At 65.8% G+C, this 112,082-nt stretch carries 110 protein-coding genes and 8 tRNA genes (1 of these 118 running past the window's edge); 40 read left to right on the top strand and 78 right to left on the bottom strand.

The window, feature by feature from the left end:
• A protein-coding gene (gene clpX / locus L1O03_RS10065) for an ATP-dependent Clp protease ATP-binding subunit ClpX (protein WP_236119645.1) crosses the window boundary here: on the bottom strand, positions 1–68 show its 5' portion. 1,222 nt of this gene lie to the left of the window's left edge; only the first 68 of its 1,290 coding nucleotides appear in the window; its start codon is at positions 66–68; its stop codon lies off the left edge, out of view.
• A 117-nt stretch (positions 69–185) separates the two neighbouring features.
• On the opposite strand from clpX, the gene L1O03_RS10060 reads away from it, so the two are divergent.
• Together L1O03_RS10060 and L1O03_RS10055 are read left to right on the top strand one after the other, a co-directional pair.
• On the top strand, positions 186–1,709 hold the full coding sequence (locus L1O03_RS10060) for an AMP-binding protein (RefSeq protein ID WP_236119644.1): 1,524 nt from the start codon (positions 186–188) through the stop codon (positions 1,707–1,709).
• Complete coding sequence (locus L1O03_RS10055) at positions 1,687–2,562, top strand: HNH endonuclease family protein (RefSeq protein ID WP_236119643.1); 876 nt, start codon at positions 1,687–1,689, stop codon at positions 2,560–2,562. The genes L1O03_RS10060 and L1O03_RS10055 overlap by 23 nt, the downstream gene beginning before the upstream one ends.
• Before the next feature lie 3 nt (positions 2,563–2,565).
• On the opposite strand, the gene L1O03_RS10050 is transcribed toward L1O03_RS10055, so the two are convergent.
• Positions 2,566–3,219, bottom strand: coding sequence for a 3-oxoacid CoA-transferase subunit B (locus L1O03_RS10050; RefSeq protein WP_236119642.1), 654 nt, complete (start codon positions 3,217–3,219; stop codon positions 2,566–2,568).
• Complete coding sequence (locus L1O03_RS10045) at positions 3,216–3,959, bottom strand: CoA transferase subunit A (protein ID WP_236119641.1); 744 nt, start codon at positions 3,957–3,959, stop codon at positions 3,216–3,218. The genes L1O03_RS10050 and L1O03_RS10045 overlap by 4 nt, the downstream gene beginning before the upstream one ends.
• 74 nt (positions 3,960–4,033) lie before the next feature.
• Between L1O03_RS10045 and L1O03_RS10040 the strand changes: the two genes are divergently transcribed.
• The 5 genes from L1O03_RS10040 to L1O03_RS10020 are packed head-to-tail and all read left to right on the top strand — an operon-like array spanning position 4,034 to position 9,397.
• Entirely contained in the window at positions 4,034–4,834 is an 801-nt protein-coding gene (locus L1O03_RS10040; protein ID WP_236119640.1) for an IclR family transcriptional regulator domain-containing protein, read from the top strand.
• Positions 4,812–6,020 carry an acetyl-CoA C-acetyltransferase gene (locus L1O03_RS10035; RefSeq protein WP_236119639.1) on the top strand — a complete coding sequence of 403 codons (1,209 nt, stop codon included), beginning with the start codon at positions 4,812–4,814 and terminating at the stop codon, positions 6,018–6,020. Before L1O03_RS10040 ends, L1O03_RS10035 begins: the two co-directional genes overlap by 23 nt.
• Entirely contained in the window at positions 6,017–6,754 is a 738-nt protein-coding gene (locus tag L1O03_RS10030) for an alpha/beta fold hydrolase (protein WP_236119638.1), read from the top strand. Before L1O03_RS10035 ends, L1O03_RS10030 begins: the two co-directional genes overlap by 4 nt.
• Complete coding sequence (locus tag L1O03_RS10025; RefSeq protein ID WP_236119637.1) at positions 6,751–8,523, top strand: FAD-dependent oxidoreductase; 1,773 nt, start codon at positions 6,751–6,753, stop codon at positions 8,521–8,523. The genes L1O03_RS10030 and L1O03_RS10025 overlap by 4 nt, the downstream gene beginning before the upstream one ends.
• Positions 8,504–9,397: a LysR family transcriptional regulator gene (locus L1O03_RS10020; RefSeq protein WP_236119636.1), complete on the top strand. Its 894-nt coding sequence runs from the start codon at positions 8,504–8,506 to the stop codon at positions 9,395–9,397. The genes L1O03_RS10025 and L1O03_RS10020 overlap by 20 nt, the downstream gene beginning before the upstream one ends.
• 463 nt (positions 9,398–9,860) lie before the next feature.
• On the opposite strand, the gene L1O03_RS10015 is transcribed toward L1O03_RS10020, so the two are convergent.
• From L1O03_RS10015 to L1O03_RS09915, 21 genes are all read right to left on the bottom strand, one after another.
• Entirely contained in the window at positions 9,861–10,136 is a 276-nt protein-coding gene (locus tag L1O03_RS10015) for a hypothetical protein (protein ID WP_236119635.1), read from the bottom strand.
• Positions 10,137–10,206: 70 nt separating this feature from the next.
• Complete coding sequence (locus L1O03_RS10010; RefSeq protein ID WP_236119634.1) at positions 10,207–11,658, bottom strand: LGFP repeat-containing protein; 1,452 nt, start codon at positions 11,656–11,658, stop codon at positions 10,207–10,209.
• 101 nt (positions 11,659–11,759) lie between these two features.
• Complete coding sequence (locus L1O03_RS10005; RefSeq protein ID WP_236119633.1) at positions 11,760–13,379, bottom strand: FAD-dependent oxidoreductase; 1,620 nt, start codon at positions 13,377–13,379, stop codon at positions 11,760–11,762.
• On the bottom strand, positions 13,366–14,469 hold the full coding sequence (locus tag L1O03_RS10000; protein ID WP_236119632.1) for an alcohol dehydrogenase catalytic domain-containing protein: 1,104 nt from the start codon (positions 14,467–14,469) through the stop codon (positions 13,366–13,368). The genes L1O03_RS10005 and L1O03_RS10000 overlap by 14 nt, the downstream gene beginning before the upstream one ends.
• 10 nt (positions 14,470–14,479) lie before the next feature.
• Entirely contained in the window at positions 14,480–14,758 is a 279-nt protein-coding gene (locus tag L1O03_RS09995) for a YciI family protein (RefSeq protein WP_236119631.1), read from the bottom strand.
• A 171-nt stretch (positions 14,759–14,929) separates the two neighbouring features.
• Positions 14,930–15,760, bottom strand: coding sequence for a shikimate dehydrogenase (locus tag L1O03_RS09990; protein ID WP_236119768.1), 831 nt, complete (start codon positions 15,758–15,760; stop codon positions 14,930–14,932).
• 33 nt (positions 15,761–15,793) lie between these two features.
• Entirely contained in the window at positions 15,794–17,596 is a 1,803-nt protein-coding gene (locus L1O03_RS09985; protein ID WP_236119630.1) for a bifunctional sugar phosphate isomerase/epimerase/4-hydroxyphenylpyruvate dioxygenase family protein, read from the bottom strand.
• 36 nt (positions 17,597–17,632) lie between these two features.
• Positions 17,633–18,928: an MFS transporter gene (locus tag L1O03_RS09980; RefSeq protein ID WP_236119629.1), complete on the bottom strand. Its 1,296-nt coding sequence runs from the start codon at positions 18,926–18,928 to the stop codon at positions 17,633–17,635.
• 3 nt (positions 18,929–18,931) lie between these two features.
• Positions 18,932–20,110 carry a 4-hydroxybenzoate 3-monooxygenase gene (locus L1O03_RS09975; RefSeq protein WP_236119628.1) on the bottom strand — a complete coding sequence of 393 codons (1,179 nt, stop codon included), beginning with the start codon at positions 20,108–20,110 and terminating at the stop codon, positions 18,932–18,934.
• Positions 20,103–20,489, bottom strand: coding sequence for a 4-carboxymuconolactone decarboxylase (pcaC, locus tag L1O03_RS09970; RefSeq protein WP_236119627.1), 387 nt, complete (start codon positions 20,487–20,489; stop codon positions 20,103–20,105). The genes L1O03_RS09975 and pcaC overlap by 8 nt, the downstream gene beginning before the upstream one ends.
• Entirely contained in the window at positions 20,486–21,616 is a 1,131-nt protein-coding gene (locus tag L1O03_RS09965; protein ID WP_236119626.1) for a lyase family protein, read from the bottom strand. Before L1O03_RS09965 ends, pcaC begins: the two co-directional genes overlap by 4 nt.
• A 6-nt stretch (positions 21,617–21,622) precedes the next feature.
• Entirely contained in the window at positions 21,623–22,246 is a 624-nt protein-coding gene (gene pcaG / locus L1O03_RS09960) for a protocatechuate 3,4-dioxygenase subunit alpha (RefSeq protein ID WP_236119625.1), read from the bottom strand.
• 41 nt (positions 22,247–22,287) lie between these two features.
• Positions 22,288–22,992: a protocatechuate 3,4-dioxygenase subunit beta gene (gene pcaH / locus L1O03_RS09955; protein WP_236119624.1), complete on the bottom strand. Its 705-nt coding sequence runs from the start codon at positions 22,990–22,992 to the stop codon at positions 22,288–22,290.
• A 90-nt stretch (positions 22,993–23,082) separates the two neighbouring features.
• On the bottom strand, positions 23,083–24,813 hold the full coding sequence (locus L1O03_RS09950) for an FAD-dependent oxidoreductase (RefSeq protein WP_236119766.1): 1,731 nt from the start codon (positions 24,811–24,813) through the stop codon (positions 23,083–23,085).
• The gene (locus L1O03_RS09945) at positions 24,804–25,580 is read right to left on the bottom strand and encodes a sugar phosphate isomerase/epimerase family protein (protein WP_236119623.1); all 777 of its coding nucleotides are present in this window, start codon (positions 25,578–25,580) and stop codon (positions 24,804–24,806) included. The genes L1O03_RS09950 and L1O03_RS09945 overlap by 10 nt, the downstream gene beginning before the upstream one ends.
• Positions 25,577–26,899 carry an MFS transporter gene (locus tag L1O03_RS09940; protein ID WP_236119622.1) on the bottom strand — a complete coding sequence of 441 codons (1,323 nt, stop codon included), beginning with the start codon at positions 26,897–26,899 and terminating at the stop codon, positions 25,577–25,579. Before L1O03_RS09940 ends, L1O03_RS09945 begins: the two co-directional genes overlap by 4 nt.
• A gap of 200 nt (positions 26,900–27,099) precedes the next feature.
• On the bottom strand, positions 27,100–27,879 hold the full coding sequence (locus L1O03_RS09935) for an IclR family transcriptional regulator (RefSeq protein WP_236119621.1): 780 nt from the start codon (positions 27,877–27,879) through the stop codon (positions 27,100–27,102).
• A gap of 34 nt (positions 27,880–27,913) precedes the next feature.
• Positions 27,914–28,381, bottom strand: coding sequence for a MaoC family dehydratase (locus tag L1O03_RS09930; RefSeq protein ID WP_236119620.1), 468 nt, complete (start codon positions 28,379–28,381; stop codon positions 27,914–27,916).
• 26 nt (positions 28,382–28,407) lie between these two features.
• The gene (locus tag L1O03_RS09925) at positions 28,408–29,625 is read right to left on the bottom strand and encodes an acyl-CoA dehydrogenase family protein (RefSeq protein ID WP_236119619.1); all 1,218 of its coding nucleotides are present in this window, start codon (positions 29,623–29,625) and stop codon (positions 28,408–28,410) included.
• On the bottom strand, positions 29,622–30,509 hold the full coding sequence (locus L1O03_RS09920) for an amidohydrolase family protein (protein ID WP_236119618.1): 888 nt from the start codon (positions 30,507–30,509) through the stop codon (positions 29,622–29,624). The genes L1O03_RS09925 and L1O03_RS09920 overlap by 4 nt, the downstream gene beginning before the upstream one ends.
• Positions 30,506–31,477 carry an SDR family NAD(P)-dependent oxidoreductase gene (locus L1O03_RS09915; RefSeq protein WP_236119617.1) on the bottom strand — a complete coding sequence of 324 codons (972 nt, stop codon included), beginning with the start codon at positions 31,475–31,477 and terminating at the stop codon, positions 30,506–30,508. The genes L1O03_RS09920 and L1O03_RS09915 overlap by 4 nt, the downstream gene beginning before the upstream one ends.
• Positions 31,478–31,648: 171 nt before the next feature.
• On the opposite strand from L1O03_RS09915, the gene L1O03_RS09910 reads away from it, so the two are divergent.
• From L1O03_RS09910 to L1O03_RS09900, 3 genes are all read left to right on the top strand, one after another.
• Positions 31,649–32,110 carry a MarR family winged helix-turn-helix transcriptional regulator gene (locus L1O03_RS09910; protein WP_236119616.1) on the top strand — a complete coding sequence of 154 codons (462 nt, stop codon included), beginning with the start codon at positions 31,649–31,651 and terminating at the stop codon, positions 32,108–32,110.
• 111 nt (positions 32,111–32,221) lie between these two features.
• Positions 32,222–33,541: an MFS transporter gene (locus tag L1O03_RS09905; protein WP_275949264.1), complete on the top strand. Its 1,320-nt coding sequence runs from the start codon at positions 32,222–32,224 to the stop codon at positions 33,539–33,541.
• A 33-nt stretch (positions 33,542–33,574) separates the two neighbouring features.
• A complete protein-coding gene (locus L1O03_RS09900) occupies positions 33,575–35,146 on the top strand; it encodes an acyl-CoA synthetase (protein WP_236119614.1) in 1,572 nt (523 codons plus the stop codon).
• Between the two features lie 48 nt (positions 35,147–35,194).
• On the opposite strand, the gene L1O03_RS09895 is transcribed toward L1O03_RS09900, so the two are convergent.
• The 5 genes from L1O03_RS09895 to L1O03_RS09875 form a co-directional block, all read right to left on the bottom strand.
• Positions 35,195–35,821 carry an ATP-dependent Clp protease proteolytic subunit gene (locus tag L1O03_RS09895; protein WP_236119613.1) on the bottom strand — a complete coding sequence of 209 codons (627 nt, stop codon included), beginning with the start codon at positions 35,819–35,821 and terminating at the stop codon, positions 35,195–35,197.
• 18 nt (positions 35,822–35,839) lie between these two features.
• Positions 35,840–36,445, bottom strand: a complete 606-nt coding sequence (locus L1O03_RS09890; protein ID WP_236119612.1) for an ATP-dependent Clp protease proteolytic subunit — start codon at positions 36,443–36,445, stop codon at positions 35,840–35,842.
• Positions 36,446–36,721: 276 nt separating this feature from the next.
• Entirely contained in the window at positions 36,722–38,083 is a 1,362-nt protein-coding gene (gene tig / locus L1O03_RS09885; protein WP_236119611.1) for a trigger factor, read from the bottom strand.
• A 77-nt stretch (positions 38,084–38,160) separates the two neighbouring features.
• Positions 38,161–38,234, bottom strand: a tRNA-Pro gene (locus L1O03_RS09880).
• A gap of 195 nt (positions 38,235–38,429) precedes the next feature.
• Positions 38,430–38,504, bottom strand: a tRNA-Gly gene (locus tag L1O03_RS09875).
• A gap of 195 nt (positions 38,505–38,699) precedes the next feature.
• On the opposite strand from L1O03_RS09875, the gene L1O03_RS09870 reads away from it, so the two are divergent.
• Positions 38,700–39,491 carry a DUF1542 domain-containing protein gene (locus L1O03_RS09870; RefSeq protein ID WP_236119764.1) on the top strand — a complete coding sequence of 264 codons (792 nt, stop codon included), beginning with the start codon at positions 38,700–38,702 and terminating at the stop codon, positions 39,489–39,491.
• A gap of 2 nt (positions 39,492–39,493) precedes the next feature.
• On the opposite strand, the gene L1O03_RS09865 is transcribed toward L1O03_RS09870, so the two are convergent.
• The 11 genes from L1O03_RS09865 to L1O03_RS09815 form a co-directional block, all read right to left on the bottom strand.
• Positions 39,494–39,973 (bottom strand): ribose-5-phosphate isomerase, encoded by a 480-nt coding sequence (locus tag L1O03_RS09865; protein WP_236119610.1) that lies wholly within the window; start codon positions 39,971–39,973, stop codon positions 39,494–39,496.
• Between the two features lie 59 nt (positions 39,974–40,032).
• Positions 40,033–40,650: a mycothiol-dependent nitroreductase Rv2466c family protein gene (locus L1O03_RS09860; RefSeq protein ID WP_236119609.1), complete on the bottom strand. Its 618-nt coding sequence runs from the start codon at positions 40,648–40,650 to the stop codon at positions 40,033–40,035.
• A 46-nt stretch (positions 40,651–40,696) separates the two neighbouring features.
• Complete coding sequence (locus L1O03_RS09855; RefSeq protein WP_236119608.1) at positions 40,697–41,812, bottom strand: ABC transporter ATP-binding protein; 1,116 nt, start codon at positions 41,810–41,812, stop codon at positions 40,697–40,699.
• Positions 41,794–42,624, bottom strand: a complete 831-nt coding sequence (locus L1O03_RS09850; RefSeq protein ID WP_236119607.1) for an ABC transporter permease — start codon at positions 42,622–42,624, stop codon at positions 41,794–41,796. Before L1O03_RS09850 ends, L1O03_RS09855 begins: the two co-directional genes overlap by 19 nt.
• A complete protein-coding gene (locus L1O03_RS09845) occupies positions 42,609–43,502 on the bottom strand; it encodes an ABC transporter permease (protein WP_236119606.1) in 894 nt (297 codons plus the stop codon). The genes L1O03_RS09850 and L1O03_RS09845 overlap by 16 nt, the downstream gene beginning before the upstream one ends.
• Positions 43,503–44,651 (bottom strand): ABC transporter substrate-binding protein, encoded by a 1,149-nt coding sequence (locus tag L1O03_RS09840; RefSeq protein WP_236119605.1) that lies wholly within the window; start codon positions 44,649–44,651, stop codon positions 43,503–43,505.
• Positions 44,652–44,776: 125 nt separating this feature from the next.
• Positions 44,777–45,559: a GntR family transcriptional regulator gene (locus L1O03_RS09835; protein ID WP_236119604.1), complete on the bottom strand. Its 783-nt coding sequence runs from the start codon at positions 45,557–45,559 to the stop codon at positions 44,777–44,779.
• Positions 45,560–45,604: 45 nt separating this feature from the next.
• A complete protein-coding gene (locus tag L1O03_RS09830) occupies positions 45,605–47,194 on the bottom strand; it encodes a dipeptide ABC transporter ATP-binding protein (protein ID WP_236119603.1) in 1,590 nt (529 codons plus the stop codon).
• Position 47,195: 1 nt separating this feature from the next.
• The gene (locus tag L1O03_RS09825; protein ID WP_236119602.1) at positions 47,196–47,999 is read right to left on the bottom strand and encodes an ABC transporter permease; all 804 of its coding nucleotides are present in this window, start codon (positions 47,997–47,999) and stop codon (positions 47,196–47,198) included.
• A complete protein-coding gene (locus L1O03_RS09820) occupies positions 47,996–48,931 on the bottom strand; it encodes an ABC transporter permease (RefSeq protein ID WP_236119762.1) in 936 nt (311 codons plus the stop codon). Before L1O03_RS09820 ends, L1O03_RS09825 begins: the two co-directional genes overlap by 4 nt.
• A gap of 71 nt (positions 48,932–49,002) precedes the next feature.
• Entirely contained in the window at positions 49,003–50,706 is a 1,704-nt protein-coding gene (locus L1O03_RS09815; protein WP_236119601.1) for a TIGR04028 family ABC transporter substrate-binding protein, read from the bottom strand.
• Between the two features lie 126 nt (positions 50,707–50,832).
• Here L1O03_RS09815 and L1O03_RS09810 point away from each other — a divergent pair, with 126 nt between their 5' ends.
• Entirely contained in the window at positions 50,833–52,920 is a 2,088-nt protein-coding gene (locus L1O03_RS09810; RefSeq protein ID WP_236119600.1) for an FAD/NAD(P)-binding protein, read from the top strand.
• A 109-nt stretch (positions 52,921–53,029) separates the two neighbouring features.
• On the opposite strand, the gene L1O03_RS09805 is transcribed toward L1O03_RS09810, so the two are convergent.
• Positions 53,030–54,574: an alanine/glycine:cation symporter family protein gene (locus L1O03_RS09805; protein ID WP_236119599.1), complete on the bottom strand. Its 1,545-nt coding sequence runs from the start codon at positions 54,572–54,574 to the stop codon at positions 53,030–53,032.
• A 165-nt stretch (positions 54,575–54,739) separates the two neighbouring features.
• Between L1O03_RS09805 and L1O03_RS09800 the strand changes: the two genes are divergently transcribed.
• From L1O03_RS09800 to amaB, 4 genes are all read left to right on the top strand, one after another.
• Positions 54,740–55,441 carry a GntR family transcriptional regulator gene (locus L1O03_RS09800; protein WP_236119598.1) on the top strand — a complete coding sequence of 234 codons (702 nt, stop codon included), beginning with the start codon at positions 54,740–54,742 and terminating at the stop codon, positions 55,439–55,441.
• 146 nt (positions 55,442–55,587) lie between these two features.
• Positions 55,588–56,826: an NAD(P)/FAD-dependent oxidoreductase gene (locus L1O03_RS09795; protein WP_236119597.1), complete on the top strand. Its 1,239-nt coding sequence runs from the start codon at positions 55,588–55,590 to the stop codon at positions 56,824–56,826.
• 10 nt (positions 56,827–56,836) lie between these two features.
• Positions 56,837–58,270: a 2-oxoadipate dioxygenase/decarboxylase gene (hglS, locus tag L1O03_RS09790; protein WP_236119596.1), complete on the top strand. Its 1,434-nt coding sequence runs from the start codon at positions 56,837–56,839 to the stop codon at positions 58,268–58,270.
• A gap of 27 nt (positions 58,271–58,297) precedes the next feature.
• Positions 58,298–59,815 carry an L-piperidine-6-carboxylate dehydrogenase gene (amaB, locus tag L1O03_RS09785; RefSeq protein ID WP_236119595.1) on the top strand — a complete coding sequence of 506 codons (1,518 nt, stop codon included), beginning with the start codon at positions 58,298–58,300 and terminating at the stop codon, positions 59,813–59,815.
• An 82-nt stretch (positions 59,816–59,897) separates the two neighbouring features.
• On the opposite strand, the gene L1O03_RS09780 is transcribed toward amaB, so the two are convergent.
• Positions 59,898–61,133: a cystathionine gamma-synthase gene (locus L1O03_RS09780; protein ID WP_236119594.1), complete on the bottom strand. Its 1,236-nt coding sequence runs from the start codon at positions 61,131–61,133 to the stop codon at positions 59,898–59,900.
• A gap of 131 nt (positions 61,134–61,264) precedes the next feature.
• Here L1O03_RS09780 and L1O03_RS09775 point away from each other — a divergent pair, with 131 nt between their 5' ends.
• A complete protein-coding gene (locus L1O03_RS09775) occupies positions 61,265–62,266 on the top strand; it encodes a mechanosensitive ion channel family protein (RefSeq protein WP_236119593.1) in 1,002 nt (333 codons plus the stop codon).
• Positions 62,267–62,308: 42 nt separating this feature from the next.
• Positions 62,309–62,689: a globin domain-containing protein gene (locus tag L1O03_RS09770; protein WP_236119592.1), complete on the top strand. Its 381-nt coding sequence runs from the start codon at positions 62,309–62,311 to the stop codon at positions 62,687–62,689.
• Here L1O03_RS09770 and L1O03_RS09765 read toward each other — a convergent pair.
• Both L1O03_RS09765 and L1O03_RS09760 read right to left on the bottom strand, forming a co-directional pair.
• Entirely contained in the window at positions 62,644–63,315 is a 672-nt protein-coding gene (locus L1O03_RS09765) for a DUF8185 domain-containing protein (RefSeq protein ID WP_476695962.1), read from the bottom strand. The genes L1O03_RS09770 and L1O03_RS09765 overlap by 46 nt on opposite strands.
• A complete protein-coding gene (locus tag L1O03_RS09760; RefSeq protein ID WP_236119590.1) occupies positions 63,302–63,733 on the bottom strand; it encodes an acyl-CoA thioesterase in 432 nt (143 codons plus the stop codon). The genes L1O03_RS09765 and L1O03_RS09760 overlap by 14 nt, the downstream gene beginning before the upstream one ends.
• A gap of 207 nt (positions 63,734–63,940) precedes the next feature.
• Between L1O03_RS09760 and L1O03_RS09755 the strand changes: the two genes are divergently transcribed.
• A complete protein-coding gene (locus tag L1O03_RS09755) occupies positions 63,941–64,837 on the top strand; it encodes a hypothetical protein (protein ID WP_236119589.1) in 897 nt (298 codons plus the stop codon).
• 81 nt (positions 64,838–64,918) lie between these two features.
• Here the strand turns inward: L1O03_RS09755 and ettA are convergent, their stop codons facing one another.
• From ettA to L1O03_RS09740, 3 genes are all read right to left on the bottom strand, one after another.
• Positions 64,919–66,589, bottom strand: coding sequence for an energy-dependent translational throttle protein EttA (gene ettA / locus L1O03_RS09750; RefSeq protein ID WP_236119588.1), 1,671 nt, complete (start codon positions 66,587–66,589; stop codon positions 64,919–64,921).
• A gap of 69 nt (positions 66,590–66,658) precedes the next feature.
• Complete coding sequence (locus L1O03_RS09745) at positions 66,659–67,180, bottom strand: single-stranded DNA-binding protein (protein WP_236119587.1); 522 nt, start codon at positions 67,178–67,180, stop codon at positions 66,659–66,661.
• Between the two features lie 169 nt (positions 67,181–67,349).
• Positions 67,350–69,629 (bottom strand): bifunctional copper resistance protein CopD/cytochrome c oxidase assembly protein, encoded by a 2,280-nt coding sequence (locus tag L1O03_RS09740; RefSeq protein WP_236119586.1) that lies wholly within the window; start codon positions 69,627–69,629, stop codon positions 67,350–67,352.
• Between the two features lie 103 nt (positions 69,630–69,732).
• On the opposite strand from L1O03_RS09740, the gene L1O03_RS09735 reads away from it, so the two are divergent.
• The 5 genes from L1O03_RS09735 to L1O03_RS09715 all read left to right on the top strand — a co-directional run bounded on the left by L1O03_RS09735 (position 69,733) and on the right by L1O03_RS09715 (position 71,944).
• Positions 69,733–69,806 (top strand) — tRNA-Arg (locus L1O03_RS09735).
• Between the two features lie 229 nt (positions 69,807–70,035).
• Positions 70,036–70,239, top strand: a complete 204-nt coding sequence (locus L1O03_RS09730; RefSeq protein ID WP_236119585.1) for a hypothetical protein — start codon at positions 70,036–70,038, stop codon at positions 70,237–70,239.
• Between the two features lie 105 nt (positions 70,240–70,344).
• Positions 70,345–71,145 (top strand): mycolate reductase, encoded by an 801-nt coding sequence (cmrA, locus tag L1O03_RS09725; protein ID WP_236119584.1) that lies wholly within the window; start codon positions 70,345–70,347, stop codon positions 71,143–71,145.
• A 26-nt stretch (positions 71,146–71,171) separates the two neighbouring features.
• Complete coding sequence (gene orn, locus L1O03_RS09720) at positions 71,172–71,819, top strand: oligoribonuclease (protein WP_338026153.1); 648 nt, start codon at positions 71,172–71,174, stop codon at positions 71,817–71,819.
• A 52-nt stretch (positions 71,820–71,871) separates the two neighbouring features.
• Positions 71,872–71,944: transfer RNA gene (locus tag L1O03_RS09715), tRNA-His, on the top strand.
• A gap of 95 nt (positions 71,945–72,039) precedes the next feature.
• On the opposite strand, the gene L1O03_RS09710 is transcribed toward L1O03_RS09715, so the two are convergent.
• On the bottom strand, positions 72,040–73,221 hold the full coding sequence (locus L1O03_RS09710) for a L,D-transpeptidase (protein ID WP_236119583.1): 1,182 nt from the start codon (positions 73,219–73,221) through the stop codon (positions 72,040–72,042).
• Positions 73,222–73,450: 229 nt separating this feature from the next.
• On the opposite strand from L1O03_RS09710, the gene L1O03_RS09705 reads away from it, so the two are divergent.
• The 3 genes from L1O03_RS09705 (at position 73,451) to L1O03_RS09695 (ending at position 74,679) form a co-directional block, all read left to right on the top strand.
• Positions 73,451–73,526: transfer RNA gene (locus L1O03_RS09705), tRNA-Lys, on the top strand.
• Between the two features lie 103 nt (positions 73,527–73,629).
• A complete protein-coding gene (locus L1O03_RS09700; protein WP_236119582.1) occupies positions 73,630–74,133 on the top strand; it encodes a gluconokinase in 504 nt (167 codons plus the stop codon).
• Between the two features lie 9 nt (positions 74,134–74,142).
• Entirely contained in the window at positions 74,143–74,679 is a 537-nt protein-coding gene (locus L1O03_RS09695; protein ID WP_236119581.1) for an isochorismatase family protein, read from the top strand.
• An 8-nt stretch (positions 74,680–74,687) separates the two neighbouring features.
• On the opposite strand, the gene L1O03_RS09690 is transcribed toward L1O03_RS09695, so the two are convergent.
• Entirely contained in the window at positions 74,688–74,963 is a 276-nt protein-coding gene (locus L1O03_RS09690) for a DUF3618 domain-containing protein (protein WP_236119580.1), read from the bottom strand.
• A gap of 71 nt (positions 74,964–75,034) precedes the next feature.
• On the opposite strand from L1O03_RS09690, the gene L1O03_RS09685 reads away from it, so the two are divergent.
• A complete protein-coding gene (locus L1O03_RS09685) occupies positions 75,035–75,511 on the top strand; it encodes a peroxiredoxin (RefSeq protein ID WP_236119579.1) in 477 nt (158 codons plus the stop codon).
• Here the strand turns inward: L1O03_RS09685 and L1O03_RS09680 are convergent, their stop codons facing one another.
• Together L1O03_RS09680 and L1O03_RS09675 are read right to left on the bottom strand one after the other, a co-directional pair.
• Positions 75,512–76,717 (bottom strand): HNH endonuclease signature motif containing protein, encoded by a 1,206-nt coding sequence (locus L1O03_RS09680; protein WP_236119578.1) that lies wholly within the window; start codon positions 76,715–76,717, stop codon positions 75,512–75,514.
• Between the two features lie 123 nt (positions 76,718–76,840).
• Positions 76,841–76,923: transfer RNA gene (locus L1O03_RS09675), tRNA-Leu, on the bottom strand.
• A gap of 140 nt (positions 76,924–77,063) precedes the next feature.
• On the opposite strand from L1O03_RS09675, the gene L1O03_RS09670 reads away from it, so the two are divergent.
• Both L1O03_RS09670 and L1O03_RS09665 read left to right on the top strand, forming a co-directional pair.
• Positions 77,064–77,414, top strand: coding sequence for a hypothetical protein (locus tag L1O03_RS09670; RefSeq protein ID WP_236119759.1), 351 nt, complete (start codon positions 77,064–77,066; stop codon positions 77,412–77,414).
• A gap of 12 nt (positions 77,415–77,426) precedes the next feature.
• The gene (locus L1O03_RS09665) at positions 77,427–77,798 is read left to right on the top strand and encodes a DUF3817 domain-containing protein (RefSeq protein ID WP_236119577.1); all 372 of its coding nucleotides are present in this window, start codon (positions 77,427–77,429) and stop codon (positions 77,796–77,798) included.
• Here the strand turns inward: L1O03_RS09665 and rdgB are convergent.
• Genes rdgB through clpS form a run of 6 tightly spaced genes read right to left on the bottom strand, consistent with a single transcriptional unit; the run spans position 77,795 to position 81,724 of the window.
• Entirely contained in the window at positions 77,795–78,400 is a 606-nt protein-coding gene (gene rdgB, locus L1O03_RS09660) for an RdgB/HAM1 family non-canonical purine NTP pyrophosphatase (RefSeq protein ID WP_236119757.1), read from the bottom strand. The genes L1O03_RS09665 and rdgB overlap by 4 nt on opposite strands.
• Positions 78,401–78,402: 2 nt before the next feature.
• Positions 78,403–79,137, bottom strand: coding sequence for a ribonuclease PH (rph, locus tag L1O03_RS09655; protein ID WP_268914269.1), 735 nt, complete (start codon positions 79,135–79,137; stop codon positions 78,403–78,405).
• 10 nt (positions 79,138–79,147) lie between these two features.
• Complete coding sequence (locus tag L1O03_RS09650; protein ID WP_236119576.1) at positions 79,148–79,915, bottom strand: MBL fold metallo-hydrolase; 768 nt, start codon at positions 79,913–79,915, stop codon at positions 79,148–79,150.
• A gap of 46 nt (positions 79,916–79,961) precedes the next feature.
• A complete protein-coding gene (murI, locus tag L1O03_RS09645) occupies positions 79,962–80,801 on the bottom strand; it encodes a glutamate racemase (protein WP_236119575.1) in 840 nt (279 codons plus the stop codon).
• A gap of 40 nt (positions 80,802–80,841) precedes the next feature.
• Positions 80,842–81,375: a DUF2017 domain-containing protein gene (locus tag L1O03_RS09640; protein WP_236119574.1), complete on the bottom strand. Its 534-nt coding sequence runs from the start codon at positions 81,373–81,375 to the stop codon at positions 80,842–80,844.
• A gap of 7 nt (positions 81,376–81,382) precedes the next feature.
• Positions 81,383–81,724 carry an ATP-dependent Clp protease adapter ClpS gene (gene clpS / locus L1O03_RS09635; RefSeq protein WP_236119573.1) on the bottom strand — a complete coding sequence of 114 codons (342 nt, stop codon included), beginning with the start codon at positions 81,722–81,724 and terminating at the stop codon, positions 81,383–81,385.
• Positions 81,725–81,810: 86 nt separating this feature from the next.
• Between clpS and L1O03_RS09630 the strand changes: the two genes are divergently transcribed.
• Positions 81,811–83,127 (top strand): nicotinate phosphoribosyltransferase, encoded by a 1,317-nt coding sequence (locus L1O03_RS09630; RefSeq protein ID WP_338026152.1) that lies wholly within the window; start codon positions 81,811–81,813, stop codon positions 83,125–83,127.
• A 60-nt stretch (positions 83,128–83,187) separates the two neighbouring features.
• The gene (locus tag L1O03_RS09625; RefSeq protein WP_236119572.1) at positions 83,188–84,039 is read left to right on the top strand and encodes a hypothetical protein; all 852 of its coding nucleotides are present in this window, start codon (positions 83,188–83,190) and stop codon (positions 84,037–84,039) included.
• Here L1O03_RS09625 and L1O03_RS09620 read toward each other — a convergent pair.
• The 5 genes from L1O03_RS09620 to nrdF form a co-directional block, all read right to left on the bottom strand.
• Entirely contained in the window at positions 84,030–86,021 is a 1,992-nt protein-coding gene (locus L1O03_RS09620) for an ATP-dependent DNA helicase (RefSeq protein ID WP_236119571.1), read from the bottom strand. The genes L1O03_RS09625 and L1O03_RS09620 overlap by 10 nt on opposite strands.
• Positions 86,014–86,793 (bottom strand): peptidyl-tRNA hydrolase, encoded by a 780-nt coding sequence (locus L1O03_RS09615; protein WP_236119743.1) that lies wholly within the window; start codon positions 86,791–86,793, stop codon positions 86,014–86,016. Before L1O03_RS09615 ends, L1O03_RS09620 begins: the two co-directional genes overlap by 8 nt.
• Positions 86,793–88,055: a phosphoserine phosphatase SerB gene (serB, locus tag L1O03_RS09610; protein ID WP_236119570.1), complete on the bottom strand. Its 1,263-nt coding sequence runs from the start codon at positions 88,053–88,055 to the stop codon at positions 86,793–86,795. The genes L1O03_RS09615 and serB overlap by 1 nt, the downstream gene beginning before the upstream one ends.
• A gap of 120 nt (positions 88,056–88,175) precedes the next feature.
• Positions 88,176–89,879 (bottom strand): aa3-type cytochrome oxidase subunit I, encoded by a 1,704-nt coding sequence (gene ctaD, locus L1O03_RS09605; RefSeq protein WP_236119569.1) that lies wholly within the window; start codon positions 89,877–89,879, stop codon positions 88,176–88,178.
• Between the two features lie 395 nt (positions 89,880–90,274).
• Positions 90,275–91,282 (bottom strand): class 1b ribonucleoside-diphosphate reductase subunit beta, encoded by a 1,008-nt coding sequence (gene nrdF / locus L1O03_RS09600; protein WP_236119568.1) that lies wholly within the window; start codon positions 91,280–91,282, stop codon positions 90,275–90,277.
• 349 nt (positions 91,283–91,631) lie between these two features.
• On the opposite strand from nrdF, the gene L1O03_RS09595 reads away from it, so the two are divergent.
• Together L1O03_RS09595 and L1O03_RS09590 are read left to right on the top strand one after the other, a co-directional pair.
• Complete coding sequence (locus L1O03_RS09595) at positions 91,632–92,120, top strand: ferritin (RefSeq protein WP_236119567.1); 489 nt, start codon at positions 91,632–91,634, stop codon at positions 92,118–92,120.
• 111 nt (positions 92,121–92,231) lie between these two features.
• Positions 92,232–92,945, top strand: coding sequence for a FadR/GntR family transcriptional regulator (locus tag L1O03_RS09590; RefSeq protein ID WP_236119566.1), 714 nt, complete (start codon positions 92,232–92,234; stop codon positions 92,943–92,945).
• 79 nt (positions 92,946–93,024) lie between these two features.
• Here the strand turns inward: L1O03_RS09590 and nrdE are convergent, their stop codons facing one another.
• The 5 genes from nrdE to L1O03_RS09565 all read right to left on the bottom strand — a co-directional run bounded on the left by nrdE (position 93,025) and on the right by L1O03_RS09565 (position 98,014).
• Positions 93,025–95,187 carry a class 1b ribonucleoside-diphosphate reductase subunit alpha gene (nrdE, locus tag L1O03_RS09585; protein WP_236119565.1) on the bottom strand — a complete coding sequence of 721 codons (2,163 nt, stop codon included), beginning with the start codon at positions 95,185–95,187 and terminating at the stop codon, positions 93,025–93,027.
• Between the two features lie 4 nt (positions 95,188–95,191).
• The gene (gene nrdI / locus L1O03_RS09580) at positions 95,192–95,680 is read right to left on the bottom strand and encodes a class Ib ribonucleoside-diphosphate reductase assembly flavoprotein NrdI (protein WP_236119741.1); all 489 of its coding nucleotides are present in this window, start codon (positions 95,678–95,680) and stop codon (positions 95,192–95,194) included.
• 96 nt (positions 95,681–95,776) lie between these two features.
• Complete coding sequence (gene nrdH / locus L1O03_RS09575; RefSeq protein ID WP_236119564.1) at positions 95,777–96,010, bottom strand: glutaredoxin-like protein NrdH; 234 nt, start codon at positions 96,008–96,010, stop codon at positions 95,777–95,779.
• A 395-nt stretch (positions 96,011–96,405) separates the two neighbouring features.
• Positions 96,406–96,528, bottom strand: a complete 123-nt coding sequence (gene ykgO / locus L1O03_RS09570) for a type B 50S ribosomal protein L36 (RefSeq protein WP_005511141.1) — start codon at positions 96,526–96,528, stop codon at positions 96,406–96,408.
• A 121-nt stretch (positions 96,529–96,649) separates the two neighbouring features.
• Positions 96,650–98,014 carry a sugar porter family MFS transporter gene (locus L1O03_RS09565; protein WP_236119563.1) on the bottom strand — a complete coding sequence of 455 codons (1,365 nt, stop codon included), beginning with the start codon at positions 98,012–98,014 and terminating at the stop codon, positions 96,650–96,652.
• Between the two features lie 35 nt (positions 98,015–98,049).
• On the opposite strand from L1O03_RS09565, the gene nadE reads away from it, so the two are divergent.
• Positions 98,050–98,898 carry an ammonia-dependent NAD(+) synthetase gene (nadE, locus tag L1O03_RS09560; RefSeq protein ID WP_236119562.1) on the top strand — a complete coding sequence of 283 codons (849 nt, stop codon included), beginning with the start codon at positions 98,050–98,052 and terminating at the stop codon, positions 98,896–98,898.
• A gap of 3 nt (positions 98,899–98,901) precedes the next feature.
• Here nadE and L1O03_RS09555 read toward each other — a convergent pair whose 3' ends face one another.
• Complete coding sequence (locus tag L1O03_RS09555; protein ID WP_236119561.1) at positions 98,902–99,660, bottom strand: fructosamine kinase family protein; 759 nt, start codon at positions 99,658–99,660, stop codon at positions 98,902–98,904.
• Positions 99,661–99,838: 178 nt separating this feature from the next.
• On the opposite strand from L1O03_RS09555, the gene L1O03_RS09550 reads away from it, so the two are divergent.
• Entirely contained in the window at positions 99,839–101,104 is a 1,266-nt protein-coding gene (locus L1O03_RS09550) for a Na/Pi symporter (protein WP_236119560.1), read from the top strand.
• Positions 101,091–101,360, top strand: a complete 270-nt coding sequence (locus L1O03_RS09545) for a hypothetical protein (protein WP_236119559.1) — start codon at positions 101,091–101,093, stop codon at positions 101,358–101,360. The genes L1O03_RS09550 and L1O03_RS09545 overlap by 14 nt, the downstream gene beginning before the upstream one ends.
• Here the strand turns inward: L1O03_RS09545 and L1O03_RS09540 are convergent.
• The 8 genes from L1O03_RS09540 to pgm all read right to left on the bottom strand — a co-directional run bounded on the left by L1O03_RS09540 (position 101,357) and on the right by pgm (position 106,195).
• Positions 101,357–101,938, bottom strand: coding sequence for a vitamin K epoxide reductase family protein (locus L1O03_RS09540; RefSeq protein ID WP_236119558.1), 582 nt, complete (start codon positions 101,936–101,938; stop codon positions 101,357–101,359). The genes L1O03_RS09545 and L1O03_RS09540 overlap by 4 nt on opposite strands.
• Positions 101,939–102,012: 74 nt before the next feature.
• Entirely contained in the window at positions 102,013–102,441 is a 429-nt protein-coding gene (locus L1O03_RS09535; protein ID WP_236119557.1) for a pyridoxamine 5'-phosphate oxidase family protein, read from the bottom strand.
• A 78-nt stretch (positions 102,442–102,519) separates the two neighbouring features.
• Positions 102,520–102,939, bottom strand: a complete 420-nt coding sequence (locus L1O03_RS09530; protein ID WP_236119556.1) for a hypothetical protein — start codon at positions 102,937–102,939, stop codon at positions 102,520–102,522.
• 58 nt (positions 102,940–102,997) lie between these two features.
• A complete protein-coding gene (locus tag L1O03_RS09525; protein ID WP_236119555.1) occupies positions 102,998–103,333 on the bottom strand; it encodes a hypothetical protein in 336 nt (111 codons plus the stop codon).
• A 109-nt stretch (positions 103,334–103,442) separates the two neighbouring features.
• Positions 103,443–103,515, bottom strand: a tRNA-Ala gene (locus tag L1O03_RS09520).
• A gap of 45 nt (positions 103,516–103,560) precedes the next feature.
• Positions 103,561–103,633 (bottom strand) — tRNA-Ala (locus tag L1O03_RS09515).
• A gap of 55 nt (positions 103,634–103,688) precedes the next feature.
• Positions 103,689–104,426, bottom strand: a complete 738-nt coding sequence (locus tag L1O03_RS09510) for a DsbA family protein (RefSeq protein WP_236119554.1) — start codon at positions 104,424–104,426, stop codon at positions 103,689–103,691.
• 110 nt (positions 104,427–104,536) lie between these two features.
• The gene (pgm, locus tag L1O03_RS09505) at positions 104,537–106,195 is read right to left on the bottom strand and encodes a phosphoglucomutase (alpha-D-glucose-1,6-bisphosphate-dependent) (RefSeq protein WP_236119553.1); all 1,659 of its coding nucleotides are present in this window, start codon (positions 106,193–106,195) and stop codon (positions 104,537–104,539) included.
• A gap of 180 nt (positions 106,196–106,375) precedes the next feature.
• Here pgm and L1O03_RS09500 point away from each other — a divergent pair, with 180 nt between their 5' ends.
• The 3 genes from L1O03_RS09500 to L1O03_RS09490 are packed head-to-tail and all read left to right on the top strand — an operon-like array spanning position 106,376 to position 108,465.
• Positions 106,376–107,794, top strand: coding sequence for an alanine/glycine:cation symporter family protein (locus L1O03_RS09500; protein ID WP_236119552.1), 1,419 nt, complete (start codon positions 106,376–106,378; stop codon positions 107,792–107,794).
• A 9-nt stretch (positions 107,795–107,803) separates the two neighbouring features.
• Positions 107,804–108,109, top strand: a complete 306-nt coding sequence (locus L1O03_RS09495; RefSeq protein ID WP_236119551.1) for a fluoride efflux transporter family protein — start codon at positions 107,804–107,806, stop codon at positions 108,107–108,109.
• The gene (locus L1O03_RS09490; protein ID WP_236119550.1) at positions 108,097–108,465 is read left to right on the top strand and encodes a FluC/FEX family fluoride channel; all 369 of its coding nucleotides are present in this window, start codon (positions 108,097–108,099) and stop codon (positions 108,463–108,465) included. The genes L1O03_RS09495 and L1O03_RS09490 overlap by 13 nt, the downstream gene beginning before the upstream one ends.
• On the opposite strand, the gene L1O03_RS09485 is transcribed toward L1O03_RS09490, so the two are convergent.
• Entirely contained in the window at positions 108,462–111,047 is a 2,586-nt protein-coding gene (locus L1O03_RS09485; RefSeq protein ID WP_236119549.1) for an ABC transporter permease, read from the bottom strand. The genes L1O03_RS09490 and L1O03_RS09485 overlap by 4 nt on opposite strands.
• Complete coding sequence (locus L1O03_RS09480; protein ID WP_236119548.1) at positions 111,047–111,805, bottom strand: ABC transporter ATP-binding protein; 759 nt, start codon at positions 111,803–111,805, stop codon at positions 111,047–111,049. The genes L1O03_RS09485 and L1O03_RS09480 overlap by 1 nt, the downstream gene beginning before the upstream one ends.
• Between the last annotated feature and the right edge of the window lie 277 nt (positions 111,806–112,082).

Raw genomic sequence — 112,082 nt, 5'->3', positions numbered from 1 at the left:
ACCTGCTTCTGGGACTTGCCACAGAAGGAGCATTTCAGCAGGTCAGCGGTTTCTTGCATACGTGCCATGAGGTAAGTGAGACTCGCTTCTTCAGTTGGTGGAGGGCCTTGATCTTTCACTGTATCGAATGCGTCAAACTCATTTCGGTTGCCGTGCCGGGGTGCTCGCCTTGCTACCCTCGTCCCGTGACCACCCTCTACCGGACCATCTTCGGCTCCCTGCGGGATTCCGAGCTCGCGTCGCCCGCCCTCACCGACGACGCCCAGACGCTCACCTACGGGGAGCTGCGCACACGCGTCCAGGCCGTGGCCGCCGCGCTCTGGGCCCGGGGCCTCCGGCGGGGCGAGGTCCTCGCCCTCTGCCTGCCCAACTCCGCCGAGTTCGCGGCCCTCTTCCACGGCGCCCTCCTGGCTGGTGCCGTCGTGACCCCCATGCACCCGGCCCTCTCCGAGAGCGATCGCCGCTGGCAGATGGAGCAATCGGGCGCCCAGTGGTTCGTCGACGCCGACGCCGCCCACGACCTCCTCCACCCCGGCGATGCCGCCGCTCTGCCTAGCGCGGAGCTCGCCCGCCGCGCCGCAGAGCTCGACGCCGAGGCCGGACCCGATGACCTCGCCGTCATCCCCTTTTCCTCCGGGACGACGACCGGCCGCGCCACCGGCGTGCGCCTGCGCCAACGCCATCTCTGTACCAACGTGGAGCAGGCGCTTCCCCGGATGCAGGACCTGGGGCTTCGCCCCGAGTGGGCCATGCTTGCGCCGCTGCCCATGTCTCACATCTACGGGCTCACCGTCGAGCTCAACATGGCGCTGCGCCACCGGAATCACATTCTCACCTCGGCGCGCTTTCACGTCTCCCACCTGCTCGATCACTGCGAGCGCTTCGGGGCCCAGTGGGCCTCGGTGGCCCCGCCGATTCTCCTCGCCCTGCGCCAGGCCGCGCAGGATCCCGAGACGCGGCGAAGGCTCCGCTCTCTCCGCGTGTTGCTCTCCGGGGCGGCGCCGCTCGATGGGGAGCTCGCCCGGGAGGTTAGCCGGCTCACCGGGGCGCAGGTGGTGCAGGGCTATGGGCTCAGCGAGGCCTCCCCGGTCACCCACGTCTCGCTGCCCGGGCAGGAGGATCCGGCGGCCATCGGTACCCCCGTCGAGGGCACCGAGATCCGCGTCGTCAGCCCCGAGGATCCCCAGAAGGTGCTCGGCCCCGGCGAACTCGGCGAGATGTGGGTCCGCGGCCCCCAGGTAATGGACGGCTACCTCGACGGCAGCGGGGTCGACGAGGACGGCTGGCTGCGCACCGGGGACCTCGTCCGCGTCGACGAGCACGGGATGACCTGGGTCATCGACCGCGCCAAGGAACTCATCTACTACCACGGTTTTCAGGTCCCGCCCGCCGAACTCGAGGCGCTGCTCCTGCAGTATCCGGGGATCGCGCAGGCCGCCGTCACCGCCGGCTATGACGAGCAGGGGGAGGAATACCCGTGGGCGTTCGTCGTCCCCGATCCTGGGGCCGAGCTCCACCCGGAGGAGATCATGACGTGGGTGGCCGAGCGCGTGACCCCCTACAAGAAGATCCGGCGGATGGACGTGCGCGCGGAGATTCCCGTCTCTCCCAGCGGAAAGATCCTGCGGCGGCTTCTTCGAACAGAGAATCGATCTCATGTCCGACCCCTATGGCACACTGGTCCGCATGAAGAGGATTCGACGCCCTAAGAAGCTCCTTGCGCTGGGAACGCTCTGTGTCCTGGCCTTCTGTGCGCTCCAGAGCTGCGGGGATGTGCCGGAGTCCCCGGATGAGCTCGCCCGGGACGTCGCGAGCGGTATCGAGAGTGTGCTCGAGACGCCCCCGGAGAGTGGCGAGCCGGCGGAGGTCGATGCCGCGCCCGAGCCCGACACGCCTCCCCCGGCAGATGATGGCGCCGACGCCCCGACCCTGCCCGACCCGGCCCCCGAGGAGAACACCGGGGCCGCGGGGCCCGCGCCAGGGGTGGACGTGGCGGCAGCCTTCGCACACCTGGAGGAGCTGGAGGTGAAAGGCCGCGCCCCGAAGACGGGTTATGATCGCGCCCTGTTCGGCCAGGCGTGGTCCGACGATGTCACGGTGGAATTTGGCCACAATGGCTGCGATACGCGCAATGACATCCTCCGGCGGGATCTCCACGACCTCGTCCTCAAGCCGGGGACCCGGGACTGCGTGGTGCTCAGCGGGGTGCTCGAGGATCCGTACACCGGGGCCAGCATCCCGTTCACGAGGGGGAAGGCGACGAGCTCGCGGGTGCAGATTGATCACGTCGTCGCCCTCTCCGATGCGTGGCAGAAGGGGGCGCAGCAGCTCAGCGTCGAGCAGCGGCGGGACCTCGCCAATGATCCGCGGAACCTTCTTGCCGTCGATGGGCCCACCAACCAGGCGAAAAGGGATGGGGACGCCGCCACGTGGCTTCCCCCGAACAAGGCCTTCCGGTGCGCCTATGCCGCCCGGCAGATTGACGTGAAGTGGACCTATGGGCTGTGGGTGACCGAGGCGGAGAAGGCCGCGCTCAGCCAGCAGCTTCAGCGCTGCTCATAAGGCTTAAGCTTCCTCCAGACCCGGGGCGCAGGCGAAGGGGGCGGCGGTGATCTCGCGCAGCTCCGCCACGGTGACTCCGGTCGCGCACTCGAGGAGAGTGAGCCCCTTCTCGTGGTCCACGGAGAAGACCCCGTGGGAGGTGACAATGAGGTCCACGCACCGGGCGCCGGTGAGCGGGAGGGAGCAGGACTCCACGATCTTTGACTGCCCCTTCTTGGTCAGGTGATCGGTCATGACAATGACCTTCTTCGCACCGTGGACAAGGTCCATGGCCCCGCCCATGCCGCGCACCATCTTCCCGGGGATCATCCAATTCGCCAGGTCACCGCGGGCGGAGACTTCCATGGCGCCGAGGACCGCCACGTCCACGACGCGCGCGCGGATCATGCCGAAGGACTCGGAGGAGCTGAAGAAGCTCGCGCCCCGGGTCACCGTGATGGTCTCCTTGCCGGCATTGGTGAGCTCGGGGTCCAGTTCCTCCTCGGTGGGATACGGCCCCACGCCCAGCACACCGTTCTCCGAGTGGAGGATGACCTCCCTCCCCTCCGGGAGGTAGCCGGGGACGAGGGTGGGCATCCCGATCCCCAGGTTGACGTACTGGCCGTTCTCCAGCTCCTCGGCGACGCGCGCCGCCATCTCTTCCCTGGTCCAGCTCATGAGCGCACCTTCCTGATCTCGATGGGGGTGTCCTGCGGGCCCACCTCCACGACCCTCTGCACATAAATGCCGGGGACGTGGACGTCGTTGGGATCGAGCTCCTCGACGACCTCCTCCACCTGGGCGATCGTGACCTCGCCGCAGCGGGCCACGTCCGGATTGAAGTTGCGGGCGGTCTTAGCAAAGACAAGGTTCCCCGCGCGGTCGGCCTTCGCCGCGTGGACGAGGGCGAAGTCCGCGCGGATGGCCTCCTCCAGGACGTAGACCTCCCCACCGAATTCGCGGGTCTCCTTGGGGGCGGAGACCTCGGCGACGCTGCCGTCGGAATTGTGGCGGATGGGGATGCCGCCATCCGCGACGGGGGTGCCGACGCCGGCCGTCGTGTAAAAGGCCGGGATGCCCGCGCCGCCCGCGCGCATGCGCTCGGCGAGGGTGCCCTGCGGGGTGAACTCCACCGCGATCTCCCCGGCGAAGTACTGGCGGGCATATTCCTTGTTGTATCCGATATAGGACCCGATGGTCCGGGAAATGCGGTGATCAGCGAGGAGAATGCCGAGGCCCAGGCCGTCCGCCCCGCAGTTGTTGGAGATCACCGTGAGATCGGAGGCCCCCTGCTCGTGGAGCGCCTCGATGAGCCGGACCGGCACGCCCACGAGCCCGAAGCCGCCGACGGCGATGGAGGCCCCGTCGGGAATGTCTGCCACTGCCTCGTGTGGCGTGGGTAGGGTCTTGTCAATCATGTGAGGCAGTGTACACTGAGGTTCACATATTGCACAATCGTTCTTCTAGTGAACGCCGGAGGACTTCTTTAGGCATGGAACAATCACTCACCCCACCCGTGCAATCGCTCGTCCGCGGGCTCGCCGTCATTCAAACCTTCGGCGCCGCGCGCCCTCGGCAGACCCTCGCCCAGGTCGCCGAGGAAACGGGCCTCGCCCGCGCCACGGCCCGTCGATTCCTCCACACGCTCGTCGCCCTCGGCTTTGCCGGCACCGATGGCCACGAGTTCTGGCTCACTCCCCGCATCCTCAACCTCGGGACGGCGTATCTCTCCGGGCTCGGCCTGCCGGAGGTGGCCCAGCCTCACCTGGAGAAACTCTCCCGCGAGCTCAACGAGTCGGTTTCCATGGCGGTCCTCGACGGCACCGATGTCGTCTACGTCAACCGCGTGGCGGTGCGCCGCATCATGACCGTCGGCATCACCATCGGCTCCCGCTTCCCCGCGTGGGCCACCTCCATGGGGCGTGTCCTCCTCTCTGACAAGGATCCCGAGGAGCTCGACGCCCACCTCCGCGCGGTGGAGCTCACCCCCCTGGCGGCACGCACAGCCACCGAGCCCGCCGTCGTCGCGGAGCGCATCGCCAAGGTCGCCGAGCAGGGCTGGTGCATCGTTGACCAGGAGCTGGAGGCGGGCCTGCGGTCTCTCGCCGCGCCGATCACCGACGCCGAGGGACGGATCGTGGCGGCCATCAACACCTCCACCCAAACGGCCGTCCACAGCGTGAAGGAGCTGCACCAGCGCTTCCTCCCCGCCCTCCTCGATACCGCCGCCGCGATCAGCGCGGACCTCGCCGCCACCGGAAAGGATTTTCATGACTTCTCTTCAGCCCACTGACATCGTCCTCAGCCACCCGCTGCGCACCCCCGTGGGCCGCTATGGCGGCTCGCTCGCCGGGGTGCCGGTGCAGGATCTTGCCCGCACCGTGGTGGATGCCCTCCTCGAGGCGGCCGGGCCCGAGGCCCGCGACGCCGTCGATGACCTCATCCTCGGTCAGTCCTCCCCCAACGGGGCGGCCCCGGCGCTGGGCAGGGTCGTCGCACTCGACGCCGGTCTCGACCACGTCCCCGGCATGCAGCTCGACCGCCGCTGCGGCTCGGGCCTCCAGGCCATCACGACGGCGGCCGCCCACATCGCCGCCGGGGCCGCGGACCTCATCATCGCTGGTGGGGCGGAGTCGATGTCCCGGGCGGAGTATAGCGTCGACCACCGCATCCGCTGGGGTGTGAAGGGCGGGGACCTCACCCTCCACGACCGCCTCGCGGAGGCCCGCGCCACCGCCGGAGGGCGCCACCACCCGATTCCGGGTGGGATGATTGAAACCGCGGAGAACCTCCGCGCCGAGTACGACATCCCCCGCGAGGAGCAAGACGCACTCTCCGCCGCCTCGCACGCCCGGGCGGTGGCCGCCCGGGGGGACGGGCGCTTCGCCGAGGAGATCGTCCCCGTCGGCGACGTCACCGAGGATGAGCACCCGCGCCCCGACTCCACCACCGAGAAACTCGCCCGGCTGCGCCCGGTGATGAAGAACCTCGACGGCGCCACGGTCACGGCTGGCAACGCCTCCGGGCAGAACGACGGCGCGGCCGCGATGTTCGTCTCGACGGCCGCCACCGCCGAGAAACTGGGGCTCCAGCCGAGCGTCGTGCTGCGCGGCTGGGCTGTGGCCGCCGTCGAGCCCGAGCGCATGGGCATCGGTCCGGTGCCCGCGAGCCGCAAGGTGCTGGAGCGCCTCGGGCTCAGCCTTGAGGACATGGACCTCATCGAGCTCAACGAGGCCTTCGCCGCCCAGGCGCTCGCCGTCCTCCGCGAGTGGGGTCTCGACGCCGAGGACCCCCGCCTCAACCCGCAGGGCTCCGGCATCTCCCTCGGCCACCCCGTGGGCGCGACGGGGGCGCGGCTGGTCGTCACCGCCAGCCACCATCTGCGGCGCACGGGCGGGCGTTACGGACTCGTGACGATGTGCATCGGCGGCGGTCAGGGGATCGCCGCTGTCCTCGAGAACCCGGAGGCCCGCGCATGAGCATTCTGCACCACGTTCGCTACGGATCAGGCCAGCCGATCGTGTTCCTGGGCTCCATCGCTTCCACCCTCGAGATGTGGGAACCGCAGCTCAACGGACTCTCTGCGGGGGCCGAGGTCATCGCCATCGACCACCGGGGCCACGGCGGATCACCAGTGATTCCCGGCCCGTGCACTCTTGCTGACCTTGCCGCGGATGTTCTTGAGACCCTCGATCACCTGGACATCAAGCGCTTCTCCGTGGTGGGGTTGTCACTGGGTGGTGCGGTGGCCCAACACCTCGCTACCCACACGGACCGGGTAGAGCGGGCCGCTTTGCTGTGCACAGCACCGAAATTCGGGCAGCGCAGCACGTGGCTGGAGCGTGAAGAGCTCACTCGCACCCAGGGGATCGGCCCCATGGTGGAAGCCATCCTTGGCTTGTGGCTAAGCGAGGCTTTCACCGCCCAGAACCCGGCGACAGTTGATCGGATGCGCCGAATGATCGCCTCTACTCCAGGCGAAGCCTATGCTGCGTGTGCTGCCGCACTCGCCGAGTTTGATCGCACCGACTCCCCCACCCTGCCCGTGCCCACCCTCACGATCGCTGGAGCGGAGGATCGCTCCACCCCGCCCGCAACCGTCGCCCAGCTGGGCGGGGAGCACGTCGTCGTCCCCGGCGCACACGTCCCCACCGTGGAATCACCGGAAGCGATCACCCACGCCCTCAGCCACTTCTTGGAGGTCTCCCTGTGAACACCCCCGGCATTCCCCTGCGCCCCGGTGCCTCGGCGGCCGTCCCACACTCCGTTGATCTGCTCGTCATCGGCAGTGGCGCCGCCGGCCTCAGCGCTGCGGCCATCGCCGCCGAGCGCGGCCTCAGCGTCCTCGTCGTAGAGAAATCCGAGGTCATCGGAGGTACGACGGCCTATTCCGCCGGCACCTGGTGGGCCCCCGGCAACCCCTTCCAGTCCGAGCCGGACCGGGAGAAGGCCTCCGCCTACCTCGACGCCGTGGTGGGGGACTGCGCCCCGCGCGCCCTCCGCGAGGGCTACCTTGACGCTGTGCCCCAGGTCATCGAGGAGCTAGCTGCCCTCGGCGTGACGTTCCGGCACTCGCCCGCCGTCGTCGATTATCACAGCGAGATCGATGGCGCTGGGCTGACCGGGCGCGCCCTCGAGCCCGACGCCTTCGACGGCCGCGCCCTCCACCCGGAGGCCTTCCGCACCCTGCGCGGCCCGGTCCCCGAGTTCGCGCTCTTCTCCGGCCAGCTCATGATCCGCCGCCCTGAGGTCTCGACGCTCCTCGGGCTCTTCAGCCGTAAGCCGGGCCCCACGCTCCGCGCCGCCGTGACGGCCCTCTCGCTGGGCCTGCGCTGGGTGTGGGATCGGGCGCGTGGCTGGCCTCGCGGTACTCGCCTGGTCATGGGGAACGCGCTCATCGCTGCGCTCTACCACGCGGCGACCCAGCGCGGCGCCCAGGTGATGGTCTCGGCGCACCCGACGGCCCTCCACCGCGATGAGGACAGCGGCCAGGTCACCGGCGCCGACATTGCCTTTGACGGGCGCACCCACCGCGTCGAGGCGCGGGCCGGGGTGGTACTCGCCGCGGGCGGCTTCCCCCACTCCGCCGAGCTACGCGGCGCGCACCTGCCTGCCCCTACGCCGCAGTTCAGCCGCGCCGCGGAGAGCTGCACGGGGGACACGCACCACCTCGCGGCGGAGGTGGGCGCGCAGCTCGCCGGCAGCGAGGGCGGCAACGCGCTGTGGTTCCCTTCCTCGGTGGGCACCCGCCACGACGGATCGATCTCCGTCTTCCCGCACATTTGGGACCGCGGCAAGCCGGGGCTCATCGCCGTCGACGCCTCTGGGCAGCGCTTCGTCGACGAGTCCTGCTCCTACCACCGCTTCGTCCGCGCCATGTACGAGCGTCACGAGTCGCAGGCTGCCATCCCCGCGTGGCTCATTTTCGACGCCCGGACGCTGAAGAGCTATGGCATGGGGCGGATCACCATGCCCCACCTCCCGGGCTGGGCGCTGGCCCCAGCCCGCCGCTCCGGTTATCTCCACCGGGCGTCGAGCGTGCGGGCTCTCGCACGCAGGATTGGCGTCGATCCCGACGGCCTCGAGGCGACCGTGACGCGCTGGAATGAGGACTGCTCCCAGGGCGTCGACACTGCGTTCCACAAGGGCGAGACGGAATTCGGGCGCGCCGCTGGCGATCCCGAGGCTCCGCTCAACCCGAACCTCGAGCCGATCGACGACGCCCCCTATTACGCCATCGCTGTCTATCCCACGCCGCTCGCCACGACCTATGGCGTGGCCACGGACCCGCAGGCGAGGGCCCTCGACGCTGAAGGCCGCGTCATCCCCGGCCTCTACGCGGCAGGCACCGATGCGCGAGGGATCATGGGATCCGAGTACCCGGGCGCGGGAGTCCAGGTGGGATCGGCGCTTGTTGCCGGGTGGCAGGCGGCCAGGGATGCTGCCGCGAGGGTGCGGGGCGATGACGCCGCGAATCGATAGCTTCTGGCTGGAGGCTTTTCTCGTCGTCGCGGAGGAGCTGCACTTCGGACGTGCCGCCGAGCGCCTCCACGTGGGGCAGTCTCCTCTCAGCCAGACGATTAAGAAGCTGGAAAAGGAGATCGGGGCGCAGCTTTTCGATCGATCAACTCGCCGGGTCTCCCTCTCCGCGGCGGGGCACGCTTTTGTGCCCGAGGCCCGCGCCCTCCTGCACGGGCTTCAGCTGGGAGTCGAACGGGCTCACGCCGCCGCCGGGGAGATCCATGGCACCGTGCGAGTGTCCTTCTCCGGGAGCATGAATCATGACACCTTGCCCCGCCTGGTCTCAGCCGTGGCGGCGAAGCATCCCCATATCCGCATGGAGTGTACCCAGCGGCTCTTGTCTGGCGATGCCATTCGTGCCCTGGAGAATGGCCATGTTGATGTGGCCTTCACGGGGCTCCCCATTGCCTCTCCGCTGATTGCGACATTGCCACTGGCTGAAGAGGCTCATTACCTGCTGTGTTCGATGGATCACCCGTTGGCACGGGCCGGGCGTTCGTCGTGTTCTTTCCGCGACATTGCTGAGGAGTCCTTCATTTGTACGCCTCAGCATCAGGGATCGACGCTTCGACGGGTCTTTGATGAGACGGCCCAGGCCAACGGTGTATCCCCTGCGGTGAAATATGAGGTCGCGGACTCCTCAATGGTCATGGCCTTTGTTGCGCACGGCCTTGGTGTTGCCCTCATTCCCGAATGCCTCTGCGCCATTAAGCCACCGGATACTCACGCCATCCTCCTTGATGACGTGCCCCCTCTCCATTCCGCGCTGGCGTGGCGGAAAGACAATCAATCGGAGGTGTTGCGGGCGGTGCTGCGGTGTGCCGGCAATCAGTGAACACCCATGACCGTGCGTGAACCACTTCCACTGAGTCCTGGAATTCTCCTCGGACCAATGCTGGTCAAAACCAATCTCAACGCCTGGAGGGATAGCACGGCCTGGACTCTAGGGTGTACGACAGCTCCGTCGAGCATTCGCACAAGACGAGAAATAGTTCAATTCTCATTTTTAAAAGTAAAGTGATGTAACACCATCTGAGTTACAATCATGAAGAATATAAAATATCCGCTATAATCATACCCCGAGACGAGAGTGTCGTAGCCACCTTTATAGACAAGCGGACTGATAATGAGAACGATTAAGTCGAATAAAAGGATAAAGATAAGTCCCAGCTGCTTGAGATAAGACCGCACAGCTGGTCTATCTTCCCAAGCTATATTAATAAACCTTCGAACCAGTACAACACTAACAAAACCACAAATCGCTCCTGCGACACTAACTAATATGTTCAGACTCGTACTCATTCAATCACCCGTTCCAGGGAAAGCCACCGAAGAAATAGCCCTGACAGCACAGCTAGAAGCGCTCCAATCAATGCGAATATGTACATAATTTCCCATGCGCGCAGAAGGCATAGACCCAACACCATCAAAGAAATAACATAAACGCTAATCTTTGCAAGATAGTAGTAAAATGGGCGATATTTCATGGAATACAGAATGAGGGCAGGCAATACCGATATAGCCTGCACAAACATTCCAATAGCCATCCCCTCTAGCAGGGCTTTCAGAAGCATTTGCAATTCTCCATCTCTTAACCTATCCCTTTTAGTGCAGATCGCGGCGTGCCGCGGACGCTACCGTCGATCATTCATTCAACTGATATCCCGTTGCGGGAAGGTTTCCATTTATTATGGCGTCCCTAATTTCCTCCTCCGGAGTACCAACTGGGAAAAGTGGAACATAATCCAACTCCCGAGCTTTTTCAGAAATTTCTGGACCAGCTTCGTCTGAGAACACAATATCATCTCCATCCCGCAGGGCACTACTCCTCTCGCCACTATCCTTATCTCTGGTTATATACGTCGTGTCCGAGCCCACTATCCTGCGCATGATGTTTTCTTTAAATATCAGCCATGACATGCCCGCCACCACGGCAGAATTAATAGGCCCGAGCTTAGATGCCCCTCCGGTTGGCCCCCATGCGCAAATATCTAGAGAAATATAGGGCTTCCCATTTTTTAAAATGGTACCGAAATTGAACGTGATTGTCCTACCGGCGCCTCCTGGATGCCCCTCCAGTGACAATAGGCTAAATCCAGTGGAAGAAATGTTAGTGACCCGCACAGGAGCTTTAACAAATTTTACAGGAGAATTTACTAGATCGGTAGCATTCAGCTCACACTCTTGACCGACCGCTATCTTGTCGGGACAGCCGCTGAAAGTAAAATACCGGTTAAAATGTGTAATGATCTCTTGCGCAATCGCCTCCGCCGTCCACCTTTCCGACTTTTCAATGAGCGTATAATTCTTTACATATGAGCCGTCACCCTCTTCGTACAGCGGCAACAATTCACTTCGGAATGGCACCCACTGCAATTTTTGATTTTCAAAATCTTGCTGGATTGCATTGAGGTGGGCAGGATACTCGTTTGAAGTAGGGAATCCAAATCGACTGTTTTCCCAACCCAGTTTTGACCAGTAATTCCTAATAGCCCCCTTCACAATATGAGCATTAGTCCCCGGACTCCAATAAATGGATCCGCCTTCAAAGTGGTTATATTTCCCAAAGACGTTGGGCGTAGTCTGTTCATCCGTCATGGGGAAACCTAAAGATCCCATTTCCCAATCTTGACTTGCCCACATATCTCGGATGTTCCCCTGGATCACATGCGCCTGGGGATCCTGGGATTTCCAGTACACCGATCCCCCTTCAAAATGGTTGAATCGTCCAGGCTTCCGTGTCGGCTGTTCGTCGGTCAGGGGGTAGCCCAGGTGTCCCCTCTCCCAAGAGTATTGTGACCACTTTCCCCGGATCAACCCACCCACTTGATGTGCGACCCCCTCTGCAACCTGCGGGTGCCAAAAGATCGAGGTATCTCTTTCAAAGTGCTGATACTTGCCACCCCGTGCAGCATCCAGCTCGTCAGTTATAGCATCCCCAAAGAACGCATGGCCGCCAAGGCGGTGATACGTCTCAAGGATCCTACCCATTACCCAACGTCCATGGAGTTCATCAGCATTCACCGCTACCCCAAGACCTAGCGAACCAATCGTGATAATCGCAGCCACTGACTTGCCGTACCGTGTCGCCACCATGGCAACCTCCTGGGGTGAAAACTACTTTCCGCTTAAAGTAGCCAAAGCCCGCGGCCTTGGCTATCCACGCGGTGCATATTCCCCTCGGCGGAGTGCAATAATTATTGGCTGGCCAGGGCTTCCCCCACGGCGAAGCCGCGCACGATCGCCGATCCCAACGTCGCTCCCCCACCCGGATAGGCGCCGTGGAATGCCGTGGCTGAGCAGTTCCCCGCCGCCCACAAACCAGCAATCGGCTCGCCTCCCCGGCCAATGACCTGGCCTTCGCGGTTGACCCGAATTCCGCCGGCGGTGCCCAGCACGCCGGGATGGACTTCCACGGCGTAGAAGGGCCCTCGCTCCAGCGGGGCCAAGCAGGGGTTGGGTCCTACTGTCGGGTCGCCCAGGTGTCGGTCTTCCTCGCTGGCGCCGCGGTGGAATTCTGGGTCCTCCCCGCGCCGCGCGTTCTCGTTGAAGGCCGTCACGGTGTTCTCCAACCCATCGGGGTCCACCCCGATGCGCTCGGCGAGTTTCCGCAGGGTCGGGGCACTGGCCATCCACTCCGGCGGCTCTCCGGGCGTCGAACCCGCCACGGGATAGCGCTCAATGTAGGTGCGATCCATGATGAGCCATGCCGGGAGGTTCGCCCAGGTTCGTGTCACGGGATCCACGTTTCCGAACACCCGGGTGAGGTCGTGGTAGTTGAGGGCCTCGTTGATAAAGCGGCGGCCGCGACTGTTGACGGTCACGGAGCCGGGCAGGGTCATCTCGACGTTGCCCATGCGCCCGCCGGGCACGCCGTCATAGCGGAAGTCCGGCGGGCAGATGACGGGCACGCCCCAGATCGCCTTGGAGTCGGCCACGTCCGCGCCGGCTGCGGTGGCCAGGTAGAAGCCGTCACCCTCATTGGAGGGCGCGGAGATCGGCCGCACGTCAAAGGCCAGGAGGGTTCTCCGCAGGTGCTCGTTCCATTCGAAGCCGCCCGAGGCGATGACGACGTCCGTCGCGCGCACAGTAACCTGCTGCTCTTCACCGAGCTCGACGTCCCACCGCCCATCCGCCGCGCGGGCGAGCGCCCGCACCGGGGCGCGGCGCACGATGGGTACGCCCGCCTCGATAGCCGAGGCCAGCAGCGATCCCGCGAGTGCCCCTCCCATCGTGCGGATCCCCTGGGCCGCCCGCTCGGCGAGGAGATCGGGGTCCGGGGCAGCCCCGCCGAGGGCGTCGCGCTCCTCCATCGAGATGAGCGGGAAGTAGGTCGGCGGTCGCAGCGCCTCGGCGAGCCCCTCCCACGGCGAGGGGTCGAAGGGCGCATTGTCCAGGCCGCGGCCGGTGCGCGAGCCCTGGGCGGAACCGTGATAGTCCGGGCGACCCAGTGGCCGCACATTCACGCGAGTGGCGCTGCTCAGCCACTCCACCGCCCGCTGCCCCGTGGCGAGGTACCAGGCGATCTCTTCGCTGCTCATGTGGCCCTCCGTGACGGAGCGGAGGTACTCAGTGGCGGCCTCGTCCGAGTCCTCCCAGCCCGCTTCACGCATGAGGCGGTTGTTGGGCACCCAGAAGACGCCGCCACCGGCAGCCGTCGTCCCTCCCAGGCGCGCGGCCTTCTCCACGAGGAGGACGCGCTGCCCTCCGGCGGCCGCCCGGGTGGCGGCGACGGTCCCCGCCGCGCCGGAGCCCATGACCAGGACATCGACGTCGCGGTACTCGTCGGGAAGGGCGGAGAGATCAGAGAGCAGCATAGAGGTCCTCCTCGGTCGGGGCGTCGTCGAGCGCGACGCGCAGGGGTGTGGCGAGGCTGCTGCGGACGTCGACGGCGATCTTGCCGACGCCCACCGCGCGGTCAGCCATGAGCTGGAGGGCGGCGGACACGCCGGGAAGGCCGACCTCGTGGGTGATGAGCTCGCGGAGAAGATCGCGGTAACGGGCGACGAAGCGCAGCGGCTCCCCCAGCCCGCCTTGGCAATTGCGCGAGCCGAGGATCTCGATCTCCTTCGTGGGGAGGCTGCGCAGCGGGATCTGGGCGGGGCGCTCGGAGATCCCCACGCACACGATCCGCCCGGTGCACGCGATGGCATGCACCGCGTCCTCCAGGCACTGGGGAACGCCCGTGGCCTCGACGATGATCTCCGGGCCCCAGGGCTCCGCCCACTCGGCGATGGCCTCGCGCGCGGGACGCTCCGGGCCCACCACCACCGTTTCGTCGGCGCCGCAGCGCCGCGCGGTGATGGTCCTGGCCGGCACCGTGTCGATCGCCAGCACCTCGCAGCCCCGGTCCTTGAGCGCGCGGATCGCGATGAGGCCAATCGCCCCGCAGCCGAAGACCACGGCCCGCTCCCCCTCCTGCGGTCGGGCCCGGCGCACCGCGTGGTAGGCGATGGACACCGGCTCGACGAGCGCCGCCGTCCGGAGGTCAAGCCCCTCCGGCACGCGCAGCACCCGGTTCGCGGGGAGGGCGAGCTGCTCCACGAAGCCGCCGTCGGTATAACAGCCGAGGACAGAGAGCTGCGTGCACGCGTTTTCCCGGCCCTGCCGGCACGGCGGGCACACGCCGCACGGCAGAAGAGGGTGGATGACCACGGGGTCCCCCACCGCGAGGGGAACGCCCTCCGCATCGACGGCCCCCGGCTCCGCCTGGGCGATGGTCGCGGAGATTTCGTGGCCCTGGATGATGGGAAGCTCGGTGGCGTAGTGGTCCTCCCAGATGTGGATGTCCGTCCCGCAGAGGGTGACGGTGTGGATGTCGACGAGCACCTCGCCGGGAAGCACCTCGGGCGCGGGAATGTCCACGATCTCCATGGTGCGGGCGCTCACTGTCCTCAACGCTTTCATGGGGACCGCCTTAGTTGATGGACCCGAAGAAGGGGTTCCATTCGCGGATGGGGCGCTCGCCGATGAATCCGGCGGTCCAGAACGGATCCTCATTGAGGGTCTTTTCCAGTTCCTCCTTGGACTCCGCCTGGAAGATAAGCAGGGCGGAGGTGCCGCCATCGGCGGGGCCGGAGACCCGCAGGGCGCCGGACTCGTGGAGGCTGCGGAGGAACTCGACGTGGGTGGGGCGCACCTCGGCCATGGCGTCGGGGTCCCCGGCGTAGAAATACTGGACGGCAAAGAGGGACATGGAATTCTCCTTCTGTCGTGGGTGAGAATGTCTATATCCCACTGTGCCGCCCCTCACACCGAGGAACAAGCACTATTTCGCGCACACTCTATGCTGTTTTTCCACTCAATAAAGCCACAAAGAATGCCCCGGATGAGCTGCGCTATCCGGGGCCAAAGATCGGACTGAGGCTTAGTCACCTTGCCGGAGAAAAGCCTCCCGCATCCTCGCCTCATCTGCTTCGCGGCCGGTGAAGAGGCGGAAGGCGTCGACGGCCTGCCCCACCGCCATGCCCGTCCCATCGAGGGTGGAGCAGCCGAGCTCCCGAGCCTCCCGAAGCAGCTGCGTCTCGATGGGCATGTACACGACGTCGCTCACCCAGTGCCGGGGGCTCAGGCAGGACGTGTCGAAGCTCGTGCCCGGGTGCGCGGGCATGCCCATCGGGGTGGCATTGACCACGCCGAAGGCCGAGGCAATGCGCTCCTCCGCCCCGTCCAGAGCGATTCCCCGCACCGCGTCCGTGCCGGTCGCACGGTTGATGTTCTCCGCGAGGGCGAGCGCGCGGGCCTCGTCGAGATCCGCGATGAAGAGCCTGCTCACACCCGCATCCACCAGCGCATAAGCGACGGCATTCCCTGCGCCGCCCGCGCCGATCTGCACCACCTCGCGCCCGGCGATCCCGGCCGGCAGGCTGCGCCCATAGCCGGTGACGTCCGTGTTGTGCCCGTAGGTGCGCCCCTCCCGGATGACGACGGTATTCACCGCGCCGAGCGCCTGGGCGCGGGGATCCACCTCATCGAGGAGGGGGAGAATCGCCTGCTTGTGTGGGTGCGTAATGTTGAGCCCCTGGAAGCCGAGCTCCCGCGCGAAGGAGAGGAGATCCTCCAGGCTGCGCTCGGTGTGCAGGGTGTCGATCCGGCGATAGATGATCGGGAACCCCTGGGCCCAACCCTCGGCCTCGTGCATCCGCGGGGTCCGAGAGAGGGCAATATCATTCCCAATAAGGCCCAAAAGATAGCTCATGTGGTGGTCAGTCACGCTCGTTCCTTTCTGTTTTTAGGAGGGGATTCCCCGGGTGGAATCGCGAAGCACCCGATACTGCGCAGCAAGGCGAACGGCGGCGTCCGCCCAGCCATATCCCTCATAGCCGCCGCGTCGCTCCGCTACCTCGATATAGAGCTTCCCCGGCGTGCCCAATGTCTCGGTATAAAAGTGGAAATATTCGCCGTTCTCATCGGCGTCGTAAAGAACGTTGAGGCGGCGCAGCTCGGCGAGGGTCGCCTCGGGAAGGTCGACCCGGGCGGCGAGGTCGTCGTAGTAGTTATCCGGGATGTCGAGGATGCGCAGCCCCCGGTCGACGCAGCTCTGCGCTGCGGCGAGGGCATCGTTCGTCGCGAGGGTGAGGTGCTCGGGATAGGAGGCGGCGAGGAAATCCCCCTGCTCCGAGGCCTCCGGCGCCACGTTGAGCGCCAAGCGCAGGCCCCCGCGCATGGCCTGGCTGGTCACCAGGCCTGCCGGGGTGGGCACCTGCTCCACCGGGTGCGCCTTGAGCCCCAGCACCGAGGTGAAGAAGAGCCGCGCCTCATCGAGACGGTGCCAGGGCTGCGCGAGCGTCACATGATCCACGCCGGTAATGAATGACTCCCCCTCCCCCGGCTGCGCGTGGAACTCCCGGAGCCACTCCTGCCCCGGCGGGCAGAAGTACATCTCCGTGCCATCGGGGGCCTCGACGGCCGGCAGGTGCAGCTCCCCCTCTTCCTCGGAGCGCTCCACCCGCTGCGCCTGGAGCTCCTCCGCCCGCCGGCAGGCTGAGCCCGGATCATCCACGCTGATTCCCAGCGCGTGGAGGCGCGTCGGCTCCCCCGTGGGCCCCAGGTCCCGGATGACGATCGTCACCGACCCTGCGCTCCACACCTGCACATCAGTTTTCCGACGGTGATAGCCGCCGAGACGAAAGCCCAGGTGATGGAGGATTTTCGTCACCTCGCCGAGGGAGCCGGTGTGCACCTCGATGAAGTCATAGCTCGCCACGCGCGGGGCCGGGGGGAGGGGCTCCCGCCCCGCCTGGTCTGCGACCCAGGTGAGTGAGCGCAGCCCGTCGATCGCGGTGCGGGTGACGTCGGCCTCACGGAAGGAATCGTTGAAGATCTCCAGGGAGACCGGGCCGCGATACTCACTGAGCGCGGAGACGAAGCCCGGGAGGTCCAGCTCCCCCTCGCCGGGGAAGACGCGGTCGTGGCGGGACCACTCCAGGAGGTTCATGTCGCGGTGCGGGGCGTCGGCGAGCTGGACGAAGAAGATGCGCTCTGGGTCGAGGTCCCGGATGCCCGCGGGGTCATCTCCTCGGGAGAGGATGTGGAAGCTGTCGAGGCAGATGCCGACCCGCGGGTGCTTGGCCTTCATCACGATGTCGTAGGAGTGCCGGAAGCGGTTCACGTAGGTGCCCCAGGCGAGGGCCTCGTAGGCGATGAGCATGTCATAGCGTTCGGCCAGGTCGCCGGCGGCGCGCAGCTGGCGCGCCAGGGCGTCGTCGTCGCGAACGGCGCTCTCCGAGACATTCGAGCACAGGAGGATCATGCGGCAGCCCAGACGGCGCATGAGCTGGAACTTCGCCTCGAGGCGGCGGAGGTTGCACTGAAAGAGCTGCTCGTCGGTGGCGTCGAAGTCCCGGAAGGGCTGGAAGAGGTCAATGCTGAGGCCCAGGGACTCCGCCCGCTCCCGGATCTGCTCGGGGGAATGCGGGGAGACGGTGAGGTCTTGCTCGAAGATCTCCACCCCATCGAAGCCGGCATCCGCTGCGGAGCGCAGTTTCTCCGCCAGCGTGCCGGAGAGGCAGACCGTCGCGATCGCTGTGTGCATAAGAAACCTCCTTGTGAGTCCGTGGTCAGTCCGCCCCTAGGCCGGCTGCGCGGCGAGGACGGTCGTCGTTGTCCTGAGGGTGCGCGAGGTAGCGAAGATGAGTGCGCCGAGGGCGCCCACCGCCGCGAAGGCGAAGAAGCCCCACGGGTAGGCGTGGCCGGCGCCGGCGAGAGTCCCGGCGAGAATCGGACCGCAGATAGCGCCCAGGCGGCCCACGCCCGCCGAGAGTCCCATCGCCGTGGCGCGGACCGTCGAGGGGTGATTCGCGGCTGTGAAGGCGTAGATGAGTACCTGGGAGCTGAAGACGAAGACGCCGGTGATGAAGACCGCGAGGTAAAGGATGAGCATCGGCATCTTCACCGCGAGGAGCGCCAGGAACACCGCCGAGGCCACAAACCACAGCAGCGCCGCGAGGCGCGGGGTCACCCGATCCGCGAGCGCTCCCGCAAGGAGGAGGCCCACCACCGCCCCGACGTTGAGGACGAGGAGGAATCCCAGCGAGTCCCCCATGGGGTAGTCAGCTGCGCGCATGATCTGCGGCAACCACGTGTTGAGCCCGTAGACCAGGAGCAGCCCCATGAAGGAGGTGCCCCAAATCGCCAGCGTGTTGCGGCGGTAGCGCGGGGAGAGCAGCGTTCGGACGGAGCCCGACTCGGCGTCCGCGTGGGCGGCCTTCTCCCGCTCGTCGAACTCATCGTGGAGGCTGAGCCCCCACTGCTCCGCGATGCGATGCGCCTCCTCCGTCCGCCCCTGATTGAGCAGGTAGTGCGGGGATTCCGGGAGGCGCCACACGAGGAAGGGCACCAGCAGGAGGCCGGCCACCCCGCCGATGAGGAACATCGAGGCCCACCCGAAGTGCGCGATGAGGTAAAGCGCAAGCACCGCCGTGAGCACCGCGCCCACGTGATAGCCCGTCATGAGCGTCGTCGAGGCAGAACCCGCCCGGGCCCCGCCGCGGAACTCGGTGACCAGCGCCATGCCGATCGGCAGCGCGCCGCCCAGCCCCAGGCCCGCGAGGAAGCGCAGCGCGATGAACCACCCCACCCCGGGGTGCAGCGCCAACGGCAGCGTGAACAGGGAGAAGAGGAACACCGCGGTGATGAGGACTCGACGCCTCCCCCAGCGGTCGGTGATCGCGCCGATGGTGATGGCCCCAATGGTCATCCCCACGAGTCCCGAGGTGGTGACCTGGGTGGCGTCGGCACCGCTCAAGTGCCAGGACGGATCCTCCAGCATGTGCGGGAGGACGGTCCCCAGCACGACGAGGTCAAAGCCATCGAGCAACGCGGCAAGCCAACACAGGATGGTGATGGTGCGAGTGGAACGAGTCATCTCCTAGACCTCCTGCGCCCGGGTGCCCACGTATTGCTCCGCGAGGAATCGGCGTCCCGCCTCCGACTCGAGCACCGAGTGGAGCTGCGCCACCCGCCGTCGAGCGGAGAAGGGGCTCTCCCCCTCCGCGGCGTGCAGGAGGGAGGACATCCACCAGCTGAATTGCTGGGCTCGCCACACGTGCGGCAGGGCGAGCTCGGTGTACTTATCCAGGAGGTCGCGCTCGCCCGTCTGCACCGCGCGCACGAGCCCCGGCGCGAGGACCTGCACATCCGCGACGGCGAGGTTGAGCCCCTTCGCCCCGGTGGGCGGGACGGTGTGGGCGGCATCGCCGGCGAGGTAGAGGTTGCCCCGCTGCATCGGCTCGGTGACGGCGCTGCGGAAGCGGAGAACGGCGCGCTCCGTGATGCGCCCCTCGGAGACCGTGATCCCCTCGGAGTCCGCCCGGCGGTGCAGCTGCTCCCAGATGCGATCCTCCGACCAGTCCTCCGGGGAGTCCTCCGGGGAACACTGCAGGTAGTAGCGCTGGAGGGTGTCGCTGCGCTTGGAGATGAGCGCGAAGCCCTCCGGGTGCGTGGCATAAATGAGCTCCCGGTGCGTCGGCGGGGCCTCCACCATGAGGCCGAACCACGCATAGGGGTACTCGTGCCGGGCGCGCAGGCCCGCGACCTGGGCGCGCCACGGGGAGGCGGAGCCGTCGGCGGCCACCACATGATCCGCCCGGATGCTGAGGTGTTCTCCCGACGACGTCTCCACGCTCACCACCTCGCCCTCGACGGCCGTCACCGTGTGCTCGAAGAGCAGGGTGCCGCCGTCGGCGAGGCGCCGGGCGATGAAGTCTTTCACGTACTCGTGCTGGGGGTAGATCGCGGCGGTCTTCCCGGTGAGCCCCTCGAGGTCGATGCGGGTGCGCTGGTTGTTCACGCTGATCTCGATGCCGCGCTCGGGGATGCCTTCGGCGTCGACGCGCTCCCCCACCCCGGTGCGGCGCATGAGCTCCAGCGTGGCGGGCTCGAGGATCCCGGCGCGGATCGTCGATTCCACGTCGGCGCGCGAGCGGCGCTCCACCACGATGGAGTCCACCCCCGCCTGGTGCAGGAGGTGGGAGAGCGTGAGCCCGGCGGGCCCCGCCCCGATGATGAGCACCGGCGTGTGAGTGCCGTGAGGGAGGTGCTTAGCCATTGCCGGCCTCCTCCGCGTCCTGAACGGCCTGGTTGAGCAGCTTAAAACCGTGGTTGGAGTTGGGCACGCCCGCGTAGATGGCGGTGTGGAGGAGGACCTCCCCGAGGAGCTCCGGCTCCACCCCGGCGCGCAGGGCGGCGCGCAGGTGCATGTCGAGCTCCCCGTCGTTGCCCACGGCGGTGAGGATGGCGATGGTGAGCAGCCGGCGCTGCGTGTGGTCGAGGCCCTCGCGGTCCCAGATGTCTCCCCAGGCGGTGCGGGTAATGAAGTCTTGGAAGGGCTCGGTGATGGGGGTTTGGTTGGCAAGGGCGCGGTCGACGTGCGCGTCTCCCAGGACGGCGCGCCGGTTCTTCATGCCTTGTTCGTAGCGGTCGCTCATGAGTTTTCTCCTAGGATGACGGTGACGATGTCGGCGGCGTGCCCGGTGGACTGCTCGCCGGCGGGGCTCGTGCGGCGGTTCGTGGCCATCTGCTCCGCGTGGACGACGAGCCCATCGAGTGCCGCGTGGCAGCGCGCCAGCGCGGAGGCGGTGCAGGCAGCGAGCTCGCGGAGGGTCTGCCATTCGGCATGCCATTCGCCCTCGGCCCGCTGGTGCGCTCCACCCAGGGTGAGCGCCAGCGTGCTGAGAAGCCCCGGCGCGCGCAGCGCATAGCCGCGCGCCGCGACGGAGGCCGCCGGGTTCGCCTTGTGCGGCATGGCGGAGGAGCCGCCGGGGCTGGGCTCGCTGAGCTCTGCGACCTCGGTGGCGCAGAGGCGGATGATGTCCGTCGCGATCTTCGCCACAGCCCCCGCCACCTGCGCATAGGCCGCCCCGATGCGCAGGATCGCGCTGCGATCCGTGTGCCAGACAAGGGGGCTCGACGCCAACCCCAGCCGCCGGGCCAGCTCCGCGTGGAGCTCGATCCCGTGGGGGTACACCGCCGCGAGCGTGCCGGTGGCCCCGGCGTATTGGACGGGGAAGCGGAGCGCGGCGATCTCTGCTTCGGCTGCGTGGAGCTGCTGCCACCACAGCGCGGCGCAGAGCCCGAAGGTGGTGGGGGTGGCCTGCTGGCCGAGGGTCCGGCCCATCATGGGGGTCTCCCGGTGTTCCTCGGCGAGGGCGCGGAGAAGCTCGAGGGTGGGGTGGAGAAGGTCCTCGCACAGCCGGGAGCTCGCCGCGCTGAGAGCGAGCATGAGGGAGGAATCGATGGCATCCTGGCTGGTCGCGCCGGTGTGAATGCCTGCGCTCTCCGCCCCGGCTGCCGCTTTCAGCTCCTTGGCCAGGGGAATCGCCGGGTTGGCTCCCGCCGCGGCGGCCGTCGAGACCTCTGCGCAGTCAAGCTCAAAGCCGGCAATGACCTCCACCGCGTGGCGGGCGCTCTCCGCGCTCACCACGCCGAGGCTGCCGGCGGCCTCCGCGAGGGCGGCCTCGAAGCGGAGGATGCCGCGGAGGAAGGCCTCATCGCTGAGGTGCTCGTGGACGCGGGTGTCCCCGCCCGCGAGGTCGGCATAAAGAGACCTACTCATCGCCGATCACGCGCCCTCGGTGCTGAAGAAGGGGGTCTCCTGGGTGGGGTCCTCGTGCTGGACCTGGATATCGAAGCGGTACCCGCCCTCCACAGGGGTGGCGATGAGCAGGTGGCGCCGATCCTCCGGGACCACCTGGAGGACCGGGTCGGTGGCGGACTCATCGGCGAGGTACATGCGGGTGTAGAGGCGCTCGAGCATCCCGCGGGCGAACACGCCCACCTTGAAGTGCGCGGCCTCCCCATTGCGAGGGCCCGGGGTCAGCGTGGTGAAGGTGACTTCGCCCTGCTCGTTGACCATGCCGCGGCCGAGGCCACGGAAGCCCTCGGCGCTCGGGGCGGCGCACTCGGGGTCGAGCGGGGAGTTGTACGTTCCCTCCGGGTTGGGCTGCCAGATCTCCACCATCGCATCGGCGATGGGCTCCCCCGCCCCATCGGTGACGGACACGGTGACCTCGATGGCCTCGGGGTGGGTGCTGTCCACCATGATCTCGGAGCCCTCACGGGTGAGCCCGATGTGCACATAGGGCCCAACGGTCTGGCTCGGCGTGATGCCGGGCTCGGCCTCATCCTGGTCGAGGATGGTGGATTGGTGATAGCGGAATTCTCCGGTGACGCCGTTGTCAATCATGGGCTTTTTCTCTCCTTCTCTCCTGAACTGCCGCGTGTGACTTAGTGGTGGGGCTTCTCGAAGGGCGTCGCGTTGCGGCCCCGGAGGACAATGTCGAACTTGTAACCCAGGGCCCAGTTGGGGCGGGTCTCGTCGTAATCGAAGACGGCGATCATCCGCTCCCGGTGCCTCTCCGGCACGGAGTTGTAGATGGGGTCCTGGAAGAAGAGCGGGTCATTCGGGAAGTACATCTGGGTGACGAGCCGCTCGGTGAATTGCCGACCGAAGAGAGAGAAGTGAATGTGGGCGGGGCGCCAGGCGTTGTGGTGGTTTCCCCAAGGGTAGTTCCCCGGCATGACCGTGTAGAAGTGGTAGCGCCCATCCTTATCCGTGATGGTGCGGGCCACGCCGTTGAAGTGCGGGTCGAGCGGAGCCGGCCAGGAGTCATTCTTGTGGCGGTAGCGGCCGGCGGCATTGGCCTGCCACGCCTCGACGAGGGTGTCCGGCACGGGCTTGCCGTCCCAGCCGAGCACGCGGCCGTGGACGAAGATGCGCTGGCCGATGGCCTCTCCCCCGTTGGCGCGGGTCATGTCATTATCGACGTCCCCCAGGTCCCCTTCACCGAAGACGGGGCCGGTGAGCTCGCCCATGCGGTCGGGGATGACGAGGAGGTCATTGTTGGGGTTACGCCGGATGGTGGTCCGGTACTCGGGGAAGTGCAGCGGGGCGAAGACGCCATCCGTCGGTGCGAAGAGTGGGGCTGTCATGTGTCCTGGGTCCTCTCGAGTCTGGGTGGTGATGTGCGACATATCCTAGCGCATCGTTCGCATTGTGGCTAAAAGTTCATTATGCGAACGTCACGGGGTCTCCGCGATGTCCTGACCAGCGACAAAACCAAAGGTCAGCGCCGGGCCGAGGTTCGTTCCGCCCGCCGGGTAGAAGCCGGACATCACGCTCGCCCGGTCATTGCCCGCCGTCCACAGCCCGGGAATGGGGTGCCCGTCGCGGTGAAGGACGCGCGCGTGGCCGTCGGCAACAATCCCCGCGAAGGTGCCGAAGCTCCCGGGGAGTACCCGCACCGCGTAGAAGGGCCCCTTCTCGATGGGAGCCAGCGAGGGGTTGGGGGTGGTGGCGGCGTCGCCCCCATAGCGGTTGAAGGGGGTGGAGCCGCGGCCGAACTCGGGGTCCTCGCCGCGGCAGGCGTTGGCGTTGAATTCCCGGACGGTCTGCTCGAGCCCCTCCGGGTCAATGCCGCACTTCTCCGCAAGCTCCCGCAGCGTGCGCCCCTTCACCAGGTAGCCGCTACGCAGGTAAGGGGTGAGCGGGATGGGGAAGGGCTTCGCCATGCCCAGCGGGTAGCGGCGCACGAAGGTGGAGTCCGCGATCTGCCAGGATTGCGCGGGCTCGCCCTCGGGGGCCGACGCCAGCATGGCGCTTACATAGTCGTGGTAGCCGTTGGCTTCGTTGACGAAGCGCCGGCCCGTCGAGAGCACCCCGATGCTGCCCGGCTTCGCCCGGTCCATGATGTGCGGGAAGACGCCTGTCTTGCCGTTGAGGTACGGCACGAGCGATACCGGGCACCACGCCGCCGGGGAGCTATAGCCCTCGCTGAGCTGGCCGCCCGCCTGGCGTGCCATCGCGAGCCCATCGCCGCGAGCCGAGTCCGGCGCGAGGGTGTGGTGCTCCTCCCCCGTCTCCGTGCGGGGGAAGAGCTCCTTGCGCAGCTCCTGGTTGGCGGGGAATCCCCCGGTGGCCAGCACCACGCCGCGTCGAGCCCGAATCTCCTCCCCTCCGGCGAGCCGCACCCCAAGGACCCTCCCCTCCCCGCTCTCATCGAGGAGGAGCTGGGTCACGGGCGCCCCCGTGCGGAAGCGAACCCCGCGATCATGGGCCGACCACGCAAGCCTGCCCACCAGCGCCGTCCCGTTGACCAGCTGGTAGCTGCGCCGGTAGCGGAGCATGTCCACCGCGTGGCGCAGCACCCGGCGCGCCGCGTGGATGAGCCCGCGGGGCTTGAGCCGGCTGGCGGCGAGGAAGCCCATGAGGTCGGGCCCCGCCATGATGCCCATCCCGAGGAAGGAGGTCTCATAGTATTGCGGCGCGAGGATCGCGCGGATCTCCTCGGGCAGCTCGGCGGCGTTGAGGGGGTCCGGCCCCACGGAGCGATGCCCCGTCCCCGCCCCGGGCAGCGTGCCATAAATGTCTTTGATCGCTGCCCCCGGCGTGAAGCTCAGCCGCGTGTGGTGATGGAAGAAGTCCACCATGCGCGGGGCCGCCTCGAGGAAGGCGTCGATGTTCTCCTCCTGGTAGCGCTCGCCGATGACAGCGCGGAGGTAGGTGCGAAACTCCTCAGGGTCCTCGACGACGCCATCCTCCCGCGCGAAGAACGTGCCGGGCGTCCAGGCCCAGCCGCCCGAGCGGGCCGTCGCCCCGCCGATCACGTCCTCTTTCTCCAGGACCAGGACGCGCAGACCGCGCTCCGCGGCGCTCACTGCCGCGGCGAGCCCTCCGGCACCAGAGCCGACGACCACCACGTCCACCGTCTCCTGGGCTTCTGTCGCTGCGTGTGCCGAGTGTGTCATCGCCATCCTTTCGTCTGCTGGGCAAGGTACGTGATCCATGCGCGCGGGTCCTTCGCGCCGCGGGGGTGCGGGGCTTCCACGCTGAGCGGGATGTCCGGCAGGGCGTCGAGAATGCCGCGGATCTCCAGGTCCCCGTCGCCGGGGGCGAGCCGCAGCCCCCGCGCCTCCTCCACGAGTCCCTCCCGCGTGGCGGGGGCCTGCGCGGGGGCGTCGCAGAGCTGGACCATGGGGATGAGATCCCGCGCGGAGGCCACCTCCTCCGGCGTGGCGCCGACGCGCCCCAGGTGCAGGATGTCTGCCAGCACCTTCACGCCGGCGGCCCGCGCCACCCGCACGGCCTGCGGGATGGTGCGCACAGCTTGGTAGCTGATGGGCTCGACGGTCACCTCGATCCCCCTCGTCGCGGCGCTGCGGGCCATGGCCCCGAGGGTGTCGATGAGGCGCTCCTCCTCCGGGTCCCCGGCGGAGACCGTGAAGGTCCGCGCGCCGAAGCTCGCCGCCGTGTCAAGGGCCTGCTCCCAGTCCGCCGGCGTCGTGTGCTCCGTGACGCAGAGGAATTCCGTGTCCTTCACATGCAGCCCGGTCTCCTCCAGGGCCCGGAGGGTGGCCTGGTGCAGCGGGCTTCCGGGGCGGAGGTCATGCTGAGGCTCGGTCTCGGTGACCGCCTGCACGCGCAGGCCCACGAAGTCGAAGCCCGCCTGGGCCGCCGCGCGCACGAAGGCGTCGGGGGCACACTGCAGCGCGGAGAGCGGGGCTAATCCGAATTCCCTCATGCCGGTGTCAGCTCCTTCTTGGTGGGATCGTGCTCCGCGCCGAGCTCCTCCAGCGGGATGAACGCCGTCTCCCTGCTGGTGAGGATGAGGAAGCCCGCGAAGGCGATGCTCAGGCTCACGAAGGCGACGACGGCCAGCCACCCGCCCCAGCCCAGGAGCGCGGAGGAAATGCTCGGGGCGAAGCCGACAAAGACGAGCCCCACCTGGTTCCCCATGGCCATCCCGGTGTAGCGGACGGGCGCGCTGAACATCTCGGGGAAGTAGACGGTCCACACGCCGTTCCAGCAGGAGTAGAAGAAGCCCTGGTTCATCACGCAGAGCAGGAAGACGAGCCCCAGGTTCTGGTGGTTCATGGCGTCGAAGTAGAGGTAGGTGGTGATGATGCACCCAATCGCGCCGAAGAGCAGCACGGGGCGGCGGCCGATCCGGTCCGAGGCCATGGCCGCGGCGGGGATCGTCGCGAGGGAGACCGCCATGGCGAGCGTGTTGACCTGCACCATCGTGGCCCGCGGGATGCCGGCCTCCTCCGTGCCGTAGGTGAGGGCGTACACCATGAAGGTGGTCTGCACGACGGAGAAGAGCGTGACGCCGACGATCCTCGCCACGTCCTGCCACTGGTACTTCAGCACCGCAAGGGCGGGAACGAACTGGGCGGGCTCAGCCTCCTCCGCGTACTCGAAGACCGGGGTCTCCTCCAGGTGGGTGCGCACAAAGTAGGCGACGACGAGCACAAGCGCGGACAGGAGGAACGGGACGCGCCAGCCCCAGCTCATGAGCTGCTCCTCAGGCATGGCGAGGAAGGGCATGAACACGAGCCCGGCCAGCACATTGCCCGCCGAGCAGCCCATCATCACCGAGGAGGTGTAGAAGGCGCGGCGCCCCTCCGGCGAGTGCTCCATCGTCATCGTGGAGGCGCCGGCGGACTCGGCGCCCGCGGAAAAGCCCTGCGCAATGCGGCAGAAGAAGAGCAGCACCGTGGCCCACAGACCAATGCTCTCGTACGTGGGCAGCAGCCCGATGCTGATGGAGGACAGCCCCATCACCACGAGCGTGATCATGAGGGCGGTCTTGCGCCCCACCTTGTCCCCGACGTGGCTCATGAGCAGCCCGCCGATCGGCCGCGCAATATACGCCACCCCGAACGAGGCAAGCGAGGCCAGCGTCGCCACCGTCTTATCCCCCTGCGGGAAGAAGAGGTGGTTGAAAATCAGCGCCGACGCCGAGCCGTAGATAACAAAGTCGTAGTACTCCAACGTGGACCCGAGGAAGGACGCCAGCGCGGCCTTCTTCGGCGTCTTGACGGGATGTCCGGAACTCATCGTGGCAGTCTCCTGTCCTTCGTTCTGGAGTGGGAACGCCCGGGCGCCACCCTGTGAGGCGGCGCGGGTTCCCACAGCGAATATGACGGAGATCATATTGTGCCGACGCCAGCAACCGTGAAAAGTTCCCATTCAATGGGACATGCAGGGGTGTTCCGACGACAATCCGCCCAGGAAATGTGCGTTGAACGCACCCCCGTTCAGAATGTGAACTTGCGGTCGTTGGATATTCGCTCGCTCAGCTCTTTCGCTGCACCGATCACTGCCCCTGCAACCTCGTCATGATCTGCGTCCTTCGTGAGAAGCGTGGCGCTCATTGCAGCGACCACATCCCCCCGAGCGCCCCGCACTGGCGCAGCGATAGCAGTGTTTTCTGCGACCACTCCCCCAATAATGTGCGAATGTCCACGCTCACGGCAGATTCTCACCTGCTCCTCCACGAGCGAGGTATCCACCGGATCCCCGAAAAAGACGGGCTTCAGCACCGGCCCCTCGGCCACCAGCTCATCCAGCCACTGCCGAGGGCCAAAGGCAAGAAAGGCGATGCCTGCCGACGTCGTAAATATATCCGCCCTTTCCCCGTGCGCCGCGAGAATACTCGCCTGCCCATATTCGTCCCGGTAATCGACGTTGAGAATCTGGCGATGAGGAAAATCGGGAATCGCTAAGGCCACATAACACCGCAGCTGAGCATGGAGCCGTTCCAGGACCGGGTGAGCATGGAGCCGAAGCCGCTCCACGGGACTCGTTTGCAGAAAGGCGTCCCAGGCACGACCTCCGATAACAAAACGCCCAGTGCCCAACCGATCCAAAAGACCAGCATCCACCATCTGCCGACACAGGCGATGAGCCGTGGACGAACTCAGCCCCGTCGCGCGGGCCACCTCCGCCGCGCTCATATCCGGGTGATCTGCGGTGAAAGCAGAGAGCACTTTCGCTGCCCGCTCCAACACGGATTCCCCGGACGATGAATTGGCCATGAGACAAGAGTAGACGGATGCGCCCCGCTATGGATCAGGGGTATACGCGGGTAATGAACGTCGCGACGACCGCCGGCCGCTCCTGCCCCTCAATCTCGATTACACCATCAGCGACGATATGGAGACCGCCGCCTTTAGCCTCCGACACTTCCGTCACGCGCGCGCCGAGACGCACACGGGAACCAACAGGGACCGGGGAGGTAAACCGAACGCGATCCAGACCGTAGTTCACTTTGGTGCTCACTCCGGTGATCTCGAGGAGCTCCGTCCAGAGCGGAATCACCAAAGACAGCGTGAGGAAGCCATGGGCAATAGGCCCGCCGAAGGGGCTCTCTTTCGCCCTCTCCGGGTCAACGTGGATCCACTGGTGATCGTCTGTCGCATCGGCGAAAGTGTTCACCCGCTCCTGGGTGATCTCAATCCACGATGAATGCCCCAGGTCCTTTCCCTCCAGGGAAGGGGCATCCGAAAAGTCAATGGTGGTGATAGAGCTGTCAGACATGATTGTCCTTTCTTTTCACAGTGTGTTTACACAAAGGCGCTTTTTCCGGTGATGGAGCGCCCGACGATGAGTGCATTGATGTCGTCAGTTCCCTCATAGGAGTACACAGCTTCCGCGTCCGCATGGAACCGAGAGACCGCATTCGACAGAAGGATTCCGTTTCCTCCGCACACTTCCCTGGCGAGAGCCACTATTCGACGAAGATTCCGGGCTGTCGTCAACTTGAGAAGAGCCGAATCCTCATCGCGATAGATGCCGTGACTTTGGCGTTCGGTGACGGCCATACACAGAGCAAGGCTGCTACTGACCAGGGAGAGCATTTCGGCGAGCTTATACTGCGTGAGCTGGAAGCTCCCGAGACTTTTGCCGAACTGCTGCCGCTCACGCACATATGCCACCGCAGCCTCATACGCTCCGGCGCTGGCACCCGTCGCGATCCACGCAACATCCGACCGCATAAGTCGTAGACACCGCGCCACGTCTTTGAAGGAATTAATGCAGCGCAGCCGAGCATCCGGCTCGACGCACACATCCTGGTAGTGGATCTCAGCGTTTTGCATGATCCTCAGGCTGGATTTTGCAGGGAGAATCTCAATCGAGACGCCATGCGCCGACGTCGGAACGAGGAAGGCCTTCACCTGCCCATCCGCCGTATCACGGGCAAAGGTGCACAGATAGTCTGCCGTCCCCGCACCTCCAATCCATCGCTTCGCCCCATTGATCACCCAACTCCCGTCGGCTCCTTGGGTAGCACTCGTCGCAAGGCCACCCGCAATGTCCGATCCGTGATCCGGTTCCGTCAATGCGAAAACACCACGAATGCTGTGCTGGTCAATCCTGGGTTTCCAATAGTCCCTCTGCTCCTCATCTCCGCCCTCAAGGCATGCAGTACGAAAGAGGCCGGCATGAGCGTTATAGAGGGTGGCGATATTGATGTCGCACCGCGCGAGCTCAAACGTCCGAAAGGCAGTAAACAATGGGCGGACGTGTTCCCCAGACTCCTTCAACTCAGGCGGATCGATGAGATTGAGATTCTCCAAGTCTTCAATGAAGGAATCGGGCAGATTTCCCTCATCCCACGCCGATTCCAGGTGCGGAACGATGTGTCGCTCCAAAGCGGAACGGAGCGTGAGGAGCAGCTTTTTCTCCGTTGCGGTGAGCGTGTGCGTCTGTCCCAGGACATCACTCAACGGCGCGTAGCCATCCGCTGGCTGAAGCTCAGCACCCGATGGATCCTGCCTCATGGCGTCCCCAATCCGAGAAGCCGTACGGCGTTCTCCTTGAGAATCTTGGGCCGGACTTCCTCCTTAATTGGGAGTTCAGCGAAGTTTCGCAGCCATTTATCGGGCGTGATGAGTGGGTAGTCCGTGCCAAACAACAGCTTCTCGCTGAGCAAGTTGTTGGCCATACCCACCAGAGACTGAGGGAAATACCTAGGCGACCATCCCGACAAGTCAATGAACACATTCAGCTTGTGGACGGCGATGGAATTCGCCTCCTCCTGCCATGGCACGGAGGGATGGGCCATGATGATGTCCAGCCCAGGGAAATCCGCCGCAACATCATCGAGCAGGAGCGGGTTAGAGTAGCGCAATTTGATACCAGCGCCGCCACGCAAACCTGCCCCCATCCCGTTTTGCCCCGTATGAGATACGATTGGAAGTCCGATCTCTTCCAACGCCTCCCAGAGGGGATAAAACTGCCGGTCTGAGGGGTCAAAGCCCTGCACACTCGGATGAAACTTAAAACCTCTGACCCCGAGCTCCTCCGCTTGGCGTCGAGCCTCCACAATCGCCGCATCGCCGGTACGCGGATCAACGGTTCCGAAGGGAATGAGAATGTCATTGTGCCGTGCGCAGCCCTCAACGAGATGGTCAATCGAGTTCGGCATGTGCCCCAGCTGGGTGCGGGCGTCAATAGTGAAGACGACGGCGGCCGTCTTCAGGCCGCGATAGAGCTCAGCAATGGTGTCAATGCTGGGCGTACGCTCTTCGGCTTTGAAGTACTTTTCCGAGGCCGTGAAAAATTCCTCCGGCATCGACTTATGCCCGCACCCATCGACCTCCAGGTGAACATGAGTATCGATGGCGTCGATCGCGTCGACGTCCACGGCGCATTCATACCTCATGATTGATTCTCCTCTCGCGGCTTCAGGCCCTCGGGCAGCTCTGGGAATTTCTCGCCAATGCTCTGCTGGTTCCCGCGGATAATGTCGCCGCCGCTGCTCAGCATGTCTGCGGCTGTCCAGCCGCCGTCGTGGTACTGCTCGATGACAGGTTCGGGATGAGTCCAGACCTGGAGCCTGTCCCCTCCGACCCCGATCACCTGGCCAGTGATTCCCTCAGCCTCCGACGAACACAGGTAAGCGATAACACCAGCGACATCCTCCGCCGTCCCGAATCCGAGATCATGGCGGAAGAAGCCGGGAATCTCTCGCCCTTCGTCGATGGCCTCAATTGCCTTGGAGAAGTAGGGGACGGTGCGTGTCATAGCTGTCGCGGCCACCGGAATCACCGCATTGACACCGACGCGGGCCCGCTTCATCTCCAGCGCCCACGTGCGGACCATTCCCACGATGCCAGCCTTCGCTGCCGCGTAATTCGTTTGCCCGAAGTTCCCTCGCTGGCCCGTAGGCGAACCAATGCAGACGATGCGCCCGTCAACATTGTTCCCTTTGAAGTACTCATAGGCGGCGCGAACACAAGTAAAAGTTCCTCGCAGGTGAACCCGGACGACCGCGTCGAAGTCCTCATCACTCATCTTGAGAAGCGAGCGATCCCGGAGGATCCCGGCGTTCGTCACGAGACCATCGAGCCGCCCAAACGTGTCGACGGCAGTACGAACAAGCAACTCGGCCGTCTCAGAATCTCCCACAGGGGCAATGGCCGCCACTGCGCCACCACCCGATTCCTCCACGCCCGGAGTGGAGCGAATGTCTTCCAGGGCTTTCTCCACAGACGCCGCATCAACGTCATTGAGGACGACCCGACCTCCCTGACGGGCGATTTCCTTCGCGTAGGCCAGGCCGAGGCCTGCGCCGGCCCCGGTAACGATGATGACCTTCTCCTTCAGGAGAGGGGTGTGCGTTGAGTTCATGAGTTTCCCTCCACATGCACTAGTGAGATGTAGGACACACTTGAGCATGTCCCATATAGTTGAAAAAGTCAACTATCTAGTGCAACAATGCAGCTCAGAGCACATCACGTACTAGCGTGAAAGCCGCCATTAACCACGAGAACGTACCGCCTCCCACCCCAAGGAGCCCACATGATCCCATCACCGTCCGACATGCCCGACGAGTGCGCCCACCTCCTCCAATCCGAGCTCGCCGCAGATGCCCAATTCCTCTTCGCCCGCGCCGCCGCCCGCGGATCAGGAAAAACCAATGAGCTTCTCGCTCCCCTCGGCCTCAAGGTGCGCCAATACTCGGTCCTCTCCTTGGCAGCCTCAGAATTCACACCCACCCAGCGTGACCTGGCATTTTTCCTGGGGCTCGATCCCAGTCAGGTCGTCGGGATCGTCGATCATCTCGAGAAGGAAGGGCTCGTTCGACGGGTTCCTGACCCCAAGGACAAGCGCTCTCGACTCATCACGGCTACCCCGAAAGGGGTTGACGTCTATCGCCGCGCCCACGCCCTCACGAAGGAATCCGAAGACCTCACCCTCTCTCGACTGAGCCCTGGCGAACGCGCGCTACTGCTGGAACTCCTCGTGAAGATCGCCTTCTAACCGCCACCGCCCCGCGCGCCCCCATGCAGGGCATTCAGGGCGACAAAAGAAAAATAGTTGACACTCTCACCTAAATAGACTTCAATGTGTCCTACAACACAGTGAAGGAGGTTGACCGTGTCAACACACACTTCGACCCGGCCTCAACTCAGCGCAGAACGCCGTCGTGTGGTGTTCTCCAGCTACCTCGGGTCCACCATCGAGTACTACGACTTCCTGCTCTACGCCTCCGCCTCGGCCATCGTGTTCCCCGAGGTATTCTTCTCCAACCTCGAGCCTTTCGCTGCGACTATCGCCTCCTTTGGCACCTTTGCCGCGGGCTACATCGCGCGTCCACTCGGAGGAGTAATCTTTGGACACTTCGGCGATACGCTCGGCCGGAAGCGAGTCCTCCTTGCCTCCATGTTCCTCATGGGGATCTCCTCGACCCTCATCGGGTTCGTTCCCTCCACCGCCAGCATCGGCTCCTTGGCTGCGGTCATTCTTGTCCTCTTACGCGTGTGCCAGGGAATCGCCGTGGGCGGAGAATGGGGAGGCGCAGCCCTCATGGCGCTGGAGCATTCGGATCACAAGAGCAGGGGTTTCGCCGCGTCCTTCGTGAACGCTGGCGCCCCATCCGGCGCGGCGCTGGGCACCTTCGTCTTGAGTATCGCCGCAGCAGCCATGTCGCCGGAGTCGTTCTTGTCCTGGGGCTGGAGGATTCCCTTCATCCTCTCTTTCCTGCTTCTTGCCCTGGGTCTCTTCATTCGATCGACGATCTCTGAGTCGCCCATCTTCCAAGCGGCGATGGACAAGCTCGACGAGGATGAGCGCCGTTCGCCCCCATTCCCCATCGCGGAAGTGCTCCGGCACCCTCGCAGCGTCGTCCTCACGATGCTCGGCGGATCGTCTGGTTTCGCTCTCCAGGTTCTTCTTTCGACGTTCAGCGTGCGCTACGCGACCGACCACGGCGCTACTCGGTCCACCGTCCTATCTATGTTCTCCCTCGCCTCCGTGATTTCAGTCTTCTTTGTCGTGGGTTTTGCTGCACTCTCCGACCGATGGGGACGAAAGCCAGTCATGCTGTGCGGGCTCCTGCTCTTCCTCTTCTACCTCTATCCGCACTTCTGGCTCCTGGGAACTGCGAATAGCGTCCTCATCCTTATCGGTTTCACCGTGGCACTCGGTATTCACGCCCTCATTTTCGGCCCGCTCGCAGCATTTGTTTCTGAACAATTCGGTACTGGGTCCCGCTACACCGGCGCTTCTCTCGGCTATCAATTTGCCACGCTCATCGGCGCGGGTTTCACCCCCAGCATCCTCGCTTATCTCTACCCCGGGGCTGGATCATCTCTTCTCCCTGTCATTCTTTTCCTCGGGATCATGACGGTGCTATCCGGCTTTGCCATCATGCTCACCCGCGAAACCCGACACGCAGACCTCACCGCATAATCGCACCACCACCATCACCCAAGGACGTGCATCATGTTCAACCACAGCATCGGAACCTGGATTCACCGTCGTCGAGTGAAGTCAGCTGACCACCCAGCTCTCATCGACCGCGGAGCATCGCTGACGTACAGCGAACTTGCGACGCGCGTCGATCAAGCCTCTCATGCGCTTTCCACCCTGGGAATCACGAAAGGCGAGCGCGTGGCGTATATCGGAGAAAATTCACACGAGTTCCTTGAAGCGATGTTCGGAGCTACCCAAATCGGCGGGATATTCGTCCCACTCAATACGCGGCTCGCACCTCCAGAGATCGCTTTTCAGATCGAGGACACCACCCCTCGCGTCTTCATCTGTGCGGAGGACCTTCTTCCCACTGTGCTTTCTGCGTTGGAGGGATTAACGGTTGATCACCTCGTGATCGTTGGGGACAAGCCCACGACGCCGCTCGCTCTCGACGGAACGGCTACTCACCAATGGGAGGAGCTCATTACTGCCGCGCCACGGGAACACCCCCAGGAACGGGTTGAGCTCAGCGATCCCGCGCTCATCCTGTTCACGAGCGGCACCACGGGTAATCCCAAGGGGGCTGTCCTCACGCACGAGAACATGGTGTGGAACAGCTTTAATGTCATTACGGATTATGACTACACCTCAGAATCGGTCGCCCTCATGATCTCGCCGATGTTTCATGTCGCGGCCCTGGGGATGGGAGTCCTGCCCGTTCTGCTTAAGGGAGGAACTGTCATCCTCGAGCAAAAATTCCGACCTGAACGAGCCCTCCGTCTCATCGAGCAGTATGGAGTGACAAGCATGTCCGGTGTTCTCACCACCTACCAGATGCTCTGTGAGCATGAGAACTGGGAGTCCACAGATATCAGCACTCTCAAGCAACTCACCTGCGGGGGTTCCGCCGTTCCGGATCGCGTCCTCGACGCGTATGAGAGTCGGGGCCTGCGATTCACCATGGGTTACGGAATGACCGAAACGAGCCCGGGAGTCACGAGCCTTCCCGGCACCTATTCCCGGTCCAAGCAAGGATCCAGCGGGCTCCCGCATTTCCACACGGCTATCAAAGTCGTTGATGCCCAGGGCAACGAGCTCCCCCTGGGGCAAGAAGGCGAAATCCTGGTTTCTGGCCCCAACGTCATTGAGCACTATTGGAACAGGGATGAGGCCAATAGGGCGTCGTTCAATTACACTGACGGCGCAGTCTGGCTCCACACCGGAGATGTGGGCTATCTCGATGCCGATGGATTCCTCCACGTATCCGATCGCATCAAGGACATGATCATCTCTGGCGGAGAAAACATTTACCCTGCCCAGGTGGAGAAAGAAATTGCTCATCTTGAGGGGGTGGCGTCGTCCGCGGTGTTCGGAGTTCCGGATGCCCGGTGGGGCGAGGTACCGTGCGCAGTCATTCAATTGCGGCCGGGATTCCACCTCACCGAATACGACGTGGTCAACTTCCTTGCGGGGAAGCTCGCGAAGTACAAGATCCCTAAATTCGTATTCTTTGTCGCAGATCTTCCTCGCACTGCCTCAGGAAAGGTGAAAAAGACTGATCTCAAGAAGAATTTTGGCGATCAGAGTCAGATCGCAAGCTAAAAAGGAGGCCCCCACCGGGGGCCTCCTTCCGTCGTCGAGCTCCTGCTCCTAGCCGTTCAGCTTGCGGTACTCGAAGACCTGGTCGATGATGCCGTATTCCACGGCCTCCTCGGCGGTAAGGATCTTGTCGCGATCCGTGTCGATGCGGATCTGCTCCGGGGTGCGCCCGGTGTGGCGCGCGAGCGTGGTCTCCATCTGCTTGCGCATCCGCTCGATCTCGGCGGCCTGGATCTCCAGGTCAGAGACCTGCCCCTGGGTGCCCTGGGTGGCCGGCTGGTGGATGAGGACGCGGGAGTTCGGGAGGCAGGCGCGCTTGCCCTTGGTCCCGGCCGCGAGAAGCACCGCGGCGGCGGAGGCCGCCTGGCCCAGGCAGACGGTCTGGACGTCGGGACGGACGTACTGCATGGTGTCGTAGATCGCCATGAGCGCGGTGAAGGAGCCGCCCGGGGAGTTGATGTACATGGTGATGTCGCGGTCCGGATCGAGCCCCTCGAGGACGAGCAGCTGCGCCATGATGTCGTTGGCGGAGGTGTCGTCGACCTGGGTGCCCAGGAAGATGATGCGCTCCTCGAAGAGCTTGGCATAAGGATTGGTTTCCTTGGTGCCATAGGAGGACTGCTCGATGAAGGACGGCAGGACGTACCGCGCCTGCGGCATCTGGAATCCGTGAGTCATAGTGTTTTCCCCTTGCCCTTAGTTAGCGGTCACCGTGCCACCCTGCGCGGTGGTGATGACGTGGTCGACAATGCCGTACTCCTGCGCCTGCTGCGCGGTAAACCAGCGGTCGCGGTCCGAGTCCTTGGTGACCTGCTCGAAGGTCTGGCCGGTGTGCTCCGCGATGAGCTGCGCCATCTCCTTCTTCGTCGCCGCGAACTGCTCCGCCTGGATGGCGATGTCCGCCGCCGTGCCGCCGACGCCCGCAGAAGGCTGGTGCATCATAATCCGGGCGTGCGGGAGCGCGAAGCGCTTCCCCTTGGTGCCCGCGCTGAGCAGGAACTGCCCCATCGAGGCGGCGAGTCCCATGGCGTACGTGGCCACGTCGCAGGGGGCGTACTTCATGGTGTCGTAAATGGCCATCCCCGCGGTCACCGATCCGCCCGGGGAGTTGATGTAGAGCGAGATGTCCTTGTGCGGGTCCTCGGCGGCGAGGAGAAGAATCTGGGCGCACAGCTTATTCGCGATCTCGTCGTCCACCTGGCTGCCCAGGAAAATAATGCGCTCCTTGAGCAGCCGCTCGTACACAGATTCACCAAGGTTGGCCCCCTGGCCAGAGCCTTGCATCCGGATCAGATCGGTCATGACAATTCCATTCCTTGAAGACGTTCAACGTGTCCACAGTGTGCGGGGCGCACGAGGGCCCCTGGCTGAATCCTAGGGTACTCACCGGGGTGGCCTGGCGGGGGCGTGTTCGCTCTCAGCGTAGAGCCGAGAGCCGCCTCCGGCCCGCAGCCTGCCACCGCGCCCTGCCACCCGGCGTGCCCTGCGGATAAGGCGGATAAGAAAAGGGCGCTGCCGCCGGGAGGGTGTCCTCCCTGCACGGCAGCGCGGTGGCGGCGCCGGGCCGCCGGGTGATGATTAGTCCTCGGACTTCTCGGTGTTCTCCGCGGAGTCCTCCTCGTCCTCACCGAAGTACTCGGTGGGGTCGACGGCGTTGCCCTCGTCGTCCTTCACGGTGACGCGGCAGATCGCGGCGGCCAGAGCCTTGCCCCGACGGACGTCGGAGAAGAGGTTGGCGATCTGGCCGGAGCTCTGCAGCTGCTGGACGAACTGGTTGGGGTCCATGCCGTAGCTCTGGGCGGTGAAGAGGATGTGGTCGGTGAGCTCCTGCTGGGAGACCTCCACGTCCTCCTTCTCGGCGACGGCGTCGAGGAAGAACTGGGTGCGGACGGCTTCCTCGGCCTGCTCGTGGGACTTCTTCTCAAACTCCTCACGGTTGGTGCCCTGGGCGTCGAGGATCTTCTCGAAGAGCTCCTCGTCGCCACCGAACTGCCCCTTGAGCTGCTGGATCTGGGCGTTGGCCTGCTCCTCGACGACGGTCTCGGGGAGGGCGAACTCGGTCTTCTCGAGGGCGGCCTTGAGGACCTCGTCGCGGATGGCGGCGGCCTGCTGGGCCTTCTTCTGCTCGGTGACCTGCTTGCGGGTGGACTCGCGCAGCTCCTCGGCGGTGTCGAACTCGGAGGCCATCTGGGCGAAGTCGTCGTCGAGCTCGGGGAGCTTGCGCTCCTTGGTCTGCTGGACGTGGACGGAGACGGTGGCCTCCTCATCCTTGTGCTCGCCCTGCTGCATCTTCGCGGTGAACTCGTTGTCCTCGCCGGTCTTCATGCCGCGCAGCGCGGTGTCGAGGCCGTCGATGAGGTCGCCGGAACCCACCTGGTAGGAGAGGCCCTCGGTGGTCGCCTCGTCGATCTCCTTGCCATCGATGGTGGCCTTGAGGTCGATGATGGCGTAGTCGTTGGTCTTCAGCTTGCGGCGGGTGTCCTTCAGCTCGCCGAAGCGCTCGCGCAGCTTGTCGAGCTCAGCGTCGACGTCCTCGTCCTCCACCTTGAGGGCGGGGACTTCCACGGAGATGTCGGAGAAGTCCGGCACCTCGAACTCGGGGCGCACGTCCACCTCGGCGACGAACTCGACGAGCTCGCCGTCCTCGATCTTCGTGATGTCCACGGCGGGCTGGCCAACAACCTTGAGGTCGTTTTCGACGCACGCCTGCTCGTAGCGGGAGGGCAGCATGTCATTGACGACCTGCTCGAGGATGGGGCCCCGGCCGAAGCGGGCGTCAATGAGCTTCCGAGGCGCCTTGCCCCGCCGGAAACCCGGGATGGTCACCTGCTGAGCGATGGCGGCATAGGCCTGTTCAATCTCGGTGCCAAGATCCTCGAAGGGGACCTCAACGGTGAGCTTGACACGGGTCTCGCTCAGCTTCTCGACGGAACTCTTCACGAGTCACACTCCTCGGTACTCATTACTCTTTAGTCTTAACGTGTAAGACGAGCTCACCCTGTGGTGTCGCTCGTTCGTCGGGGCGACAGGATTTGAACCTGCGACCCCCTGCTCCCAAAGCAGGTGCGCTGCCAAGCTGCGCCACGCCCCGTTCCTGGGACAGCATATCCGCGCGCCCTGCGAGAACGCTACATCGGGGTCGTGTTTTCAGGAAAAGTGCAGGTCTTTCCGAAGAGAACGACGCTCACCTGGCACTTTCTCCCCCGCCCCCGGGCTGTCCCCACCGCTGCTCGGGGCCCATCCACGCGAATGCCCCGGGAGGCCATCGAGGGGCCTCCCGGGGCTGTGGAGGGAACGACGGGAATCGAACCCGCGTCTTCAGCTTGGAAGGCTGAGGTATTAGCCACTATACGACGTTCCCAGCAGGCATCACCGAAGCAATGCGTGAGTAGCAGTCTAACTGATCCTTCGGCCAAGTACGAAATTCCCCGGCTACCTGCCACCTCGCCCGGCACACCACCTCGGACACGGGAACTTTCGCTCCTCCCCGAGCGTTGGACCGAATGGACACTGTAGCCAGGCGCCCCGCGTGGCGCTCTCGGAGGAGGAAAAGTCGTTGATAGCCCTGCTGTTGGTCGCACTCGTCGTCATTGGCCTGGTGCTCGCCTTAAGAAGGACAACGAAGGCATCAACCCAGCGCGAGGAGCAATCCCTCGATGACGCGATGGCCGACGCCCGCCGCTGGACCGAGCGGCTGGGCTCCCAGGTCCTCACGATGTCCGGCACGGATGCCGCCTCCACCCAGGCCATCGCCGACGCCTCCGAGCGCCTCACGGCCGCGCAGTCCCAGCTGGCCAGCGCCCAGTCCGTCCGCCAGGCGGAGTTGGCCCGCGAGTCGGCGCTCGAGGGGCTCTATTACATGAATGCCGCCCGGGAAATCATGGAGATGCCCGCCGGCCCCGAGCTCCCGCCGCTCGAGGGCCAGAAGAAGGCCGGCCGCGTCACCGAGACCCGCACCATCACCCACGAGGGCCAATCCATCACCGCCTCCCCGGAGCCCTCGGCGGAGACCCCGAACTACTACCCCGGCGGCACCGTGGCCGGCCGCCCCGTCCCCGCCGGCTGGTACTCACAGCCCTGGTGGGCCAGCGCGCTGAGCACGGGCTTGTGGACCGCCGGGTCCATGATGCTCTTTTCCTCTCTCTTCTCCGGCATGCCCGGCACGGGCTATAGCGCCGGTTATGAGGATGGCCTGGCCGCCACCGGCGGAATGGACGGCATGGGGGACGCAGACGCCGCCGCCGATGCCGGCGACATGGGGGACATGGGCGGCTTCGACGACGGCGGCGGATTCTTCGATGGGGGTCTCTTCGACGGAGACTTCGGGGACTTCGACTTCGACCTGTAGTCCTAGCCCTCGGCGCCCGGGACCTCGGGGGCAATCCCGGTGCGCTCGTACTCCGAGAGGATGTCGATGCGGCGCTGGTGGCGCTCCTCCTCGCTACACGCCTGGTCCAGGAAGGCGTCAACGATCTTCAGCGCCTCCTCCGGGGAGTGCATGCGCCCGCCGATGCCGATGAGCTGGGCGTTATTGTGCTCGCGGGCCAGGCGCGCGGTCTCCTCCGACCAGGCGAGGGCGCAGCGCGCCCCCTTCACCTTGTTCGCCGCGATCTGCTCCCCGTTCCCCGAACCGCCGAGCACAATCCCCAGCGAGCCCGGGTCATTCACCGTGCGGCTTGCCGCCTCGATGCAGTAGGCCGGGTAATCGTCGAGGGCATCGTACTGGTGGGCCCCGCAATCAATGACCTCGTGCCCCTGGCCAGCCAGGTGCTCCTTGATGAGGTTCTTCGTCTCGAATCCAGCGTGATCAGCTCCAAGATAAATGCGCATGGCTAGAAGTGTAGCCGCTGTCACGCTGGCTCGCCGCCGCGTCGAGCCCGGGCGCTCCCCTAACTCTGCGCTTCCGGGCGCACCTGCGGCTGCTCGGTGCGGGAGCGCTTGAGTTCAAAGAAATAGGGGAAGCTCGCGAGCTCCGCCGCGGCATCGAAGAGCCGCCCGGCGTCCTCCCCGGTGGGGACCCGCGTGATGACCGGACCGAAGAAGGCCGTGCCGTCCACCTCGATGACGGGGGTGCCCACCTCATCCCCCACCGCGTCCATGGCGCTTCGGTGGTAGGCGCGGAGGGTGTCGTCGATGGGGCCGCCCGTCGCGAACTCGGCATAGGAGGCATCCAGCCCCGCGGAGTCCAGAACCTGGCCGATCACGGCGTCAAAGTCCCGCTGCCCGTCCCGGTGGATGGCGGTGCCGAAGGCGGTGTACAGGGCGTCGAGCTTCTCGGGTTCCTTGCTGGCAACAGCCGCGCACACCCGCGCCGGCGCCCAGGCCAGCGTCATCTTGGCCTTGTAGTCCTCGGGGAGGCTTTCGCGGCCCTCGTTGAGGACGGAGAGGGACATGGGCACCCACTCGATGCTGATGTCCCGGACCTTCTCCACCTCCTTGATCCATCGCGAGGTCAGCCACGCGAAGGGGCAGGTGACGTCGAACCAGAAACGCACGGGGGTAGGCATTGTGCTCCTTTCGTTGGGTGGCCACCACCCTAGCAAGGCCCCGCGGCTAGCGGGCCGGCTTCACCGCCCCGGGGGTGGGCGCGGAGGGCTCGGTGGCGGGGATGTCGGCATCGCCGAGGTCGTCGACGACGGCATCCTCGCGCAAAACGCGCACGTCCACAGCCATGCCCGGGTGGAAGCGCTGGGCGTCGCGGGTGAGCATGTCCACGCGGAGGTCGCTGCGGCTCAGCGTATCGGTGACGATGACGGAGCTCACCAGCCCGCGCGGCCGCGTGGTGACCACCTGGTAGCGCGAGCGGAGGGCGGGCAGGAGCTCGAGGTCCTCCGGGCGCACGAGGGCCACCGCCGCCGGACGTCGCGCCGCCGGGTTCTCCCCATTGACGATGCGCAGCGGCGTCCCCGCCACGCGGATGCACCCCTCGGCAACCGGCCCGGGAATGCGGTTCACCGAGCCCACGAAGTGGGAGATGAAGGGGGTGGTCGGGTGGTGGTAGATGTCGTGCGGCGAGCCGATCTGCTCGAGGCGCCCGTCCTTCATCACCCCGATGACGTCCGCCATGAGGATGGCCTCCTCCTGGTCATGGGTGACGAGCAGCGTGGAGATCCCCTCCGAGAGCTGGATGCGCCGGATCTCCTCGCGCAGCTGGGTGCGCACCTGGGCGTCGAGGGCAGAAAGCGGCTCGTCGAGGAGCAGCACCTCCGGCTCGATGGCCAGCGCCCGCGCGAGCGCCACCCGCTGCTGCTGCCCGCCGGACAGCCTGCCTGGCAGGGAGTCCCGATGCTCCGCCAGGCCCACGAGTTCGAGGAGCTCCTCGGCGCGGCGGCGTCGCTCCGCGGCCGCCACCCGTCGAATCTTCAAACCATAGGCAACATTCTCGACGGCGCTCATGTGCGGGAAGAGCGAGTAGGCCTGAAAAACGATGCCCATGTTGCGCTGGCGCGGCGGCACCTCGGCGATGGATTCCCCATCGATGAGGACTTCCCCCGCGTCGGGGCTCTCGAGCCCGGCGAGCACCTTGAGCGTGGTGGACTTGCCGCAGCCCGAGGGGCCCAGAAGGGCCACGAGTTCCGCCTCCCCGATGGTGAGGGAGAGGTGATCGAGGACCGTGCGATCCCCGTAGTTCTTGATGATGTTCTTGAGCTCTACGCAGCGGTTGACCATGAGTTCTTCCTTGTAGACATCGAGGAGAGGAGGGCGAGGAGCGCCCAGGTGAGCAGCGTGACGAGGAAGGACACCGCCGCCACCCCCTTGGGGCTTAGCGAGGACACATCGACGAGGAACACGGGGAACGTGTAGTGAAGGAGCAGGGAGGCCATCGCAAACTCTGACAGGCACAGCGCGATGCACAGGAGGGAGGCGGAGACCATCGCGAGCCGCAGGTTCGGCAGCACGATGGTGACGAGGATCCGCCCGGGGCTCGCCCCGAGCGAGCTCGCCGCCGCGTAGAGGGTCCGCAGGTCCATCGAGCGAACGCCAGCGACAATCGCCCGATAGCACAGCGGCATCGCCGTCACCATGTAGAGCGGCACGAGCGACCAGATCGACGCGAGGAAGCCCGGAGCCACCGCCCGATACAGCTGGGAGGCCCCGTTGACCAGCGCCACCGCGGGCACGACGAGCGGCAGGACGGAGAGCGCCTCGGCGATCGGCGCGAGCCGGGGCGCCCGCAACTCCAGCCAGATGATGGAGGGGACGAGGAGTAGGAGCATTCCGGCCGTCGTCGCCACAGTGAGAAAGACCGTATTCCCCACGGCCTCCCCCACGCGCGGATTGCTCAGCGCCTCGAGCAGGGGGCCCAGGCTGAGCGCCTCGCCCGGACGGCTGAAGCCATAGGCGGCGGCCGCGAGCCACGGCGCGAAGAAGAACACGAGGGACACCACGAGCACCGCCGGCGGCACCCAGGAGGCGCGGGCTGGGCGGTTCGTCGTGGGGAGCCGACGCAGGCTCGGCGGGGAATCTAGCTGGATAGCCATTGCTCACTCTTTCTCGTGAGGAGGACACGCACGCCCACCGCGGCGATGATGATGAGCATCATCCACGTGACGAGCGCGGCGGCAAGACCCGGGTTGAAGAGCACATTCCCGGAGATGAAGAAGCCAATGACGATGGAGACGAGGTTGAGCGTCCCGCCCGCCAGCGCATAGGCCGTGGCATAGGCTGCGAAGGCGTTCGCGAAGAGCAGCAGCATGGCGCCGAGCAGCGGATGCCAGAGGATCGGGATCACGATGTCTCGCAGGTAGTGGGCGCGCGTGGCGCCGAGCGTGATCGCCGCGTCCCGCCACGCCGGGCGGACGGCACGCATGGCGGGCATCATGAGGACCGCCATGAGCGGCACCTGGAAGTAGAGGTAGACCACGCTCACCCCCACCGTGCCCGTGATGGGGAATCGCTCCATGAGGCCCGGCGCGAGGACGTCGATCACCCCCGTGAGCACGCCCTGCGTCCCTAAGAGCGCGATGAAGGCATACGCCAGGGTGATGCCGCCCGACTGGGAGGCCATCGCGGCGAAACTGCTGGTCACACCGTGTAACCAGCGGGGGCGGCGGGTGGCGACGAGCGCCCACGCGAGCACCATTCCCAGCACCCCGCCGATGAGCGAGGTGGCCACGGAGATCTCCATGGTCTGCAGGAAAGCCGAGCGATAGGTGGGGCCGAGCGCCTCGGCCATCGTCTCCAGCGTGAAGCGGCCGCGCGGATCCTGGAAGGCGCGCAGCGTGTTCGCCACGATGGGGAGAATAAGGAACGCCGCCATGAAGAGGAAGAAGGGCAGCGCCCCGAGGGCCCCGCTCCACGCCGCGCGGCGACGCTGGCGGGAGCCGCGGGCAGCGCGCTGCGGCGTCGACGTACTCATCTAGATCACCACCTCCCGGCCCCAGCGCGTGGCGATGGCCACGTTGGCGGCATCCCCCTGCGCCGGGGTGGGCAGGGTGACCTGCTCGAGGATCGAGGGCTCCGGCAGCTTCGCGAGGGCCTCCTCGCTGAGGGCTCCGGCCGCCACAAGCTCGGTGAAGCGGGCGGGGATCGCCCCGCCGAGGGCGTAGTGCTCCGCCCCCTCGTCGGAGGTCAGCCAGTCCACCCACAGGCGGGCCGCGTTGGGCTGCGGTGAGCCGATGGTGATGGGCTGCGCATAGTAGTTGCCGAAGACGCCGTCGTCGAGGACGACGTACTCGAAGTCGATGCCATCGCGGCGAAGCTGCTCCTCGCGGCCCAGCCAGTTGTAATTCCAATCGAAGATCGCGGCTGCCTGGCCGGTGGACATGGCCTGGCCGGCGTCGGCGACAGAGACGAGGTTACCGCGGTGGGCGAGCTCCGCGAAGTACTCGATGCCCGGGCCGGCATTCTCGACGGAGCCGCCGCGGGCCGTCGCCGCCGCGCAGACCGTCGCAATGGAGGCCGCACCCTTGCGCGGATCCCCGGGCATGGCGACTTTCCCGCGGTACTCAGGACGCAGCAGGTCCTCGAAGCGGTGCGGGACGGGGCAGGCCGCGCGGTTAATCCCCACCGAGATGACCCCGTAGTAGGCGCCCACCCAGAGCCCGTCCGGGTCCTTGAGGTTCTCGGGGATGGCGTCGAAGTTGCTCGGCTTGTAGGACTCGATGAGCCCCTGCTCGATGGCGGCAGAGGTGAAGGAGTAGCCGACGTCGAGGACATCCGGCTGGGTGGATTGGCCCTGGAGGTTGAGGACGGCCTGGAGTTCCTCCGCGGAGTGCGCGTCGGGGGAATCCACGTGGACCTTCACCCCGTACTTCTTCTCGAAGTCACGGAAGTGGCCGCGGTAGTTGGCCCACGTTTCGGGGTAGCCCATGAGGCGGACGGTGCCCTCCTTCTGGGCGCGGGCGATGATCTCATCGAGGCTGCCGCCGATCGCCGAGGGGTCCGTCTCCCCGTGGGCGGCGCCGCAGGCGCTCAGCGCAGGCCCGGCGAGCATCGCGCCGGCCCCCACCCCGAGGAGGCGGAGAACAGAGCGGCGATCATGAGTCCGCGGGGTAGTCCACACCACACTCACCTTTCTCCGGGATTATTGTGACCCGGACTACGGTGTCATGGTGCGGTAATGGGGATCTGGCCCCGATGTAAACGCGACGCTAATTCAACGCAAAATGCCCGAGAAGAATCCTTAAAACATCAACCCCCCCCCCCGCGGTTTTTATCGTTTTTCACCTCCAGGGTGAGGATCTCCGAGCGCAGGGCAATACTCATGCAATACACGCACTGACCTGCGGAGTCATAGCCCAGGCGGGTGACGCGGAGGAGCGGGAGATTGGGTGGTACGCCCAGCAGATCGCGCTCGGTATCGGTGGCGGCGCCGATACTGATGGTGTCCTCGGTGGAGGAGGTGGAGTCCTCCAGCAACCGGCCGATGGATTCCTCCACCGCATCCTCGCTGAGCGTGGGCTCATGGTCTACCCGGCAGTGCGTGCGCAGCACCGCGGCGGACATGTCGTTGAACACGAGCTCCTGGCATACATAGTGAACATATTCAGGGTCGCCGAGGGTGTCCGCGATCTCCACGGTGGGCGCCTCGATGCGGTTCACCCAGGGGGTGATCCGCACGTTGTATCCCTGACGACGCAACACCTCCGCGTTCTCCCCCAAGCGCAAGAGGTTGACGCTCGGGGGTTCGGCGCGGACAAAGGTGCCGCCGTGGCGCCCACGGCGTCGGTCAATGAGCCCTTCGAGCTGCAACAAGTCCAGGGCGTGGCGCACCGTCATGCGCGCCACCTGGTACTGCTCGACGAGGTCTCGCTCGGCGGGAAGACGCTGCCCCGGCTTCACCCGGTGGGCGCGGATGTCACTGCGAATGGCATCGGCGATGGTCACGTACGCGGCCTTCGGGTGCTGCCCAAAGCCCGGGGGCTCGGTGCTCAGCCCGTACTCGTTCACGACATTATGGTCATCCCTATGCACCTGATTAGTGTATCAATTATTCACACCTAATAATGTGCTAGACCATTACAACCCCAGGTTGAGTGCCCCTTCTCGGTAGTGACGGCCGGGTATCGCGTCGAGAAGGCGGCGCGTGTACTCCGTCGCAGGGCGCTCGAAGACGTCCTCCACCCGGCCCTGCTCCACCTGCGTGCCGCGCTGGAGGACAGAGACCGTGTCCGCGATCTGCCGCACCACCGCCAGGTCGTGGGAGATGAAGATGTAGGTGAGCCCCAGCTCCTTTTGGAGGTGCTCGAGGAGCTCGAGGATCTGCGCCTGCACCGTCACGTCCAGGGCGGAGACCGCCTCATCGAAGAGGACGAGCTCCGGGCGCACGATGAGCGCCCGCGCGATCGCCACCCGCTGCTTCTGCCCGCCCGAGAGCTCCCGCGGCCGGCGCTCCGCCAGCTCCGGATCGAGCGCGACGAGATCCAAGGCCTCCGCCACCCGGCGCTGGATCTCCGCCCGGCTAAGGCGTGGGCCGCCGCCTGACCGTCGGCGCGCAGAGCGCAGGGGCTCCGCGATGCTGCGGCCGACGCTCCACCGCGGGTCCAAGGAGGCCGCCGGATTCTGGTACACGAGCTGCACATCGGAGGTCTCCACCGAGATCCTCCCGGCGCTCGGGGTGAGCAGGCCCGCGATGGCTCGGCCCGTCGTCGTCTTCCCGGAGCCCGACTCCCCCACGAGGGCGTGCGTGCTCCCCCGCTGCACCTGGAAGTCGACGCCGTGTACCACCTCCGTGTCCCCATAGCTCTTGCGGAAGCCCTCGACGCTCACCAGCGGATCGTCCGTGCCCACCGCGGGGCGCGTGCGCGGGCGGCTGAGGGAGGGGGCATCGGCGAGCAGCCGCCGGGAATAGGCGTCCCGGGGATCGGAGAGCACCGTGGCCGCAAGCCCGGATTCGCGCACCTCACCGCGGTGCATGACGACGACGTGGTCGGCGCGGTCGCCCGCCACGGCGAGGTCATGGGTGATGAGCACGATGCCCATGTCCTCCCGCATCTCATCGAGCAGGTCAAGGATGACTTTTTGCACCGTGACATCGAGCGCCGAGGTGGGCTCGTCGGCAATGATGAGATCCGGCTCGAGCGCGAGCGCCGCCGCGATGAGCACGCGCTGCCTCATGCCGCCGCTCAGCTCGTGGGGGTATTGGCGGGCCCGGCGCGCGGGGTCGTCGATGCCCACACGGTCGAGGAGCTCGATGACCCGCTCCTCCCGCGCGCGCGAGCCGCGGCTGCCGAATCCGTGGATGGCGAGCCCCTCGGCCACCGACTCCCCGATGGTGCGCACCGGGTTAAGCGAATTCCCCGGGTCCTGGGGGATGAGGCCGACGCGCCGCCCGCGCACCGCGCGCCACTCGCGTTCGCTGAGCTCGGAGACGTCCCGGCCGGCGAGCATCACGCTCCCCGAGACCTGGGCATTGTCCGGGAGGAGACCGATGGCCGCCTGGGCCGTCGTCGACTTCCCACTGCCGGACTCCCCCACGATCGCGGTCATCTGCCCGCGCTCCACCTCCAGGCTGACGCCGCGCACCGCGTGGACGAGCCCGCGCGGGGTGTGATAGTTGACGGTGAGGTCCTCGATGGCCAGAAGCGGCGCCTCATGAGCGCTGTGCATCTTAGGCCTCCTTCCTGAGAGAACGGGACAGATGATTGGTGGCCAGCACCACGACGACGATGACCAGGCCCGGCAACACCGTGAGCCACCAGGAGGTCGCGATGTAGTCGCGGGCATCGGCGATGATGAGCCCCCACTCGGGGGTCGGTGGCGGCGCGCCATAGCCCAGGAAGCCGAGGGTGGCCAGCTGGAGGATGGCGGAGCCGCACTGCATCGCGGCGAGCGCGATGACCGGGGTGCGCGAGTTCGGCAGGATGTGCTGCCAGAGCACGCTGGCCGTCGAGGCGCCGCTGGCATAGGCGGCCTCCACGAAGTCGGCGTCCTTGACGGTGAGCACCTGGGAGCGGGCGAGGCGGGTGAACGTCGCCACCGAGGTCACCCCCACCGCGATCGCCGCGTTGGTCGTCCCGAAACCCAAGATGATGATGACCGAAAGGCTGAGCAGCAGCGCCGGGATGGAGAGCAGCACGTCCACCACCCGCATGATGAGCGCCTCCGCCTTCGTCGTCCCCGCGATCACGCCAAGAACCGTGCCCACCACGAGGCCGATCCCCACCGCAATCGCCGCGCCGAGCAGCGACTCCCGGGTGCCATACACCACGCGGGAGAAGACGTCGCGGCCGACGGCGTCGGTACCAAACCAGTTCTCCCCCGAGGGCGGCAGCAGCGGCTCGAAGGTCCCCGAGATCGGGTCCTGGCCGGTGAAAAGCTGGGGCGCCACGGCCGCGAGCAGCGCCAGGAGCAGCACCACCACCGAGGCCACGACCCCCGGGGAGCGCAGGAGCGAGAAACGTTGCTGGATCATGAGTGAGCCTTTCGACGCAGCCGCGGATCCAGCACCGGGTAGAGCAGATCCACGAGGAGGTTGATGATCACGTACGCCGTCGCCGCGAGGAGCACGACGGCCAGGAGCACCGGGGTGTCCCGGTTTGCCACCGCCTCGACGGTGAGCTGCCCCACGCCCTGGCGGCCGAAGACCGCCTCCGTGACAACAGCCCCGCCCACGAGCTCCCCGAAGAGCAGGCCGGCCATGGTCAGGGCGGGGAGCAGGGCGTTGCGGAGGATCGCCCGGGTGAGCAGCCACCAGCGCGACGCTCCCCGCGAGCGGCTCACCGTGACGAAGGGCTGGGCCCCGATCTCCTCGATGGAGCGCAGCAGCACCTGCGCCAGCGGCGCGGAGATCGGCAGCGCGAGGGTGAAGGAGGGCAAGATGAGCGACTGCACCGGACTGGGCTCAATGACCGGCACCCACCCCCAGGAGAAGGACACCACCTGGATGAGGATGATGCCCACCCAGAAACTCGGGAGGGAGACCATGATGCTCGGCAGGGAGTGAACCAGCGCCCGCAGCCACGCGGCCCCGGGCATCCACGCGGCCACCGCGATGAGCAGCGCGAGGATGATGGCCAGCACGAAAGAGACCACGGCGAGCGCCACCGTGCCCGGCAGGGCCTCCGCGATCATCTGGCTCACCGCCGCGCCCGTCTGCACGGAGTAGCCGAAGTTGCCGGTGAGGAAGCCACCCAGCGTGAGGAAGAACTGAACGATGAGCGGCTTATCCGCCCCGTACTCCTCCCGGATGGCGGCGACCTCCGCGTTGCTGAGCCCCAGCTCAGGGTTGGCGAAGCGCGCCATCGCAGCATCCGAGGGCAGCGCGGAGAGCAAGAGGAAGGCCAGGACATAGGTCACGACCAGCACGAGGAGGGCCTGGCCCAGCCGCTTGAGCAGAACCGGCACGGGGCGGCGGCCCGCGCGGGGCGATGCACCGGGCGTTGCCGCGCCGGGGGTTTGAGCTGTGGTGTCGATACTCACTGCGCGTCTCCGATCTTCACGTCATAGAAGGTGGGTCGGCCGATGGACTCTGTGTGGAAGCCCTGCACATTCGGGCGCACGCCGTAGACGACGGGCTCCTCGAAGAGCGGTAGGACATAGGCCTGCTCGGTGAGGTAGTCCTGCACCTCGCCGGAGTAGCGGTCGCGGGCGGCCTCGCTGGGCGCGGAGGCGACCTTCTCCACGAGCTCCTGGAGGTGCGGATCCGTGGGCCCGACGTCCGCCGGATCCAGCCCCGTCGAGGGATCCACCTTCTCGACGTCCTCCTCGCTGTTGAGGAACGTGTTGCGCTCATCGGTGCCGTATTGGGATTTGATGACGTCGTGATCCGCCCGGCCCACCATGGTGTGCCGAATCTGAATTTTGCCGAGGTCCGTCGAGTCCGTATTCTGCGTGGTCTGATCCCCTGGGTTGAGGGAAATCTCCACACCCACCCGGCGCAGCTGCTCCTGCACCTTGGTGATGACCTCCTTGGAGCGCGGCTGGGGCACGGCCTCGTTGACCGTGAAGCTCAGCCGGTGCCCGTCCTTCACCCGGATGCCGTCGGGACCGGGGCGCCAGCCGGCAGCATCGAGGAGACGGCGGGATTCCTCCTGGTCATAGGGGTAGGGCGGCTGCTCCTTGTAGCCGCGGGCCGTGCGCGCGAGCGCCGATGTGGCCAGCGGGTAGGACTCGGAGAAGAGCGTACGCATGATCTCCTCGCGGTCCACCGCCTTCATGAGCGCCTGGCGCACCCGGATGTCCTGCAGCAGCGGGTGGCGGAAGCGGAAGGCCAGCTGGTTGGTGACCCCGTTGGTGCCGTGGGCGACGATGCTGATCCCCCGCTCCTTCAGGTGCTTCTCCTCCGGGGCCTCCACTTGGCGGGCAATATCGCCCTGCCCGGCGATGAGCCCACCAATGCGCACCGACTGCTCCCCCGCCAGGACGTACGTAATGCGGTCCAGGTAAGCGCGCCCCTGGTGCTTGCTCACCGGCGGGGCCCAGTCATAGTCCTCCCGCGCGCGCAGGACGAGCGTCTTGCCCATCTTCTCCTCCGCGACGACGAAAGGTCCACTCCCAATCACTGACGACGCCCGCCCCGGCGCGAAATCCTCATCGGTGCCCTCCAGCGAGGAGTTCGCCAGGAGCCCGGCGTTATAGCTGCTCATGGCCTGCGGGAATCCGGGCGCCGGCTGGGAGAAGTGGAAGCGGACCGTGAGCGGGTCCAGGACCTCCCCGCCCTTGTAGTTCGAGATCTGCTCCGAGCTCGTGAGCCTCCGCGAGGAGTCCCCCTTGGCGTAGAGGTCGATGTTGCGCAGGACGTTCTCCGCGTCCAGCGGGGTGCCGTCCGAGTACGTCACCCCCGGGCGCAGGTGGAAAGTGAAGGAGGTGGCGTCGTCGTTGACCTCGGGGAGGTCGCGGGCGATCCACGGGTGGAGCTCCAGGGTGTCGGGATCCTGCCAGAGGAGCCGGTCCGTGATGTTGTTGACGACGGCGCCGTTGGGGTAGAAGCCGGCGCTTGGGGGATAGAGGGTTTTGAAGAAGAGGGGCTCGAGGTAGGTGAGCTCCTGGGCGGGGGCGCCCGACGCGGTGTCCGATTGTTCCGCCTTGCCCTGGCCGAAGGCGCACGCGCTGAGGAGTCCCATCGTCATCACGAGGCTCAGAAGTGTGGCGAGGGTGGCGCGAAATGACGGGCGTGCCATGCGGTCTCCTTCGGTTCGAGGGGGATGGTGAATACTGGTTTAGTCACCGTAACAGACCGAGTTGTTTTTTCCTAATAGACCGGCCTGTCTTTTTAGCCGGCGGGGCGTGAGCTAGACTGAGACACCATGACTACGCAGCACTCTTCGATCGCGATTATTGGCCTTGGTCCGCGCGGCGTGTGCCTCGTCGAGAGGCTTGCCCAGTGGAGCCGCACCGAGGCGGCCGCGGGGATAGACCGCTCGGTTCATCTCCATCTCATCGACGATGCCCCCGCGGGCGCCGGCCGCATCTGGGATCCGGAGCAAACCTCCACCCTGTGCATGAACACCCTCGCCGGCGCGGTCACCCTCTTCACCGAGCCGGACTCCGGGATCTCTGGCCCCATCCTCGAGGGACCCACCCTCTACGAGTGGATCCGGCTCCTCCGCGAGCCCGAGGCCGCCGCGGCCGATCTCCCCGCGGCGGTCGTCGAGACCTTCCGCCTCGTCGAGGTCTCCCCCGAGGTGCGCGAACGTTTCGACGAGGAGCTCGCGCGCTCTCGCCCGGAGTCCCACCCCTCCCGGGCGCTCTACGGGGCCTATATCCGCTGGTGCTTGAACGTGGCCCTCCACCTCCTCGATGATTCCGTCACCGTGCACCACCACCAGGCGCGAGCGTTGAGCATTCGCGCGGCGAGGACGGCGGGGACGGCGGGGGCCTCGGCAGGGGCGGACGCGGAGAACCCCGGCGATGGCCGCTCCCGCGATGTCATTCGCCTCTCGGATGGCACGGAGGTTGCCGCGGACGCGACGGTCATTGCGCCGGGGTGGCTGCGCCCCGCGCCCACCCCGGAGGAGGAGCGACTCGCCGAGGCCGTGGCCTCCCATCCGGGGCTGACGTGGGTGCGCCCGGACAACCCGGTGGAGCAGCCCATCGAGGAGGTCCCGGAGGAAGGTGCGGTGCTCGTGCGCGGCATGGGTATGGGCTTCTTCGACGTCATGGCGCTTCTCACCATCGACCGCGGCGGCCGCTTCATCGAGGATGACTCCGCCCGTTCGGGGCTGCGCTACGAGCTGAGTGGGCGCGAACCCCACCTGCTGGTTACCAGCCACCGCGGCTATCCCTACCTGCCGAAATCGGAGTATCACTCGCTGCCCCCGGAGGCCGCGATCCCCCGACTCCGCGCGCAGAAGAAGCGCCTCCGCCCGTTCTATCCCGGCCCCGAGGCGCCTGCCCCCTCCAGCGTCGACTTCCGCACGGAACTCTGGCCGGCCATCCTCCGCGACGCCGCCGAGGACTACTACCGCACCCTCGGCCGCACGCGGCCCGAGGCTTTCGCCGGCCCCTCCCCTGACACCGCCGTGGAGAGCATCCTCCGTCGCCTTGAGGCCGCCCCGGACGAGGGACTCCTCGACGCCCTCCCCTCCCTCGCGGAGCCGGAGGTCCCGGAGGCTTCGGACCGGTTGGATCTCCGCCCCCTCCTCACGCCCCTCCAGGGGAGCTTCGGCAGCGTGGAGGAGCTGGGCGCGCACATTGGCGAGCGCATGGCGGGCGATATCGCGGAGGCTGTGGGCGCCCGCGACTCGGCGTTGAAGTCCGCGCTGTGGTCGATCAGCGCCTCCCGGAAGCCGGCGAGCATCATCGGCGCGGAGGGGGCTTTCACCCTCGATTCCCGGCCAACGCTCTCCGCCTTCATGTCCCTGGGGCAAATGGTGGGCTCGGGCCCGCCGCTGTTTCGGACGCGCCAGCTCCTCGCTCTGTACGACGCGGGGCTGGTTACCTTCCTCGGTGCTGACCCCCAGCTGAGCCTTGGCGAAAACGGCCAGTGGGAGATCCGCACGGCAAGCCTTCCCGGCGAGGTCTTCCACTCCCCGGTGCTCGTCGATGCGTGGATGCACCGCCCGCACGTGGGCCGCCGGGACCCCGCGGATCCGCTCCTCGACTCGCTGGCCGATGAGCAGCGCATTCGCCCCTTCTCCCTGCGCGGCCCCGAGGGCACCGCGGTGGAGACGGGCTCCCCCGAGGTGGAGCGGGGGCGCCGGCTCCTCGTCCACCCGGATGGTTCGCCGGATGCCCGCGTCCACCTGGTTGGCATCCCCACCTATGCCCAGATGCCAGACACCACGATCTCCCCCATCCCGGGTTCCCAGGCGCTCATGCTGCAGGAAACCTCTGCCGCTGCGCGCAGCGTCTGGGAGATCATCGGGGGAGACGCTGTCACCGCCTCTGCGTGACCCGGCAGGGGCCGCGGTCCCGGGGAGCATTCCCGAGAGGGGCCGCGCGCCCCGGCCGCGCGTCGGACATCCGGGCGTGCGGACGGAGTCAGCTGGGGCGCATGCCGTTTTAGCTGTGCGCTCCCTCTGACACTGCCTCCGGCATGGGATCTCCCATGAGGGTGGAGCGCTCGGCCTTCGGGACGGGTTTGACCCGCCCGGCTTTGACCCCCTCGCGGTAGCCCTTGATTTCCTTGCGCAGCACTCCGCCTAGGAAGTACAGGCCCACGAGGTTGGGGATGGTGACCAGGAAGAAGAGCGCATCCGAGAAGCGCGTCACGGTCTCGAGCGAGACCGCCGCACCGACGATCACCATGATGAAGTAGAAGATGTCGTAGATTCGCTCCGCCACTTTGTTATTCCCGAACACGAAGCCCGCAGCCTTGCGCCCGTAGTAGGCGTAGCTGAGGACCGTCGAGAAACCGAAGAGAAGGATGGAGAGCGACAGCACGATCGGGAAGAAGCTGTTCACGCTAGCAAAGGCCTGGCTGGTGAGGATGATGCCATCGCTGTCCGCATTGCCGTATTGGCCGGTCACGACGATAGCCAGCGCCGTCAGCGTACAGACAATCACAGAGTCAATGAACGGCTCCCACGCTGCGACCAGGCCTTCTTCGGCCGGCTTGTGGTTCTTCGTGGCAGAGTGCGCGAATCCCGCGGTCCCCACGCCGGCGACGTTGGAGAAGCACGCTCGCTGAATACCGATGATCGCGACGCCAATGACGCCACCCGTCACACCCTCCCCGGTGAGCCCCCGGACCACGATGAGCTGAAGGGCCTCCGGCACCTGGGACACATTCACCCCGAGTATGACGAGCACCGCCACCGCATACACCACCGACATCAGGGGAACCAGGCGGCTCGTCCACGTCGCGATGGACTGCAGCCCGCCCAGCACCACGGCCGCGGCAAAGATCATGAGAATGAGTCCGACGAACCAGCCGTTGTGTCCCAGCCAGCCGTCCTCCGAGTGCGTGATGCTCACGAGGTGCATGGTGATCTGGTTGGACTGGAAGATGTTGCCCGCTCCGACTGCCGCGAACATGAAGGCGATTCCGTAGAAGTAGCCCAGGAACTTCCCAGTCTTGGGTTTACCGATACTCTTCAGTCCGTCGGTGAGGTAGTACATGGGCCCGCCGGAGATCGTCCCGTCATCATTGACCCGGCGGAACATCTGGGAGGCAGTGGCCTCCACGAGCTTGAGGGACATGCCGAGCACGCCGGCAATGATGATCCACAAGGAAGCGCCAGGACCACCGATCGAGATCGCGACGGCAACACCCGCGATGTTGCCCAGGCCGATCGTTCCCGCGAGCTCGGTGGCCATCGCTTGGAAGCTGGTGACCTCGCCGGCGTCGCGATGCCTGCTCATATGGCCGCGCACGATGCGCAGGGTCTGCATGGCGTCGCCAAGAGGCCGCACGCGCATCCATACAGTCATGATGATGCCCGCGGCAAACAGCCAGAGGACCACGAGCGGCAGCTCAGCCCCGCCGATGGGAACCGCGAAGAAGACAATGGTTTCGAGCCAATCAACGACCGGCCCGAAGACGCCTTGAATGGCGGCATCGACGCCCCCGGACTCCGCTGCCATGGTCATAAGGTGTGGGGTCATAGGAATTCTCCTCACTACTGTGACGTGGGGCATAGTCTATGTTATCGATTACTCCACCGCCACAGATTTCGGAAAAAAATTCTCCGCGAATCCGAATCGCGCTACACTCAGATCTACGAATAGGCCGTCTAGCTGCACACTTATCCCCCATCCCGAGCGGACACCATGAAGAAGAACGTCATCGACTACGCCACAGCCACGGGAGAGGACATCGTCCTCAGCCTCCCCCCAACCCACCCCCGTCCCTCTCTCAAGGAGGAGATCGAGGAGAAGATCCGACGCCAGCTGGTGAGCGGCGAGATGCGGCCCGGACACCTCTACTCGGCCAACAATATGGCCTCTCAGCTGGGCACATCCAATAGTCCGGTGCGCGAAGCCATGCTCTCACTCAGCGGTGAAGGCCTCCTCGAGCCGGTCCGCAACCGGGGTTTTCGCGTCGTCCTCATGAGCCCCGCTGATCGACAAGAGGTCTATGACCTCCGCAGGCTCATCGAGGTAGAGGCCGTGCGCCGAGTCGCCTCGCTCCGCCTGAGCAGCGAACAGGCTTCCACACTCATGAGTCTTGCCCTCGCCGCCCGAGAGCAACTCCCCGACGCCCCGGGCGGCGACCTCCTCCCCTACCTCGACGCCGACCACGATTTCCACTGCTATCTCGTCGATCTCCTGGGAAATAAGCGCTGGTCACAGATCGTTCGCACCCTACGCAACCAGTCCCGCATCAACGGGGTATACCAGCACCTCGGCGACGAGGAGAAGGACCGTCTCAGCGCCGAAGAGCACATCGCCATCGCCGATGCCGTCCGCCGCGGCGAGGCCATTCTGGCCGCCGATCTCATGGTCCGCCACCTCGACTACGCCCGCCCGTAGCCCTTCACCCAAGGCCAGCTCAGAGCACCCTCCCCCACCCCCGGCCACCCCCGCGGCGCACGTTCTTTGCACGAATCGGTGACACGGGCCACTTTTCTGTTTAGAGTAATCGATAACTGATCACTCTCCACAGAAAGGAGCCGATCATGTTCGAGCTCCCACCCAGCTGCGGAACCGCCGTATCCCTCGAGATGAGTACCGCGGAGTCGCTTCCCTCCTCCGCTGAGATCGTCATCATCGGCGGCGGCGTCATGGGCCTCAGCGCTGCCTACTATCTCACCGAGCGCGGCATCGGGCGCACCGCTCGGGGCGACTACTCCGGGATCCTCATCCTCGAACGCAACACCCTCGGCAGCGGCTCCTCTGCCAAGCCTCTCGGCGGTGTCCGCGCCAACTTCTCGGACCCGGCGAACATCGTCCTGGGCCAACGCTCCCTCGCCGTCTACGAGCAGTTTTCCGAGACCTTCGGCGTGGACATCCATCTCAACAAGGTGGGCTATCTCTTCCTCGGTCGCACCGAGGAGGAACGCGCAAGCCTCGAGCAATCCGCCCACGAGCAGCGTCTCCTCGGGATCGACGCCCGCGTCCTCTCCCCTGCCCAGGCGCAGGAGCTCAATCCCTATCTCAATCCCGACGCCCTCACCGCGGCGTGTTTTACCCCCAACGATGGCCACGCCTCCCCGGCCGCCGTCGTCGAGGGTCTGCGGCGGGCACTCGTCGCCAAGAATGTCCAGATCTGCGATCACACCGAGGTTCTCGACATCGAACGCACAGCTGCCTCCATCACTGCGGTCCTCACCAACCGCGGTGCGGTGAGGACCTCGACGGTCGTCTGTGCGGCGGGAGCCTGGAGCAAGAGCATCGGCGAGATGGCCGGGGTGGACCTCCCCGTCGAACCGACGCGCAGGATGATCGGCCTCACCCCACAGCAGGATCAGGCGCACTGCCCGCCACGTATCCCCTTCACGCTGGATCTGTCGACCACCATGTACCTCCACAACTATAGCCGCGGGCTTCTTCTGGGGATCTCCCATGCCGAGGAGCCCGGCTTCTGCCGCGAATACAGCAATGCCTGGCTTGCGGAGTTCAACGCCGCGGCCTCCATCATCGCCCCTGAACTGGAGAATCCGACGCTCGCCTCGGGCTGGGCCGGGTTCTATGAGAACACCCCAGATCACAATGCGCTCATCGGGCCCTCGCTCACGGTCCCCGGCTTCTTCTACATCGCCGGGTTCTCGGGCCACGGCTTCCTACAGGCCCCCGCCGCGGGCGAGCTCCTCGCCGACATCATCGCCGACACCACCCCCTTCATGGACCCACGCCCGTTCTCCGCCACGCGCTTCTCCGGCGTCGGTACGCCGTGGAAAGAACTCAACATCATTTAGAGGATTCACGATGACGACACCACATCTCGCACGGTGGGAACTCCGCGCCGCCTTCGCTCGGAGACTCTCCGCCATGTATGGGGAGGAAGTCCCCGCCTACACCACCCTCGTGGAGGTCTCCGAGGAGGTGAACCGAGACTTCGCCACAGCTCACCCGGACCTCGCCGAGCATCTGGGCAGCATCGCCCGCGTCACCGCGGAACGCCACGGCGCCATCCGCGTCGGCACCCCCACCGAGCTCTCCCAGGTCGCACGCATCTTCGCAGCCCTGGGCATGTATCCGGTCGGATTCTATGACCTGCGCGAGGCCGCAGCCAGCTCCGTCCCCGTCGTCTCGACGGCTTTCCGTCCCACCGACCGAGAGGAACTGGCTCGCAACCCCTTCCGGGTGTTCACGTCCATGCTGGCCGTCGACGACCCCCGCTTCTTCACCCCCGAGCTGCAGGAACGCCTTCGCGCTTTCCTCGAGCAGCGCACGCTCTTCCCGGAGGAGCTCCTCGCTCTCGCGGACCGCGCCGACGCCGAGGACGGCCTTCCCCCGGAGGACGCCGAGCGCTTCCTCGACCTCGCCACCGCCTCCTTCCAGCTCTCCGACGAGCCCGTCGAGGAAACCTGGTATCGCGAGCTCGAAGCCATCTCCGCTGTCGCCGCAGATATCGGAGGGGTCAGCAGCACACACATCAACCACCTCACACCCCGCGTCCTCGACATCGACGAGCTCTACCAGCGCATGGAGGACCGCGGCATCACCATGATCGACGAGGTCCAAGGCCCACCCGCGTGGGAAGGCCCCGACGTCCTCCTACGCCAAACATCCTTCCGCGCTCTTGACGAGCACCGCACCTTCCGCTTCCCCGACGGCTCGATCGGCCCGGGCACCCTCCGCGTCCGCTTCGGAGAAGTCGAACAGCGGGGCATCGCCCTCACCCCGCCCGGGCGCGACCTCTACGACCAGCTCATCGCTGAAACCGACCGTCGCCTCGCCGAGCACCCCAAGCGCACCCGCACCGACATCGCCCGCGAGGTCTGGCGCGAACACCTCCCTCTCACCGAAGCGGAACTCGACGCCCGGGGCCTCGGCTTCTTCACCTACCGGCCCGCAGACGACGCCACCTCCACCCCGACCGCAGGTCAGGGGGCCGTCCCGCTCTCCGCGCTCCTGCGCGACGGCGTTCTCCTCGCCGAGCCCATCGTCTACGAGGATTTCCTCCCCCGCTCAGCCGCCGGAATCTTCCAATCCAATCTCACCGGAGAAGGCACGAGGGACAACCGGCACCAAGGAACCTCCTATGATGCCGCATCCCTCTCCGCCATGATCGGCCGGCCGATCGCCGACCCCGCGGACCTCTACTCCGCCCAGCGGAGCGCCTCCCTCGAGGCGTGCGAGAAGGCACTGGGGATCGAGATTCTCGACGACTACCTCGGCACCCCGACCACCACTTAACACCTCACGCTCCCAGAAAGGACCCTCATGACCACCGCGTTGTCCACCTCCATCCGCTCCGCCCTCGACGCCTGCGGCGTTGACCTCAGCCTCCTCGACTCCGCCCAGGACCTCCAGACCCGCACGCCCATCACCGGGGAGAAGCTCTTCGGCCTCCCCGCCACCGACGCCGACGGCATCGATGAGACCATCAGCCGGGCCGAGGCCGCTTTCCGCACCTGGCGAGACGTTCCCGCCCCCGAGCGCGGTCACGTCGTCCGGCGCTGGGGTGAGCTCCTCCGCGAGCACAAGCGGGACCTCGCCGTTCTCGTCCAGTCCGACGCGGGCAAGACTATGTCCGAGGCCGAAGGCGAAGTCCAGGAGATGATTGATATCTGCGAGCTGGCCATTGGGCAATCCCGCATGCTCTACGGGCAGACGATGCCTTCCGAACGCCCCGGGCACCGGCTCATGGAAACCTGGCACCCGCTGGGCGTCGTCGGCGTCATCTCGGCATTCAACTTCCCGGTCGCGGTTTTCTCCTGGAACACGGCCCTCGCCCTTGTCTGCGGAAACACCGTCGTGTGGAAGCCCTCGGAGCTCAGCCTGCTCTCTGCGCTGGGTGCGCACGCCCTCCTCGCCCGGGCCGTCGCTGACTGTGGACAGGACGCAGACATCCACCACATCATCCTCGGGGAACGCGAGGCCGGCGAGGCCCTCGTCGACGACCCCCGTGTTGCCCTCATCTCCGCGACGGGCTCCACCCGCATGGGCCACGAGGTCGCCCCGCGGGTCGCCGCCCGATTCGGCCGCTACCTCCTCGAACTCGGCGGCAATAATGCCGCGATCGTCGCCCCCAGCGCGGACCTGGACCTCGCCCTCCGCGGGGTAGTGTTCGCTGCCGCCGGCACGGCCGGCCAGCGCTGCACCACGATGCGCCGCCTCATCATCCACGAATCCATCGCCGAGGAGTTCACCGAGAAGCTCATCGCCGCCTACCGCACCCTCCAGATCGGCGATCCCCGCGACGAGGGCGTCCTCGTCGGCCCGCTCATCCACTCCGGCGCCTACGAGGGGATGCGCTCCGCCCTGACCTCCGCGCAGGAGGAAGGGGGAACGGTTCTCTGCGGCGGCGCCCGCGTCCTCGAGGACGAGCACCCCGACGCCTACTACGTCGAACCGGCCATCGTGCGCATGCCCGGTCAGAGCGCCACCGTGAAAACAGAAACCTTCGCCCCCATCCTCTACGTGCTCACCTACCGGGACTTCGACGAGGCCCTCGCCCTCCACAACGACGTTCCCCAAGGGCTTTCCTCCGCCATCTTCACCTCCGACCAGGCAGAAGCTGAGATCTTCCTGTCCTCCCGGGGCTCGGACTGCGGAATCGCCAACGTCAACATCGGCACCTCCGGCGCAGAGATCGGCGGGGCTTTCGGCGGGGAGAAGGAAACCGGCGGCGGTCGCGAATCCGGCTCCGATGCCTGGAAGGCCTACATGCGACGGGCAACCAACACCGTGAACTACTCCGGCGAGCTGCCCCTGGCCCAGGGGGTGAAGTTCCTCTAAGCGCCCTGCCCTGCCCGGGCCCCGCCCGGCGCGCCGTGCCCCGCCCTTCCCCGCGGCGGGGCGCCGAGGCCAGCTCAGACAACTAGGCCGTCGGCAAACCCTCCACCGCCGCGGCGAGATCCGCAAGGAGGTCGGCCTCGTCCTCAATCCCCACGGAGATCCTCACCAGATCCCCGGGGATCTCCAGCTGGGAGCCCGCCGCCGACTGGTGCGTCATCGACGCCGGGTGCTCCAGCAAGGACTCCACCCCGCCCAGGGACTCCGCCAGGGAAATGAGGCGCGTCTGCGTACAGAACCGTCGAGCAGCCTCCTCCGAGTGGAAGCGCACCGACACCACCCCGCCAAAAAGCCGCATCTGCCGCGCCGCCACCTCGTGGCCCGGGTCATGCGCCAAGCCGGGATACAGCACCTCCGCGGTCTCCGGCCGGGCGTCGAGGAACTCCGCCACCGCCTGCGCGTTGGAGCAATGCCGCTCCATCCTCAGGCCCAGGGTCTTCACCCCGCGATACGTAAGGTATGCGTCAAAGGAGCCCGGCACGGCACCCACCCCACCCTGGAGGAAGAGCACCTCGTTGTCCAGCTCCTCATCATTCGTGATGACCAGGCCGCCCACCACATCCGAGTGCCCGCCCAAATACTTGGTGGTCGAATGCACCACCACGTCCGCACCCAGTTCCAACGGCCGCTGCAGATAGGGGCTGGCAAACGTGTTATCCACCACCAGCTTCGCCCCATGCGCGCGCGTCACCTCCGCAATGGCCGCGATATCGCTCACCCCGAGCAACGGGTTGGTCGGCGACTCCACCCACACCAGCGCCGTATTCTCCCGCAGCGCGCCGCGCACCGCGTCGACATCGCTCGTATCCACGATGCTGTACTCCACGCCCCACTCGCGGAACGTCGTATCAATGAGCCGGAACGTCCCCCCATAGGCGTCGGAGCCCATCACCAGATGGGAACCGGGACTCAGCACCGCGCGCAGGACGGTATCCGTCGCCGCCATCCCCGAGGAAAAAGCCCGAGAACACAACCCGCCCTCCAAAGCACCCACCACGTCCTCCAGGGCAGACACCGTCGGATTCCCACAGCGCGAGTACTCAAAACCGCCGCGGAGCTGCGCCAACCCGTCCTGCTGGAAGGTCGTCGACGCATAAATCGGAACGTTGATCGCTCCCGTCAAAGAGTCCGGCCGGTACCCAGCATGAATGCTCCGAGTATGAAAACCCACGGCCGGGCCCTGCCCCGCCTCGGAGTCATTCCTCCGGGCCCTGCGGGCCGCCGTTCCTGCATCAGCGCGACAGTCATGAGAATCAGTCATGTGTCGCAGCTTACTAGACCAAGCTGTCCACCACAACGGGACCACTCGCCCTATACCGCCAGCCCGCTCAGTGACTTCACAGTCCGGTTTTATGGTTTCTTCCGATCCGGCCACTACACTCTGCCCCTGGTATGACGAATTCACTCCAAGTAACAACCAACCACACTGTTCAATCGGTGACGTCCTGGTGGCAGAGCCCGGAGGCAAAGGACTGGCTCCTCCAGAAGCCCATCGAGATCCTCATCGGCCTCGTCATCGCGATCGTCCTCCACGTCGTCCTGCGCCGCCTCATCGACAAGGCAGCCCAGCACAACATCGACTCCAAGGGGAAGCTGCCCTCGCTCGCGCGGAAGCGCCGGGAGCGTGACTCCGAACCCTCCGCCGAGCTGCGCGCCCTGGATCGCACCCAGCTGCAGCGCCGCAAAGCGCGGATCCGCACCCTGGCGAACGTCGGGAAATCGGCCGTCGCCATCGTCGTGTGGACGTGGTTCGTGATCAACACGCTCGATGTCATCGAGATCAACATCGCCCCGCTCATCGCCTCCGCCGGTGTCGTCGGCGTGGCCCTCGGTTTCGGCGCTCAGTCCCTGGTGAAAGACTTCATCAGCGGCATCTTCATGCTCATTGAGGACCAGTATGGCGTCGGCGACACCATCGACGTTGGGGACGGCATCGTCGGCGAGGTGGAGGAAGTCTCCCTCCGTCTCACGACGATCCGCGACATCGACGGCACCCTCTGGTACGTGCGCAATGGGGAGATCATGCGCGTCGGGAACTTCTCCGATGAGTACTCCATCGCGCGCCTGCAGATTCCGGTCGGCCTCTCCAACGATCCCGAGAAGGCCTGGGAAGTCATCCAGGACTCGGTGCGCCGCTGGGTGAAGGATCCCTCCATCGCGGAGAGCATCATCGGGGAGCCGGAGATGAAGGGCGTCTCCGACTTCGAGGTCGATCACCTCTCCTACCGCATCCAGATGCGCACGCTGCCTGGCCACCAGTGGGATGTGCAGCGCTTCCTCCAGGGCAAGGTGCTCAACGACATGACCTCCGCAGGGGTGAGCACCCCCTACCCGCACGGGATTGGCGGCTGGCACCCCTCAATGAAGGAGGAGAAGGAGGGATCGGAGTCCTAGCCCCCCCCTGAGCGGCCCGAATACTCCATTAGGATAGGGCGCATGACCACCCTCTATGACGCGATCGGCGATGAGGCCTTCGACCGCCTCGTCGCCGGTTTTTATGCGCGCGTCCGCACCGACGACATCCTCTCCCCCATGTACCCGCCGGACGATTGGGAGGGTGCGCAGTGGCGGCTCAAGGCCTTCCTCACCCAGTATTGGGGCGGCCCCTCAACCTATTCGGAGCAGCGCGGCCACCCGCGCCTGCGGATGCGCCACATGCACTTCCCGATCTCCCGCGAGGCGGCCTTCCGCTGGCTCGAGCTCATGGAGGCCTCCCTCGAGGACATCGACGAGGACACCATCCCGCCCGCCTTCCGCGCGCAGCTCCGGGATCACTGGGAGCGCGTCGCCGGGATGCTCATCAACAGGGCGGACTGATCGGCGTGGTAGACGGTGCCGAAGGGCGCGTCGATCCGCGTCCACCGTCCCGACGCCGACACCCGCAGATGCCTCGGCACTGACAGCGGCACCCCCGGCCCCGGCACCAGCCCCAGCGAGGTGCACGCGAAGATCATCCGCATGGGAAGGGAGCGCGGGGTCTTGCCCTCGACGGTGAGCACCGTCTGATTGAGCAGGCTCGCCGGTGGGCCCAGGGGCCCGGAGAACTGCCGGGCCAGCGCCCGGCCCTCATCGGAGAGGCGGCGCACGACGTCCGCCGGGATCTCGTCGAGAAGGACGAAGCCCTCGCGCGGGGGCAGCGACCCGGGCCACGAGGGGTCGTGCGCGGGGCCGATCTCCAGCTCGGTGCGCGTCGGAGAGAGCGGGCCGCTCAGCGCCTCCAAGAGATCGCGCGCCGCGACGACAGCCCCATCGCGGATACAGCGGCCGTGCGCGCGCCGCGACGCCAAGACATCAAAGGGCGTGCGGAGGACGACCTCCACGCTGTACTCATCGTAATTGCGGAGGCGGGCCAGGGTGCTCGCGTCGAGACCACACGCCCTCCCCACGAGGGTGCGCACCCCCCGGGCACCCTCGCCGATCTCCAGCCGCTCACTCACGCGCATTCCCCTCGGTGGCTTGGGTGAGCACCTTGATCTCCTGCTGGGTGATAGCGCGCGGGGTGGCGGTATCGACGTCGACGGCCACCTGCACACACTCCACAACGCAGGCCACGCGCCCCTGCCGATCCTTGACCTCCTGGCGCGTGGTAAACGAGGTGCGACCAATCTCCACGACCTCGGTGTCCACCGTCGCGACGACCGTATCCGGAAGGATGGGGCGCAGGTAATCGACGTCCAGGTGCCGCACAAACACGGCCGGGATGTCCAGGCCCCGCCCGATGAACTCCTCCTGCGCGAAGGCCAGCCGCGCCTCCTGCGCGATCTCAATGTACTGGGCGTTGTTGAGGTGCCCGAAGCGGTCAAAGTCAGTCCAACGCAGTGACACGGATGCCCGGTGAATCTCCGGCTGCGACTGCGGCATACGCTCATACCTCCTGGGGTCGGGTGGAGAGGCTAGGCCCCTATGCTATACCCCGCAGACGCGCGCGGCCCCTCGTGCCGCGAGCTTCTCCAGCTCGTGGCCCGCGAGCGTTTCGGATTCAGGGCTAAGAATGGGGCAAAGATAAATATCCCAAAAGGTTGAACCTTTATGCCGGATCATAGCTGCCGGCTTATTCTATTCAGTGCTATGAATAACTCAATCCGGCGCTCTCCCGTGATGAGGGCCTGCATCGTAGCGACGGCCGTCGCGCTCTGCAGTACAGGTACCGCGTCAGCTCTTGACCTCGACCTTGTCGGTGTTCCCGGCCGCACCCAAATCACGATGCGCGATGGCGTCGGCAATTCCCTAGGCACGGCGAATCAGTATGAATCCCGCCCGGCGCTCTCGCTGGCAAAGCTGTATCTCGGATATTGGGTTTTACGCCACGGCGAGCCCGGCGACCAAGCCCGGGTAGAAAACATGATTCGATTCTCCGAAGACGCCACCGCCACGGACCTCGATAGGAAATACCCAGACGCGATCGCCTCCATTCTCCGCGATTACCAGCTCGGTGATTCCCATTACTCCGGCTATTGGGGAACCACCACCACATCCACCGCGGACATCGCCCGCTTCCTGGAGTCCGTGCGCTACGACCCGGCCGCCGAACCGATGATGCGCGGCATGGCCACCGCCTCCCCCATCGCAGCCGACGGCTACCACCAGGACTATGGCACCGCCACCGTCCCGGGCGTGAGCGGCACCAAGTTCGGCTGGTCCGACAATGGGGCCATCAACGCCACCGCCTCGATCGGGCCGGGCTTCTCCCTGGCGGCCCACACCTATGGGCCAGCGGGGCAGCTCACCGAAGACGTCCAGCGCACCGTGATTCCCGGCGCCGGCGGGCTCGGCCAGCCGCTCACCATCACCGTCGGCTCCAGCTCCGTCCCCGTCTACTCGGGCCAGCAGGTGCGCCAGAAGCTCGACTGCTTCCGCCACGGCCCCATCGACCCGGTGGCTCCCATCGGGGATGACTGGCTCATCCCCGATGCCGTCGTCGACGCCGTCGCCGGGGCCTGCACGGGCCCGCACTTGAGCAGCTAGGCAGCACGGCAGGCTCGCTGCCTGGCATCAGACGCGGAAACGCCCCACCCAACAGCGGGTGGGGCGTTTCTCTATCCACGCTTAGCGGGTGAGCTTGCGGTGGGTGCTGGAGGCCGGGCGGTTGGCGTCGGGCCCGAGGCGCTCCTCCTTGTTCTTCTCGTAGTCCTCGAAGTTGCCCTCGAACCAGAACCACTGTCCTTCCGCGACGTTGCCCTCCCACGCGAGGATGTGGGTACAGGTGCGGTCGAGGAACCAGCGGTCGTGGGAGATGACGACGGCACAGCCCGGGAACTTCTCCAGGGCGTTTTCGAGGGAGCCGAGGGTCTCGACGTCGAGGTCGTTGGTCGGCTCATCGAGGAGGATGAGGTTGCCGCCGATCTTCAGCGTCAGCGCGAGGTTGAGGCGGTTGCGCTCACCGCCGGAGAGGACCTTGGAGGGCTTCTGCTGGTCAGCACCCTTGAAGCCGAAGGCGGAGAGGTAGGCGCGCGAGGGCATCTCGTTTTGGCCGACGTGGATGTAGTCGAGCCCGTCGGACACGACCTCCCAGACGGTCTGCTCCGGGTCGATGTTCTCGCGGTTCTGGTCGACGTAGGAGAGCTTCACGGTCTCCCCCACCTCGACGGTGCCGGAGTCCGGCTCCTCCAGGCCGACGATCGTCTTGAACAGGGTGGTCTTGCCCACGCCGTTCGGCCCGATGACGCCGACGATGCCGTTGCGCGGCAGGGTGAAGGAGAGATCCTTGATGAGGGTGCGCCCATCGAAGCCCTTACAGAGGTTCTTCACTTCCACCACCTTGTTGCCCAGGCGCGGCGGGGTGGGGATCTGGATCTCTTCGAAGTCGAGCTTCTTGTACTTCTCGGCCTCGGCCGCCATCTCCTCGTAGCGCTGGAGACGGGCCTTGTTCTTCGCCTGGCGGGCCTTCTGCCCGGAGCGGACCCAGGCGAGCTCGTCCTTCAGGCGCTTCTGCAGCTTCTGGTCCTTGCGCCCGGCTACCTCGAGGCGCGCGGCCTTCTTCTCCAGGTAGTCGGAGTAGTTGCCCTCGTAGCCGTAGAGCTGCCCGCGGTCCACCTCGCAGATCCACTGGGCAACGTGGTCGAGGAAGTAGCGGTCGTGGGTGACGGCGAGGACCGCGCCCGGGTAATCGGCGAGGTGCTTCTCCAGCCACAGGACGCTCTCCGCGTCGAGGTGGTTGGTGGGCTCGTCGAGGAGCAAGAGGTCCGGCTCGCTGAGCAGCAGCTTCGCGAGCGCCACGCGGCGCCGCTCCCCACCGGAGAGGTGGGTGACGGGGGCGTCGGCCGGCGGGCAGCGCAGAGCCTCGAGCGCCTGGTCGATCTTGGAGTCGACCTCCCAGGCGTCGGCGGCGTCGAGCTCCTCCTGGAGCTTGCCCATCTCCGCCATGAGCTCATCGGTGTAATTGGTGGCCATTTCCTCGGCGATCTCTTCGAAGCGCTGCTTCTTCTCGAAGATCTCGCCCAGGCCCTCCTCCACGTTGCCGCGGACCGTCTTCTCATCGTTGAGCGGGGGCTCCTGGAGGAGGATGCCCACGGTGGCGCCCGGGTCCAGGAAGGCCTCACCATTGGAGGGCTGGTCCAGGCCGGCCATAATCTTGAGAATCGACGACTTACCCGCGCCGTTCGGGCCGACCACACCGATCTTGGCACCCGGGTAGAAGGCCATCGTGACGTCGTCGAGAATGACCTTGTCACCGATAGCCTTACGAACCTTCTTCATCGTGTAGATGAATTCGCCCATTGTTCCCCTTCATTGCGTTCTTTTATGGCACAGAGTTCAGTGAAGAGGGTACCCCATGAGGGCCGGGGGTTAGAAGGGAGCCGGGGCCTGCTCCTCGAGCACCTCCTCCGCCTGGGCGACGCTCGTGCTGCGGGGCGTGTCAAAGAACTCGTCCACGAGGTGATCGACGTTGATGTCCGCGCGACCCGCCCCGGGTACGCCGACGCCGTCGGCCCCGCCGCTCGGCTGCTGGCCGGTACGCTGCCAGCCCACGACATAGCGCGAAAGATCCACGCCCACCGAGTTCGCCCGCAGGACCGTCCGCGACTGGTGATTCCCCTCCGCGTCGAGCCACTCGTGGGTGGTGAGGATCCCATTGATGATGAGGCTGACGCCCTGCTCCTGCTTGATGCTGGCCTTGATGTTGCGGGCCAGCTGCCCCCACGCCTCCACGCTGAGAAAGAGCTGATCCGTCTGCTTCCATTCCCCGCCATCCATATAGGAGCGGTTCGCGGCGATGCGGAACTCACAGCAGTGGCGGTTCTCCCCGAACTTCTTGAGCTTCGGCGGCCTGGTGAGGTTCCCGACCACCGTGATAGGTACCTGCGGCATGATGTTCTCCTTGTCTGTCATCCCCCTCCCCTGTGGAGGAGGTAGCGACAGGATCTCTCAGCGCCGCGCCCCCGTCATCCCCCTCGGCCGAGCCCTGTGGATAACTCGCCCTCCCGCCCAGTTATCCACACCCCGGCGCGCCCGCCCTTGACGCCGGGGCATTGCTGCGCTAGGCGTCGTCGTCGCCAAATTCTCGCAGCTCATCGCGCTTGTGGCGCTTGCGCCGCTGCCACCACGACTCCCCCTTCTCCCGCACGGGCATCTCCTCCTGGTAGTAGTACTCCTCCTGGATATCCCCCTCGCCGGCGTTCATGCGCGCGAGCCACTCGTTGTAGGCCTCCAGGGAATTCTCGGGCTGGGCCTCCTCGGTGTCGACGACGTCCACCTGCCGCCGCTCCCCCTCGGCGTTCTCCGCGGCCGGGGCGGGCTCGGCCCGGTCGAGCCGCGCATCCTCTGCGGCTTCCTCGTTCTTGTCCTCCTTTAGCAGGTTGCGGAAGAGCACGGCGAACACGAGCGTCAGCGGGAAGGAGCCCGAGGCCCAGGCGATGCCACCGCCCACGCGCTGATCGGCGGCGAGGTCGTGCGGCCAGGGGATCTGCAGGTCGTTGTAGAAGCTCTCCGCGAGGATGGAGTTGAGCATCATGAGGTACACGCCGAAGAAGAGGTGGAAAGGCATGGAGAAGACGAGCCACCCCAGCTTGGACATGGTGGTGCGCTCCTCCGGCTTCGGGTCGGTGCCGATCATCTCCCAGAAGTAGAGGTAGCCGGAGAGGATGAAGACCCAGTTCATGCCCAGATGCCCGGCGTGCTCGGAGATGAGCAGCGCGTAGAAGGGCGTGGCGTAGAGGAGGTAGAAGAACACGATGAACTGCACCGTGTTGACGCCCGGGTGCATGAGGAAGCGCAGGATCGGGTTGTCGATGGCCGCCAGCGTCCACTCGCGCAGGCCCGGCTCGCCCGGCTTCCCCGGCGGGGCCGCCTCGATGACGAGCTGGAGCGGAGCGCCGAGGACGAGGAAGACCGGCACCACCATCGAGAGGATCATGTGTCCCACCATGTGGACGGAGAAGGTCGCCGGCATGTAGAGCCCGATCCCTGAGCACATCGTCACGAGAAGCGACGCGCAGCCCAGCATCCACCAGAAGGTCCGCGCCCCCGACCACGATCCCCCGGCGCGCCGGAGCCGCCACAGCCCCCACAGGTAGGCGGCCGCGAGGATGAGCGCCAGGGTGCCGAACATGATGTCGAAGCGCCACATCGTCCACACGTTGGTGACGGTCGGCTTCTCATAGAGGTCATAGCCGATCTCGATGGCCATCGGACTAAAGCTCGAGTTCCACTGCACCGGCGGCGGGGTGCGCCCCATCGTGATCGCGAGCCCCGTCACCGCGGCCATGACCACCACCTCCACGATGGAGACCTGCAAGAAGAGCCGCTGGCTTCCGCCCCGAGCCCGCATCTTGGGAATAGTGATCTCCCGGTGAATGAAGCCAAAGAACGCGAGCACCACCACGCCAATGGTCTTCCCAATGATGATCCAGCCATAGGCCGTCGTCGTGAGATCCGACCACGAGAGCCGAATAACGGCATTCACGACGCCTGACACCGCCATCACGATCACCGACACCAGGGCCAACCAGGAGAAACGACGCACGGCGGTGGCCATCCCGGGCCCGAGGCGGCGCCCATGCGCGATGAGGCCGATGAGCCCGCCCACCCACAGCACGAGGAACACCAGGTGCCACAGGTAGGAGTTCGTGCCGTAATCGTGGTTGCCGCCGGTAGCGTTGTGCCCCTCCATGCCCAGCGGCACGATGGAGAGAACCGCGCCGATGAGCAGCAGCGGCTGCGTCTTCCACGTCTTCGTCACGAGCCCGCAAACACCCGTCACGAGCGCGATGATCGCCACCCACATGTAGGCCAGCGAGGCTGCCACCTGGTCCACCGCGGTGGCCCAGTGCGCGGGCGAGATCGTGTCCACCAGTGGCTGACCCGAGACATCCGAGAGAGCCAGCGGAATCATGAACACGCCGATGATGCCGAAGCAGATCTGCGCCACCGCCCCGGTGCGGCACGCCATGTGCCCATCGACGGTGAGCCGGGCGGTCATGAGGCGGTGGTGATCGCGCTCATCGTCCTCGCCGAAGGGCTCCTCGCGCTCCCCCGGCAAAAGCGGGGAAATGAGGAAACCCGAGGCCAAAAAGGAGCCCACCGCAAGGGCCGCGAGCATCCACCCCACGGCGCGGAAGAATGGGTAGCCGATGGTCGTGAGGGGCCCCGGATCCGGGATCCCCAGGGCGGTGAGCGAATCCGTGAGGAACCCGAAGGAGATCCACGCACCCACGACACCTGCCACGAGGAAGAACAGAAGGTACAAGGGCCACGTCGGGCGGGGGCGTGCCGCCTCATCATTCTGGACAACGGAACCTGCAGAACCGGGGGATGCCATGCCATGCACGATACCCTTGAGACCAGCACCACTTTCAGGGGGTCGACGCTTTCCCCGACGCCTCGCTAGGTTAGAATCCTCCGTCGGAGGCTGCGCCTCCTTTGCCCCCATAGCTCAGCGGATTAGAGCATCCGGTTTCTACCCGGCTGGTCGCGGGTTCGAATCCTGCTGGGGGCGCTGCATGAGCTCGTGCCCGGCCTCGGGCACCCGTTGAGATAAACGCCTCATTATTCGTTGAGGCCCACCGGCGTCACGCCACGCACAGCCTCACCTGGGCACACGCGGGGATTCGGGCGCGCCGAGACGGCGTCGAGACACCCCACGGCCGGCGATCCTTGAGAAAGTCCCAGCAAGGTGAACTAGGATCGGACAAGTCAACGGTCATCAACTGATTAAGGGAAGAATCATGATTCTCAACATCCTCAAGTTCCCGTTCAAGGTCGTCGGCTTCCTTCTCAAGGCCGTGCTCAGCCTCATCACGGCTGTCGTCCTGCCGGTCACCGCGGTGGGTGGCGCTGGCTACCTCGGCTTCAAGTACCTCCAAAACAACCCGGAGAAGGCCGACAAGCTGAAGAACGCCACGATCGAGAAGGTCAAGGGGCTGCTCTAAAGCGCCCGCGCGTCGACGGCGCGCTCCACATCGAGGGCTTCGGGGTAACCCAGCCCTCTCTTGTTGTATTTCCACCTGAAGAGATTGCCCCGGAGGTCCCTCCCCATGGCTTTGCCCCCACCCCGCAGCACCGACTACGCCCTCATCACCGGCGCCAGCCAAGGCATCGGGGAAGCCATCGCGAGGGAACTCGCCCGCGGCGGGCATAACCTCATCCTCGTCGCCCGGCGCGCCGAGGTGCTCTCCGCCCTTGCGAAGGAGTTGCACGACGCCCACGGCGTCGACGTCCTCACCCGCCCCACGGACCTCTCCGAGGAGGAGGAGGTCACCGCCCTCATCGAAGACATGGGGGAGCACACGATTTCCATCCTCGTGAACTCCGCCGGGATCGCGAGCTTCGGCCCCTTCCTCAACCAAGACTGGGACTACGAGACCCGACAGTTCGCCCTCAACGCGACCGCCGTCTTCCGCCTCACCCACGCGGTCCTGCCCGCCATGGTCCAGCGCGGCGAGGGCGCCATCTGCAACGTGGGCTCCGCGGCCGGCAATCTCCCCATCCCCAATAACGCCACCTACGTCTTCACGAAAGCGGGAGTCAACACCTTCACCGAGTCCCTCCACTACGAGCTCAAGGGCACCGGCGTGCACTGCACGCTCCTGGCCCCGGGCCCGGTGCGTGAGGCCCAGATCCCGGAGGAGGAGCAGTCCATCGTCGATAAGGTGGTGCCGGACTTCCTCTGGACCACCTATGAGGACTGCGCGACCGAAACGCTGGAGGCGCTCTCCCGCAACCGGCGGCGCGTCGTTCCCGGGCCGCTGAGCAAGGCGATGAACGCCATCTCGCAGGTCGCCCCCACCGCGGCGCTCTCCCCGCTCATGGGGTGGTTCTATCGCAAGATGGGCTAAGCAGAGCCCACCGGAAAGGACACATCGTGGCTGATACGCGGCCTGAGCCGACCCCCGCAAAGTACGACCGCCTCGTGTGGATCGACCTCGAGATGACGGGGCTCGACATCCACCGGCACACCATCGTCGAGGTTGCCGCCGTGGTGACCGACGCGAACCTCCGCATCCTCGGCGAGGGCGTCGACCTCGTCGTCCACGCGAGCGACGAGGAGCTCGCCCAGATGGACGACGTCGTCACCGAGATGCACGCCCGCTCCGGGCTCACCGAGGAAATCCGACGCTCACCCATCACGCTCGAGCAGGCGGAGGACGCCGTGCTCCGCCTCATCGACGAGCACTGCGACCCCGAGCACCCGGCCCCCCTGGCCGGCAACTCGATCGCCACCGACCGCTCCTTCATCCGGGAGAAGATGCCCCGCCTCGATGCGGCCCTGCACTACCGCATGATCGACGTCTCCTCCATCAAGGAGCTCACCCGCCGCTGGTTCCCCCGCGTCTACTACAACCAGCCGGAGAAGGGCATGGCCCACCGGGCGCTGGCGGACATCGTCGAGTCCATCCAAGAACTCGACTACTACCGCCGCGCCGCCTTCGTCCCCGAACCCGGCCCCGACAGCGAGGAAGCACGCCAGCACGCGGCCGAATCTACCGCCTCCTACCAGCGGTTTTTGTGATTCCCCGCAAATCAGTTAAGCTATCTCCCGTTGCCAAGTTGCTGCAACGATGGTGGATGTAGTTCAGCTGGTAGAGCACCAGGTTGTGATCCTGGGTGTCGCGGGTTCGAGCCCCGTCATCCACCCCGAAGACAAACCCCGGCGGTCCTCACGGACTGCCGGGGTTTACTCATGCGCGATGGGGCGGGGCGGGGCCGCCGCCCCATCGAGGATGGGGCGGCTAGCCCTGGGTGTTGCCTTCCTTCCAGGTCTCCCACGGGATGTTCCAATCGCCGAGCCCGTCATAACCGGAGAGCGTCTCGCCCTTCGTGTTGCGCACCTGGACGAGGTCGCCGCGCTTCGACATGTTCTGGAACCACTGAGCTGCTTCGTCGGTGACGTTGATGCAGCCGTGGGAGGTGTTCGTGTTGCCCTGCGCCCAGACGGACCACGGGGCGGCGTGCACGTAGATCCCTGAGTAGGACATCTGCGTGGCCCACTTCACCCTCGTGCGATAACCACCGGCGTTGTGCGCGAGCCCGAAAGTCTCGGAATCCATGACGAGGGACTCGTTTTTATCGCCGATGATGTACGTGCCGTTGGGCGTGGGCCACCGATCGCTGCCGAGGGACACCGGAATGGTGCGCAGCAGCTCCCCATTGCGGTAGACCTCCATGGTCTTCGTCGCATCATCGACGATGGAGATCACCCGATCCCCCACCGTGAACGAGGTCTCCACATCCTCCGAGCCGTAATAGCCCTGGCCCAGATCCAGACCATAGAAGTCCGCCTTGAGGCTCACCGTGGTGCCCGGCTCCCAATAATCCTTCGGACGCCAGCGGACCTCCGAGTTGCTGATCCAGTAGAAGGCGCCCTCCACCTCGGGTTCGGTGCGCACCTCCATCGCCTTCTCGACGGCCTCCCGATTCTCGATGGGAGCGGAGAAGCGCACATTGATCGTCTGGCCGACGCCAACCGTCGACCCATCGATGGGGCTCAGCCATGCGTCGACGGTGGCCGCGGGCTGCGTGGTCTGGAACGTCGACGTCGACTTCTCGCCATTCTTATCGATGGCCGTCACCGTGTACGTGCGGTAGTAGCCGAGCTTCTCCTTGGTGGTCCAGCTCATGCCGTCGGGGGAGAGCTCGGATTCCACTTCCTTCCCGCTCTCATTCACCATGCTCACGGACTTCAGCCCGTCGCCCAGGGACTTCACGGTCACAGGCTCGGTGGGATTGATGTCGGTGGCGTCATCAGCCACGGAGATCTTCGGAGCCTGGGCCTTCGCCTCCTCCTGCTGGTTCTCCTGACCAGAGTCCTCACCATCCGTGCCGATCGTGCACCCCGAAAGCACCAGAGCCGCCGCACACAACGATGCGGCCACCGACCGACGCCACCGGGATCCCCGCCAACCAAGCTGCATGGAATTACACCTTCCTCAAATCAAGACAGCCCTCATAGACTACCGCCCACCCCGGACATGAAATAAACCGAAACCGCCTCCACGCCAGGATGTAACAGAACCGTTATTCGATCCTCATCCTGCACACAGACTTCCGGCCCTGACCTGCCAATTTTGCCTCTCCGGCGATGTGGTGTTATATTTCTCTTCGTTGCCGAGCAACGGGGTTCCACCCCACACGCAACGGTGAGCGCCATTAGCTCAATTGGTAGAGCAACTGACTCTTAATCAGTGGGTTCGGGGTTCGAGTCCCTGATGGCGCACCATCTACCCCCTGGCCAGATACCCTGGTCAGGGGGATTTTTCATGCCCCGCCCCGTCCTCCCATCGTAGTTGCTGAACGGCCGCCAGCACAGGCATGCTGGACCTATGCATGTTGTCGTAATGGGGGTATCCAGTTGTGGCAAATCGACCGTCGGCGCGCTCCTCGGATACGAGTTAGGCGTCCCCTTCAAAGACGGCGATGAACTCCATCCCCCATCGAACATCGAGAAGATGTCCGCCGGCATCCCTCTCACCGACGACGATCGCTGGTCCTGGCTCGACGCCATCGGCGAATGGCTCGCCGCCCACCCCTCCGGCGGCGTCATCGCCTGCTCCGCGCTCAAACGCTCCTACCGCGACACCATCCGCCGACACGCCCCCAACACCCTCTTCATCCACCTCCACGGTTCCCACGAGCTCATGGCCGCCCGCATGGCCGCCCGCCCCGGCCACTTCATGCCACCCAGCCTGCTTGCCTCCCAATTCGCCACCCTCCAACACCTCGAGCCCGACGAACGCGGCCGATTCTTCGATGTCGCCCACAAACCGGTCACCATCGCCCATGAGGCGGCAGCATGGTTGCGAGCGCTCCCCATCGAGGATCAGTAGAGTAAGACCATGGCACAGGCACTTATCATCGTGGATGCACAGAACGACTTCTGCCCCGGCGGGGCGCTGGCGACGGCACGTGGCGCGGAAATCGCTACTTTGATCGGCAGCTACCAAGCTTCCGAGAGCGCCGAGGCATATGATGTCCAAATCGCCACCAAGGATTGGCACGTCGACCCCGGCGACCACTTCGACACCTGGCCTCCCCACTGCGTGGCGGGCAGCACAGGCGCTGACTTCCACGAGGCCATCCGCGAGGACCTCCTCGCCGCCGTGTTCCTCAAGGGCCGCACCACGGCCGCGTATTCCGGATTCGAAGGGGAAGCGGAAGGAATGCTGCTCGCCCCGTGGCTACGGAAGCGAGGGATCACTCACATCGACGTGTGTGGGATCGCAACGGACCACTGCGTCCGCGCCACCGTCCTCGATGGGGTGAAGGCCGGATTCGACGTGCGAGTACTCTCCGAGCTCTGCGCCGCGGTAGACAACAGCGCCGGGGACGCAGCTCTGGAAGAGATGCGTCGCGCCGGCGCGTCCGTGATCTAAGGGAGAATTTAGCGCTGCGAGAGAAGGCGCTGGATCTCCTTCAGATCCTTGTTCTTCTTGCGGGAGCGAACCACCGCGAGAACGATCCCCCCAACGACGACGGCACCCACGCCGGCGAGAATCCTCTGCACGGTCGGGTCCTGCAGCTTCTCGGTGACGCCGTTCTTGGCGTCATCCACGAGATTCTGGGGGCGGCTGCGCTCCGCGAGCTGGTCCAAGGTCTGGGCCAGCTGGTGACGGGTGCGCTCGATGTCCCGCTGAATATCATCAATGCTACGACTCACGAAACTTCTCCCTGGATGTTTTCACGGTTTTTCGACACCTTATCTTAGCGCTGGCAGCTATCCTGGGCCATATGACTCAGCAGAACCGACTTGAACCCAGCGATCAGGCCCCCGATTTTTCCCTCCCCGATGAGAGCGGGACCCCTCGCTCGCTGGAGGAACTCCTCCGCGAGCATGGCCGCCTGGTCGTGTATTTCTATCCACGAGCGAACACCCCCGGATGCACCACGGAGGCATGTGATTTTCGCGATAACTTGTCGCAGCTTGCTGATATGGGGGTCGCGGTGGTCGGGATTTCGCCGGACACGCCGGACAAGCTCGCGTCCTTTAAGGATCGCTATGACCTCCCCTTCCCACTCCTCTCCGATCCGGAGCACACGACCCTCTCCGCCTATGGTGCATGGGGAGAAAAGAAGAATTATGGGCGTGTCACGGAAGGCGTGATTCGCTCGACGGTCGTTCTTAACGACGATGGGACGGTCGCACTGGCGCGCTACAACGTGAAGGCGACGGGGCACGTCGCCAGGATTCTTCGGGATTTGTCGTAGTTAGGCTCCCGTGTTGAGGGACAGCGCGATGCCGTTGAGCGATTCGATGGGCAGGCGGCTCCGGTAGCGCTGGCCGTCGGGGCTGATCCATTCGAGGTGGCCGTCGTCGGCTTTGTGGAGGCGGTCGTTCTTGGAGTCAGGGCTGGTGCCGACCTTCGCGTGGCAGGAGGGGCACAGGAGGGCGATGTTGTCCATGGTGGTGGTGCCGCCCTGCGACCAGGGGGTGAGGTGGTGGCCTTCGCATTGGGTGGCGGGGCGGTCGCAGTCGGGGGCGGCGCAGGTGACCTGCATGAGCGCCTGGGTGGCCTTTTGTGCGGGGGAGAAAGTGCGGCGGATGCGGTGCAGGCTGAGGGGGTGGTGTTCGGCACCGACGACGACCGCCCAGCCCTCGTCGGCCAGGGTGAGGTTGACGTAATCGGCCATGGAGAGCATCGCACCATCGGTGGTGGCGATCCACTGGCGGCGCTTCTCATCCTCGATGAGGCGCTGCTGGCTGAGCTCCGGGGCCGAGATGATGACGGCCGGCTGGTAGCGGACGGAGGACCAGGGGTCGGCGTCGTGGCGGGGCCGGATGGGGTGGCCGAGCACGAGGCGCTCCAGGGCGTCGAATTTGGCTTGTTCGAAGCGGATGTCGTCATCTTTGGACCAGAGGGCGCGCGCCCCATCCTCGATGACGCTGATCATGCGGGCGACGCGCTCAGCGGGGCCGCGCACCATGATGTGGAGCAGGCCGTCGGCGTCGGCGCTCCGAGAATTGCGGAGGGCGCGCTGCGCTTCGGCTCGGCGTCGTCGTTCCTCCTGGTCGGGGTGCATTTCCTCCACGAGTTGGTTGCCCCACGCCTTGAGCTCCTTGAGGGACAGGTCGGGGGCGCGCTCCACCATGCGGCGGAAGAGCTCCTCGCGGACTCGACGGTGCCGCTGCGGGATCTTGCCCGCCGCGACATTGATGACGAGCAGCCTATTGAGGTCGACGCGACGACGACGCGCGAGCTCCACCGTCGCTGCCCGAAAAGCATGGAGCTCCCGTGGGGCGGGCCCAAAGAGTTGCGTCGCGAGGCGCCGAAGCCGCCCCGCCTCCTGCGGGCTCAGCGGCAGCAAGCGCGTGATGTGGCGTTCCACGTCCCCATGCGTACCGAGCAGATAGATTTCCCAGGCCACATCGACTCCCCGAGCGAGCACCTCAGCCCATTGGCTCAACATTGTCATGCCGTCACACTACGAAGCCTGCGCGTCGTGCACACCCCCATCACGCCCAGATCGCCTCATTCTGTGGATAACGCACGTTATCCACAGCCCCAGCCGCCGACGCTTGACAGCGCGGCCCTCTTGTGCGCCCGGGGAGACTCGAACTCCCACGCCCTCAGGGCACTGGAACCTAAATCCAGCGCGTCTGCCAGTTCCGCCACGGGCGCTCACAGCAATGCGAGAGACAGTGTAATGCACCAACCCGCAGCCACACCGCTCAGGGGCGCGGGTATCCTATGGGGATGTGAGTACCCCAGAGGAAAAGAACACCCCGCCGCGCGCCCACAAGCGCGCGAAAGTCGGCCCCATCATTTTCCTCGTGCTCGCCGTCCTCGCCACGTTCGCTCTGGCCTGGTGGCAATGGACTCGTTTCCAATCCGGGAGCGGCACCTTCCAAAACCTCGGATACGCCCTCCAATGGCCCCTCTTCGGCGCGTTCTTCGTCTACGCGTACCGCAAGTACCTCGAATACGAAAACGAGCTCATCGACGCCAGCAACGACGAGCAACGCATGGAACAGCTCTACACCGCCGACGAAAAGCGCTACGGCAAAGAAATCACCGAGATCGATGAGGAGTTCCTCCCGCCGCGCCCCTCCATCGACGTTGACACCTTCAACAAGCTCAACCAACAACACCGCGGCACCCCCGACGAGTAGGTCCCCACATCTATGAGCACCACACCCCCCAGCATCCACCCCGCCCGGAAGCGGCGCGTCCGCCAGGCCCTCACCTTCTTCTCCATCGCCGCATGGGTCACCGGTGTGTGCCTGCTGCTCCTCGTGACGCGCATGGTCCTCGACTACGGCCTCCACATGGACCTGCCACGATGGTTCTTCTACATGGGGCAGGTCCACGGCGTCGCGTTCATGGTCTACCTCATCTCCACGCTCATCCTCGGGCTCCGCGCCCGATGGCAGCCGCGCACCTGGTTCACCACCGCGATCGCCGGCGTCGTCCCCTTCCTCTCCTTCTTCGTGGAAGCCAACCGACGCAAAGAGGTGACCGCCAAGTTCCAACTCGACGATCACCCCGCGCGCTAACGCACCAACTTCGCGATCTCCGGCACCAAGCCCGCCAACGCCTTGCCCCGATGGGACAGGGCGTCTTTTTCATCAGCACTCAGCTCCGCAGCGGAGCGCCCCGGTGTCTCCATCGGGGAGAAGAGGGGATCGTAGCCGAAACCGTTCTCGCCCTGGCAGGCGCGCAGGATGGTGCCCTCCCATCGGCCTTCGGACACGACCACTTCCCCATCGGGGATGGCAAGCGCACACGTGGAGACGAACGCCGCGCCCCGCTTGCCGTCGGGAACATCCTCCATCTGGGAGAGAAGGAGGGCGTTGTTGGCGGCGTCGTCCCCATGGGAGCCGGACCAGCGCGCGGAGAGCACGCCCGGCATGCCGTTGAGGGCGTCGACGCACAGGCCGGAGTCATCGGCGATGGAGAGGAGGCCCGTCGCCTCGACGCCGGCGCGCGCCTTGATGATGGCGTTGCCGGCGAAGTTTCCGGCGTCTTCAACGGGCTCGGGGTACGGGGGGACGTCGCTCAAGGGGACGATCTCGACGCCGTGCAGCCCCGCCCCATCGAGGATACGGCGGAGCTCCTTCAGCTTCTTGGCATTGTTGGACGCCAGGTGGATCCGCAGGCTCACCGCGCCAACGCCTCCTTCTGCAGGGCGATGAGGTGGCGGCAGCCCGTGGCGGCGACGTCCAGCATCTCGCCGAGCTGCGCCCGATCGAAGGTGTTGTGCTCGCCGGTGCCCTGGATCTCGACGTAGCGCCCCTCCTCCGTCATAACGACGTTGAGGTCTACTTCCGCGCGCGAGTCCTCCTCATAGGGCAGGTCGAGGCACACGCGGCCGTCGATGACGCCCACCGAGACTGCCGCGACGGGTGGCAGGAGGGGGTCGGCGCCCTGGGGGAGCACGCCGCGCTCACGGAGGACGGCGACCGCGTCGGCGAGGGCCACATAGGCGCCCGTGATGGAGGCGGTGCGGGTACCGCCGTCGGCTTGGAGGACGTCGCAGTCGAGTTGGATGGTGTTCTCGCCGAGGGCGGACAGGTCGATCGCCGCGCGCAGCGAGCGGCCCACGAGGCGGGAGATCTCGTGGGTGCGGCCCTTCACCTTGCCGCGCATCGATTCGCGGGGCATCCGCTCATGCGTCGCCGATGGGAGCATGGAGTACTCGGCGGTGAGCCATCCTTCGCCGGAGTCGCGGCGGAAGCGCGGCACCCCTTCCTCGATGGAGGCGGTGCACAGCACGCGCGTGCGCCCGAATTCCACGAGCACGGATCCCGCCGGGTTGGTGGTGAAGCCTCGGGTGATGGTCACGGGCCGCATCTCGTCGATGGAGCGGCCGTCCTTACGCACAAATTCACTCATGCTATCCACATTAGAGGCGCCAGGTGTCGCCGGCTAATCCCAGCGACACCGGCCCCTCAAACTCGGAGCGCGCTGCGTCGAGCGCGGCCTCCGGGTCGCCCCATGGCGGAATGTGGATGAGCACAAGGGCCTTCGCCCCCGCCAGTCGCGCCGCCCGGCCCGCCTCGCGGCCGCTCATGTGCATGCCGGGAGCCTTGCCCTCGCTGCTGTCGCACCACGTCGCTTCGCAGAGGAAGAGGTCGGCGTCGCGCGCGCACTCGATGAGGTCCTCCGTCCAATCGCTGTCCCCCGAATAGGCGACGACGGTGCCCGTCGACCTCTCCTCCATGCGCAGGGAGTACGCCTGGATGGGGTGCACGGCATGGAAGGGGGTCACGCGGAGGTCCGCGATGTCTTCCGGCTGGCGCTCGCGCCACGCGCGGAACGTGAACGTGTCCTCGAAGCTCTCGACGGTGTCCGGCTCATCGGAGGAGAGCCGCCCAAGGTGGTTGGGGGTGTCCTCGGGCCCGATGAGGTCGTGCTTCATCGTCGATGGGGAAATCGGGTGGAAGCGCCGCCACACGAGGAGGGAGGGGAAGTCGAGGCAGTGGTCCGCGTGCAGGTGGCTGAAGAGCACGTGGGTGCCGGCGGGGTCTGTGACTTGTTGCAGTTGGGAGAGGACCCCGGGGCCGCAGTCGACGAGTACGGGCGCCTCGTTCGTCGATCGGACAAGGTAGCCACTGGTCGGATTGGTCGGGCCGCTCACGGATCCGGAGCTGCCCAGAATGCGAACCTCCATGGTCATACTGTGCCACGAATGGGCGTCGGAATCGAACTTGGGCGGGCTAGGACTGGCGCATCTGGGTGACGTTGGTGAGCGTCGGTGCGAGGAAGCGGCGGGAGAGGGAGGCGAAGAGCATGGGGTCGCCGGTGGTCTCGAAGACGCGGGTGACCTCGGTGCCGGGCTCGGCGAGGAGGTCGAGGTCGGAGAGTCGTCGCACGACGTCCTTCGCGGATTCCTCGGAGCTCGACACGAGCGTGACATCCTCCCCGATGGCCAGCTGGATGACGCCCGAGAGCAGCGGGTAATGGGTGCAGCCGAGGACGAGGGTGTCGACGCCCGCCTCGATGAGGGGCTGCAGGTACTCCTTCGCTACCGCGAGGATTTCGGGGCCCGTCGTGATGCCGCGCTCGACGAAGTCGACGAAGCGGGGGCAGGCCTGGGCGTAGACCTCGACGTTCGGGCTGGCGCCGAAGAGGTCTTGGTAGGCGCCCGCCGTGATGGAGCCGACCGTCCCGATGACGCCGATCTTGCCGTTGCGCGTCGTCGCCACGGCACGCTTCACGGCGGGAACGATGACCTCGACGACCGGCACGTCGTAGCGCTCGCGGGCGTCGCGGAGAAACGCCGAGGAGGCGGTGTTGCACGCGATGACGATCATTTTGCAGCCGCGGGAGACGAGCTCGTCGGCGATGCCGGTGGCGTAGTGGCGCACCTGGGCGAGCGACTTCGGCCCGTAGGGGCTGTGCTTCGTGTCCCCGATATAGATGATGGACTCGCCCGGGAGCTGGTCCATGATGGTGCGGGCCACGGTGAGCCCGCCGACCCCGGAGTCAAAGACCCCGATGGGGGCGGAGCGGTCGCCGAGCCCCGGCGACGAAAGAGGGGGTTGCTGCGTAGTCACGCTAACCCACCATAGTCAGTCGCTGCGCCGCGCGCGGAGGCTAGTCGAGGAGCGCGGTGAGGAGGGAGTCCTGGTTGAAGGCGAGCCAGTCGGCGACGGTCTCCAGGTCGAGGGGGGACACGTCGATGTCGCCGTCGCTGAGGAGGTAGAGGCGCAGATCGTTGATCGCCGCGACCCAGGCGTGGGCTTCGTCCTCGGAGAGGGTGACCTCCACCCCGCCGTCGGGACCGAGGGCGGTGTTGAGGACCTGGAGGTTCGTCAGCTTCGCCTTGATGATGTCGTTTTCGTGGAAGGAGCGGAGGAGGGAGTTGTCGCCGTCGAATTCCTCATCGCCCTCGCGCTCGAAGTTGGGGAGCAGGCGGGCGAGCGCGGGGTCCTCGGGCGCGTCCCTGTGGCCGCTGGAGAGGCCGGTGAGCTCAGCGAGTTCATCCTTCGGGGAGGATTGGGCGCGCTCGATGAGTGCCTCGGCTACCGCCGAGCTCATGTTGCCGAGGATTTCGCGCTCGAGCGGCTCGAGGACGCACTGGTAGCGCGTCTGCCGCATGAGGCCCTTCTTTTTCACCCATGGCTGCACGTGGAGATCACCCTGCCTGCTGCATCGTGGCCCAAAGGCCCGCGGTGTGGAGCTTTTTGACGTCGCCTTCCACTTTATCCCGCTCACCACTCGACACGACGGCCTTGCCCTCGGTGTGCACACGACGCATGAGCTCCTGGGAGCGCTTGCGGGAGTAGCCCAGCACGGTCTGGAAGACATAGGCCACGTAGCTCATCAGGTTGACGGGATCATCCCAGACGATGCAGAGCCAGGGGAGGTTCTCCCCGGTCATGACCTCCACCTCGATGTTCTCGTCCAGCTCGGGCGTCGCCATCGGCGAACTCATGACCACCGTCCGGTCACGGGTGACATCTTCTACCTCACTCATGCCACACAGCCTAGCCAAGCGGAGCGAGAGATGAGGGGCTCAGGGGTAGACCCCTCCCACTTCGCGCGAACGATAAGATAAGTGACGTGTCAAACCGAACCACCGCGTTTCTTACCGACAAGTACGAACTCACCATGCTGGAGGCCGCCCTCAGAGATGGGACTGCCGATCGCCTGTGCACCTTCGAGGTGTTTGCCCGCAAGCTCCCCAATGAGCGGCGCTATGGCGTCGTCGCCGGCACAGCGCGCGTGGTTCGAGCCGTGCAGGATTACGTCTTCACCGAGGAGCAGCTGTCCACGCTCGACTTCCTCGACGAGACCACCATCGACTACCTCCGCCACTTCCGTTTCTCTGGCCACATCGATGGCTACCGCGAAGGCGAGCTCTACTTCCCCTATTCCCCGCTGCTCACCGTCCGCGGCACCTTCGCCGAGTGCGTCATCCTGGAGACCGTCATCCTCTCCATCATGAATGCGGACTCCGCGGTGGCCTCCGCCGCCGCCCGCATGGTCACCGCCGCGGACGGCCGCCCCATCATCGAGATGGGCTCCCGCCGCACCCACGAGTACTCCGCCGTCACCGCCTCCCGCGCCGCCTACCTCGCCGGCTTCACCTCCACATCCAACATGGAGGCCGCGTTCCGCTATGGCATCCCCGCATCCGGCACGTCGGCTCACGCCTGGACCCTCCTCCACGTCGACGACGACGGCCAGCCGGACGAAAAGGCCGCGTTCAAGGCCCAAATCGACGCGCTGGGCGTCGACACGACGCTCCTCGTCGACACCTTCGATATCTCCCAGGGCGTCCGCAACGCCATCGAGGTGGCTGGCCCCGAACTCGGCGGCGTGCGCATCGACTCGGGCGACCTCGGCGCCATCACCCGGCGCGTGCGCTCCCAGCTCGACGAGCTCGGCGCCTACAACACGAAGATCCTCGTCTCCTCCGACCTCGATGAGTTCACCATCGCTGGCCTCCGGGGCGACCCCATCGACGGCTTCGGCGTCGGCACCTCCGTCGTGACCGGCTCCGGGGCACCCACCGCCCACATGGTGTACAAGCTCGTGGAGGTCGAGGGCCACCCCGTCGCCAAGCGGTCGCGCGGCAAGGCCATGACCGGCGGCGCGAAGAAGGCCCTGCGCACCCATCGCGCGAGCGGCACCGCCGTCGAGGAAATCGTCTACCCCTTCCACAACGAAGCCCCGGAATTCCCTGGGCTCACGAGCGTCGACCTCACCGTGCCCCTCATCCGCGATGGGGAGGCCGTGCCCGGCCAGCCGACGCTTGAGGAATCGCGCGACTACCTTGCGCAGCAGCTCGTCACGCTGCCGTGGGAGGGCCTGGCGCTCTCCCGCGATGAGCCGGTGGTCTCGACGCGCTTCGTGGGCTTCCCCGAACAGCAGTAACGCGCCCTCCGTCTTCAGGGAACCCTAGAGATAAGCGCTTACTCTAGTTATTGTTGGGGTATGGCTGAGAACATCCCCCCATTCCCCCAGCACCCCGAGGACTCCCCCGACTGGGGCCGCGAGCCCCAGGAGTCCCAGGCACCTCAGGCGCCCCTCGGCTCCCCATCGACGATCGCCGATCCCCGCCGTAGCCCCGCCCACCCGGGCACAATCCCCTTCGAGTCGACTTTCTCCATCGCATGGAAGTCCTTTAGCTCCCATTGGGGGCACTGGGTGGTGATGTCGCTCATCTACCTCATTGTGAGCGTCATCTTTGTTATCGCCGACGGCCTCACGACGCCGAATGAAGCACTTCAGGCGACCGCCGACCCGACGGTCGCCCTCTCTGCGAAGTTCACGCCCGTCTTCATCATCATCTTCATCGTCTCGGCGATCGTCTCCCTCATCATTAACATCTTCTTCACGCTCACCGTGCACCGCGATCTGGGCGGCCATCCCTTCACCTCCTATGCCGACTTCTTCCGCTCGCACGGTTTCGGGCGCGTGCTGCTCGTCTCCATCGTGGTGAGCATTATTCAGGTCGTGCCCTTCATTCTCCTCGTCCTCAAGCCGCACCTCTTGTGGGTCGCGATCGCGGCGATCATCTCGCTCATTCTGACGATCTGCTTCAGCCTCTCGGCCCATGCCACCATCGTCCATGGGGGCGTGGGTCAGGCGCTGATGGCCTCGTTCAATGTCGTGCGGAGCAACATCCTTGTGCTGATCGGCATCTGGGTTGTTCTATTTATCATCAACATGGTTCTTGGGCTGACGATCATCGGTATTGTCGTCGCAATGCCGCTCAACATCATGGTGCCCGCGGTCGCTTACCGCATAGCGACGGGTGCTCCCCTGCAGACCAGCTACCTCTGATCCTTCGACGCTTTTGGCGCCGCCACCAGCCGACGCAGCGCTCCACGCACCGTGCTGGGATCGGTGGTCCGCCAGAAGGCTGGCATCGAGGAACAGAAGAATTCCCCATAGCGTCGGGTGACCAGCCGGTTGTCCAGCACGGCCACCACTCCCCTATCGTCGATACGACGGAGCAGCCGCCCCGCCCCCTGCGCGAGCAGCAGCGCCGCATGCGTGGCTGAGACCTCCATGAAGCCGTTGCGCCCCTCGGCGTCAGCGGCTTCTTTGCGCGCTTGGAGGAGCGGATCGTCGGGGCGCGGGAAGGGGATCCTATCGATGATGACGAGCGAGAGGGAGCGCCCGGGGACATCGACGCCTTGCCAGAGGCTGAGGGTCCCGAAGAGGCACACATTCTCGGATGCGGCGAAGCGGCGGACGAGGGTGCCGGTGGATTCGTCCCCCTGGAGCAGGATGTCGAAGGGCAGGCGGTTACGCATGGCCTCGGCGGCTTGCTGCGCCGCGCGGCGGGAGGAGAAGAGCCCGAGGGTGCGCCCGCCCGCCGCCGTGATGAGCTCCGCGATCTCGTCCAGTGTGGCGGGCGCCAGGCCGTCGCGCCCGGGCGCCGGCAGGTGCCGGGCCACGTAGAGGATGCCGGAGCGCGCCGGGTCGAAGGGGTAGCCGACGTCGAGGCTGTCCCACATGCCGCGCGGCAGGCCCCAGGCGGCTGCCATCGCACGGAAGTTGCCGCCGACGGTGAGCGTCGCGGACGTGAGGATCACGGTGTTCTCCGCGAAGAGCCGCGAGTGGAGCAGCCCCGCCACCGACAGAGGCGCCACATGGAGCGTGGCGGTGCCGCGGCGCTCATCGTGGACGAGCCACACGACATCGGCCTGCTTCGCGGGATCGCTCTCGTCGAACACCTCCAGCATCCGCACCACGGAGTCGTGCAGCTCCATGAGGTGGCTCGCCACATTGTGGCGCTCCGCGGCCTTCTCCGGGTCCGAGGCGGCCTCCCCCTCCGGCCCGCGCCCGACCTTCTGCCGCAGCGCAAAAAGCTCATCGCGCAGGCCGACGAGCTCATCGCGCGCCTCCTCCGGAAGATCCGTCCACCGGCCGGGCTCCTGGCGCAGCAGGGCCTCCTCCAGGCTCTGCGCCGCCTCCTCCACGGTGGCGTCGGCGCCCTCCGCCCCGAGCTTCTTCGCCCGGCGCGCCACCATGCGCACCATCGTCGATGAGAGGGAGGCCGTCGCGACAGACGTGATTCTCCCATCGAGCTCATGCGCCTCATCGACGATCACCACGTCGTGCTCCGGGAGGATGCTCATGTCGGCGAGCGCATCGATCGCGAGCAGCGCATGGTTTGTCACGACGACGTCCACCTCCCGCGCCTCCGGCCGGGCGCGCTCGGCGAAACACTCCTCCCCGTGCGGGCACGTCTTGGCCCCCACGCATTCGCGGGCAGTAACGGAGACGCTCTTCCACGCCATGTCCGGCACACCCGGATCGAGGTCATCCCGGTCCCCCGTCTCCGTCTCCTGCGCCCACTCCCGAACGCGCGCCACCTGCTTCCCCATCCAGGTGAGCTCCTCCTGCTCAAAGAGGCCGCCTTCTGGCTCCGCCTCCGGGCCCGCCGATAGACGATGGAGACACACGTAGTTGGAGCGGCCCTTCATGATGGCGAAGGTGGGGCGCCGCTCCAGGTGCGGCTCGAGGGCCTCCACCAGCCGCGGCAAGTCGCGCTGCACGAGCTGGTTCTGCAGCGCGATGGTGGCCGTCGAGACAATCACCGTGCTCCCCGTCGCCTGCGCGTGGCGCAGCGCCGGCACCAAGTAAGCCAAGGACTTCCCCGTCCCGGTGCCCGCCTGGACGGCCAGGTGGCGTTCTCGCTCCATCGCGGATGACACGGCGTCAGCCATCTTTTGCTGGCCCAGGCGCGGCGCGCCCCCGAGCGCCTCCACGGCCGCGGCGAGAAGCGTGCCGGTATCGGTCAGGGAATCAGTCACAAGGACTCAGTGTATCGAGTGCGAGCGCCGTCACCGAGCCGGGGGCAACCTCCGTGAACCCCGCATCCCGCACGAGCACCGCGCGCGGATCCCGCCGCCACCGAGCAAAAATCTCCGGCCCGACCTCCACTGCGCGCAACGGGCATCCCTGCTCCGCCCACGGTCGCACCACCGACTCATCGCGCCGCGCCGCCCACAGCATCGACGCATGACCCGCCTGCGCCGCCGCCTTGCCCAAGCTCATGCCGAGCGACGCATCAATGGCCACCAGCACTTCCCCATCCTCGATGGAGAAATGCTCCCGCGCGGCCCCATCCTCGATGGGGAGATCCGTCCCCGAGATCTGCAACTTTCGCAGCTCCGGTGGAACCTCCGAGACGGGGCCGGGAAGGAACGCGCGCACGAGGGCGGGCGGCTCCCCTCCATCGGAGATGGTGATCCCGGGGAGGCCCTGCGCGACGTCCCATGCTTTATTGCGCGCGCGACGGGCGACTTTGCGGATGCGATGGTCGTACCAGTCGTGGAGGGCGAGGCGCCAGGAGTCGTCCTCGGCGGCGCGGGGGTCGAGGCAGAGGGCAGCGACGGCCCGCGCGGCCGATGCGAGGTAAGCGGCGCGCGTCGCATGGCCCGTTTTCGGCAGGTGGAGGACCAGCTGCATGGCCTGGACGGTGCGCGGGTCGGCGGGGTCCTCGTCGTGGGGGCCGCCGGCGGCGCGCTGCGCGAGCGCACGGTGGGCGGCTCGCGAGTATCGGCCGGGAGCGTCGGGTCCCATCACTGGAGAGGCACCCGACGGTAGCTGCCGTCTTCGAGGTCCGAGGCCTCGATTTCCGCGCGCGGGATGCCCATCATGTAGAGGACCTCATCGAGGAAGGGGTTGTTGACGGATGCGTCGGCGACCTCCCGCAGCGCGGGCTTCGCGTTGAACGCAATGCCCAGCCCGGCGGCGGAGAGCATGTCGATGTCATTCGCCCCATCGCCGACGGCCACCGTCCGGTGCATGTGCAGCCCCTCCGCCTCCGCGAACTCGCGGAGGAAGCGCGCCTTCGCTTCCCTATCGACGATGGAGCCGATCACGCGCCCGGTGAGTTTCCCATCGACGATCTCGAGCTCGTTAGCGCGGGCGTGGTTGATGCCGAGGTCCTCGACGAGGTAGTCGAGCACCTGGGTGAAGCCCCCGGAGACGACGGCGGTCGTGTAGCCGAGCCGGCGGAGGGTGCGGATGGTCGTGCGGGCGCCGGGGCTCAGCTCAATGGAGCGGGCGACGTCTTCGAGCACGCGCGCGTCGAGCCCTGCGAGCGCCTCGACGCGCTGGCGGAGTGATTCGGCAAAGTCGAGTTCGCCGCGCATGGCGCGCTCGGTGACCTCCGCGACCTCCTTCTCGCGCCCCGCGTGGGCGGCGAGCATGTCGATGACCTCGCCGCTGATGAGGGTGGAGTCGCAGTCAAAGCACACGAGCCGCTTCGCGCGGCGGAGGAGGCCGGCGCGTTCGACGGCGATGTCGACGCCGAGCTCCGGGGTGAGCGCCGCGAGGGCGGCGCGGAGGCGACGCGATTCGCCGGGCGTGGGGTCGGGCACGGTGAGGCGGAATTCCAGACCGGTGATGGGGTAGTCGGCGATGCCGCGGATGCGGTCGATGTTCGTGCCGAAGTCTGCGAGCGTCTGGCCGATTCGGGAGATGTCGCGGGCAGTGACCGGGCTGCCCAGCACCACCATGACGTGGGTGGAGCGCGGCTGCGAGCGGACGACGCTGTCGCTGACCTCCACACTCACCGATTGCCCATAGGAGCTCAGCGTCCCCACCAACCCCGATTCCAGGGAGTCTGCGCTCTCCGATCGGAGACCGCAGAACACCGCGAGGGAGAGCCGGCCGCGGAACTGGGATTGCTCGACGTCGAGAACCTGCACCGCGTGGGAGGAGAGGACGCGGAAGGCGGCGGCGGAGACGCCCGGGCGGTCGGGGCCCGTCACGGTGATGACGCCCGGGACGAGGCCCGGCTCGAGGGGGGTATGGGGTTGTTCGGGGTGCGTAGTCACACGAATATTGTGGCACGTCACAGTGGGTGGACAGACCGAGGCCCCCAATCCTCGGGTAAGGATTGGGGGCCGTGCAGTCAGGTGGTTGTAAAACCTCAGTGCGTGGTCACGCGCTGCGGATTAGGAGTGCTCGAGTTTGCCTCCGTGGTTCTCTGCACGCATGCGCTCAACCATGTGCGGGTAGTGCAGCTCGAACGCCGGGCGCTCGGAGCGGATCCGCGGCAGGGACACGAAGTTGTGGCGCGGCGGCGGGCAGGAGGTCGCCCACTCGAGGGAGTTGCCATAGCCCCACGGGTCGTCGACGGTCACGACCTCGCCGTAGCGCCAGGACTTGAACACGTTCCAGATGAACGGGATCACGGAGAGGCCCAGCAGGAAGGAGAAGACCGTGGAGACCTGGTTGAGGCCGGTGAAGCCGTCGGAGTCGAGGTAGTCGGCGTACCGACGCGGCATACCCATGTTGCCCAGCCAGTGCTGAACCATGAAGGTGCCGTGGAAGCCAACGAAGGTGAGCCAGAAGTGGATCTTGCCGAGGCGCTCGTCCAGCATGCGGCCCGTCATCTTCGGGAACCAGAAGTACACGCCAGCGCAGGAGGCGAACACCACGGTACCGAACAGGGTGTAGTGGAAGTGCGCGATGAGGAAGTAGGACTCAGAGATGTGGAAGTCCAGCGGCGGGGAAGCCAGCATAATGCCGGTCATGCCGCCGAAGAGGAACGTCGCCATGAAGCCCATGGACCACATCATCGGGGTCTCCCACGTGATGTGACCGCCCCACATCGTGCCAACCCAGTTGAAGAACTTCACACCGGTCGGGACGGCGATGAGGAAGGTCATGAAGGAGAAGAAGGGCAGCAGGATCGCGCCGGTGACGAACATGTGGTGAGCCCACACCGCCATGGAGAGGGCACCGATGGACAGCGTCGCGAAGACGAGGCCGACGTAGCCGAACATCGGCTTCCGGGAGAAGACCGGAATGATCTCAGAGATGACACCGAAGAACGGAAGGGCGAGGACGTACACCTCGGGGTGGCCGAAGAACCAGAAGAGGTGCTGCCACAGCATGGCGCCGCCGTTGCCCGGATCGTAGATGTGGCCGCCGAGTTTACGGTCGTAGAGAATGCCCAGAGCCGCGGCGAGCAGCAGCGGGAAGATCATGAGCACGATCACGGAGGTGACGAAGATGTTCCACGTGAAGATCGGCATGCGGAAGAGGGTCATGCCGGGGGCGCGGAGGCAGAGGATCGTGGTGAGCATGTTGATCGCGGAGGCGACGGTACCGACACCGGTGGCACCGACACCGACGATCCACAGGTCAGCACCCACACCCGGGGTATAGACCGCAGAAGACAGCGGGGAGTACATGGTCCAGCCGAAGTCTGCGGCACCACCCGGGGTCAGGAAGCCCGCGAGCATAGCGACACCGCCCACGGTGGTGATCCAGAAACCGAAGGCGTTGAGGCGCGGGAAGGCCACATCGGGAGCGCCGATCTGAAGCGGCAGGACGTAGTTGGCAAAGCCCCACACGACCGGGGTGCCGTAGAGCAGCAGCATGACGGTGCCGTGCATGGTGAACAGCTGGTTGAACTGCTCATTGGAGAGGTACTGCAGACCCGGGGAGAAGAGCTCCGCACGGATGAGCAGCGCCATCAGCCCTCCGAGGAAGAAGAAGCTGAAGGACATGATGATGTACATGATGCCCAGCTGCTTGTGATCAGTCGTGGTGAGCATCATCCAGGCTTTCGACCCTTTTCGGTCATGCCCGGTGGGATTCGGCCGTGTTGGCGCGACGTAATCCTCGCGCCGTGGTGCCACAGCAGACATACAATCCTCCTGACTACGAAGGCAGTTCTGAGGCTGCAGAACTGCCAGGGTTTTACGGGTCTATCTTAAGAGAGCATGAGGAACTAAGCCAATGACCGTTTTCCTTCCTCAGCCTGAGGGCCCCGCCGGAGGGCCCGGCTCCCCGCCTGTTCGGTCACCGATCCTGCCCGAATGGATCGTTTTCTCGGGGGCGCGCCCCCATTCATCACATCTTCGGTGTGACACGCTTCACCTCAGTAGTCTCAGCGCCCCCACCCTGCCACACCCCCGCTTGGGCTCATCCCAAAGATGGAGCCGCGCGGCGCCCCACGCATGAGAAAGGCACCCGCCCGCGTCGATGGTCTCGACGCTAGCAGGTGCCACGTGTCGCGCGGTGGAGGCGCGAGCGATGGGATTTAGAAGTCCCAGTCGTCATCCGTCGTATCCTCTGCCTTGCCCATGACATAGGAGGAGCCGGAGCCGGAGAAGAAGTCGTGGTTCTCATCGGCGTTCGGCGAGAGGGCGGAGAGGATCTCCGGGGAGACGCGGGTGTCGTCGGCCGGGAAGAGGCCCTCGAAGCCGAGGTTGTTGAGCGCCTTGTTCGCGTTGTAGCGCAGGAAGCGCTTGACATCCTCGGTCCAGCCGAGCTCGTCGTAGAGGTCCTCCGTGTACTGGATCTCGTTCTCGTAGAGCTCGAAGAGGAGGTCGAAGGCATATTCCTTAATCTCCGCCTGGCGCTCCGCGGACTCCTTCTGCAGACCCTTCTGGAACTTGTAGCCAATGTAGTAGCCGTGCACCGCCTCGTCGCGGATGATGAGGCGAATGATGTCCGCCGTGTTCGTCAGCTTCGCGTGGGCCGACCAGTACATCGGCAGGTAGAAGCCCGAGTAGAAGAGGAAGGACTCAAGGAGGACCGACGCCACCTTACGCTTGAGGGGGTCATTGCCCGCGTAGTAGCACATGACGATCTTCGCCTTGCGCTGCAGATTCTCATTCTCCGCGGACCAGCGGAAGGCGTCGTTGATCTCCTTCGTGGAGGCCAGGGTCATGAAGATGTTGGAGTAGCTCTTCGCGTGCACCGACTCCATGAAGGCGATGTTGGTGTAGACAGCCTCCTCGTGGAGCGTCTGCGCGTCGGGAAGGAGAGAGACGGCCCCGACCGTCCCCTGGATGGTGTCCAGGAGGGTGAGGCCGGTGAAGACCCGCATGGTGGTCTGCTTCTCGATGGGGCTGAGAGTGGCCCAGGTCTTCACGTCGTTGGACACCGGAACCTTCTCGGGAAGCCAGAAGTTGGCGGTGAGGCGGTCCCAGACCTCGAGGTCCTTCTCGTCCGGGATGTCGTTCCAGTTGATGGCCTCAACGGGGCCCGAATAGCGCTCGAAAAACGTGCCACAGTCACGCTGCGATGGCGTCTCTGCAGACATACTTTCTCCCTCTATGAGTGGTTCACTTTCGCCCGACCCTCGCCGCGAGGCAGTGGGCGTCATAGCGTGTAGTGTACCCATCTTCGGTGGCCCCTCCTCCCCCGGCTGCTCAATGCCACAGCCGGCAGAACGTGAGGAATATCACATGGATTTTTGGCCCGCGGGCGCCTATGAGCGAAAACCGCTGTCACCTGCACCTCTTAGGGAGGGCATAAATCCGCAGCCCAAGATGGGCATACCTGACCTGTCTCGCATGTTAGGATCCCGACGTCCGCATTGCGGGATTTCGCTGGTAAATGCACGCTTACCTTAGGTGCGAAGGGGTGCGTCGGCGCCTTAAATAAGGGTCATGGCTATCAACGAACAACTCCAGGACGCACTCAACGATCAGGTCACCGCGGAGATCGAGGCGAGCATGCTCTACCTCCAGCTCTCCTATGTCATGGATGACATGGGGCTCCTCGGCATGAGCGAATGGATGAAGAAGCAGCACGAGGAAGAGCTCGAGCACGCTGCGAAGTTCTCCCAGCACCTCCTTGATCGTGAGATTCTCCCCCAGATCAACAACATCAGCGCCCCCATCGTGAAGATCAACAGCGCCGTCGAGGCCTTCGAGGCCGCCCTCAACCACGAGCGCTCCGTCTCCGCGAAGATCCGCCGCCTCGCGGAGCTCCAGGATGAGCACAAGGATTGGGATTCCCGCCCGCTCATTAACGAGTTCCTCGACGAGCAGATCGAAGAGGAGGCCACCGTTAATGACATTCTCGACCGGCTGCGTATCGCCGGCGAGTCCGGCTCCGGTATCCTCCGCATCGACTCCGAGCTTGGCGCCCGCTAAAGCTCAGCGGGGGTAACCCCCATTCCAACGGCTGTCCACGGACAGCCGTTTTCTATTATCTTTCTAGGAATAACGGAAACCCAACCTGAAACGTCGTGGAGTTCGTACCTTATGCCCGCCCAGAGTTCCTCTTCCCCCACCCCCTTATTGAACACTGTCCTCGACAGTATTGGTATTGACATCATTAGCAATACCCTCGGCCCCGGCCAGGTGTTCACCCTCCAGGACCTGTGCGAGCGTTTTGATATTTCCCGCACCGTCGCCCGCGAGGTCATGCGGGCCCTGGAGCAGCGCGGCCTCGTGACGTCCTCGCGCCGCGTCGGCATTACCGTCGCCCCGCGCAGCGAGTGGTCCTTCTTTGACCCGCTCATTATTCGGTGGCGTTTGGAAGCAGATACCCAGCGCACCGCCCAATTGCATTCCCTCAATGAGCTCCGCATGGCCATCGAGCCTTTGGCCGCGCGCAAGGCCGCGGATTTGGCCACGCCCGAGCAGCGAGCCCGGCTCCAAGAGCTCGCCCGGGAGCTCTACCAGCTCGGGGAGGAGCGCAAAGGAAATACCAATCGATTCCTCGCCGCGGACTGCGAGTTCCACGGGCTCATCCTCGAAGCCTCCCGCAACGAAATGTTCAATGGGCTGAAGGGTCTCATGAACCTCGTCATGGAAACCCGCACCCATCGGGGACTCCAACCCGCCCGCCCGGTTCCCGGCGCCATGGATCTCCACGTCCAATTGGCTGATGCCATCGCTCTTGGCGAGGCCGACCAGGCGGCCGCCGTCGCGCGCGAGATCATCCAGGAGGTGGACTCCACCTTCGGGCTCTAGAGCCCTAGAGCGAGCCTGCACACACGAGAGCGCCCCGTCCCATGCGGACGGGGCGCTCGTTCTCCCATCGGGGATACTTCTAGAGCATGCAGCTCACGCAGCCTTCCACCTCGGTGCCCTGGAGGGCGAGCTGGCGGAGGCGGATGTAGTAGAGCGTCTTGATGCCGTGGGACCAGGCGTAGATCTGCGCGCGGTTGATGTCGCGGGTCGTGGCGTTGGCCGGGAAGAAAAGGGTGAGCGAGAGGCCCTGGTCAACGTACTTCGTGGCGACGGCGTACGTGTCGATGATCTTCTTGTAGCCGATCTCGTAGGCATCCTGGTAGTACTCCAGGTTGTCGTTGTCCATGTGCGGCGCCGGGTAGTAGACGCGGCCGATCTTGCCCTCCTTGCGGATTTCCACCTTCGAGGCGATGGGGTGGATGGAGGAGGTCGAGTTGTTGATGTAGGAGATCGAGCCCGTCGGCGGGACGGCCTGGAGGTAGCGGTTGTAGATGCCGTCTTTCATGACGTCGCGCTTGAGCTGCTCCCAGTCCTCGGCGGTGGGCACGGTGACGGAGGAGCGGGCGAAGATCTCCTTTACCTTCTCGGTCTTCGGGGCGAAGTCGGCCGGGTCGAAGCGGTCGAAGAAGGCGCCGCTCGCGTACTCGGAGGTCTCGAACTTCTCGAAGGCCCTCCCCTTCTCCCGGGCGATGGTGTTGGACGCGCGGAGGCAGGCGTAGAGCACCGCGGCGAAGTAGGCGTTGGTGAAGTCGAGGCCCTCCTCGGAGCCGTAGTGGATGCGCTCGCGGCCGAGGAAGCCGTGGAGGTTCATCTGGCCGAGGCCAATCGCGTGGGCCGCGTTGTTGCCCTTGCGGATGGAGGGCACCGAGTCAATGGACGTGCGCTCCGAGACGGCGGTGAGCCCGCGGATGGCGGTCTCGATGGTCTGGGAGAAGTCCGGGGAGTCCATGGTGAGCGCGATGTTGAGAGAGCCCAGGTTGCAGGAGATGTCCTCGCCGACGTGCTCGTAGGTGAGGTCCTCGTTGAGGTGGGAGGGGGTGGAGATCTGGAGGATCTCGGAGCACAGGTTGGAGTGCGTCACCCGACCCTCGATGGGGTTCGCGCGGTTCGCGGTGTCCTCGAACATGATGTACGGGTAGCCGGATTCGAACTGCACTTCCGCGAGCGTCTGGAAGAACTGGCGGGCGTTGATCTTCTTCTTCGCGATGCGATCGTCCTCGAGCATCTCCTCGTAGTGCTCGGTGATGGAGATGTCCGCGAAGGGCTTGCCGTAGACGCGCTCCACGTCGTAGGGGGAGAAGAGGTACATGTCGTCGTTCCTCTTCGCCAGCTCGAAGGTGATGTCCGGGATCACGACGCCCAGCGAGAGCGTCTTGATCCGGATCTTTTCATCGGCGTTCTCGCGCTTGGTGTCGAGGAACGTGAGGATGTCCGGGTGGTGGGCGTTGAGGTAGACGGCCCCCGCGCCCTGGCGGGCGCCCAGCTGGTTGGCGTAGGAGAAGGAGTCCTCGAGGAGCTTCATGACGGGAACGACGCCCGAGGACTGGTTCTCGATCTTCTTGATCGGGGCGCCGGCCTCGCGGAGGTTGCTGAGCAGGAGGGCCACACCACCGCCGCGCTTGGAGAGCTGCAGGGCGGAGTTAATCGCCCGGCCGATGGACTCCATGTTGTCCTCCACGCGCAGGAGGAAGCAGGAGACGAGCTCGCCGCGCTGCGCCTTGCCCGCGTTGAGGAAGGTGGGGGTGGCCGGCTGGAAGCGGCCGGAGATGATTTCGTCGACCAACTTCTCGGCGAGCTGCTCGTCGCCGCGGGCGAGGTAGAGGGCCACCATACAGACGCGGTCCTCGAAGCGCTCGAGGTAGCGGCGGCCGTCGAAGGTCTTCAGCGTGTACGAGGTGTAGTACTTGTAGGCGCCCAGGAAAGTCTTGAATCGGAACTTGTGAGCGTAGGCTCGCTGGAAGAGCGACTTGATGAACTCGAAGGAGTAGGGCTCGAGGGCTGCGGGGTCGTAGTAGTCGTTGTCCACCAGGTACGTGAGCTTCTCGTGGAGGTCATGGAAGAAGACCGTGTTCTGGTTGACGTGCTGGAGGAAGAACTGCCGGGCCGCGGCGCGATCCTTATCGAATTGGATCTTGCCGTCCTCGTCATAGAGGTTGAGGAGGGCGTTGAGGGCGTGGTAGTCCATCTCCTGGTGCTTCATCGTCGGTTCGGTCACCGATGAGGAATGCGTGCTTTGCGACATGCGATCAAATCAGCCTTTCGCGCTCGGAGGCGGAGCCGGGGACGGAATCCACCGGCTCACTCAGTTCTGGATTCTCGAAGCCGAGGGCACGGGCGTTGGCCCGGAGGCCGTCGCGGAGGATGCGCACATCCTCCTCCGTGCCGAGGAGCTCAAAGCGGTACACGTAGGGCACGTGACACTTCTCGGCGATGACATCGCCGGCTTTGCCGAAGTCCACCCCGAAGTTGGAGTTTCCGGAGGAGACTACGCACCGGATGAGGCTCCGGTTGTGTTCATTATTAAGGAATCGGATGACCTGCGGCGGGACGGGTCGGGAGTTCTGGTGGAGAATCCCGGCGCCGCCACCATAGGTGGGGCAGATGAGGACGTAGGGCTCATCGACGATGAGTGGTTCGTCGCTCCTTTTCAGCGGGATCCGGCGGGCCGGGAGGCCCAGTTTCTTCACGAAGCGATGCGTATTCTCCGTCGCGGAGGAGAAGTACACCACCAGCACTCCGATCACTTCCTTTTGTCAGGTCACGGGCTCTATATAGTCATAAAGGCCGCCCCGATGGATCGGAGACGGCGCACGCTAACAGGAGGGGACGTCCTACGCAGCCTGGGCCGCGAGGCTGCGGATGCGGTCGGGACGGAAGCCGGACCAGTGCTCGCCGTTCACCTCGACGACGGGCGCCTGCAGATAGCCGAGGGCCATGACGTAATCGCGGGCCTCATCATCCAGGCTGATGTCCACCGTGGTGTATTCCAGGCCGGCACGGTCAAGAGCCTTCTTGGTGGCATTGCACTGCATGCAAGCGGGCTTGGTGTACAGGGTAATAGCCATGGTCCGTCCTTTGCGTATGCAACAAATTGGGTGATCGCCTCGAGCGACACCTTCCCCGGTTCTCGCTCGAGCACCGCATCCTCGGGGTTCTCGTCCCCGTCGGCGGCAACACGGACAACACTATACTTTGGGGCTTTGCCCTGCAAGTGACACTATATGTAGTAGTTACAAGGGGGGAATTCCCAGCACGGGCGTCTCCGGCACCCCACATGTGGCGCCTCCGCGGACCCTACCCTCCCCGGCATGTAACTACACGCCCGTCATTCCCCCAGGACAGCTCCGCAACATGTGATGCAGATCATAGTTAGCTCCCCTGGGCTCGCCCCGCCCACCCGAGGACAAGAAAAAACCGCACCGCCCCTCTCTCGGGGAACGGTGCGGATGATCCGGCGGTACTAGCCCTGGCGAGCCTTGAACCGCGGTTCCTTCTTGTTGATCACGTAGACCTTGCCGCGGCGACGCACGACCTGGGCGCCCGGCTTATTCTTCAGCGACCGAAGCGACTTGCGGACCTTCATCGGGCGCTCCTTTCCTGGGACTCGTCGGTAGATTTTTCATGACACGCGGTCATGACACGGGGATACATGTTACCGCATCGGGGAAAATGTGCAAAACCTGGCGTCGAGACCTGCCGGTATCTTAAGACGCCGAGGCGGCAGGGCGAGCGAAGCGGGCGCGCAGCCCCTCGCTCACCTCCTCGAGGGAGCGGCCGGTGGTCTCGGGCACGAAGACCCGCACGAAGAGCAGGGAGAGCGCCCCCAACACGGCGAACACGGCGAAGGCGCCCGTCGCCGAGAACAGATCCACCATGGGGAGGAAGAACTGGGCTACAAACCAGTTCGCCACCCAGAGCATGAGGCCCGCCACCCCCATCCCGAGGCTGCGCACCTGCACCGGCACGATCTCACTGATGAGAAGCCACGTGCTCAGGGACACCGCCGCCTGCTGGAACGCCACAAACAGCGCCATGAGCGCCAGGCAGAGGTACGCCAGCGAGCTATTCCCCTCCGCGATACGGAACGTGATGGCCACGAGCACGAGCGAGACGATATTGCCCGTCAGCCCAATCGAGAGGAGCCGACGACGCCCCACCTTGTCCACAATCCGCAGGCCCACCCAGCAGGCCACGACGCTCACCAGCCCAATGACGATCGACGTGTACACGGAGTTTTCCGTGGAGATTCCGACCTGGTTCATCATCGTCGGGGCGAAGTAGATGACCGCGTTGACGCCGCTCACCTGCTGCGTAATCCCCAGTCCCACCGCAATGAGGACCGCGATGAGCAGCCAGCGTTCCTTGAGGGCAGCCCACTCGGCGCGGCGGGGGCCGGAGCTTGGCTCGGCGTCGTCGAGGAAGTCCTTGAGGCTCGTGCCAGAGCGGGCGGCCACCCGCTCCGCCTCCTCGGTGCGATCACGCTGGGCATACCAATAGGGGGTGTCGGGGAGGAAGATCATCCCCACCCCGAGCAGGAGCCCCGGCACCGCGGCCATCCCCAGCATGAGGTGCCAGTTTCCGGAGCTCGCGAGCACCGAGTTCACGAAGTAGGCGAGCAGCTGCCCCACCACGATCATGAGCGAATTAAGCGACACCAATCGCCCACGCACCCCCGCCGGCACCATCTCCGCGATGTACATCGGGGCGACAATGCTCACCGCGCCCACCGCCACGCCGAGGAACGTCCGCGCGCAGGTCAGCATGAGCACGGAACCCGAGAACGCGCACCACAGCGACCCGAGAATGAACACCGCAGCCGCGAGGATGAGGGTGAGGCGACGCCCCAACGCCCCCGCCACGCGGCCGCCCGTCACCGCACCGAGGGCCGCGCCGACGAGCAGCATCGCCGTCACCCGCCCCTCCTGGGTGGGAGTCATGTGGAACTCCGGGGTGATATAGAGCAAAGCCCCGGACATCACGCCGGTGTCATAGCCAAAAAGTAAGCCGCCCAAGGCGGCGATGCTCGCTACGGTGCGCACGTAGCGACGGTGCGATGAAGCTAAGGTCATACGTCGAAACCTAGCGCTTCCACTAAGGTGAGGTCATGTCTACGCAACACGAAAAAATCCGCGAGCACATCGCATCCTCCCTGCATATCCGCCACTTGAGCGATCCAGCTGACGAGGTCCTCCGCCGGCGCAACTTCCTCATCGACTACCTCGCCGCCACCGGAGCCCGCGGCTTCGCCCTCGGCATCTCGGGGGGTCAGGACTCGACGCTCGCCGGGCGCCTCGCCCAGCTGGCCGTCGAGGAATACCGCTCCCTCGGCGGGGACGCCGAGTTCTGGGCCATCCGCCTCCCCCACGGCGTGCAGGCCGATGAGGGCGACGCCCAGAAGGCCCTCGAGTTCATCCAGCCGGACCACGCCGTCACCATCAACATCGCGGAGCCGACCCGCGCGATGGAGGCGGAGGTCGCGCGCGCGATCGGGACGGAGGAGCTCAGCGACTTCAACCGCGGCAACCTCAAAGCCCGCCAGCGCATGGTGGCGCAGTACGCGCTCGCCGGGGAGCTCGGGCTCCTTGTGCTCGGCACCGACCACGCTGCGGAGAACGTCACCGGCTTCTTCACCAAGTTCGGGGACGGCGCCGCCGACCTCCTCCCCCTCGAGGGGCTCACCAAGGGCCAGGGCGCCGCGCTCCTGCGCCACCTCGGCGCCCCCGAATCCACGTGGACGAAGGTCCCCACCGCCGACCTCGAGGACGATCGCCCCGCGCTCCCCGATGAGGAGGCGCTCGGCGTCACCTACCGGGAGATCGACGCCTACCTCGAAGGCGGGGAGGTCAGCGAGGAGGCCCGCCGCCGTATCGAAGAGCTCTGGTTCCGCGGCGAGCACAAGCGGCACCTCCCGCCCGGCCCCGACTCCACGTGGTGGCGCCGCGCAGAGAACTAAGCCTTAGCCCTCCCGCAGCACCGCGAGCGCCTGGCGCGCGCACTCCCCCAGCTCCACGCCATAGGCCGGACCGTGGGTGAGCGCGTGCACCGCAAGGGGGTGCAGCTGGTGCACGCAGGTGAAGCGCAGCCACCCCGCCGGCAGCGGGTGGACGGACTCATAGCCCGCGCGGATCTCCTCCAGGTAGGGCGCCCCGAAGAGTGCCAGCATCGCGAGGTCCGTCTCCCGATGCCCACCGTGCGCCGCCGGATCAATGAGCGCCGGGCCCGACTCCCCAAAGAGCAGGTTGCCCGCCCAGAGATCGCCGTGAAGGCGGGACGGTTCCACGTCCCAATCGGCGTCGAGGAGGGCGTCGAGGGCGCGCTCGACGTCGGCGGCGTCCGCGGGGCGCAGGGTGCCCTGCTCCGCGGCCGCCCGCGCGAAGGGCGCCACGCGCTGCTCCGCGTAGAAGGTGGCCCAGCGGCGGGTCGGCACGCACTGCTGGTGCTGCGTGCCGATGAAGGTGGGCCCCTCCCAGCCCGGGGGCGGACAGCCGTGAGCCTCCGCGCCAGCGTCGTGAATGTGGGCGAGCTCCTGCCCCGCCCGGCGCGCGGCCTCCGCTGTGGGGTGGGCGGGCTGGATGCGAGTGATGCTGAGGCTGAAGTCGTCCACCGCATGGACGTCGACGACGATATCGCTCGCCTCCCTCAGCCATCGGAGGCCGGCGGCCTCGGCGCCCGCGGCGCCCGGTGCGTGCGTGTGCTTGACATGGAGGGTCGTCATGGGGCGCATCCTATACCCGATGGGAGGGCGCCTCGCATCCGCTGGGCGTGGATGTTGCCAACATCTCGGCGAATATTTACGGTCGCGTCCCGGTCTGTTTACCTTCTCTTTACCTTCCGCTTAGAGGATCAAGGGTGTTCGACCTCCACCCCTCGGATTTGTACGGAATATTCACACGATGACGACGACGCCGGACCACGCCCAGCTCAGCATTCCTCCGCTTCGCGAGCCCCTTGTCACGGAGGACCTCACATCGGCCTCGGGGGAGGTGGGGCACAGAATGCGCCCCGCACCGCGGCGCACGCTCGTCCAGTCGATGCCCTCCTGGCTGCTCTGGATCGCCGCGATCGCGATCCTCTACATGCTCATCGTGGCGATCTCCGTCATCGGGGATGGGTTCAAGGCGCTCAGCGGCTCCGCCGCGGCGGGGCTCTTCGACTTCGCCTCGAACCCGCTCATCGGGCTGTTCGTCGGTATTTTGGCGACAGCCCTCATGCAGTCCTCCTCCACGACGACGGCCATCGTCGTGAGTGCCGTCGGGGTGGGAGCGATGCCCATCGAGGTCGCGGTTCCGCTGGTCATGGGCGCGAACATCGGCACGTCGGTGACGAACACGCTGGCATCGCTCGGCATGGTGGGATCGAAGGCACAGTTCCGGCGGGCGTTCGCGGCCGCCATGGTGCATGACTTCTTTAACCTCTTCGCGGTCATTATCCTTCTGCCCCTGGAGATTTTCTTCCACCCCATCCAGCGGTCGGCGGAGTGGCTGACCTCCCTGCTCCATGGGACCTCGGCCCCGAACCCCGGCGAGGCGGACTTCCTCGGCACCGTGACGGATCCGGTGGCGGACCGCCTGGGGGTGGACGGCCTCATGGGCTACCTCCCGGGTTCGGAGAAGGTGGCCGCCGTCGGCACGATGCTGCTGGGCGTCGCGATGATCTTCCTCGCCGTCGCCTGGCTGGGGAAGGTGCTCCAGGCGGTCATCGTGGGCAAGACGCAGGCGTTCCTCCAGAAGGCCGTGGCCGGGAAGCCGCTGGTCGCGATGTTTGCCGGCTTCATCGTCACGGTGGCGGCCCAGTCCTCCTCGGTGACGACGTCCTCGATGGTGCCCTTCGCCGGCGCCGGCACCCTCACCGTCCGCCAGATCTACCCCATGACCCTCGGCGCGAACGTCGGCACGACGACCACCGCGCTCATCGCCGCGATGGCCGTCACCGGCCAGGGGGCCGACGCCGCCTTGAGCATCGCGCTCGTCCACACCCTCTTCAACGTCTTCGGCATCCTCATCCTCTACGTCCTGCCCTTCATGCGGGAGCTGCCGGTGCGCTGCGCCGAGTTCCTCGGCTGGGTGGCCTCCGAGCGCAAGGTGTACGCCCTCATCTGGGTCGTCACCGTGTTCCTGGCGATCCCCGGCGCCGGCATCGCGATCTATGCGCTCTTCTAAGGACGCGGACGGAGACCACGGCGTGGGCGGCGTCAGCGCCGAGGACCTCCACCGCTACTTCAGCACCGCCACCCTCGACGAGCTCGAGGAGATCCTCCGCCTCGCGTGGGAGGCAGAGCTCGGCCACCCTCCGGTGGAGCCCGAGAGCAGCAGGATCAGCCCCGCCGACCTCGTCTCCTTCAAGGGCAGCTGGCGTGCCCTCATCACGTTCCTCGAGCACCTCATCACGCAGCGCCGCGGCGAATCAGGCTCTTAGAGCACCAGCCGATCCACGACGAGGAAAGCAATCGCCGCCGCCCAGACCAGCCAGATGACCGTCGGGAGCAGCACGTCACGGGAGACGTCCTGGCCTGCCGCTTCCCGCCGTCGTCGATAGACAGTGACGATGGTGGAAATGAGCATGGCCATCGTGGCGCCCCACACGATCGCGCAATAGGGGCAGAGGGCGACGATGACGAAGACGGACTGGTAGAAGAGCCAGTGCACGAAGATCGCGCAGACAATGAATCCCGCGAGCATGACGAGCCACATCCAGCGGGGCGGGGTAAAGCCGCTAAGCATCGTGACGGCAAGGGCGAGGATCGCGCTATAGCCGATCACCCCGAAGAGGGCATTGGGGATGTTGCCCAGCACCGCCGCCTGGGGCGTGTTCATGACGTCCGTGCAGCTGATGTACGCGTTGACCGTGCACGCCGGGATGTGGGTGGGGTCTTCGAGGGTGAGGACGCGCTCGTACATGAGGAGCGCAGAGAAGAGTAGCGCCAGCGCCGAAAGCACGACGAGGCCCCACGCGTAGGCGCGCGTGGGGCGATAGGACGTGGCGGGGTGGGACATGGACGCTCCTTGGGGATCGGGGGTCGTCGAGCTGTACGCACCTATCCTATGCGCACACCGTCCCCGCGATGGAGCTAGTAACGCTCCGGCTCCTCCGCGATCTCGAACTCCCGGCCCGTGATGCCCTCCTCCGTACGGATGCGGATCCAGTTGTACTTCAGGGTGGGCGCCCAGGGTTTCAGCGGCAGCTCGTCGGCGTAGGCGCGCTCCGCCTGGTCCTCCAGGATCTCCGCGTCCCCCTTCACGACGACCGACCAGGCCACGCCATTCTCCACGTGATCGGCTTCGAAGAGGACGTCGTGGTTCAAGTTAATGCTAAAGAGCTTGTTGCCCTCCGCTGTCCGGAAGTAGATGTCCCCCTTGCCGTCGACAACGTAGTTCACCGGGAAGATGTCCATGTCATTCGCCCGACGAACGACTACGCGCCCCAGCTGCACCCGGGAGAGTCGATCGACGCAGGCGTCACGGTCGAGGATGTCAAAAACGTCACCTTGAGAACTCATAGTCGTCATTATCCCACCATGCGGCCTAGTGAGTCGCACACCATGGACTTTTCCTCCCATCCGGGGGGATGCGGGGGGCTATTCCAGCACGTGAGTCAAGAGCTTCTCCATTTCCAGCGTGATGAGGTCAGCCTCCATGATCTCCTGCAGGCGCCTCTCCGCCCCGACTCGGGCGATCGGGACCTGGAGCTGACGGGCTACAACTTCCGCGCGATCCATCTGCACGTTGACGGCGTCGAGAAGCCTCACCGCCTCGGGGCGGGGAGAGCCGTGGAAGTAGTCCTCCTCGAGGGCGGTGCCCACCCACTTATCGTGAGCCAGCTCCTGCCAGCGGCGCACGACGCTGGTCAGGGCGTAGCTGGCCCGGGCTTCCTCCGCGCGCAGGGCCTCGCCCACGCGCGCACGGAAGAGCTGGCCCTGTTCGAGCCGTTCATAGTCCGCCCACAGCGCCCGGATCCGCCGATACGTCGAGGCGCAGGATATGCCGCAAATAGTCACCCCTGGGCCGAGAAGGAACAGAAAGATGAGAAAATGGCCGATCATCGCGCACCCCCGTTCACCAGAAACTCACCCCAAGGGTGATCAACGCGAGCCCGATGCCGGCGCCCAGGACCCCGAAGAAGGCGCTCCACGCCGTCTGCACCATGACCCGATGCTTCGGCGGCGGAACGGGCTGGTGCGCGGCCTGCTGGGCAAGCTGCATCATCTCCTGGGCATTGCGTTGGAGGGCCCAGGTCCGTGCGCTTCTCCCCTGCTCCAGCTCGGCTTTCGCCGCAGGCCCGATGAGCATGTGCCGGGTCTCCCCGAACCCCTCCCGGGCATCCCACGGCGAGGTGCTCATGAGGCGCTGGCGCTCGTCGAGAAGCCTCCGAACATCGTCATTCGCGTGCATAGGAGGCAGTGTAGTGCGCACCCCGGACATGAGGATGGGGAGAACTCCCCCGCCCTACCCCGACCGTGCAGAAACCCCGGTGGCCACGTGGCCGCCGGGGTTCAACCTGTGGAGCTAACGGGATTCGAACCCGTGACCCCCACACTGCCAGTGTGGTGCGCTACCAGCTGCGCCATAGCCCCGTATATGATTATGATGTGGACCCACGGGCATTCCGCGGGTTTCCGTGGAGCTAACGGGATTCGAACCCGTGACCCCCACACTGCCAGTGTGGTGCGCTACCAGCTGCGCCATAGCCCCGTTGTGGACCTTTGCCACCCTACACCGCGCGGGGTGTAGGGGACAAATCCGCAGGTTATTGGAGTGCTTTATCGAGCCAGCCGTCGAGGCTCTTCAGCTTCGTGAGGTCGAACTCCTTGCCGTCGACGAAGATGCGCGGCGAGGTGAGCTGCCCCGTCTCCTTCTCCAGCTTGACGGCGTTGTCCTGGCTGAAGTGGTTCACGGCCTCCTTGAGCTCGCCCTTCTCGATCTTCTTCACGATGCCCTCCGGCGCCCCCATCTGCTTGGCGGCCTGGGCAAAGTGCTTGTCATCCCACTGCTTGTAGATGCGGTTCATGTTTTCCATGAGCATGCCGCGATACGTCCAGTAGAGGGATGCATCGCCCGAGTCCGCGACGGCCCACGCCGCCGCGAGGGCGTGGTGGGAGTGGCCGTCGGTGTCACCGCGGTCGAGGAAGGTGAGCGGATGAAGGGTGACGACGGCCTTCCCCGACTCGATCGCCTCCTTCAGCTCATCATCCGAGGCGCTCGCCAGCTCGCCGCAGTGCGGGCAGGCGAAGTCCTCATAGATGTCGATCTTCTTGCTTGCGTCGGTGGCTGCCTCCGAGCGCAGAACGATCGTGTTGTCTTCCTTCGTCATCGAGAAGGAGACCTGCTCCTTGCCCGGCAGGTCGATACCGAGGTCCTCCTCGGAGCGCGAGCCCTTCACCACGATGTAGCCGATCACGACCGCAGCGATGACGACGATCGCCAGGATTCCCCAGATGAATCCGGCGCCGCCCCCCTTGGTGGGGGACTTGACACGGTTACTCATTACTCACCCTTGTTGATCTTGGACAGCGTGTACTGAGATGACTCTAGTGCACGCGCGACAAGAGACCCACAGGAGAAGCTGAGAAGATCCTCAAGGGTGAGAGCCTGGACCTAGCCCTTGAGGACCGCCGAGACGATCTCCTGGGCCTCCGCCTGCACCTGTGCGAGGTGCTCCTCCCCGCGGAAGGACTCGGCGTAGATCTTGTACTTATCCTCCGTGCCGGAGGGCCGCGCCGCGAACCACGCATTCTCCGTGCAGACCTTGAGGCCACCAATCGGAGCACCATTGCCCGGTGCGGTGGTGAGGCGATCGGTAATGGCTTCGCCGGCCAGGGTGTCGGCGCTCACCTGCTCCGGGCTGAGGGCCTTGAGGATGGCCTTCTGCTCGCGGTTCGCCGGGGCGTCGGTGCGGGCATAGGCCGGCGCGCCGAACTTCTCCGCCAGGGTGGCGTAGCGCTCGGAGGGGGTCGCGCCGGTCACGGCCGTGATTTCCGCGGCAAGCAGGTCGAGGATGAGGCCATCCTTATCGGTAGACCACACCGTGCCGTCCTTGCGCAGGAAGCTCGCGCCCGCGGACTCCTCGCCGCCGAAGCCGATCCCCCCATCGATGAGGCCGGGGACAAACCACTTGAATCCCACCGGCACCTCCACGAGGGTGCGCCCCAGGTCCGCCACCACGCGATCGATCATGGAGGAGGAGACGAGGGTCTTGCCGACGGCCGTACTCTCCGGCCAGCCCGGGCGGTGGCTGAAGAGGTAGTCGATGGCCACCGCCAGGTAGTGGTTCGGGTTCATGAGGCCCGCGTCCGGGGTGACGATGCCGTGCCGGTCGGCGTCGGCATCATTGCCGGTCGCGATGTCGAAGCGCTCCCGGTTGCCGACGAGCGAGGCCATCGAATGCGGGGAGGAGCAGTCCATCCGGATTGCGCCGTCGGAGTCGAGGGTCATAAAGCGCCAGGTGGCGTCGACGTGCGGATTGACGACGTCGAGGTGCAGGCCATGCGTGTCCGCGATGGCTCCCCAGTAGTCGACGGAGGCCCCGCCCATCGGGTCCACCCCGATGTGGATGCCCGAGCCCTTGATGGCCTCGAGGTCAATGACCGAGGGGAGGTCGTCGACGTAGTTGCGGAGGTAGTCGAAGCGGTGGGCGCGCTCGTCGAGGACGCCGCTCACCGCGACGCGCCGGACTCCGCGCAGCTCCTCGCGGAGCAGCTCGTTGGCCCGGGCGGCGATGCGGTCGGTGTCCTCCGTGCCGGCGGGGCCGCCGCTCGGGGGGTTGTACTTGAAGCCGCCGTCCCGGGGCGGGTTGTGGGATGGGGTGATGACGATGCCATCGGCGCGCCGCGGATCCGTCCCCGTGACGCCGCCCTCTAGCTGGGCATTGTGGCGAAGGATCGCGTGGGAGACCGCGGGAGTCGGGGTGTACCGGCCGGCGGCGTCCACCATGACTTCGACGTCGTTGGCCAGGAGCACTTCCAGTGCGGAGATCATCGCCGGCTCGCTCAGCGCGTGGGTATCGCGGCCGATGTAGAGCGGCCCTTCGATTCCGCGCTCTCGACGGAGCTCCACGATGGCCTGCGTCGTCGCGAGGATGTGGGCCTCATTGAAGGCGGTATCCAGCGAGGATCCGCGGTGCCCGGAGGTCCCAAAGCTCACCTGCTGATCGGGGTTCTCGGGGTCAGGCGTGCGGGTGAAGTAGGCGGTCACCACTTCCGCAATGTCGATGAGATCCTCGGGACGGGCAATCTGGCCAGCGCGTTCGTGTGCCATGAGTGGGTGGCTCCTTCCGAATGTTGAGTCCACGATGGGGTCATTCCCTTCTCTATTGTCCCCCGCACCGACGCCGCCCGCGGCCCCAAACACCCCCGCGCGGGGGTGCTCCGTCACGCCTTTTTCTGTGTGTTTCTCAGCTCACTTTGAGGTTTTTCTATCAGCTAGTAGTTTTGGGCCATGCAAGCTCTCAATGACTTCTTATCCACGATCAGCGGATTCGTGTGGGGACCCTTCCTCCTTATCCCCCTGCTTTTAGGTACCGGCCTGTACATGACCATCCGCCTCAGCGGACTCCAGGTGCGCATGCTCGGCCGGGGCCTGAGACACGGCCTCCTCGACCGCGATGACGACGGCGGCGAAGGCGATATCTCCAACTACCAGGCCCTCACCACGGCGCTTGCCGCGACGGTCGGCGTCGGCAACATCGTCGGCGTGGCCACCGCGATTTCCCTCGGCGGCCCGGGCGCGCTCTTCTGGGTGTGGGTGACGGGCGTCATCGGCATGGTGTCGAAGTACTCCGAGGCCTTCCTGGGCGTTCGTTTCCGCACGACGGACTCCGCCGGGGAGCAATCCGGCGGCCCCCAGTATTACCTGCAGCGGGGCATCAAGGGGCCGGTCGGCAAGGTGCTGGCTTTCCTCTTCGCGCTCTTCGCGATCATTGCGTCCTTCGGCATCGGCAACCTCACGCAGGCCAATGCGGTCTCCGCCGGCATGCACGACACCTTCGGCGTGGACCCGTGGGTCTCGGGCGTCGTCATGTTCATCGCGGTGGGTGCCGTGCTGCTCGGCGGCATCCAGTCGATCGGCCGGATCACGGCGGCCTTCGTCCCCATGATGATCATCATCTACGTCGTGGGCGGGCTCATCGTCCTGGGCCTCATGGTGGACCAGATCCCCGCCGCCTTCCAGCTCATCTTCACCGACGCCTTCACCGGGACGGCGGCGACCGGCGGCTTCGCCGGCTCCACCCTCATGCTCGCTGTGCAGTACGGTGTCGCGCGCGGCATCTTCTCCAACGAGTCCGGCATGGGCTCCGCTGCGATCGCCGCCGCCGCGGCGAAGACCTCCCACCCTGTGCGCCAGGGGCTTGTCTCCATGACCCAGACGTTCATCGACACGATCATCGTCGTCACCATCACGGGCCTGGTCATCGTGACCTCGGGCGTGTGGGACGCGGGCTCGGACACGGCCGGCACGATGACCGCCGCCGCCTTCTCCACGGTGCTTCCTGGCCAGTACGGCGGCACGATCGTCTCCATCTCCATCGTGTTCTTCGCCTTCTCCACCATCCTCGCGTGGTCCTACTACGGCGAGCGTTGCGTCGAGTCCCTCTTCGGCCGCCGCGGCTCCCTCCCCTACCGCATGATTTTCACCATCATGGTGTTCGTCGGTGCGACGACGGAGCTGGAGGTCGCCTGGACCTTCGCGGACCTCGCGAACGGCCTCATGGCGCTGCCGAACCTCATCGGTATCCTCATCCTCTCCGGGCTCATCGCCCGCGAGACGAAGGCCTACCTCTCCTTCGACCCGAAGCTCACCGCCTCGGCCGAGGAGGTCCGGCGATTCCTCGAGAAGCAGGGCACCGACTGGCGCTAGCATGAAGGAATGCTCTCTGAAGGTATGCACGTCGCGGCGGGGGCGGCGCTGGGAGCCCTCCTCCGGGCGCTCCTGAGCGCGCTCCTCCCCGCGCCATCGATCATCCTTCTTCTCATCAACTGGCTCGGCTGCGGCCTCATGGGCTACGCGAAGCCGGGGCCCTTCTGGGGGACGGGGGTCCTCGGGGGATTCACGAGTTTCTCGACGTTCATCCTGCTCATCGAGCCCTCGCCGGCGAGCCTGGCCTGGGCCCTCGTGATGGTAGCGGGGTGCGTCGGGGCATGGGTGCTAGGAGACCGCCGATGCTCAGCCTAGGATCCCTCGCGTGCGTGGCGATCGGCGGGGCGGCCGGAGGCCTTGGCCGGTGGGGGCTCAAGCAGTGGCCGGGCGGGCACCTCGGAACCTGGGTGGCCAACATGCTGGCCTGCGCGCTCCTCGGGGCGCTGAGCGCCGCGACGCCCTCCTCCTCCTCGCTGCTCTTCCTCCTCGCAGGCACGGGAGGGGCGGGCGCGCTCTCCACGTGGTCGACGCTCGCCGCAGAATGGGGTGCCCTCCTCACCGGGCGCCACTACCGGCGCCTTGGCGCAGAGGTGATCGCGAGCCTCGCCGGGGGCATCGCGGCCGCGGCGCTAGGTGGATGGGCAGCGGGTGCTCTCCTCCCAGCGCTCTAATCGGCGACAGCGTCGAGCGGCGGGGTCGCCGCAGCACGGCGGGCGGGCCAGATCGCGGCGATCACGCCCACCACCGCCGATCCCACGAGCATCGCGATGATCTGGAGGACGGGGAAGGACACCGTATCCAGCCCCGTGCCGGACAGCACGCGCAGGAAGGCCCACGCCAGGAAAGCACCAATGACGATGCCCGCCACCGCGCCATACACCGCGATCTGCACGGCCTCCAGCGTGATCATCTGCCGCACCTGGAAGCGCTTCATTCCCACGGCGCGCAGCATGCCGATCTCCCGCCGCCGCTCAATGATGTTGAGCGTCAGCGTGTTGACGATGCCCAGAATCGCAATGACCACCGCCAGCGCGAGCAGCCCATAGAGGATGTTCAGCATGCTATCGACGGCCTTCGCCCCCTGATCCGCCAGATCATCCTGATCCTGCACCTGGACGACGATGAAGTCCTCCACCGCCTTCTCGATCCGCCCGCGCAGCTCATCATGGTCCACGCCAGGCTTCCCTTGCACGCCCATGGAGATCGTCTGCACGGCGCCGCCGGGCATGCGCTCGTCGATGGTGTGGCGGCTAATCACCGGCCCGTTGAGCATGGTCGTGCCCTCATAGATGCCGAGCACCGGCACCTCCCCGAACGACGGCGGCTCCTGCTCCCCACCCGCCATGGGATTCACACCAGGCATCGCGATACTCGCCAGCGCCAGCGGCACCGAGTCACCCACATGCCAGTTGTTCGCGTCCGCTGTGTCCTTGTCGAGGAGCACCCCATCGCGGTTCGAGAGGTCGCTCTCCCCATCGAGGATGGTGAGCTCAAAGATGTGGGCCGGGTCGCCGTCGAAGGAATAGGTCTGCCCATAGGGGCTTGTGATGCCACCCACGCTGATAGGCACGGCGGCGCCGGTCGTGACGTTCTCGACGCCGTCGGTATCGCGAACCGCGTCGATGGCCCCATCGGGGATGGGGAAGTTGCCGCTCCGCGGGCCGGAGAGAAGGAAGTCAGCGCTGATGGAGGTTTCCGTCATGTCGGCAACGGCGGTCTTCATGGTGTCACCGAAAGCCCCGATGGCGGTGACCAGAGCCACGCCCAGGGTGAGGGCGAAGGCGGTGGTGGCGGTGCGCTTGGGGTGGCGTCGAGAATTTGTGGCGGCTAGCGATCCCACCGCGCGGAAGGGCAGCCCCACGACCTTGCCGATCCCCGGCACCACCAGCTGAGACAGCGCCGGTGAGCACAGGGAGAACCCAATGGTGAGCGCCACCGCGCCGACCCCGACGAGGATGGCGCGCGTGCGGGTCTCGGAGCCTTCCATCCAGATGGGGACGAGCGCGGCGACGATGCCAATGATGACGAGGATGCCGCCCACAATACTGCGTACGAGGATGGACGAGCGGGTGTCCTGTTCGGCCTCGCGCATGGCTTCCACGGGCTCGACGCGTCCCGCGCGGCGCGCCGGCACCCACGCGGAGGCCAGCGTGATGACGAGGCCGATGACAAGGGGCGCGATGATGGCCGTCGGATTAATACCCAGGCTATGACCGGGGAGGGCCATGTCGAAAGCGCTCAGGATCGCGCGAATAAGCGCCACCAGCCCGATACCGCCGAGGATGCCCAGCGCCGAACCGATGAGGCCCACGATGATCGCCTCATGAATCACCGATCGCACCACCTGCCGGCGCGAGGCGCCCAGCGCGCGCAGAAGCGCGAACTCCTTGGTGCGCTGCGCGACAATCATGGAGAAGGTATTCGCAATGAGGAAGGATCCGACCAAAAGCGCCACCAGGCCGAAGGACGCGAGGAAGTAGTTGACGAACTGCAGGGCATCGCTCATGGCTTTGCTGGCCTGCTCGGCGAGGGCGCTACCCTTCTTCACGGTGAGCTCGGGGTGCGTGGCCTCCAGATGCGAGACGAGGTCATCCGCGCTGGTCCCCTCGGCCGCCGCCACCTTCAGCTGTGAGACGGTCCGATCGGGCGCGTAGCGCGCAAGGTAATCCTGCTCCGCCATGCGCAGGCTGAGGGTTCCCGCCCCGCTGTCTTCCACTTCCGACGACGTCAGGCCGCTAATCGTCACGTCATAGCGATCGTGTGGATCCACGATGAAGAGCCGATCGCCAACGGACAGATGGTATTTCTCTGCCGCGCTGCTGTTGATGGCCACTTCCTCCGGTCCCGAGGGCGCACGGCCCTCGCTGATCGTTGCGCCCTCCCCCACCGTGTGCGGGGAATCGTCGTAGGGACGCAGACTGGCCGTCTGACCACCAGTCTGGATGGCCTTGTGATCTTGGTTCGCGAGGACCACCGTCGTCGATGCCTCCAGCGAGACGCCGCCCACCTTCGGGTCTTTCGCGATGTCTTCACGGACATCGAGCGGCACTCCGGCGTCCCCGGATACGACGGCGTCGACACCGTCGAATTGGGAGGAGACGGCGGAGTCGAAGGCATCCTCGAGGGAGCGGGTGAACATCATCGCGCCGGCGATGAAGGCGGTGCCCAGCACGACAGCGAGGAGCGTGAGCACCAGGCGAAGCTTGTGCGCGCGAATGTTGCGCACGCTGATTCGGCGCAGTGCTGAGGCCATTACTTCTCCTCCTCGAGGCCCGTCATGGTGGCGAGGATGTCTTCCATGCTCCCGTCACGAAGGTCATCGACGATCTCGCCGTCAGCGAGAAACACGACGCGGTCGGCGAAGGAGGCGGCCGAGGGATCATGGGTCACGATGACGACGGTCTGGCCGTCGGTGTCGACGGATGTGCGCAGGATGTTGAGCACTTCGCGGGAGCTGTTGGAGTCGAGGTTGCCGGTGGGCTCGTCGCCGAAAATGATTTCGGGTTTAGAGACCAGTGCCCGCGCGCACGCGACGCGTTGCTGCTGGCCGCCGGAGAGCTCGGAGGGGCGGTGTGTCAGGCGTTCTGTTAGGCCCAGGCGGGAGGTGATTTCTTGGTACCAATCGAGGGCGACCTCGCGACCGGCGATATCGGCGGGGAGGGTAATATTTTCCGCCGCCGTGAGGGTGGGAACGAGGTTAAAGGATTGGAAAATAAAGCCGAGGCGGTCCCGACGCAGCTCGGTGAGTTCTTTGTCTCCGAGGGTCGAAAGGTCAGTGTCCCCGATAAAGGCGTGACCGGAGGTGACGGAATCCAGCCCAGCCATGCAGTGCATGAGGGTGGACTTCCCAGACCCGGAGGGACCCATAATGGCGGTAAATTCGCCTTCTTTGAAGGTAATGGTGACGTCCTTCAGGGCGGTCACGGCTGTTTCTCCCGAGCCGTATTCTTTTCTTAAGTTCCGCGCTTGTGCGGCGGTGGCGTGCTGTGCGCGGGCTCGAGATTCGGGCATGTTCGTTTGTCCTTCGTCAGTGAGATCGTCCTTCTAACCCTTATGAGGCTACCGCCTCACCGGGGACCACGCGAAGGAAAGGGCGAGATTGTCACCGGATTTTTATCTGTCCATCAGAATGCGTAGAAGAGGGCACACATGATTATGTACGCATAAAAAAGGGGTGGTGGTGGGTCAACCCAACCAGGATCAACCCACCACCACCATCATCAAATTATAAAGTGTTGGCAGCAACCTACTCTCCCACACCCTCACGAGTGCAGTACCATCAGCGTGA

Source organism: Corynebacterium uropygiale, assembly GCF_021568315.1.
Taxonomy (GTDB): domain Bacteria; phylum Actinomycetota; class Actinomycetes; order Mycobacteriales; family Mycobacteriaceae; genus Corynebacterium; species Corynebacterium uropygiale.
Note: the sequence above shows the minus strand (reverse complement) of the source record. Positions and strands in the feature narration are given on the sequence as shown.

Coding starts and splice junctions, on each gene's coding strand:
- L1O03_RS10055 (WP_236119643.1), top strand. CDS start 1,687: ATGAAGAGGATTCGACGCCCTAAGAAGCTCCTTGCGCTGGGAACGCTC.
- L1O03_RS10050 (WP_236119642.1), bottom strand. CDS start 3,219: ATGAGCTGGACCAGGGAAGAGATGGCGGCGCGCGTCGCCGAGGAGCTG.
- L1O03_RS10045 (WP_236119641.1), bottom strand. CDS start 3,959: ATGATTGACAAGACCCTACCCACGCCACACGAGGCAGTGGCAGACATT.
- L1O03_RS10040 (WP_236119640.1), top strand. CDS start 4,034: ATGGAACAATCACTCACCCCACCCGTGCAATCGCTCGTCCGCGGGCTC.
- L1O03_RS10035 (WP_236119639.1), top strand. CDS start 4,812: ATGACTTCTCTTCAGCCCACTGACATCGTCCTCAGCCACCCGCTGCGC.
- L1O03_RS10030 (WP_236119638.1), top strand. CDS start 6,017: ATGAGCATTCTGCACCACGTTCGCTACGGATCAGGCCAGCCGATCGTG.
- L1O03_RS10020 (WP_236119636.1), top strand. CDS start 8,504: ATGACGCCGCGAATCGATAGCTTCTGGCTGGAGGCTTTTCTCGTCGTC.
- L1O03_RS10015 (WP_236119635.1), bottom strand. CDS start 10,136: ATGCTTCTGAAAGCCCTGCTAGAGGGGATGGCTATTGGAATGTTTGTG.
- L1O03_RS10010 (WP_236119634.1), bottom strand. CDS start 11,658: ATGGTGGCGACACGGTACGGCAAGTCAGTGGCTGCGATTATCACGATT.
- L1O03_RS10005 (WP_236119633.1), bottom strand. CDS start 13,379: ATGCTGCTCTCTGATCTCTCCGCCCTTCCCGACGAGTACCGCGACGTC.
- L1O03_RS10000 (WP_236119632.1), bottom strand. CDS start 14,469: ATGAAAGCGTTGAGGACAGTGAGCGCCCGCACCATGGAGATCGTGGAC.
- L1O03_RS09995 (WP_236119631.1), bottom strand. CDS start 14,758: ATGTCCCTCTTTGCCGTCCAGTATTTCTACGCCGGGGACCCCGACGCC.
- L1O03_RS09990 (WP_236119768.1), bottom strand. CDS start 15,760: ATGAGCTATCTTTTGGGCCTTATTGGGAATGATATTGCCCTCTCTCGG.
- L1O03_RS09985 (WP_236119630.1), bottom strand. CDS start 17,596: ATGCACACAGCGATCGCGACGGTCTGCCTCTCCGGCACGCTGGCGGAG.
- L1O03_RS09980 (WP_236119629.1), bottom strand. CDS start 18,928: ATGACTCGTTCCACTCGCACCATCACCATCCTGTGTTGGCTTGCCGCG.
- L1O03_RS09975 (WP_236119628.1), bottom strand. CDS start 20,110: ATGGCTAAGCACCTCCCTCACGGCACTCACACGCCGGTGCTCATCATC.
- pcaC (WP_236119627.1), bottom strand. CDS start 20,489: ATGAGCGACCGCTACGAACAAGGCATGAAGAACCGGCGCGCCGTCCTG.
- L1O03_RS09965 (WP_236119626.1), bottom strand. CDS start 21,616: ATGAGTAGGTCTCTTTATGCCGACCTCGCGGGCGGGGACACCCGCGTC.
- pcaG (WP_236119625.1), bottom strand. CDS start 22,246: ATGATTGACAACGGCGTCACCGGAGAATTCCGCTATCACCAATCCACC.
- pcaH (WP_236119624.1), bottom strand. CDS start 22,992: ATGACAGCCCCACTCTTCGCACCGACGGATGGCGTCTTCGCCCCGCTG.
- L1O03_RS09950 (WP_236119766.1), bottom strand. CDS start 24,813: ATGGCGATGACACACTCGGCACACGCAGCGACAGAAGCCCAGGAGACG.
- L1O03_RS09945 (WP_236119623.1), bottom strand. CDS start 25,580: ATGAGGGAATTCGGATTAGCCCCGCTCTCCGCGCTGCAGTGTGCCCCC.
- L1O03_RS09940 (WP_236119622.1), bottom strand. CDS start 26,899: ATGAGTTCCGGACATCCCGTCAAGACGCCGAAGAAGGCCGCGCTGGCG.
- L1O03_RS09935 (WP_236119621.1), bottom strand. CDS start 27,879: ATGGCCAATTCATCGTCCGGGGAATCCGTGTTGGAGCGGGCAGCGAAA.
- L1O03_RS09930 (WP_236119620.1), bottom strand. CDS start 28,381: ATGTCTGACAGCTCTATCACCACCATTGACTTTTCGGATGCCCCTTCC.
- L1O03_RS09925 (WP_236119619.1), bottom strand. CDS start 29,625: ATGAGGCAGGATCCATCGGGTGCTGAGCTTCAGCCAGCGGATGGCTAC.
- L1O03_RS09920 (WP_236119618.1), bottom strand. CDS start 30,509: ATGAGGTATGAATGCGCCGTGGACGTCGACGCGATCGACGCCATCGAT.
- L1O03_RS09915 (WP_236119617.1), bottom strand. CDS start 31,477: ATGAACTCAACGCACACCCCTCTCCTGAAGGAGAAGGTCATCATCGTT.
- L1O03_RS09910 (WP_236119616.1), top strand. CDS start 31,649: ATGATCCCATCACCGTCCGACATGCCCGACGAGTGCGCCCACCTCCTC.
- L1O03_RS09900 (WP_236119614.1), top strand. CDS start 33,575: ATGTTCAACCACAGCATCGGAACCTGGATTCACCGTCGTCGAGTGAAG.
- L1O03_RS09895 (WP_236119613.1), bottom strand. CDS start 35,821: ATGACTCACGGATTCCAGATGCCGCAGGCGCGGTACGTCCTGCCGTCC.
- L1O03_RS09890 (WP_236119612.1), bottom strand. CDS start 36,445: ATGACCGATCTGATCCGGATGCAAGGCTCTGGCCAGGGGGCCAACCTT.
- L1O03_RS09865 (WP_236119610.1), bottom strand. CDS start 39,973: ATGCGCATTTATCTTGGAGCTGATCACGCTGGATTCGAGACGAAGAAC.
- L1O03_RS09860 (WP_236119609.1), bottom strand. CDS start 40,650: ATGCCTACCCCCGTGCGTTTCTGGTTCGACGTCACCTGCCCCTTCGCG.
- L1O03_RS09855 (WP_236119608.1), bottom strand. CDS start 41,812: ATGGTCAACCGCTGCGTAGAGCTCAAGAACATCATCAAGAACTACGGG.
- L1O03_RS09850 (WP_236119607.1), bottom strand. CDS start 42,624: ATGGCTATCCAGCTAGATTCCCCGCCGAGCCTGCGTCGGCTCCCCACG.
- L1O03_RS09845 (WP_236119606.1), bottom strand. CDS start 43,502: ATGAGTACGTCGACGCCGCAGCGCGCTGCCCGCGGCTCCCGCCAGCGT.
- L1O03_RS09830 (WP_236119603.1), bottom strand. CDS start 47,194: ATGCACAGCGCTCATGAGGCGCCGCTTCTGGCCATCGAGGACCTCACC.
- L1O03_RS09825 (WP_236119602.1), bottom strand. CDS start 47,999: ATGATCCAGCAACGTTTCTCGCTCCTGCGCTCCCCGGGGGTCGTGGCC.
- L1O03_RS09815 (WP_236119601.1), bottom strand. CDS start 50,706: ATGGCACGCCCGTCATTTCGCGCCACCCTCGCCACACTTCTGAGCCTC.
- L1O03_RS09810 (WP_236119600.1), top strand. CDS start 50,833: ATGACTACGCAGCACTCTTCGATCGCGATTATTGGCCTTGGTCCGCGC.
- L1O03_RS09805 (WP_236119599.1), bottom strand. CDS start 54,574: ATGACCCCACACCTTATGACCATGGCAGCGGAGTCCGGGGGCGTCGAT.
- L1O03_RS09800 (WP_236119598.1), top strand. CDS start 54,740: ATGAAGAAGAACGTCATCGACTACGCCACAGCCACGGGAGAGGACATC.
- L1O03_RS09795 (WP_236119597.1), top strand. CDS start 55,588: ATGTTCGAGCTCCCACCCAGCTGCGGAACCGCCGTATCCCTCGAGATG.
- hglS (WP_236119596.1), top strand. CDS start 56,837: ATGACGACACCACATCTCGCACGGTGGGAACTCCGCGCCGCCTTCGCT.
- amaB (WP_236119595.1), top strand. CDS start 58,298: ATGACCACCGCGTTGTCCACCTCCATCCGCTCCGCCCTCGACGCCTGC.
- L1O03_RS09780 (WP_236119594.1), bottom strand. CDS start 61,133: ATGACTGATTCTCATGACTGTCGCGCTGATGCAGGAACGGCGGCCCGC.
- L1O03_RS09775 (WP_236119593.1), top strand. CDS start 61,265: ATGACGAATTCACTCCAAGTAACAACCAACCACACTGTTCAATCGGTG.
- L1O03_RS09770 (WP_236119592.1), top strand. CDS start 62,309: ATGACCACCCTCTATGACGCGATCGGCGATGAGGCCTTCGACCGCCTC.
- L1O03_RS09765 (WP_476695962.1), bottom strand. CDS start 63,315: ATGCGCGTGAGTGAGCGGCTGGAGATCGGCGAGGGTGCCCGGGGGGTG.
- L1O03_RS09760 (WP_236119590.1), bottom strand. CDS start 63,733: ATGCCGCAGTCGCAGCCGGAGATTCACCGGGCATCCGTGTCACTGCGT.
- L1O03_RS09755 (WP_236119589.1), top strand. CDS start 63,941: ATGAATAACTCAATCCGGCGCTCTCCCGTGATGAGGGCCTGCATCGTA.
- ettA (WP_236119588.1), bottom strand. CDS start 66,589: ATGGGCGAATTCATCTACACGATGAAGAAGGTTCGTAAGGCTATCGGT.
- L1O03_RS09745 (WP_236119587.1), bottom strand. CDS start 67,180: ATGCCGCAGGTACCTATCACGGTGGTCGGGAACCTCACCAGGCCGCCG.
- L1O03_RS09740 (WP_236119586.1), bottom strand. CDS start 69,629: ATGGCATCCCCCGGTTCTGCAGGTTCCGTTGTCCAGAATGATGAGGCG.
- L1O03_RS09730 (WP_236119585.1), top strand. CDS start 70,036: ATGATTCTCAACATCCTCAAGTTCCCGTTCAAGGTCGTCGGCTTCCTT.
- cmrA (WP_236119584.1), top strand. CDS start 70,345: ATGGCTTTGCCCCCACCCCGCAGCACCGACTACGCCCTCATCACCGGC.
- L1O03_RS09710 (WP_236119583.1), bottom strand. CDS start 73,221: ATGCAGCTTGGTTGGCGGGGATCCCGGTGGCGTCGGTCGGTGGCCGCA.
- L1O03_RS09700 (WP_236119582.1), top strand. CDS start 73,630: ATGCATGTTGTCGTAATGGGGGTATCCAGTTGTGGCAAATCGACCGTC.
- L1O03_RS09695 (WP_236119581.1), top strand. CDS start 74,143: ATGGCACAGGCACTTATCATCGTGGATGCACAGAACGACTTCTGCCCC.
- L1O03_RS09685 (WP_236119579.1), top strand. CDS start 75,035: ATGACTCAGCAGAACCGACTTGAACCCAGCGATCAGGCCCCCGATTTT.
- L1O03_RS09680 (WP_236119578.1), bottom strand. CDS start 76,717: ATGACAATGTTGAGCCAATGGGCTGAGGTGCTCGCTCGGGGAGTCGAT.
- L1O03_RS09665 (WP_236119577.1), top strand. CDS start 77,427: ATGAGCACCACACCCCCCAGCATCCACCCCGCCCGGAAGCGGCGCGTC.
- rph (WP_268914269.1), bottom strand. CDS start 79,137: ATGAGTGAATTTGTGCGTAAGGACGGCCGCTCCATCGACGAGATGCGG.
- L1O03_RS09650 (WP_236119576.1), bottom strand. CDS start 79,915: ATGGAGGTTCGCATTCTGGGCAGCTCCGGATCCGTGAGCGGCCCGACC.
- clpS (WP_236119573.1), bottom strand. CDS start 81,724: ATGAGTGAGGTAGAAGATGTCACCCGTGACCGGACGGTGGTCATGAGT.
- L1O03_RS09625 (WP_236119572.1), top strand. CDS start 83,188: ATGGCTGAGAACATCCCCCCATTCCCCCAGCACCCCGAGGACTCCCCC.
- L1O03_RS09615 (WP_236119743.1), bottom strand. CDS start 86,793: ATGGGACCCGACGCTCCCGGCCGATACTCGCGAGCCGCCCACCGTGCG.
- ctaD (WP_236119569.1), bottom strand. CDS start 89,879: ATGTCTGCTGTGGCACCACGGCGCGAGGATTACGTCGCGCCAACACGG.
- nrdF (WP_236119568.1), bottom strand. CDS start 91,282: ATGTCTGCAGAGACGCCATCGCAGCGTGACTGTGGCACGTTTTTCGAG.
- L1O03_RS09595 (WP_236119567.1), top strand. CDS start 91,632: ATGGCTATCAACGAACAACTCCAGGACGCACTCAACGATCAGGTCACC.
- L1O03_RS09590 (WP_236119566.1), top strand. CDS start 92,232: ATGCCCGCCCAGAGTTCCTCTTCCCCCACCCCCTTATTGAACACTGTC.
- nrdE (WP_236119565.1), bottom strand. CDS start 95,187: ATGTCGCAAAGCACGCATTCCTCATCGGTGACCGAACCGACGATGAAG.
- nrdH (WP_236119564.1), bottom strand. CDS start 96,010: ATGGCTATTACCCTGTACACCAAGCCCGCTTGCATGCAGTGCAATGCC.
- ykgO (WP_005511141.1), bottom strand. CDS start 96,528: ATGAAGGTCCGCAAGTCGCTTCGGTCGCTGAAGAATAAGCCGGGCGCC.
- L1O03_RS09565 (WP_236119563.1), bottom strand. CDS start 98,014: ATGACCTTAGCTTCATCGCACCGTCGCTACGTGCGCACCGTAGCGAGC.
- nadE (WP_236119562.1), top strand. CDS start 98,050: ATGTCTACGCAACACGAAAAAATCCGCGAGCACATCGCATCCTCCCTG.
- L1O03_RS09555 (WP_236119561.1), bottom strand. CDS start 99,660: ATGACGACCCTCCATGTCAAGCACACGCACGCACCGGGCGCCGCGGGC.
- L1O03_RS09550 (WP_236119560.1), top strand. CDS start 99,839: ATGACGACGACGCCGGACCACGCCCAGCTCAGCATTCCTCCGCTTCGC.
- L1O03_RS09545 (WP_236119559.1), top strand. CDS start 101,091: ATGCGCTCTTCTAAGGACGCGGACGGAGACCACGGCGTGGGCGGCGTC.
- L1O03_RS09540 (WP_236119558.1), bottom strand. CDS start 101,938: ATGTCCCACCCCGCCACGTCCTATCGCCCCACGCGCGCCTACGCGTGG.
- L1O03_RS09535 (WP_236119557.1), bottom strand. CDS start 102,441: ATGAGTTCTCAAGGTGACGTTTTTGACATCCTCGACCGTGACGCCTGC.
- L1O03_RS09525 (WP_236119555.1), bottom strand. CDS start 103,333: ATGCACGCGAATGACGATGTTCGGAGGCTTCTCGACGAGCGCCAGCGC.
- L1O03_RS09510 (WP_236119554.1), bottom strand. CDS start 104,426: ATGAGTAACCGTGTCAAGTCCCCCACCAAGGGGGGCGGCGCCGGATTC.
- pgm (WP_236119553.1), bottom strand. CDS start 106,195: ATGGCACACGAACGCGCTGGCCAGATTGCCCGTCCCGAGGATCTCATC.
- L1O03_RS09500 (WP_236119552.1), top strand. CDS start 106,376: ATGCAAGCTCTCAATGACTTCTTATCCACGATCAGCGGATTCGTGTGG.
- L1O03_RS09495 (WP_236119551.1), top strand. CDS start 107,804: ATGCTCTCTGAAGGTATGCACGTCGCGGCGGGGGCGGCGCTGGGAGCC.
- L1O03_RS09490 (WP_236119550.1), top strand. CDS start 108,097: ATGCTCAGCCTAGGATCCCTCGCGTGCGTGGCGATCGGCGGGGCGGCC.
- L1O03_RS09485 (WP_236119549.1), bottom strand. CDS start 111,047: ATGGCCTCAGCACTGCGCCGAATCAGCGTGCGCAACATTCGCGCGCAC.
- L1O03_RS09480 (WP_236119548.1), bottom strand. CDS start 111,805: ATGCCCGAATCTCGAGCCCGCGCACAGCACGCCACCGCCGCACAAGCG.